109 protein-coding genes and 2 pseudogenes (1 of these 111 running past the window's edge) are annotated in these 111,458 nt (G+C 74.0%); 40 read left to right on the top strand and 71 right to left on the bottom strand.

Annotation, left to right across the window (positions count from 1 at the left end; genetic code table 11):
* Positions 1-504: 504 nt before the first annotated feature.
* A complete protein-coding gene (locus HWY08_RS11170; RefSeq protein WP_176065106.1) occupies positions 505-1,008 on the bottom strand; it encodes an inorganic diphosphatase in 504 nt (167 codons plus the stop codon).
* 227 nt (positions 1,009-1,235) lie between these two features.
* Between HWY08_RS11170 and HWY08_RS11175 the strand changes: the two genes are divergently transcribed.
* The 10 genes from HWY08_RS11175 (at position 1,236) to lepB (ending at position 10,186) form a co-directional block, all read left to right on the top strand.
* Positions 1,236-1,451 carry a hypothetical protein gene (locus HWY08_RS11175; protein ID WP_176065108.1) on the top strand — a complete coding sequence of 72 codons (216 nt, stop codon included), beginning with the start codon at positions 1,236-1,238 and terminating at the stop codon, positions 1,449-1,451.
* Positions 1,452-1,580: 129 nt separating this feature from the next.
* The gene (locus HWY08_RS11180) at positions 1,581-2,039 is read left to right on the top strand and encodes a DUF1360 domain-containing protein (RefSeq protein WP_235969584.1); all 459 of its coding nucleotides are present in this window, start codon (positions 1,581-1,583) and stop codon (positions 2,037-2,039) included.
* A gap of 31 nt (positions 2,040-2,070) precedes the next feature.
* The gene (locus tag HWY08_RS11185; RefSeq protein WP_176065110.1) at positions 2,071-2,571 is read left to right on the top strand and encodes a DoxX family protein; all 501 of its coding nucleotides are present in this window, start codon (positions 2,071-2,073) and stop codon (positions 2,569-2,571) included.
* Between the two features lie 133 nt (positions 2,572-2,704).
* Complete coding sequence (locus HWY08_RS11190; protein WP_176065112.1) at positions 2,705-3,415, top strand: YIP1 family protein; 711 nt, start codon at positions 2,705-2,707, stop codon at positions 3,413-3,415.
* Positions 3,416-3,424: 9 nt separating this feature from the next.
* Positions 3,425-4,783: a TolC family protein gene (locus tag HWY08_RS11195; RefSeq protein WP_176065114.1), complete on the top strand. Its 1,359-nt coding sequence runs from the start codon at positions 3,425-3,427 to the stop codon at positions 4,781-4,783.
* Between the two features lie 11 nt (positions 4,784-4,794).
* A complete protein-coding gene (locus tag HWY08_RS11200; protein ID WP_176065116.1) occupies positions 4,795-6,183 on the top strand; it encodes an efflux RND transporter periplasmic adaptor subunit in 1,389 nt (462 codons plus the stop codon).
* A gap of 26 nt (positions 6,184-6,209) precedes the next feature.
* Positions 6,210-6,962: an ABC transporter ATP-binding protein gene (locus tag HWY08_RS11205; protein WP_176065784.1), complete on the top strand. Its 753-nt coding sequence runs from the start codon at positions 6,210-6,212 to the stop codon at positions 6,960-6,962.
* On the top strand, positions 6,959-8,218 hold the full coding sequence (locus HWY08_RS11210; protein ID WP_176065118.1) for an ABC transporter permease: 1,260 nt from the start codon (positions 6,959-6,961) through the stop codon (positions 8,216-8,218). Before HWY08_RS11205 ends, HWY08_RS11210 begins: the two co-directional genes overlap by 4 nt.
* Entirely contained in the window at positions 8,215-9,444 is a 1,230-nt protein-coding gene (locus HWY08_RS11215) for an ABC transporter permease (RefSeq protein WP_176065120.1), read from the top strand. The genes HWY08_RS11210 and HWY08_RS11215 overlap by 4 nt, the downstream gene beginning before the upstream one ends.
* Before the next feature lie 52 nt (positions 9,445-9,496).
* On the top strand, positions 9,497-10,186 hold the full coding sequence (gene lepB / locus HWY08_RS11220; RefSeq protein WP_176065122.1) for a signal peptidase I: 690 nt from the start codon (positions 9,497-9,499) through the stop codon (positions 10,184-10,186).
* Between the two features lie 71 nt (positions 10,187-10,257).
* Here lepB and HWY08_RS11225 read toward each other — a convergent pair whose 3' ends face one another.
* The 13 genes from HWY08_RS11225 to HWY08_RS11285 all read right to left on the bottom strand — a co-directional run bounded on the left by HWY08_RS11225 (position 10,258) and on the right by HWY08_RS11285 (position 20,986).
* Positions 10,258-10,716, bottom strand: a complete 459-nt coding sequence (locus tag HWY08_RS11225; RefSeq protein ID WP_176065124.1) for a PTS sugar transporter subunit IIA — start codon at positions 10,714-10,716, stop codon at positions 10,258-10,260.
* Positions 10,717-10,820: 104 nt separating this feature from the next.
* On the bottom strand, positions 10,821-11,366 hold the full coding sequence (gene hpf / locus HWY08_RS11230) for a ribosome hibernation-promoting factor, HPF/YfiA family (protein ID WP_176065127.1): 546 nt from the start codon (positions 11,364-11,366) through the stop codon (positions 10,821-10,823).
* Between the two features lie 181 nt (positions 11,367-11,547).
* On the bottom strand, positions 11,548-13,053 hold the full coding sequence (gene rpoN, locus HWY08_RS11235; protein WP_176065129.1) for an RNA polymerase factor sigma-54: 1,506 nt from the start codon (positions 13,051-13,053) through the stop codon (positions 11,548-11,550).
* Positions 13,054-13,062: 9 nt separating this feature from the next.
* A complete protein-coding gene (gene lptB, locus HWY08_RS11240; RefSeq protein ID WP_176065131.1) occupies positions 13,063-13,824 on the bottom strand; it encodes an LPS export ABC transporter ATP-binding protein in 762 nt (253 codons plus the stop codon).
* A complete protein-coding gene (locus HWY08_RS11245) occupies positions 13,821-14,348 on the bottom strand; it encodes an LptA/OstA family protein (protein WP_176065132.1) in 528 nt (175 codons plus the stop codon). Before HWY08_RS11245 ends, lptB begins: the two co-directional genes overlap by 4 nt.
* Complete coding sequence (locus HWY08_RS11250; RefSeq protein ID WP_176065134.1) at positions 14,345-14,860, bottom strand: hypothetical protein; 516 nt, start codon at positions 14,858-14,860, stop codon at positions 14,345-14,347. The genes HWY08_RS11245 and HWY08_RS11250 overlap by 4 nt, the downstream gene beginning before the upstream one ends.
* A gap of 75 nt (positions 14,861-14,935) precedes the next feature.
* On the bottom strand, positions 14,936-15,907 hold the full coding sequence (locus tag HWY08_RS11255; RefSeq protein ID WP_176065136.1) for a lysophospholipid acyltransferase family protein: 972 nt from the start codon (positions 15,905-15,907) through the stop codon (positions 14,936-14,938).
* Positions 15,908-15,915: 8 nt separating this feature from the next.
* Positions 15,916-16,413 carry a KdsC family phosphatase gene (locus tag HWY08_RS11260; protein ID WP_176065138.1) on the bottom strand — a complete coding sequence of 166 codons (498 nt, stop codon included), beginning with the start codon at positions 16,411-16,413 and terminating at the stop codon, positions 15,916-15,918.
* Entirely contained in the window at positions 16,410-17,240 is an 831-nt protein-coding gene (gene kdsA / locus HWY08_RS11265) for a 3-deoxy-8-phosphooctulonate synthase (RefSeq protein ID WP_176065140.1), read from the bottom strand. The genes HWY08_RS11260 and kdsA overlap by 4 nt, the downstream gene beginning before the upstream one ends.
* A 4-nt stretch (positions 17,241-17,244) precedes the next feature.
* Positions 17,245-18,915, bottom strand: coding sequence for a CTP synthase (pyrG, locus tag HWY08_RS11270; RefSeq protein ID WP_176065142.1), 1,671 nt, complete (start codon positions 18,913-18,915; stop codon positions 17,245-17,247).
* A 13-nt stretch (positions 18,916-18,928) separates the two neighbouring features.
* Positions 18,929-19,657: a 3-deoxy-manno-octulosonate cytidylyltransferase gene (gene kdsB, locus HWY08_RS11275; RefSeq protein ID WP_176065144.1), complete on the bottom strand. Its 729-nt coding sequence runs from the start codon at positions 19,655-19,657 to the stop codon at positions 18,929-18,931.
* 97 nt (positions 19,658-19,754) lie between these two features.
* Positions 19,755-20,693 carry a DUF5996 family protein gene (locus HWY08_RS11280; protein WP_176065786.1) on the bottom strand — a complete coding sequence of 313 codons (939 nt, stop codon included), beginning with the start codon at positions 20,691-20,693 and terminating at the stop codon, positions 19,755-19,757.
* Positions 20,693-20,986, bottom strand: coding sequence for a ubiquitin carboxyl-terminal hydrolase 14 (locus tag HWY08_RS11285; protein ID WP_176065146.1), 294 nt, complete (start codon positions 20,984-20,986; stop codon positions 20,693-20,695). The genes HWY08_RS11280 and HWY08_RS11285 overlap by 1 nt, the downstream gene beginning before the upstream one ends.
* A gap of 114 nt (positions 20,987-21,100) precedes the next feature.
* Here HWY08_RS11285 and HWY08_RS11290 point away from each other — a divergent pair, with 114 nt between their 5' ends.
* On the top strand, positions 21,101-22,060 hold the full coding sequence (locus tag HWY08_RS11290; protein WP_176065148.1) for an RluA family pseudouridine synthase: 960 nt from the start codon (positions 21,101-21,103) through the stop codon (positions 22,058-22,060).
* Here the strand turns inward: HWY08_RS11290 and HWY08_RS11295 are convergent.
* From HWY08_RS11295 to HWY08_RS11375, 17 genes are all read right to left on the bottom strand, one after another.
* A complete protein-coding gene (locus HWY08_RS11295; RefSeq protein ID WP_176065150.1) occupies positions 22,031-23,587 on the bottom strand; it encodes a tetratricopeptide repeat protein in 1,557 nt (518 codons plus the stop codon). The genes HWY08_RS11290 and HWY08_RS11295 overlap by 30 nt on opposite strands.
* A gap of 103 nt (positions 23,588-23,690) precedes the next feature.
* Positions 23,691-24,899 carry an aminotransferase-like domain-containing protein gene (locus HWY08_RS11300; RefSeq protein ID WP_176065152.1) on the bottom strand — a complete coding sequence of 403 codons (1,209 nt, stop codon included), beginning with the start codon at positions 24,897-24,899 and terminating at the stop codon, positions 23,691-23,693.
* A gap of 91 nt (positions 24,900-24,990) precedes the next feature.
* Entirely contained in the window at positions 24,991-25,968 is a 978-nt protein-coding gene (locus tag HWY08_RS11305; protein WP_176065154.1) for a bifunctional helix-turn-helix transcriptional regulator/GNAT family N-acetyltransferase, read from the bottom strand.
* Positions 25,969-26,100: 132 nt separating this feature from the next.
* Positions 26,101-26,310 (bottom strand): hypothetical protein, encoded by a 210-nt coding sequence (locus tag HWY08_RS11310; protein ID WP_176065156.1) that lies wholly within the window; start codon positions 26,308-26,310, stop codon positions 26,101-26,103.
* Positions 26,311-26,452: 142 nt separating this feature from the next.
* Positions 26,453-27,145 carry a TrmH family RNA methyltransferase gene (locus HWY08_RS11315; RefSeq protein WP_235969585.1) on the bottom strand — a complete coding sequence of 231 codons (693 nt, stop codon included), beginning with the start codon at positions 27,143-27,145 and terminating at the stop codon, positions 26,453-26,455.
* A complete protein-coding gene (obgE, locus tag HWY08_RS11320; protein WP_176065158.1) occupies positions 27,142-28,212 on the bottom strand; it encodes a GTPase ObgE in 1,071 nt (356 codons plus the stop codon). The genes HWY08_RS11315 and obgE overlap by 4 nt, the downstream gene beginning before the upstream one ends.
* 88 nt (positions 28,213-28,300) lie before the next feature.
* Positions 28,301-28,564 carry a 50S ribosomal protein L27 gene (gene rpmA, locus HWY08_RS11325; protein WP_176065160.1) on the bottom strand — a complete coding sequence of 88 codons (264 nt, stop codon included), beginning with the start codon at positions 28,562-28,564 and terminating at the stop codon, positions 28,301-28,303.
* A 27-nt stretch (positions 28,565-28,591) separates the two neighbouring features.
* Entirely contained in the window at positions 28,592-28,897 is a 306-nt protein-coding gene (gene rplU / locus HWY08_RS11330; protein ID WP_176065162.1) for a 50S ribosomal protein L21, read from the bottom strand.
* Positions 28,898-29,016: 119 nt separating this feature from the next.
* Complete coding sequence (locus HWY08_RS11335; RefSeq protein WP_176065164.1) at positions 29,017-29,952, bottom strand: ion channel; 936 nt, start codon at positions 29,950-29,952, stop codon at positions 29,017-29,019.
* A 16-nt stretch (positions 29,953-29,968) separates the two neighbouring features.
* Positions 29,969-30,436 (bottom strand): YkvA family protein, encoded by a 468-nt coding sequence (locus HWY08_RS11340; protein ID WP_235969586.1) that lies wholly within the window; start codon positions 30,434-30,436, stop codon positions 29,969-29,971.
* A 13-nt stretch (positions 30,437-30,449) separates the two neighbouring features.
* Positions 30,450-31,469, bottom strand: a complete 1,020-nt coding sequence (gene mtnA / locus HWY08_RS11345) for an S-methyl-5-thioribose-1-phosphate isomerase (protein ID WP_176065166.1) — start codon at positions 31,467-31,469, stop codon at positions 30,450-30,452.
* The gene (locus tag HWY08_RS21870; RefSeq protein WP_235969587.1) at positions 31,453-31,605 is read right to left on the bottom strand and encodes a hypothetical protein; all 153 of its coding nucleotides are present in this window, start codon (positions 31,603-31,605) and stop codon (positions 31,453-31,455) included. The genes mtnA and HWY08_RS21870 overlap by 17 nt, the downstream gene beginning before the upstream one ends.
* 85 nt (positions 31,606-31,690) lie before the next feature.
* A complete protein-coding gene (gene gatB, locus HWY08_RS11355) occupies positions 31,691-33,145 on the bottom strand; it encodes an Asp-tRNA(Asn)/Glu-tRNA(Gln) amidotransferase subunit GatB (RefSeq protein WP_176065170.1) in 1,455 nt (484 codons plus the stop codon).
* A gap of 4 nt (positions 33,146-33,149) precedes the next feature.
* Entirely contained in the window at positions 33,150-34,631 is a 1,482-nt protein-coding gene (gene gatA, locus HWY08_RS11360) for an Asp-tRNA(Asn)/Glu-tRNA(Gln) amidotransferase subunit GatA (RefSeq protein ID WP_176065172.1), read from the bottom strand.
* Positions 34,628-34,921, bottom strand: coding sequence for an Asp-tRNA(Asn)/Glu-tRNA(Gln) amidotransferase subunit GatC (gatC, locus tag HWY08_RS11365; RefSeq protein ID WP_176065174.1), 294 nt, complete (start codon positions 34,919-34,921; stop codon positions 34,628-34,630). Before gatC ends, gatA begins: the two co-directional genes overlap by 4 nt.
* Positions 34,922-34,931: 10 nt before the next feature.
* Positions 34,932-35,273 carry a TFIIB-type zinc ribbon-containing protein gene (locus tag HWY08_RS11370; RefSeq protein ID WP_176065176.1) on the bottom strand — a complete coding sequence of 114 codons (342 nt, stop codon included), beginning with the start codon at positions 35,271-35,273 and terminating at the stop codon, positions 34,932-34,934.
* Between the two features lie 2 nt (positions 35,274-35,275).
* Positions 35,276-36,580 carry a zinc-ribbon domain-containing protein gene (locus HWY08_RS11375; protein ID WP_176065178.1) on the bottom strand — a complete coding sequence of 435 codons (1,305 nt, stop codon included), beginning with the start codon at positions 36,578-36,580 and terminating at the stop codon, positions 35,276-35,278.
* A 136-nt stretch (positions 36,581-36,716) separates the two neighbouring features.
* Between HWY08_RS11375 and HWY08_RS11385 the strand changes: the two genes are divergently transcribed.
* From HWY08_RS11385 to HWY08_RS22190, 5 genes and pseudogenes are all read left to right on the top strand, one after another.
* Positions 36,717-39,488 carry an FtsK/SpoIIIE family DNA translocase gene (locus HWY08_RS11385; RefSeq protein ID WP_176065180.1) on the top strand — a complete coding sequence of 924 codons (2,772 nt, stop codon included), beginning with the start codon at positions 36,717-36,719 and terminating at the stop codon, positions 39,486-39,488.
* 458 nt (positions 39,489-39,946) lie between these two features.
* Positions 39,947-40,471 (top strand): HEPN domain-containing protein, encoded by a 525-nt coding sequence (locus HWY08_RS22185; RefSeq protein ID WP_371869331.1) that lies wholly within the window; start codon positions 39,947-39,949, stop codon positions 40,469-40,471.
* A complete protein-coding gene (locus tag HWY08_RS11395; RefSeq protein ID WP_176065184.1) occupies positions 40,471-41,760 on the top strand; it encodes a KGGVGR-motif variant AAA ATPase in 1,290 nt (429 codons plus the stop codon). Before HWY08_RS22185 ends, HWY08_RS11395 begins: the two co-directional genes overlap by 1 nt.
* Positions 41,744-43,249 carry a P-loop ATPase, Sll1717 family gene (locus tag HWY08_RS11400; protein WP_176065186.1) on the top strand — a complete coding sequence of 502 codons (1,506 nt, stop codon included), beginning with the start codon at positions 41,744-41,746 and terminating at the stop codon, positions 43,247-43,249. Before HWY08_RS11395 ends, HWY08_RS11400 begins: the two co-directional genes overlap by 17 nt.
* 87 nt (positions 43,250-43,336) lie before the next feature.
* A pseudogene (locus tag HWY08_RS22190) lies at positions 43,337-43,510 on the top strand (DNA translocase FtsK); the annotation flags it as partial.
* Between the two features lie 56 nt (positions 43,511-43,566).
* Here HWY08_RS22190 and HWY08_RS11410 read toward each other — a convergent pair.
* The 5 genes from HWY08_RS11410 to HWY08_RS11430 form a co-directional block, all read right to left on the bottom strand.
* Positions 43,567-43,899 carry a DUF2185 domain-containing protein gene (locus HWY08_RS11410; protein ID WP_176065190.1) on the bottom strand — a complete coding sequence of 111 codons (333 nt, stop codon included), beginning with the start codon at positions 43,897-43,899 and terminating at the stop codon, positions 43,567-43,569.
* A gap of 50 nt (positions 43,900-43,949) precedes the next feature.
* Complete coding sequence (locus tag HWY08_RS11415; RefSeq protein ID WP_176065192.1) at positions 43,950-45,173, bottom strand: hypothetical protein; 1,224 nt, start codon at positions 45,171-45,173, stop codon at positions 43,950-43,952.
* 120 nt (positions 45,174-45,293) lie between these two features.
* Positions 45,294-45,620: a hypothetical protein gene (locus HWY08_RS11420; protein WP_176065194.1), complete on the bottom strand. Its 327-nt coding sequence runs from the start codon at positions 45,618-45,620 to the stop codon at positions 45,294-45,296.
* Between the two features lie 211 nt (positions 45,621-45,831).
* Complete coding sequence (locus HWY08_RS11425) at positions 45,832-46,242, bottom strand: NUDIX domain-containing protein (protein WP_176065196.1); 411 nt, start codon at positions 46,240-46,242, stop codon at positions 45,832-45,834.
* 59 nt (positions 46,243-46,301) lie between these two features.
* Positions 46,302-46,661 carry a pyridoxamine 5'-phosphate oxidase family protein gene (locus tag HWY08_RS11430; RefSeq protein ID WP_176065198.1) on the bottom strand — a complete coding sequence of 120 codons (360 nt, stop codon included), beginning with the start codon at positions 46,659-46,661 and terminating at the stop codon, positions 46,302-46,304.
* A gap of 179 nt (positions 46,662-46,840) precedes the next feature.
* Between HWY08_RS11430 and HWY08_RS11435 the strand changes: the two genes are divergently transcribed.
* Positions 46,841-47,128, top strand: a complete 288-nt coding sequence (locus tag HWY08_RS11435) for a DUF2277 domain-containing protein (RefSeq protein ID WP_176065200.1) — start codon at positions 46,841-46,843, stop codon at positions 47,126-47,128.
* Between the two features lie 33 nt (positions 47,129-47,161).
* On the opposite strand, the gene HWY08_RS11440 is transcribed toward HWY08_RS11435, so the two are convergent.
* The gene (locus HWY08_RS11440; protein ID WP_176065202.1) at positions 47,162-47,464 is read right to left on the bottom strand and encodes a hypothetical protein; all 303 of its coding nucleotides are present in this window, start codon (positions 47,462-47,464) and stop codon (positions 47,162-47,164) included.
* Between the two features lie 294 nt (positions 47,465-47,758).
* Between HWY08_RS11440 and HWY08_RS11445 the strand changes: the two genes are divergently transcribed.
* On the top strand, positions 47,759-48,622 hold the full coding sequence (locus tag HWY08_RS11445) for an ankyrin repeat domain-containing protein (protein WP_176065204.1): 864 nt from the start codon (positions 47,759-47,761) through the stop codon (positions 48,620-48,622).
* A 33-nt stretch (positions 48,623-48,655) separates the two neighbouring features.
* Here the strand turns inward: HWY08_RS11445 and HWY08_RS11450 are convergent, their stop codons facing one another.
* Complete coding sequence (locus tag HWY08_RS11450; protein WP_176065206.1) at positions 48,656-49,639, bottom strand: GlxA family transcriptional regulator; 984 nt, start codon at positions 49,637-49,639, stop codon at positions 48,656-48,658.
* On the bottom strand, positions 49,596-50,051 hold the full coding sequence (locus tag HWY08_RS11455; RefSeq protein ID WP_176065208.1) for an antibiotic biosynthesis monooxygenase family protein: 456 nt from the start codon (positions 50,049-50,051) through the stop codon (positions 49,596-49,598). Before HWY08_RS11455 ends, HWY08_RS11450 begins: the two co-directional genes overlap by 44 nt.
* 143 nt (positions 50,052-50,194) lie before the next feature.
* Here HWY08_RS11455 and HWY08_RS11460 point away from each other — a divergent pair, with 143 nt between their 5' ends.
* Positions 50,195-51,226, top strand: a complete 1,032-nt coding sequence (locus HWY08_RS11460; RefSeq protein ID WP_176065210.1) for an alpha/beta fold hydrolase — start codon at positions 50,195-50,197, stop codon at positions 51,224-51,226.
* A 34-nt stretch (positions 51,227-51,260) separates the two neighbouring features.
* Here the strand turns inward: HWY08_RS11460 and HWY08_RS11465 are convergent, their stop codons facing one another.
* From HWY08_RS11465 to purF, 14 genes are all read right to left on the bottom strand, one after another.
* Positions 51,261-52,739: a protein kinase domain-containing protein gene (locus HWY08_RS11465; protein WP_176065212.1), complete on the bottom strand. Its 1,479-nt coding sequence runs from the start codon at positions 52,737-52,739 to the stop codon at positions 51,261-51,263.
* 129 nt (positions 52,740-52,868) lie between these two features.
* A complete protein-coding gene (plsY, locus tag HWY08_RS11470; RefSeq protein WP_176065214.1) occupies positions 52,869-53,504 on the bottom strand; it encodes a glycerol-3-phosphate 1-O-acyltransferase PlsY in 636 nt (211 codons plus the stop codon).
* A complete protein-coding gene (locus HWY08_RS11475; RefSeq protein ID WP_176065216.1) occupies positions 53,501-53,890 on the bottom strand; it encodes a DUF2752 domain-containing protein in 390 nt (129 codons plus the stop codon). The genes plsY and HWY08_RS11475 overlap by 4 nt, the downstream gene beginning before the upstream one ends.
* 1 nt (position 53,891) lies before the next feature.
* Positions 53,892-54,860 (bottom strand): YIP1 family protein, encoded by a 969-nt coding sequence (locus HWY08_RS11480; RefSeq protein WP_176065218.1) that lies wholly within the window; start codon positions 54,858-54,860, stop codon positions 53,892-53,894.
* Positions 54,861-54,980: 120 nt separating this feature from the next.
* Entirely contained in the window at positions 54,981-56,654 is a 1,674-nt protein-coding gene (locus tag HWY08_RS11485; protein ID WP_176065220.1) for a hypothetical protein, read from the bottom strand.
* 13 nt (positions 56,655-56,667) lie between these two features.
* A complete protein-coding gene (locus HWY08_RS11490; protein WP_176065222.1) occupies positions 56,668-57,042 on the bottom strand; it encodes a hypothetical protein in 375 nt (124 codons plus the stop codon).
* Between the two features lie 155 nt (positions 57,043-57,197).
* Complete coding sequence (gene nuoK, locus HWY08_RS11495; protein ID WP_176065224.1) at positions 57,198-57,500, bottom strand: NADH-quinone oxidoreductase subunit NuoK; 303 nt, start codon at positions 57,498-57,500, stop codon at positions 57,198-57,200.
* 2 nt (positions 57,501-57,502) lie between these two features.
* Positions 57,503-58,009 (bottom strand): NADH-quinone oxidoreductase subunit J family protein, encoded by a 507-nt coding sequence (locus HWY08_RS11500; RefSeq protein WP_176065226.1) that lies wholly within the window; start codon positions 58,007-58,009, stop codon positions 57,503-57,505.
* Between the two features lies 1 nt (position 58,010).
* Positions 58,011-59,333: an NADH-quinone oxidoreductase subunit NuoF gene (gene nuoF / locus HWY08_RS11505; protein ID WP_176065228.1), complete on the bottom strand. Its 1,323-nt coding sequence runs from the start codon at positions 59,331-59,333 to the stop codon at positions 58,011-58,013.
* The gene (locus tag HWY08_RS11510) at positions 59,330-59,851 is read right to left on the bottom strand and encodes a complex I 24 kDa subunit family protein (protein WP_176065230.1); all 522 of its coding nucleotides are present in this window, start codon (positions 59,849-59,851) and stop codon (positions 59,330-59,332) included. The genes nuoF and HWY08_RS11510 overlap by 4 nt, the downstream gene beginning before the upstream one ends.
* A 130-nt stretch (positions 59,852-59,981) precedes the next feature.
* The gene (locus tag HWY08_RS11515; protein ID WP_176065232.1) at positions 59,982-60,419 is read right to left on the bottom strand and encodes a GNAT family N-acetyltransferase; all 438 of its coding nucleotides are present in this window, start codon (positions 60,417-60,419) and stop codon (positions 59,982-59,984) included.
* 110 nt (positions 60,420-60,529) lie between these two features.
* A complete protein-coding gene (locus tag HWY08_RS11520) occupies positions 60,530-60,817 on the bottom strand; it encodes an HU family DNA-binding protein (protein WP_176065234.1) in 288 nt (95 codons plus the stop codon).
* 254 nt (positions 60,818-61,071) lie between these two features.
* On the bottom strand, positions 61,072-62,199 hold the full coding sequence (locus HWY08_RS11525) for a hypothetical protein (RefSeq protein WP_176065235.1): 1,128 nt from the start codon (positions 62,197-62,199) through the stop codon (positions 61,072-61,074).
* 18 nt (positions 62,200-62,217) lie between these two features.
* Positions 62,218-63,675 (bottom strand): amidophosphoribosyltransferase, encoded by a 1,458-nt coding sequence (gene purF / locus HWY08_RS11530; RefSeq protein ID WP_176065237.1) that lies wholly within the window; start codon positions 63,673-63,675, stop codon positions 62,218-62,220.
* Positions 63,676-63,703: 28 nt separating this feature from the next.
* On the opposite strand from purF, the gene HWY08_RS11535 reads away from it, so the two are divergent.
* Positions 63,704-65,197: a neutral/alkaline non-lysosomal ceramidase N-terminal domain-containing protein gene (locus HWY08_RS11535; protein WP_176065240.1), complete on the top strand. Its 1,494-nt coding sequence runs from the start codon at positions 63,704-63,706 to the stop codon at positions 65,195-65,197.
* On the opposite strand, the gene HWY08_RS11540 is transcribed toward HWY08_RS11535, so the two are convergent.
* Positions 65,098-66,546, bottom strand: a complete 1,449-nt coding sequence (locus HWY08_RS11540) for a PEGA domain-containing protein (RefSeq protein WP_176065242.1) — start codon at positions 66,544-66,546, stop codon at positions 65,098-65,100. The genes HWY08_RS11535 and HWY08_RS11540 overlap by 100 nt on opposite strands.
* A complete protein-coding gene (locus HWY08_RS11545; protein WP_176065244.1) occupies positions 66,543-68,468 on the bottom strand; it encodes an outer membrane protein assembly factor BamB family protein in 1,926 nt (641 codons plus the stop codon). The genes HWY08_RS11540 and HWY08_RS11545 overlap by 4 nt, the downstream gene beginning before the upstream one ends.
* Positions 68,469-68,769: 301 nt before the next feature.
* Between HWY08_RS11545 and HWY08_RS11550 the strand changes: the two genes are divergently transcribed.
* Positions 68,770-70,929, top strand: coding sequence for a hypothetical protein (locus HWY08_RS11550; RefSeq protein ID WP_176065247.1), 2,160 nt, complete (start codon positions 68,770-68,772; stop codon positions 70,927-70,929).
* A 45-nt stretch (positions 70,930-70,974) separates the two neighbouring features.
* Here the strand turns inward: HWY08_RS11550 and HWY08_RS11555 are convergent, their stop codons facing one another.
* The gene (locus HWY08_RS11555) at positions 70,975-72,492 is read right to left on the bottom strand and encodes a response regulator (protein WP_176065249.1); all 1,518 of its coding nucleotides are present in this window, start codon (positions 72,490-72,492) and stop codon (positions 70,975-70,977) included.
* Positions 72,493-72,626: 134 nt separating this feature from the next.
* Entirely contained in the window at positions 72,627-74,900 is a 2,274-nt protein-coding gene (gene purL / locus HWY08_RS11560; protein WP_176065251.1) for a phosphoribosylformylglycinamidine synthase subunit PurL, read from the bottom strand.
* A gap of 131 nt (positions 74,901-75,031) precedes the next feature.
* Between purL and HWY08_RS11565 the strand changes: the two genes are divergently transcribed.
* Both HWY08_RS11565 and HWY08_RS11570 read left to right on the top strand, forming a co-directional pair.
* Positions 75,032-75,349, top strand: a complete 318-nt coding sequence (locus HWY08_RS11565) for a hypothetical protein (protein ID WP_176065253.1) — start codon at positions 75,032-75,034, stop codon at positions 75,347-75,349.
* 114 nt (positions 75,350-75,463) lie between these two features.
* Positions 75,464-76,399 (top strand): tetratricopeptide repeat protein, encoded by a 936-nt coding sequence (locus HWY08_RS11570; protein ID WP_176065255.1) that lies wholly within the window; start codon positions 75,464-75,466, stop codon positions 76,397-76,399.
* A 13-nt stretch (positions 76,400-76,412) separates the two neighbouring features.
* Here the strand turns inward: HWY08_RS11570 and HWY08_RS11575 are convergent, their stop codons facing one another.
* The 7 genes from HWY08_RS11575 to HWY08_RS11605 form a co-directional block, all read right to left on the bottom strand.
* Positions 76,413-76,913: a lipocalin-like domain-containing protein gene (locus HWY08_RS11575; protein ID WP_176065257.1), complete on the bottom strand. Its 501-nt coding sequence runs from the start codon at positions 76,911-76,913 to the stop codon at positions 76,413-76,415.
* A 41-nt stretch (positions 76,914-76,954) separates the two neighbouring features.
* A complete protein-coding gene (locus HWY08_RS11580; protein WP_176065259.1) occupies positions 76,955-78,196 on the bottom strand; it encodes an OmpA family protein in 1,242 nt (413 codons plus the stop codon).
* A 90-nt stretch (positions 78,197-78,286) separates the two neighbouring features.
* Positions 78,287-79,495: an OmpA family protein gene (locus HWY08_RS11585; RefSeq protein WP_176065261.1), complete on the bottom strand. Its 1,209-nt coding sequence runs from the start codon at positions 79,493-79,495 to the stop codon at positions 78,287-78,289.
* A 99-nt stretch (positions 79,496-79,594) separates the two neighbouring features.
* Positions 79,595-80,650 (bottom strand): MBL fold metallo-hydrolase, encoded by a 1,056-nt coding sequence (locus HWY08_RS11590; protein ID WP_176065263.1) that lies wholly within the window; start codon positions 80,648-80,650, stop codon positions 79,595-79,597.
* 23 nt (positions 80,651-80,673) lie between these two features.
* Positions 80,674-81,477: a ribonuclease H-like domain-containing protein gene (locus HWY08_RS11595; protein WP_176065265.1), complete on the bottom strand. Its 804-nt coding sequence runs from the start codon at positions 81,475-81,477 to the stop codon at positions 80,674-80,676.
* A gap of 79 nt (positions 81,478-81,556) precedes the next feature.
* Complete coding sequence (locus HWY08_RS11600) at positions 81,557-82,804, bottom strand: HNH endonuclease (RefSeq protein ID WP_176065267.1); 1,248 nt, start codon at positions 82,802-82,804, stop codon at positions 81,557-81,559.
* Positions 82,805-83,367: 563 nt separating this feature from the next.
* The gene (locus HWY08_RS11605; protein WP_176065269.1) at positions 83,368-85,242 is read right to left on the bottom strand and encodes an AAA domain-containing protein; all 1,875 of its coding nucleotides are present in this window, start codon (positions 85,240-85,242) and stop codon (positions 83,368-83,370) included.
* 120 nt (positions 85,243-85,362) lie between these two features.
* On the opposite strand from HWY08_RS11605, the gene HWY08_RS11610 reads away from it, so the two are divergent.
* The 4 genes from HWY08_RS11610 (at position 85,363) to HWY08_RS11625 (ending at position 91,461) form a co-directional block, all read left to right on the top strand.
* On the top strand, positions 85,363-88,152 hold the full coding sequence (locus HWY08_RS11610) for a PAS domain S-box protein (RefSeq protein ID WP_176065271.1): 2,790 nt from the start codon (positions 85,363-85,365) through the stop codon (positions 88,150-88,152).
* An 18-nt stretch (positions 88,153-88,170) separates the two neighbouring features.
* Positions 88,171-88,470, top strand: a complete 300-nt coding sequence (locus HWY08_RS11615) for a Smr/MutS family protein (RefSeq protein ID WP_176065273.1) — start codon at positions 88,171-88,173, stop codon at positions 88,468-88,470.
* Between the two features lie 82 nt (positions 88,471-88,552).
* On the top strand, positions 88,553-89,914 hold the full coding sequence (locus HWY08_RS11620) for a M16 family metallopeptidase (protein ID WP_176065274.1): 1,362 nt from the start codon (positions 88,553-88,555) through the stop codon (positions 89,912-89,914).
* The gene (locus tag HWY08_RS11625) at positions 89,911-91,461 is read left to right on the top strand and encodes a M16 family metallopeptidase (RefSeq protein WP_176065276.1); all 1,551 of its coding nucleotides are present in this window, start codon (positions 89,911-89,913) and stop codon (positions 91,459-91,461) included. Before HWY08_RS11620 ends, HWY08_RS11625 begins: the two co-directional genes overlap by 4 nt.
* On the opposite strand, the gene HWY08_RS11630 is transcribed toward HWY08_RS11625, so the two are convergent.
* The gene (locus HWY08_RS11630) at positions 91,447-92,625 is read right to left on the bottom strand and encodes an alanyl-tRNA editing protein (protein WP_176065278.1); all 1,179 of its coding nucleotides are present in this window, start codon (positions 92,623-92,625) and stop codon (positions 91,447-91,449) included. The genes HWY08_RS11625 and HWY08_RS11630 overlap by 15 nt on opposite strands.
* 61 nt (positions 92,626-92,686) lie before the next feature.
* Here HWY08_RS11630 and HWY08_RS11635 point away from each other — a divergent pair, with 61 nt between their 5' ends.
* The 3 genes from HWY08_RS11635 to HWY08_RS11645 all read left to right on the top strand — a co-directional run bounded on the left by HWY08_RS11635 (position 92,687) and on the right by HWY08_RS11645 (position 94,868).
* Entirely contained in the window at positions 92,687-93,091 is a 405-nt protein-coding gene (locus HWY08_RS11635) for an HPF/RaiA family ribosome-associated protein (protein WP_176065281.1), read from the top strand.
* 95 nt (positions 93,092-93,186) lie between these two features.
* A complete protein-coding gene (locus HWY08_RS11640) occupies positions 93,187-93,819 on the top strand; it encodes a DUF47 domain-containing protein (RefSeq protein ID WP_176065284.1) in 633 nt (210 codons plus the stop codon).
* A 17-nt stretch (positions 93,820-93,836) separates the two neighbouring features.
* Positions 93,837-94,868, top strand: coding sequence for an inorganic phosphate transporter (locus HWY08_RS11645; protein WP_176065286.1), 1,032 nt, complete (start codon positions 93,837-93,839; stop codon positions 94,866-94,868).
* 1 nt (position 94,869) lies between these two features.
* Here HWY08_RS11645 and HWY08_RS11650 read toward each other — a convergent pair whose 3' ends face one another.
* Complete coding sequence (locus tag HWY08_RS11650) at positions 94,870-95,880, bottom strand: radical SAM protein (protein WP_176065288.1); 1,011 nt, start codon at positions 95,878-95,880, stop codon at positions 94,870-94,872.
* Positions 95,825-96,448 (bottom strand): annotated as a pseudogene (locus HWY08_RS11655) (DNA-3-methyladenine glycosylase); the annotation flags it as partial. The pseudogene HWY08_RS11655 and the gene HWY08_RS11650, both read right to left, overlap by 56 nt.
* Before the next feature lie 83 nt (positions 96,449-96,531).
* Here HWY08_RS11655 and pyk point away from each other — a divergent pair.
* The 4 genes from pyk to HWY08_RS11675 all read left to right on the top strand — a co-directional run bounded on the left by pyk (position 96,532) and on the right by HWY08_RS11675 (position 101,261).
* Positions 96,532-97,983: a pyruvate kinase gene (gene pyk / locus HWY08_RS11660; RefSeq protein ID WP_176065307.1), complete on the top strand. Its 1,452-nt coding sequence runs from the start codon at positions 96,532-96,534 to the stop codon at positions 97,981-97,983.
* Between the two features lie 2 nt (positions 97,984-97,985).
* Positions 97,986-99,173, top strand: a complete 1,188-nt coding sequence (locus tag HWY08_RS11665) for a M24 family metallopeptidase (protein WP_176065309.1) — start codon at positions 97,986-97,988, stop codon at positions 99,171-99,173.
* A complete protein-coding gene (locus tag HWY08_RS11670; protein ID WP_255499662.1) occupies positions 99,170-100,642 on the top strand; it encodes an MBL fold metallo-hydrolase in 1,473 nt (490 codons plus the stop codon). Before HWY08_RS11665 ends, HWY08_RS11670 begins: the two co-directional genes overlap by 4 nt.
* Positions 100,643-100,754: 112 nt before the next feature.
* A complete protein-coding gene (locus HWY08_RS11675; RefSeq protein WP_176065311.1) occupies positions 100,755-101,261 on the top strand; it encodes a hypothetical protein in 507 nt (168 codons plus the stop codon).
* Here HWY08_RS11675 and HWY08_RS11680 read toward each other — a convergent pair.
* A complete protein-coding gene (locus HWY08_RS11680; protein WP_235969589.1) occupies positions 101,245-101,784 on the bottom strand; it encodes a toxin-antitoxin system YwqK family antitoxin in 540 nt (179 codons plus the stop codon). The genes HWY08_RS11675 and HWY08_RS11680 overlap by 17 nt on opposite strands.
* The gene (locus tag HWY08_RS11685; protein ID WP_235969590.1) at positions 101,781-102,842 is read right to left on the bottom strand and encodes an alpha/beta hydrolase; all 1,062 of its coding nucleotides are present in this window, start codon (positions 102,840-102,842) and stop codon (positions 101,781-101,783) included. Before HWY08_RS11685 ends, HWY08_RS11680 begins: the two co-directional genes overlap by 4 nt.
* 208 nt (positions 102,843-103,050) lie before the next feature.
* Between HWY08_RS11685 and HWY08_RS11690 the strand changes: the two genes are divergently transcribed.
* The 4 genes from HWY08_RS11690 (at position 103,051) to glnA (ending at position 107,536) form a co-directional block, all read left to right on the top strand.
* Positions 103,051-103,389, top strand: a complete 339-nt coding sequence (locus HWY08_RS11690; RefSeq protein ID WP_176065318.1) for a P-II family nitrogen regulator — start codon at positions 103,051-103,053, stop codon at positions 103,387-103,389.
* A 6-nt stretch (positions 103,390-103,395) separates the two neighbouring features.
* Positions 103,396-104,454 (top strand): two-component system sensor histidine kinase NtrB, encoded by a 1,059-nt coding sequence (locus tag HWY08_RS11695; protein WP_176065320.1) that lies wholly within the window; start codon positions 103,396-103,398, stop codon positions 104,452-104,454.
* A gap of 46 nt (positions 104,455-104,500) precedes the next feature.
* Positions 104,501-105,940, top strand: a complete 1,440-nt coding sequence (locus HWY08_RS11700; protein ID WP_176065322.1) for a sigma-54-dependent transcriptional regulator — start codon at positions 104,501-104,503, stop codon at positions 105,938-105,940.
* A gap of 171 nt (positions 105,941-106,111) precedes the next feature.
* Positions 106,112-107,536, top strand: a complete 1,425-nt coding sequence (gene glnA / locus HWY08_RS11705) for a type I glutamate--ammonia ligase (RefSeq protein WP_176065324.1) — start codon at positions 106,112-106,114, stop codon at positions 107,534-107,536.
* Positions 107,537-107,664: 128 nt separating this feature from the next.
* Here the strand turns inward: glnA and HWY08_RS11710 are convergent, their stop codons facing one another.
* Both HWY08_RS11710 and HWY08_RS11715 read right to left on the bottom strand, forming a co-directional pair.
* Entirely contained in the window at positions 107,665-108,084 is a 420-nt protein-coding gene (locus HWY08_RS11710; protein ID WP_176065101.1) for a hypothetical protein, read from the bottom strand.
* A gap of 87 nt (positions 108,085-108,171) precedes the next feature.
* Positions 108,172-109,431 carry a DcaP family trimeric outer membrane transporter gene (locus HWY08_RS11715; RefSeq protein WP_176065326.1) on the bottom strand — a complete coding sequence of 420 codons (1,260 nt, stop codon included), beginning with the start codon at positions 109,429-109,431 and terminating at the stop codon, positions 108,172-108,174.
* A gap of 218 nt (positions 109,432-109,649) precedes the next feature.
* Here HWY08_RS11715 and HWY08_RS11720 point away from each other — a divergent pair, with 218 nt between their 5' ends.
* Together HWY08_RS11720 and HWY08_RS11725 are read left to right on the top strand one after the other, a co-directional pair.
* Positions 109,650-110,852 carry an ABC transporter substrate-binding protein gene (locus tag HWY08_RS11720; protein WP_176065328.1) on the top strand — a complete coding sequence of 401 codons (1,203 nt, stop codon included), beginning with the start codon at positions 109,650-109,652 and terminating at the stop codon, positions 110,850-110,852.
* A gap of 105 nt (positions 110,853-110,957) precedes the next feature.
* On the top strand, positions 110,958-111,458 hold the 5' portion of the coding sequence (locus HWY08_RS11725; protein WP_176065330.1) for a branched-chain amino acid ABC transporter permease. Its footprint extends 429 nt past the window's final position; only the first 501 of its 930 coding nucleotides appear in the window; its start codon is at positions 110,958-110,960; the stop codon falls past the right edge of the window.

Raw genomic sequence — 111,458 nt, forward strand, 5'->3', positions numbered from 1 at the left:
GGCGCGGCATCGGGCATGGAGACCTCCAGTGCGTGTTCGCTGACGGTAACACGCACTTTTCGAGCCTCCGGGAAGGCCTCTGGCCGCCGCGCCTGCGCGTCTTCGTGAGGTGCCCGCCGACTTCGCCCTCGACGGCGCCGAGCACCCCGCAGGCGCAGGGCGCGGCGCGCTAGCGGGCCATCCTGTTGCATTGCCGGGCCGCGCGCGCGATTCAGCCGTGACTCGGTCAAGCGCGAAAGCGTTCACCGTTGGGGTGTGCGCCGCCGGCCGCACCATGGGTTCACCCTCAGGGCACCATCGTGAGCCGGGCACGCGCAGCCGTCTCGAACGCGCGGCTCCGCCGCGCGTGGAGCGCCCGCCGTCCGAGGCCGGGCCACCAACGCGGGCCCGGCCGCCCATCCTGCCGCGCCCCTCGACCGCTTCGCGGCGACGAGGCCGCCTGCCGGCGCGGAGCGGACCGGCGCCGAGGACTGCTGCGGCGCGACCACCTGACGAAATCGCGGCTCAGCCCCCGAGGAGCGCCTCCGCCGCCTCCGGGCCGGCCCAGCCGAGGAGCCTCGGGTCCTTGGGCTCGAAGAAGACGGCCGAGGTGAAGAAGAGCGCGAGCTCGTCGCGGACGCGCGCGGGGACGTCGGCGAAGGTGCGCAGCTCGCCGCCGCGCGGGTGCGCGAGCGGGACCGCGAGGAGCCGGTCGTTGCGCTGCCGCCCGCCCTCGCCGTCGCTCTGCTCGAGCTGGAGGACGCCGAGCGCGCGGCACGGCACCACCACCCCGGGGAAGGTCGCCACCTCCCAGTAGACGAGCGCGTCGACCGGATCGCCGTCCGGCCCTTTCGTGCCCGGCACGAAGCCCCAGTCGAACGGGTAGACGAGGCCGAGCGGCAGCGGCCGCGAGACCGCGATGCAGCCGAGCTCCGGGTCGAGCGCGAGCTTCACCGCGGAGCCGCGAGGCGACTCGACGACCACGTGGAAGCCGCCCTCGGTGCGGGGAGGGAGGCGATCGAGGCGCATGTGGGGAAATTGCCGACCTCCACGGCGACCGACAAGCAGCGGGGAGCCGGCGGGCGGGGCAGAAAGGGACGGCGCGCTCGCCCGGTGGGGACGCTCTCCCCGGAGGGGCGCGCGGGCCTCCAAAAAAGCGCCCTGATCTCGCGGGGCCGCGTCGGCATGTGCCTTGCGAAAGGGGCAGGGCAACGCGCGGGCGCTCACCGCCCGCCTGAAACCCAAGGAGCTACCCCATGAAGAAGATCCTGAGCGCCCTCGTCGCCGTCGCCTTCGTCGCCGCCGCCACCCCGGCCTTCGCCGAGGAGCCGGCCGCCGCCGCCGCCCCCGCCGCCGCCCCGGCCGCCACGGAGACCAAGACCGTGAAGACCGAGAAGAAGGTCAAGAAGGCGAAGAAGGGCGCGAAGAAGGCCGAGAAGAAGGTCGAGGAGAAGACCGAGGCCGCGAAGTAACCAAGCCTCACCGCTGCTTCGCAGTTTCGAGGGGCCGGCGCCGCGAGGCGACCGGCCTCTCGCTTTTCGCGGGCCCGCCCGGCCGCGCGCCGCGTTGCGGGGTGCCGCCGCCGTACGGATCGTCAGCCGGTGACCCGCCCCGGGCTACTGCACCTCCTGGCCGTCTCCGCGGTGGTCATGGGCCTCGCCCAGACCATCGCCAAGGAGCGCATCTTCCAGCCGCTGAGGGAGCGGCTGGGGGGCAAGGAGACGTGGCTCGGCTACCTCGTCTCCTGCCCGTACTGCCTCTCGCACTACCTCGCCTTCGCGCTCGTGCCGCTCACCGGCGCCTACTACCTCGACGCCACGCCGCGGCTCGGGGCGCTCGCGCCGGTCGCCACCTGGTTCCTCTCCTCCATCCTCGTCGTGACCGTGGCCGCGTTCCTGCGCGTCGCCTTCTGGTTCGTGGACGAGACGCAGGGGCTCGTGCGCCGGCGGCAGCGGACCGAGGACGAGGAGACGCAGGTCCGCCGCGTCGAGCGCCGCAAGCTCGAGCGCGAGGTGGTGAAGCTGCAGGGGGAGCAGGACGGGCGGCACCGGACCCACTGATCTTTTCACCCGCAGGAGAGGAGCACCACCGATGGCCTACGCGATCACCTGGAAGCACGCCGCGAAGGACGCCGCGCTCATCCCCGCCCGCGTCGCGCTGGGCTCGACCATGCTCTACCACGGGGCCTCGAAGCTCCGCGGGGAGGGGCCGGACCAGACCGGGCAGATGTTCGAGGGACTGGGGCTCAAGCCCGGGAAGGCGCTCGCCGTGGCCACCGGCGTGGCGGAGGTCTTCGCCGGGGCCGCCGCGGTGCTCGGCATCGCGACCCGGCCGGCGGCGCTCGCCGTCCTCGTCACCCAGGGCATCGCCATCGCCAAGGTGCACGCCCCGAAGGGCTTCAACGTGATGAAGGGCGGCATGGAGTACAACCTCGCCCTGATGGCGATCGCGGCCGCCCTGCTGCTCGGCGGCCCGGGCCGGATCTCGGCGCACGAGGCGCTCGAGCACGCCGTGGACGGCCGCGGCCCGCGGCGCCTGTGGCGCAGGGCGCGCCCCACCGGCCTCTCGCGCGCGGTGCGGCTCCTCAAGTAGGGGCGGCGCGACCGCTCGCCGCCGCGCGGGACCCGCGCTTCCGGGTATCCTGCGGGGCTCCTGGAGCCGCCCTCGGGCCGGCGCGTGAAATACGCGCGGCGGCCCCGCGTTTGCTCCAGGCAAGCGAGCCCTCATGCCGACCGCCCAGCTCTTCTCGGACACCCTGCTCGCGCCCGGCCGCGGCCTCGCCGCCGCCGCCGAGCGCCGGAGCATCCTCCCGGCGCTCCTCGCCGCCACCCTGGCCTCGCTGCTGGCCGCGGCGGTGCTGGCGCCGCGCGCCGACTACCGGCGCACGGTCGAGGAGCAGCTCGACGCGCACCCGGAGGCGGCGGCGCAGATGTCGCCGCACGACCGCGAGGTGGCCTTCGCCCAGGCGCAGAAGCTCGGGGCGGTGAGCACGTACGCGCAGGGCCTGCTCGGCCCGGCGCTGCGCACGCTGGCGGTGGCGTTCTGCCTCTTCGTCGCCTTCCGCCTGGCGAACAGCCCGGTCCCATTCGCCCCCACCTTCGCGGTGGCGGCCTGGGCCACCCTGCCGCTCGCGCTGAAGGACCTGCTCTCGGTGCCCGCGCTGTGGCGCCTGCCCGGGCCCTCGATCCAGGAGGCGGAGCGCGCCCTGCCCTCGTCGCTCGCCGCCCTCCTGCCCGCCGGCGCCTCCCCGCGCCTCGCTGCCGCCGCTGGCGCCTTCGACCTGTTCGCGCTCTGGTCGCTCGTCCTGGTCGCGGTCGGGATGGCGGGGGTGGCCGGGGTCGACCGCCGCCGGAGCTTCACGGTGGTGGTCCTGCTGTGGGTCTCGTTCGTCCTCCTCCAGCGCGTGGCGGCGCCGGGGCTCGCCGGCGGCCGCTAGCGATCGTCCATGCACCTCCTCCTCGCCACCCTGCTCGCCGCCGCCCCCGGCGCCCCGCTCACGCTCGACGAGGCGCTCGCCGAGGCGGCCCGGAAGAACCTCGACGTCGAGCTGTCCCGCGCCCAGGCGCTCTCGGCCGGGGTGGACGTCTACGGCTCCTACGCGGGCGTGCTGCCGCGGCTCGACCTCACCGCCAGCTTCGGCCACGACTTCTCCGGCGCGCGGAGCGCGGTGACCGCCTTCCCGACCGGGCTCGACGCGAGCGGCAAGTTCATCTTCGAGCAGCAGGTGGTCTCCATCCCCTCCAGCGACGCCGCCGACTACGCGCTCGGGCTCACGCTGCAGCTCCCGCTGTTCGACGGCGGCCGCAACTGGAAGACCATCGCCCGCGCGGAGGTGGCGCGCCGCGCCGCCGACCGGTCGCTCGACGAGACCACGCTCGGGGTGGCCTACGAGGTCACCCGCCGCTTCTACGAGGTGGTGAAGGCCCAGGAGAGCCTGCACGTGCTGGAGGAGACGGTGGCGCGGTCCGAGGAGTTCCTGCGGCGGTCCCAGGCGCTCTTCGAGGCCGGGCGCGCCGGCCGGCTCGAGGTGCTCACCGCCCGCGGCAACCTCGGCACCGACCGCATCGCGGTGGAGCAGGCCCGCGCCCGGCTGACGCAGGCGGGGGGCGACCTGGCCGTCATCCTCGGCCGCGACGCCGGCGAGGCGCCGCCGGTCGTCGCCCCGGCGGCCCTCGGCGCCCCGGCGCGGCCCGCCGGCGAGCCGCCCGGCGAGGCCGAGCTGCTCGCGCAGGCGCGGCGCGCCCGCCCGCTCCTCTCCGGCCAGGCCGAGAACGTCCGCGCCGCCGAGCTGTCGCAGGAGATCGCGGGCGGCGCCTGGTGGCCAACCGCCGGCCTCCAGGCCACCTACAACCGGCAGGGCCCCACCTTCTCCGGCCGCGAGGGCGTGTACGGCGACCCCGCGCGCCAGTACACCGCCACCGCCGCGGTGGTGCTGCAGTGGAACCTGTTCGCCGGCCGGCAGACCCTGGCCGACGAGCAGCGCGCCGCGCTCGCCACCCGCCGCGCCCGGGCGCAGGCGGCCCAGGCCGAGCAGAACGTGTCGAACGAGATCGCCCGCGCCCGCTCGAACCTGCTCGCGCTGCGCGGCGCCGCGGCGCTGGCGCAGGAGAACCTCGCCGCGGCCGAGCAGGGCGTCGCGGTCGCCCGGGATCGGCTCGAGGCGGGCGTGGCGAGCCAGCTCGAGGTGCGCGACGCGAGCCTCAAGCTCACCCAGGCGAAGCTCACCCTGGTGCAGGCGCGCGTGGACGAGGTGGTCGCGCTCGCCGACCTGAACCGCGCCGTGGGCGGCGCGCTGGCCCCGTGAAGGACCTCCCCATGACCCCTCCGCCCGACCGAGACCCGCTCGCCCTCGACCTCGAGCCGCGCCCCGAGCCGGAGGCGCGCGAGGCCGCGCCCACGCCCGCCCGGCCGCCCGCCCGCCGGGGGCCGGCGCTCTCCTGGCCGCGTCGGCTCGTCGTCGCCGGCCTGCTGGCGGCGGTGGCGGCGGTGACGGCGCTCTCGCTCCGGCCTCGCCGCGAGCCGCCGCTGCCGGTCCAGCTCGCGACCGCGCAGAAGAGCGCCATCACCCGCAAGGTGACCGCGGCCGGCAAGCTCCAGGCGGCCACCACCGTCAAGGTGTCCTCCAACATCTCGGGCGACCTGCTCGAGCTGCCGGTGCGGGAGGGCGACCGGGTGCGGAAGGGGCAGCTCCTGGCGCGGATCGAGGCGCGCCGCTACGCCGCCCAGGTGAAGCAGCAGGAGGCGCTCCGCGCCGGCGCCTCGGCCGACCTCGCCGCCGAGCGGGTCCTCATCGCCCGGCTGGAGCAGGACCTCGGGCGCGTGAAGCGCCTCACCGCCGGCGGGAACGCCAGCCAGGCCGAGGTGGACCGCGCCCTCGCCGACCTCCGCGCCGAGCAGGCCAAGGCGGACGCGGCGGCGGAGCGGATCGCGCAGGCCGACGCCGCGCTGGCCGACGCGCGCCACCTGCTCTCCTTCTCCACCGTCGCCTCGCCCATCGACGGGATCGTGGTGACGCGCGCGAAGCAGGTCGGCGAGCGCGTGCGCGGCTCCGACCTCAACGAGGACCCCATCGTCACCATCGCCACCCTCTCCGCCATGGAGGCGAAGGTGGAGGTGGGCGAGCACGAGGTGGTGTACCTGCACGAGGGCGACCCGGCCGAGGTGGAGATCGACGCCTTCCCCGACCGGAAGTTCCCGGCGCAGGTGATCGAGGTGGCGAAGAACGCGCTGGTGAAGAACCCCGGCACCGAGGCCGAGGTGACCACCTTCCCGGTCCGGCTGGCGCTCACCGCGGCGGCGGCGGGCTCGTTGCCCGGGATGAGCTGCCAGGCCACCATCTCCACCGAGACGCACCGCGACGCGGTGGTGGTCCCGATCCAGGCGGTGACCGTCCGCACCGAGAAGGAGCTGGCCGGCGCCGCCCAGGGCGCGCCCGGCGCCGCGCCGCCCGCGGGCGCGCCCGCCCCGGCCGCGTTCGCCCGGCCCCGCCGCGAGCCGCTCCGGAAGGTCGTGTTCGTGGTGGAGGGCGGCGTGGCGAAGGCGCGGCCGGTCGAGACCGGGCTCGCCGACGAGAGCGCCATCGAGATCGTCTCCGGGCTGAAGGAGGGGGAGCAGGTGGTGGAGGGGCCGTACAAGGCGCTCTCGCGCGAGCTCAAGAGCGGCAAGCCGGTGAAGCAGGAGCAGCCGGACGGAGGCGGCCGGTGATCCCCGGCCCGCGCGCCGCCGCCGCGGTGGCGCCCCCCGCGGCGGGCACCCGGGGCGAGGCCCCGCTCCTCGAGGTCGAGGCCCTCACCCGCCACTACGCGGTGGGCGGGGAGGAGGTGCGCGCGCTCGACGGCGTGTCGTTCCACGTGCGGCGCGGCGAGTGGGTGGCCATCGTCGGGCAGTCGGGCTCGGGCAAGTCGACGCTCATGAACATCCTCGGCTGCCTCGACACCCCCACCGGCGGCCGCTACCGCATCCGCGGGCAGGACGTGGCGGGGCTGTCGGACGACGCGCTCGCCGACCTGCGCAACCGCGAGATCGGCTTCGTCTTCCAGACCTTCCAGCTCCTCCCCCGCTCGACCGCGCTCGCCAACGTCGAGCTGCCGCTCGTCTACCGCGGCGTCCCGCGCGGCGAGCGGCGCGCGCGCGCCGAGGCGGCGCTGGCGGCGGTCGGGCTCCAGAACCGGGCGCGCCACCGCCCGAACGAGCTCTCCGGCGGCCAGCGGCAGCGCGTCGCCATCGCGCGGGCGCTGGTGGGCGAGCCCTCCTTGCTCCTCGCCGACGAGCCCACCGGCAACCTCGACAGCGCCACCGGCGACGAGATCGTCCGCCTCTTCGCCGAGCTGCACCGGCGCGGCCACACCCTCGTGCTCGTCACCCACGAGCCCCGCCTGGCGGCGCGCTGCCCGCGCGCCATCCGGCTCTCCGACGGGCGCGTGGTGGCGGACGGGGCCGGGCGCGAGGTGGCGGCGCTCGGCGCCCAGGCGGCCGGCGCGTGACGCGGCTGCGCCAGGCGCTCGCGCGCGGCTGGGCCGAGCTGGACGAGGCGGTCCGGATCGCGCTCGGCACGCTGGCGGCCCACCGGCTGCGCAGCTTCCTCACCACGCTCGGCATCGTCATCGGGGTCACCACCGTCATCGCCATCATCGCCATCATCCAGGGCATCGACGCCAGCTTCGAGGCCCAGGTCGCGAACCTGGGGACGAACACGGTCTACGTCTCGAAGTGGAAGTGGCTCGACCTGAACGACGAGTGGTACCTGCTCCGCAACCGCAAGTCGCTCACCCTCACCGAGTGGCGCGCGGTGGAGCGCGAGTCGCGGCTGGCGGTCGCCACCTCGCCGCGCATCTGGCAGAGCACCCAGGTCTCGCACGGCACGGCCCAGCTCTCGCGGGTGGACGTCTTCGGGGTCGGCCCGCGCTACCTGGAGGTGGCGGGCGGCACGGTGGCGGCGGGGCGCTTCCTCACCGAGACCGACGTCGACCTCGACCGGCCGGCGGCGGTGCTGGGGGCGGAGGTGGCCGACGTGCTCTTCCCGCGCGTGGCGCCGGCCGACGTCCTCGGGCAGCGGGTGGTGGTCGGCGGCCACCCGCTCACCGTGGTCGGCGTGCTGGCGCGCAAGGGCCGCTTCCTCGACCTCGACATGGACAAGCAGCTCTGCATGCCGATCGGCACCTTCCGCAACCTGCTGGGCGTGAAGCGCTCCCTCACCATCGCCGTGACCGCGCCGCCCGGCCGCCTCGACGCGCTCGAGGACGAGCTGACCGGCATCCTGCGCCGCGTCCGGGCCGTCCCGGCGGGGAAGCCCGACGACTTCACCGTCAACCGGCAGGACCAGTTCCTCAAGGTCTACGCGAGCCTCACCGCGGCGCTGTACGGGGTGGCGGTGGCGGTGGGGCTCATCACGCTGGTGGTGGGCGGGATCGGCATCATGAACATCATGATGGTCTCGGTGCACGAGCGGACCCGCGAGATCGGCCTCCGCCGGGCCCTGGGGGCGCGTCGGCGCACCATCCTGTTCCAGTTCATGCTGGAGGCCTCGCTGGTGGCGGCGCTGGGCGGCTCGGTGGGCACCGCCCTCGGGCTCGGGGCGGCGCAGCTCATCGCGCTCACCACCCCGCTCGCGGCCGCCGTCGCGCCCTCGGCCGTCGCGCTCGGCCTCGGCTTCTCGGCCACGGTGGGCATCCTGTTCGGGAGCTGGCCCGCCTGGCGCGCGGCGCACCTCGACCCGGTGGAGGCGCTGCGGTGGGAGTGACCGGCCTCCTCGACAACCTGGCCCTGGCGCTCGGGACGCTGCGCGCGAACCCGCTGCGCTCCGCGCTCACCCTGGTGGGCATCGTCATCGGCGCCGCCATGGTGGTGGCGCTCATGGGGTTCACCGAGGGGCTTCGCCTCAAGGTGAACAGCGACTTTTCGATGCTGGGGGCGAGCTCGTTCCAGGTGCAGCGCTTCCCGGCCGCCTTCGGCGACATCGACTGGCAGAAGTACGCCAAGCGGGCCAGCCTGACCCGCGAGCAGGGCGAGGCGCTGAAGGGGCTGCCGCACGTGCTGCACGTCTCGGTCGAGGCAGAGCACGAGGGCAAGGAGCGGCTCTGGACCACCTCGCGCTCCACCCGCCCGGTCATCAGCCTCGTCGGGGGCACGCCCGAGGCGCAGTACGCCTACGCGGTGACGGTGGCGCGGGGGCGCTTCCTCACCGAGGTGGACATGGCCCTCGGCCGGCGGGTGGTGTTCCTGGGCGCGGACGTCGCCGATCTCCTCTTCCCGGGGGAGGACCCGGTGGGCCAGGAGGTGCGCGTCCGGCAGTCGCCCTTCACGGTCATCGGGGTGGCCGAGCGGCAGGGCAGCGTGCTCGGGCTGCAGTCGCGCGACACCTTCGCCATCATCCCCATCCAGGCGCACTACCAGGTCACCGGCCGCGCCAAGGACCACCGCTACACCATCGAGGCGACCAGCGCGCCGGACCTCCCCAAGGCCATCGACGAGGTGGTCTTCGCGCTGCGGCGGCTGCGGGGCGTGCGCGGGCTCGACGAGAACGACTTCGAGTACTTCACGAACGACACCATGGCCGCCACCGTGAACCAGCTCGCCTCGGTGGTGGGCGCGGCCACCTTCGGGATCTGCGCGCTGGCGCTCCTGGTGGGCGGCATCGGGATCATGAACATCATGCTGGTGTCGGTCACCGAGCGGACGCGGGAGATCGGCATCCGCATGGCGCTCGGGGCGCGGCGGCGGCGCATCCTGCAGCAGTTCGTGCTGGAGGCGGTGCTGCTCTCGCTCCTGGGAGGGGTGCTGGGGGTGCTGCTCGGGGCGGCGCTGGCGGTCGGGGCGCGCGAGCTGTACCGGATTCCGGCGAGCGTGCCGGCGTGGGCGGTGGTACTGTCGCTCGCCTCCGCGTCCGGCTGCGGGCTCGTCTTCGGGATCTACCCGGCGGCGCGCGCCAGCCGGCTCGACCCGGTCGAGGCGATGCGGACCGAGTAGCCGCGGCCGTGCCGCCGCTGCACCTCGCGGGGCGGAACGAGGACGGGAGCGCGTGGACCGAGCGAAGGTCAACAAGGAGATCCGCGGGTGGGTGTTCACCATCGTCGCGGTGCTGGCGTTCCGGACGTTCCTCTACGAGGCCGTCTACATCCCGTCGGGATCGATGATCCCGACCCTGCAGATCGGCGACTACGTCATCGTCGAGAAGTGGGCCTACGGCGCGCGGCTGCCCTTCACCGACACCGCCCAGGCCACCTGGTCGACGCCCAAGCGCGGCGACATCGTGGTGCTGCTGGCGCCCCCCGGGAACCCGCGCTCCGACGACCTCATCAAGCGCGTGGTGGCGGTGGCGGGGGACACGGTCGAGATCCAGGACGGCGGGCTCGTGCTGAACGGGAAGGCGGTGCCGCGCGAGCGCATCCCGGGCCCCTGCACCTACTGGAACAAGCTCGAGGGCGGCCCGTGGCGCGAGGAGCCCTGCGTCGACTTCGTCGAGCAGCTCCCGCCGCACACCTACCACTCGTACTGCACCCCCTACCTGCCCTGCGGCGACGTCCCGCCCTTCACCGTGCCGCCGGGCACGGTGTGGCTCGCCGGCGACCACCGCGACCACAGCGCCGACTCGCGCGTCTTCGGCCCGGTGCCGGTCGGCCGCATCAAGGGCCGCGCCTGGGTGGCGCTCGTCTCCTGGGGGCCGGACGGGCCGCGCTGGAACCGGCTGTTCCACAGCGTGACGCACTAGCCGAGCGCCGCGCCGCGCGCCCGCTCAGGGGGCGGCGGAGAGCTCCGGCCGCTCGACGCGCCGGGGGGCTCCTAGTACTTCGCGTCCTCGGTCTCGATGAGCCGGAAGATCTCGGCCGCGTCCGCCGCCTTCATGATCGAGTCGCGGAAGGCCGGGTTCTTGAAGATGCGGCTGATGCGGGCGAGCGCCTTGAGGTGCGCGCCGGCCGAGTTCTCCGGGGCGAACAGCGTGAAGAAGAGGTAGGTCGGCTTGCCGTCGATGGCCTTGAAGTCCACGCCGCGGCGCGACCGGCCGAAGCTCGCCATGAGCGCCGGCAGGCCGGGCACCTTCCCGTGGGGGATGGCGACGCCGTCGCCGATGCCGGTCGAGCCCAGCTTCTCGCGCTCGAGCAGCGTCTCGAGCAGCCGCTGCGGCTCGATGCCGTGGGCCTCGGCGAGCGGCCGCGCCAGCTCGCCCAGCACCGCCGGGCCGCTGGTGCCCGCCAGGTCGTCCACCACCGCCGCGGGTTGAAGGAACTCGACGATCTTCATGGTTACGACCGCCTCGCTAGCACAGGTGGACACGGGCGCGCAACGAGGCAAGCGAGGCCTGCGCCGTCCCCGCGCCGGAGGGGCGGGGACGGCGTCGCCGACCCTCAGGCGCTCCGCGCCTCGAGCAGCCCGAGCTTCCCGTCCTCGCGGTGGTAGACGACGTTGAAGCTGCCGTCCTTCGCGCTCTGGAACACGTAGAAGTGGACGTCGAGGAGGTCGAGCTGCATGACCGCCTCGTCGAGCGTCATGACCCTCGCCTGGAACGCGTCCGACTTCACCACGCGGTCGGAGGGGGCGCGGCCGAGGTCGAGCACCTCGTGGCGGACGTCGACGATCTTCTGCCCGTTCTGGCGCTCGGGGAGCTTGTGGCTCTTGAGCTTCTCCTTGTGCTTCTTGAGCTGCCGCTCGATCTTCTCCGCCGCCGCGTCGATGGACGCGTACATGTCGCCGCTCTTGGCGCGGCCGCGCAGCTGGAAGGGACCCGCCTTCAGGTTGATGTCCGCCTTGTGCTCGAGGTTCTCCAGGTCGAGGACGACGTGCGCTTCGCTGGGTCTGTCGATGTAACGCTGGATCCGCTCCACCTTGTCGCGCGCGTGCGCCTTGAGGGCTTCGGTGGACTCGAGGTGCCTGAAGGTGATGTTCACCTGCATGAACCGCCTCCTGTGGAGTGACCTGCCACGGACGCATCGGCCGCGGCCCGCGGGCGCCACCTGGGTGGTGCCTGCAGCGCCGCGGCCGCTGTCGCTCTGGGCCTCATGCCCGACTTCATCTTAACGCCAGTTCCGGGGCGCGCTCCCAGAGCCCCGGGAAGGGCCGCGCGGCGACCCCGGGTCAGAAGAACTTCTTGCGCTTGGAGGACGGGAGGATCCCCAGCACCTCGCGGTACTTCGCCACCGTCCGGCGCGCGATCTCGATGTTCTGGCCCTTGAGCAGCTCGACGATCTTCTGGTCCGAGTGGGGGTGCTTCGGGTCCTCGGCCGCCACGATCTGCTTGATGTGGTTCTTGACCGCCTCGCTCGCGATCTCGTCGCCGCCGGTCTTGTTGATGGCGGAGTTGAAGAAGAACTTGAGCTCGTAGATGCCCTGCGGCGTGTGGACGTACTTGTTGGTCGTGACGCGCGAGACGGTGGACTCGTGCATCCCGATGTCCTCCGCCACGTCGCGCAGGATGAGCGGCTTCAGGTAGGCGATGCCCTTGTCGAGGAAGTCCTTCTGGAACTTCACGATCGACTCGGTGACCTTGTAGATGGTCCGCTGCCGCTGGTGGATGGACCGGATGAGCCACACCGCGCTGCGCAGCTTGTCCTGGATGTACTCCTTGGCCTCGCCCGCCTGGCCGTTCTTGAGGGCGGAGCGGTACATCCCGCTGATGCGGAGCTTGGAGAGGCCGTCGTCGTTGAGGACGGTGATGTACTTGTCGCCCATCTTGTGGACGTAGACGTCGGGCGTGATGTACTGCGGCTCCTCGCCCGAGAAGGCGCGGCCCGGCTTCGGCTCGAGGTGGCTGATCACCTTGACCGCCTTCACCACCTCGTCGATCGAGATCTTGAGGTCCTTCGCGACCGCCGCGTAGTTCTTCGACTCGAGGTGCTTCAGGTGGCGCTCGATGATGGCCACGATCTCGGGGGTGTCGGCGTTGAGCACCCGCACCTGGATGAGCAGGCACTCGCGCAGGTCGCGCGCCGCCACGCCCACCGGGTCGAGCGCCTGCACCTTCTTCAGCACGCCCTCGCAGAACTCGAGCCCCATCCCGGACTCGAAAGAGACGCGCACCAGCGGGTCGCGGCGGGCGGCGTCCTCCGCCTCGCCCTCGACGGTCGGCATCTTGAAGTAGCCGTCCTGGTCGAGGTTGCCGATGACGAGCATCGCCACCTTCTCCTCGTCGGGGGAGAAGTGCGACAGGCGGAGCTGCCAGGTGAGGTGGTCGACGAGGTCGGTCTTCTTGGTGAGGGTGGCCTCGTAGCCGGGGAGCTCCTCGTCCGACAGGCCGCGGTTGGAGGGCGCGGTGTGGCCCTGCAGCTGGTAGTGGTCGAGGTACTGGTCCCAGTCGATCTCGTTCGCGCCCTCCTCGCCCTTCACCTCCTGCGCCTTCTCGGCCTCCTTGTGCTGGGGGGCGGCCTCCTCCTGCGCCTGCTCGGCGGGGCTGGCGCCCTCGGCGCGGCTCTCCTCCTCGCCCTCGCCCGGCTCCTCGAGCAGCGGGTTCTCGGTCACCTCGGTGCGGATGAGGTCCACCAGCTCCATGCGCGAGAGCTGCAGGAGCTTGATGGCCTGCTGCAGCTGGGGCGTCATCACCAGCTGCTGCGTCATCTTGAGGTGCTGCTTCAGCTCGAGGCCCATGCGCTTTGGTCAAGCTCCGTGACTGCGGGGAGACGAGGCGTCGTCGAGGCGGAACCGCTCGCCGAGGTAGGCGGCGCGGGCGCGCTCGCTGCCGGCGATGGCGGCCGGCGTCCCCTCCTCGAGGAGGGTCCCGGCCGAGAGGATGTAGGCGCGGTCGCAGATGCCGAGCGCCTCGCGCACGTTGTGGTCGGTGAGCAGGACGCCGATCCCGCGCTCGCGCAGGGAGGCGATGAGCCGCTGCAGCTCCGCCACCGCGATGGGATCGACGCCGGCGAAGGGCTCGTCGAACAGGATGTGGCGCGGCCCCGAGAGGAGCGAGCGCGCCACCTCGGCCCGCCGCCGCTCCCCGCCGGAGAGCGTCTCGCCCAGACTCTCCGCCACCGGCTCCAGCCGGAACTCCGCGAGCAGCGCCGCGGCGCGCGCCTCGCGCTCCGCGCGCGCGACGCCGAGCGCCTCCAGCACCGCCGTGAAGTTCTGGCGGACGGTGAGCTTCCGGAAGATCGACGCCTCCTGGGGCAGGTAGCCCACCCCGCGGCGCGCCCGCTGGTGCATGGGGAGCCGGGTGAGGTCGTCCTCGCCGAGCCGGACCCTGCCGCCGTCGGGCGCGACGAGGCCCACCACCATGTTGAAGCTCGTGGTCTTGCCGGCGCCGTTCGGCCCGAGCAGCCCCACCACCTCGCCCGGGCGGACGTGGAACGAGACGCCGTCCACCACGCGGCGGCGCTGGTAGCTCTTCACGAGCCCTTCGGCGCGGAGGACGGGCTCGGTCACGGGCTCTTCGCCGCCTTGCCGTGGACCGGCAGCCCCTGCCCCGGCTTCTGCACGACCGTGCCCTTCACCTGCCGCGCGTAGACGCGGTCGCGATCGAGGTCGTAGGTGACCTCCTCGCAGTGCATGACGGTGGCCCCGTCGCGCAGGATGGGGTCGCCGCGGCAGACGATGGTGCCCTCGGCCGCCTCGAAGGTGGCGCGGTTGCAGGTGACGACGCGGTCGCCGCGGGTGAGCTTCACGTCGCCCTCGCACACCGCGTGCTGGATGTCGCCCTGCGCGTCGTTGTCGGCCACCGCCCGGCGGCAGACCAGCGTCGCGTCCTCGCGGGTGAAGGTGACGAGCGGCTTGCCGGTGAGGATGGTGCGCCGCTCCCGGTACAGGTAGTCGGCCGCGGCCGCCTGGACCTGGGTCGGGGGCGGCGCCGCCGCGCCCGGCGCCGCCTTCTCCGGGCGGCGCGCGGCCGGCGCGGCCTGGGCGGCCGGCGCCGCGAGCGCCAGCACGAGCGCGAGGGCGAGGCCCGTCACCGCGGCTCCCCGGCCGTGATGTGGGCGCCGCCGGCGATGGTGAGCCGCTCCAGGCGCGGGTCGAGCGTGAAGGCGGGGCCGCGGACGACCAGGTGGCTCGCGCCGCGCACCTCGATCGGCCGCTCGCCGCGCACCAGGCCGTCGGCGGCGTCGTAGCGCGCCTCCTCGGTCACGGCGACCTCGTCCCCCTGCTCGGCGCGGACGCCGCCCGACGCCTGGAACCACCGCAGCCGGAGGTTCCCGGTCCCCTGACGGGCGGCGATGCGCGCCTCCGGGCGATCCCCCGTGGAGGGGAACCGGGCCGTCAGCTCCTGGGCCGCGAGATCCGCGTTGTCGCGCCGGAAAGCGGCCCGGACGGCGTCGCCCTCGGCCACGAGCACGGTCCCGCGGTAGACGCGGTAGGTGAGGCCGTCGAAGGTCAGCTCCGGAGGCACGTCCGTGGTTCCCCGCGGCCGCTCATCGCGGTGGCACCCGCCGAGCGCGGCGAGGGCGATGGCAGCGATCCAGATCACCGAAATCCTCGAAAACGATAGCATTCTTGGCCGCCTGCGATCCAGTGGCACGCCTCTTGCTTTGCGGTGGGTTCGCTAGGTGCCGGAAAGCTCACGGCTTTTCGGCACCGCACTTGCTAGAGAACCCTTGAGAGGGGGTTCAGTCTTCCAGCGCCGGTGCATCCAGACCCATTCCGCCGGGTGGCGGCGGATCGCCGCCTCCTGGATCGCGAGCGCGGCGGCGGTGAACCGGAGCACCTCCGCCTCGCGGTCGGGCGGAGCCGGGTCGTAGGGCAGCTCCACCACCTCGAGCTCGTGCCCGGCGCCGCGCCCGGGGCCGCGCCGGTGGCTCGTCACGACGAGCGCGGTCGCCCCGAAGCGCAGGGCGAGGTCGGCGGCGGCGCGCGGCGTGAAGGCGGGCCGCCCGAAGAACGGGGCGAACACCCCCTGCACCTTCGTGTCCTGGTCGACGAGGATGCCGAGCCCGCCCCCGCGCTTGAAGAGCCGGAGCAGCCGCCGCCCGGTGGCGGGGTCCTCGCGCCAGAAGGTCTCGAGCCCGCCCTCGGCCCGGAGCCGCTCGACGGCGCCGTTCAGCCAGGCGTCGGCGTTGCGCTTCGCCACCACCGCGTTCGGCTGGGCCAGGCGGGAGAGGCGCTGCGCGAGCAGCTCCCAGTTGCCGATGTGCCCCGCCACGAAGACGAGCCCCCGGCCGCGCGCCATCGCGCGCTCGACGAGCTCCGCCCCGCCGGGCGCGATCGAGACGTACGCCTCCAGCCGGTCGCGGTAGCGGCGGAGCGCCGCCACCTCCAGCGCGACCTGCCCGAGGTGGACGAGGCTCGCCCTCGCGACGGCGCGCCGCTCGGCCTCGCTCTTCTCCGGGAAGGCGAGCGCGAGGTGCGCGAGCATGAGGCGCCGGGTGCCGGGGGCGAGGTGCCAGGCGAGCCGCCCGGCGAGGGCGCCCACGGCCAGGGCGGCGCGCAGCGGCAGGCGCCCGAGCAGCGCCGCCAGGACGCGCAGGGCGAGCGAGCGGGCGCCGCGCCGGAGCCGCTTGCGGAGGGGGACCGCCATCCCCCCAATCATGCCAGAGGCAGGCCCTTGGCGCGGAGGATGAGCTCGACGAGCTCGCGGACGGCGCCGCGGCCGCCGGGCGCCGCGGCGACGAAATGCACCGCCGCGCGCACTGCCGGGTGGGCGTCGGACGGGCAGGCGGAGAGCCCCACCTTGCGGAGCAGCCCGAGGTCGTTCACGTCGTCGCCCATGTAGGCGACCTGACCGTCGGCGAAGCCGAGGTGCGCGAGCTGGGCGTAGCCCTCGAGCTTGTCGCGCTGCGAGAAGACGAGGTGCTTGAAGCGCAGCTCCTCGAGCCGCTTCCGCGCCAGGCCCGGGCGCCCGCTGATGACGCCGAGCTCCACGTGATCGCGCAGGAGGACGAGGCCGTGCCCATCCTTCACGTCGAAGACCTTCAGCACCTCGCCCTCGGCCCCGTAGTAGAGCCGGCCGTCGGTGAGGACGCCGTCCACGTCGAGGAGGAGGAGGCGGATCCGCGCGGCGCGGGCGAGGAGCTCCGGCGTCACGGCTGGCCCAGCGCCCGGCGGATGGCGAGCACGTCCCGGAGCACGGCGTCGGCCATGGCGAAATCGAGCGAGTTCGGGCCGTCGCTCTTCGCCTGGGCCGGGTCCTCGTGGATCTCCATGAAGAGGGCGTCGATGCCGACCGCCGCCGCCGCGCGCGCGAGCGGCGCCACGTACTCGCGGTTGCCGCCGGTGGTGTCGCCGCCGCCGCCGGGGAGCTGCACGGCGTGGGTCGCGTCGAGGCAGACCGGCGCGCCCAGCTCGCGCATCATGACGAGGGCGCGCATGTCCACCACCAGGTTGCCGTAGCCGAACGAGGCGCCGCGCTCGGTGAGCACCACCTGCGCGTTCCCCGCCTCGCGGCACTTCGCGAGCACGTGGCGCATGTCGCGCGGGGCGAGGAACTGCCCCTTCTTCACGTTGACGCTCCGGCCGTGCCGGGCGCAGGCGACCACGAGGTCGGTCTGGCGGCAGAGGAAGGCCGGGACCTGGAGGACGTCCACCACCCGCCCGGCGGGCTCGGCCTGCCACGCCTCGTGCACGTCGGTCAGGGTGGCGAGCCCGGTCTCGCGCTTCACCCGCTCGAAGACGGCGAGCCCGGGCTCGAGCCCGACGCCGCGGAAGCTCCTCCCGCTGGTGCGGTTCGCCTTGTCGAAGCTGGCCTTGAACACGGCCGGCACGCCGTGGCGGGCCGCCAGCGCCTTCACCTGCCGCGCGTGGGCGAGCGCCTGCGCCTCGGACTCGAGGACGCACGGGCCGGCGATGAGGAGGAGCGGCCGCCCGTCGCCGACCTCGTGGCCGCCGACGACGGCGCGGACGGGGGCCGCCATCCGCCTAGGCGCCCTTCCCCACCGCGAGCTTCGTCACCTCGGCCACCGCCCCCTTGTGGCGGGCGTCGCGGAAGCCGACCGCCGCCGCGATGAACCCGGCGAAGAGCGGGTGCGGGCGGAACGGCTTCGACTTGAACTCCGGGTGGAACTGGCACCCCACGAAGTGCGGGTGGTTGTTGAGCTCGATCATCTCCACCAGCCCGAGGTCCGGGTTCACGCCGGAGAAGATCATCCCGGCCTGCTCGAACTGCGCCCGGTAGCCGTTGTTGAACTCGAAGCGGTGGCGGTGGCGCTCCTGGATGAGGTCGGCGCCGTACAGCTCGCGCGCCTTGGTGCCCTCCTTGAGGCGGCAGGCGTAGCTGCCGAGCCGCATCGTGCCGCCCTTGTCCTCGACCCCCACCTGCGAGGCCATGAGCGTGACCACCGGGTGCGGGGTCTTCTCGTCGAACTCGAGCGAGTTCGACCCCTCGAGGCCGAGCACGTCGCGGGCGAACTCGATGACCGCCATCTGCAGGCCGAGGCAGATGCCGAAGAACGGCACCTTGTGCTCGCGGGCGTACCTCACCGCCATGATCTTGCCCTCGGTGCCGCGCACGCCGAAGCCGCCCGGCACGAGGATCGCGTCCACCTGCGCCAGCGCGGAGAGGTCGCCCTCCTCCAGCTTCTGCGAGTCGATGAACTCGTGGCGGACCTTGACGTCGCTCGCGATGCCGCCGTGCACCAGCGCCTCGTTGAGGCTCTTGTAGCTCTCGGCCAGCTCGACGTACTTGCCCACCACGCCGATCTTCACCTCGCCCTTCCGCGGGTGCGAGACCTTCTCGACGATCCCCTCCCAGCGGTCGAGGCGCGGGGCGCGGCTCCAGATGTTCATGAGCTCGGCCAGCTTGTCGTCCACGCCCTCGGCGTGGAGCGCCAGCGGCAGCTCGTAGATGGACGACACGTCGCGGGCGGTGAAGACGGCCGAGGTCTCGAGGTTGCAGAAGAGCGCGATCTTGTCCTTCATCTCGCGCGAGATCTCGCGGTCCGAGCGGCAGAGCAGGATGTCGGGCTGGATGCCGATCTCGCGCAGCTCCTTCACGCTGTGCTGGGTGGGCTTCGTCTTGAGCTCGCCCGCCGCCGCGATGAAGGGCACGAGCGTGAGGTGGGCGTAGACCACGTTCTCCTCGCCCACGTCGTACTTCATCTGCCGGATGGCCTCGAGGAACGGCAGGGACTCGATGTCGCCCACCGTGCCGCCCACCTCCACGATGACGATGTCGGCCTCGCCGGCCGCCTCGCGGATGACGGTCTTGATCTCGTCGGTGATGTGCGGAATCACCTGAACCGTCTTGCCCAGGTACTCGCCGCGCCGCTCCTTCTGGATGACGGCGTTGTAGATGCGCCCCGTGGTGTAGTTGTTGCCGCGGGTCATCTTGGCGCTGGTGAAGCGCTCGTAGTGCCCGAGGTCGAGGTCGGTCTCGGCGCCGTCGTCGGTGACGTACACCTCGCCGTGCTGGAACGGGCTCATCGTGCCCGGGTCGACGTTGATGTACGGGTCGAGCTTGAGGTGGGTCACCACCAGCCCGCGGTTCTCCATGAGGGCGCCGATCGACGCCGCCGCGAGCCCCTTGCCGAGCGAGCTCACCACGCCGCCGGTGACGAACAGGTACTTCGTCTTCTTCGTGCGCTTCACCATGGCCCCACCTTTCTCACGCCCTCGCCAGCATGGCGCGCGCGCGCTCCAGATCCTCCGGCGTGTCCACGCCGAAGCCCCCGTACTGCGTCTCGACCACGCGGATGCGATGGCCGTGCTCGAGCGCCCGCAGCTGCTCGAGCGACTCCTCCTGCTCGAGCCGCCCCGGCGCGAGCGCCGCGAACTCCTGCAGGAACGGCTCCCGGAAGGCGTAGATGCCCACGTGCGCGCGCGCCATCGGGCTCGTCCCCCCTGCGCGCCGGTGCGGGATGGCCGCCCGCGAGAAGTAGAGGGCGTCCCCGTTCGCCGCGCAGACCACCTTCACCACTTGCGGCCGCTCGAGCTCGCCCTCGGCCAGCGGACGGGCGAGCGTCGCCATCTTGACCGCCGGGTCCGACATCGCCGTGAGCAGCGCCTCGATCGCGGCGGGCTCGATGAGCGGCTCGTCGCCCTGCAGGTTCACCACCACCTCCGGCCGGGGCGAGAGCTGCCGTGCCGCCTGCGCCACCCGGTCGGTGCCGGTCGCCGCCGGCCCCGTCATCACCGCGCGCGCGCCGCCGCCCCGGGCGGCGGCCGCGATGCGCTCGTCGTCCGTCGCCACGGCCACGAGCTCGACGCCGCGCGCCTTCAGGGCGCGCTCCGCGACGTGGCAGATGAGGGGTTTTCCAGCGAGGATCGCGAGCGGCTTCCCGGGAAAGCGCGACGCGCCGTACCGGGCCGGAATGATGACGTAAGCGAGTCCCAAACCGGGACCCCTGATTACTCGCAGCCGCCGGATCCGTCAACCACCCCCCCAAATCGCGCGCGATTCCGCGAGCGAGGGGGCGAGGGGAAGGGCGCCGTCAGTGCAGCGAAGCCGCGCCGCGCTCGAGCCGCTCGCGGTCCCAGCCGGCCGCGTCCGCCGCCGCCTCGTACGCGGACAGGTAGAACCGGCGCAGCGCGCGGGCGGGGTCGTCCGCCTGGCGGAGCTGCTCGTGCTCCAGCAGGAACTCGCCCAGCGGCGGGTGCCAGTAGGCCTCTGGCGGGTCGCAGCGCACGGTCGCGAGCGCCGGCGGCACCGGGGCGGCGTAGGCGTAGTAGGCGGGCTTGGGGAAGGTCTCGCCGCCGGGCCAGAAGCCGAAGCTGATCACCTCGTGCGAGTACGCCTCCCGCCCGATGGCGTCGAGCTCCGGCCGCTCGGGCGCGCGGCGCCCGCTGAAGTAGGTGAGGGCCAGGTCGAAGCTGCCCCAGAAGAAGTGGATGGGGCTCGCCTTCCCCAGGAACTGCCCGCGCAGGCCGGCGAGGACAGCGCTCGTCCGGAGCAGCGTGCGCCAGAAGCGGCGCACCCAGTCGCCGTCGTAGCTCCGGTGGACGTCGTCCTCCGCGAAGGGGATGGGGTGCAGGACCTCCGCCGGGCCGCGCGGGAGCTTCACCTCGACGCCCAGCGCGGCGAGCTCGCCCAGCACGCGCCGGTGGAACTCCGCCACCGGCATCGGCCGGAGCGGCACCGCGGCCTGGCGGCCGTCGCTGACCTCGAAGAGGAGCCGGTCGGCGACGAAGTCGAAGGTGAGGTCGAGGCTCGCGCCGCCGTACGGGATGGGCGAGGTGGTGAGCCCGCGCGAGGTGAGGTAGAGCGCCACGTGCCACCAGTGATTCACGGGTGGTGAGAGCTCCATGCGCACCATCCCCACCACCTGCGTGAAGAGGTGGACCGTCTCGCAGGTGTCCTGCCACGCCTCGTACGGCAGGGCCGGCCACGCCTCCTGCAGCCCGGGCGCGAGCCCCGGCGCCTCGAGGTGCATCACGGCTGCGCCCCCTCACCGGACGCGCCCTCCTGCGCCTGCGCCATCTCCTGGTCCACGTAGCACCAGCTCCACCGCTGGCCGGGCTCGAAGGAGCGGATGACCGGGTGCCGGGTCTGCTGGAAGTGCCGGGTGGCGTGCTGGTTCTTCGAGGAGTCGCAGCAGCCGACGTGGCCGCAGCTCCGGCACAGGCGCAGCTCGACCCAGGCGTCGCCGAGCTGCAGGCACTCCTCGCAGCCGTCGGGGGTCCGGGGCGCCGGGTCGCCGGCGTCTCGCAGGTGCGTGCAGCTCATGGCGTGCTCCTCCTCCGCCATCCGTGTGCGGCCGGCGCGCCCGGCGCACGGCACGGGCGGGGGCCCCGCGCGCCGGGCGTGAGCTCGGCGGGCCGGCCGCCGGCCGCGGGTGCTATGGTCCCGCCCGTGCAGGTGCGCGTCCGCTTCGAGGTCGAGCCGAACTACCGGGGCTGGCGCCTCGACGCCTACCTGGCGCAGAAGATCCGGCGGCTCACCCCGGAGAAGGTCGCCTTCCTCATCGCGCACCGGCTCGAGCACGAGGAGCCGGAGCCGCTCACCGCGGAGAGCCTGGTCCGGCCGGGGCTGCGCTTCGCGCTGGTGCGGGAGGTCGAGCCCGAGCCGGAGACGCCGCTCGACTTCGGGGTGGTGCACGACGACGGCGCGCTGCTGGTGGTGGACAAGCCGGCCGGGCTGCCGGTGCACCCCACCGCGCGCTACCACGCCCACACCTTCACCGCGGTGGCGAAGGCGCGCTACCCGGACCGGAAGGTGGACCCCGCGCACCGGCTCGACCGCGAGACCTCGGGGCTCCTCGCCTGCGGCACCGCGCCGGAGCACACGAGCCGGCTCAAGGCCGCCTTCGCCGCCGGCCGGGTGGAGAAGCGGTACCTGGCGCTGTGCGAGGGGTGGCCCGAGCGCGATCGCTTCGAGGTGGAGGCGCCGCTCGCGCTCACCCAGGCCTCGCTGGTGCGGGTCCGCATGCACGTCGCCGTCGCGGGCGCCGCGTCCGCGACCGGCTTCGAGGTGCTGGAGCGCCGGACCGCTCCGGACGGCGCTCGCATCGCGCTCGTCGCGTGCAGCCCCCGCACCGGCCGCCAGCACCAGATCCGCGCCCACCTGCACCACGCCGGCCTTCCGCTCGTGGGCGACAAGATCTACGGCCACGACGAGGCGATCTTCGACCGCTTCACCCGCCGCGAGCTGACCGACGCCGACCTCGCCCGCCTGCGCCTGCCGCGCCAGGCGCTCCACGCCTGGAGGCTCGCGCTCCCGCACCCCGTCACCGGCGCGCGCGTCGAGCTCGAGGCGCCGCTCCCGGCCGATCTACGGGTGTTCTGGGACGGGTGCCGCTGAGGAGGCTGGCGGCGACCCGCAGCGGCGCTGGAAGTCCTCGAGGTGCCGGCGCACGGCGCTCGTCCGTTCGCCCTCCGGCGGGAGCGCCTCCACCGCGCGCCGCGCCAGCTGCAAAGCCTGCGGACACTGCCCGAGCTCGCCCGCCACGACCGCCAGCGTGTCGATGATGACGGGATCCCAGGGCGCGAGGTCCACGGCGCGGTTCGCGAACGGGAGCGCCTCGCGGGCGCGGCCGCTCTCCACCAGGAGCCAGGCCAGGGAGTTCTGGGCAGAGGCCGCGTCCGGCTCGAGCGCCACCGCCTCGCGGTAGCACGCCTCGCGCTCCTTCGCCTCCTGCGGCGCTCGGAGCTGGCTCGCGAGCGTGAACCAGGCCCACCCGTCGCCGGGGCGGGCGGCGACCGAGGCGCGCAGCGCGGCGAGCGGCGGCGGCCCGCCCGCGCCGAGCCGGGCGCGCTGGACGATCGCGATCGGGTTCGTGGGGTCCTCGCGCAGCGCCTCGTCGAGCTCCGCGGCGAGGAGCGCCTCCGCCTCGGCGCGCGGTGCGGGCCAGCCGGCGCGGACGCCGGCGAGGAGCACGTGCACCTCGGCGGAGCCGAGCGCCCGCTCGGAGACGGGGACCTGCACCTCCGGCAGGGGCACCTGGTACGAGGTGAAGCGCCCGCCGCGCCGGTACCGCTCCAGCTCCGCGTCGAGCCCCGCGAGCGTCTCCGGCCGCGCCGGGTCGTACCCGGGGAAGGCGGCCAGCCAGGCCGCCGCGGGGCTCTCGCCGTCCGAGAGCCGCCGCTGGTATCCGGAGAGCTCGCCCGAGCGCTTGTTCCACAGATAGTGATAGAGGAGCCAGCTCGACAGGTGGAACCGCGTCGGCACCGCGTGGTCGATCCTGCCGCTCCACGCGAGCAGGCTGTGCGCCGGGACGAGCGGCGTGGCGCGGACGGCTTTCGCCATCGCCTCGGGAGCGAGTCCCACCCAGCGGCCCCCGGCGGCGCCGGCGCCGGCGCGCGCGATGTGCGAGCCGACCGCCGCCTCCTCGGCGCGGCGCGGCGTGGCCGCGGTCTCGACGAACTGCGCGAGACCCTCGGAGAACCAGGCCGGCTGCCGGGGGAACAGGAAGCGCGAGAGGTGGTGCGCCAGCTCGTGGGCCACCGCCTCCGGCGCGACCCGCAGCCCCTCCGACTGCAGGACCACGGCCGGCCCGCCGTGGGCGTGGCGGTAGTAGGCCCGGACCTCCTGTCCGGCCAGCTCCCGGAACTGCCGCGGGTCCCGCAGCGCCACCACCCGGAGCCGCCCCGGGATCTCGACCACCTCGCCGACGAGCGCCTGCAGCTCCAGGGCGTGGAGCTGCTCGAGCTGCGCCACGAGCTGCCGCGCGTCCGCGGGCGCGAGGTCGGTGTCGGCGACGAAGTGCGCCGAGCGGTACTCGCGCCAGGGGGGCCCGCCCCGCGCCTCGCAGCGGTAGGGCTCCGGCGCTCCTGCCGCGGTCGCAGCTGCCGCGAGGAGGAGGGCCGCTACGAGGGCGCGGGATGCCATGGTCACGGAGCCTACCTTGCCCCATCGTGAAGCCGCCTTGACCCGGACCAACGGGGGTGGCCCCTGCGCGGAGCGCCCCTCCCGCGCGAGGGGCGCCGCGCCCTCACCGCCCGCGAGCGCCGCGCCACTTCTCCATCGCCCGCCCGAGCCGCTCCACGCCCTCCTGGAGCTTCGCCTCGTTCGAGTGGCTGAAGTTGAGCCGGAGCGTGTCGCGCCCCTCGCCCTCGGCGTGGAACTCGCCGCCGGGGACGAAGGCGAGCCCCTCGCCGAGTGCCATCCGGAGCAGCTCGGCCGCGTCGCCGCCGCCCGCGAGGCGCGCCCACAGGAACATGCCGCCGCCGGGTCGCGCCCAGGAGAGCTGGCCGCCGAGCCGAGCCGTGAGCGCCGCGTCGAGCGCGTCGCGCCGGGGGCGGTAGGCGCGGCGCAGGCCGGCGACGTGGTCGTCGAAGGCCGGCTCGGCGAGCAGCCTCGCCAGGAGGTGCTGCCCCAGGCTGTTCGTGTGCAGGTCGGCGGCCTGCTTCGCCATCACGCACTTGCGGACGAGCGCCGGCGCGCCGAGCATGAACCCGACCCGCAGCCCTGGCACCGCCGTCTTGGAGAAGCTGCCCATGTAGAGGAAGCGCGCCGGGTCGAGCCCCTCCGCCACCGGCGGCGGGGGCGCCGTGTCGTACCAGAGCTCGCGGTACGGGTCGTCCTCGAGGAGCAGCGTGTCGGAGCCGGCCAGCGCCTCGCGGACCTCGGCCCGGCGCCGGGCGGAGTAGCAGACGCCGCTCGGGTTCTGGAAGGTGGGGGTGAGGTAGAGGAGCTTGGGCCGGCGGCGGAGCGCGGCCGCCAGCGCGTCGGGCAGGACGCCCTCGCCGTCGCACGGGAGGAAGGTCGGGCGCGCGCCGAGGAAGGTGAGCGCCTGCAGCGCGCCGACGTAGGCGGGCGTCTCGACCAGCACCTCGTCGCCGGGATCGACGAACAGCTTCGCCGCCAGGTCGAGCCCCTGCTGCGACCCCTGCGTCACGAGGACGCCGTCCTCGCCGAAGGTGCCCGGCGGGAACGGGGCGCGCTGGAGGATGCGGGACCGCAGCGCCGGGATGCCCTCGGTCTCGCCGTACTGGAGCGCCTGCGGGGCCTCGCGCGACTGGAGCAGGTCGCGGGCCAGGGCGCCCAGGAGCTCGGTGGGGAAGAGCTCGGGCGCCGGCAGCCCGCCCGCGAACGAGATGACGTCGGGGCGGTTCACCACCTGCAGGATCTCGCGGATGGCGGAGCTCTTGAGGCTGGCGACGCGCGCCGCGAAGCGGTAGCCGGGGTCGACGGTGGGCATGGTCCTGAGCGTACCTTTCTGTGTGACCGCTACAAGTGAAAGCGGCGCCGGGCGAGACCAGGCCGGCCGGCGCGGGCGGGAGCCTCGGCGCTCACGCGAGCGTCAGCTCCCAGATCTCGCCGACGAGGTCCTGGCCGAAGCTGCGGTGGGGCTCGCTCGCGACGAGGCGGTAGCCTTCTTTCTGATAGATCCCGCGCGCCGCGGTGAGGACGCTGTTCGTCCACAGCCGGATGCTCCGGTAGCCGGCCTGCCGCGCGAAGCGAGAGCACTCGCGGACGAGCCGCGCGCCGATCCCGAGGCCGCGCGCCGCGGGCTCCACCAGCAGCATCCGGAGCTGGGCCACGCCCTCGACCGGCTGCTGGGTCGCCTCGTCCCTCCACTGCACGAGGAACACGCACCCCACGTTCACGCCGTCGCGCTCGGCGATCCAGCAAGCCTCCCGGGAGGGCTCGAAGCGGTCGATGAAGTCGGCGGCGATCCGCGCCACGAGCGCCTCGAAGGTGAGGTCCCAACGGTACTCCTGCGCGTAGATCGCGCCGTGCCGCGAGACGACCCAGCCGATGTCGCCGGGCTGGTGCGCCCGCAGGAGGTACGGGGCGCGGGCCGCGCGGCCCTTCGCGTCGTCGAGCAGCCGCTCGATCGTCGAGAGGGAGTGGATGAGGTGATCCTGCTGGCCGTCGGGGAGGGCGGCCAGCATCGCCCCCACCTCCTCCTCCGACCGCGCGTTCAGGGACGCGAAGGCGCGCCGGCCGGCGGCGGTCAGGTCGAGCAGGACCTCCCGGCCGTCTCCCTTCGAGCGGGTGCGCTTGACGAGCCCGCGCCGGCCGAAGCCGCGGAGCAGCCGGCTCAGGTACCCGGCGTCGAGGTCGAGCCGGCGGGCGAGCTCGGAGGCGGTGACGGACTCGGCGTGGGCGAGCTCCCACAGCAGCCGCGACTCCGTCAACGTGAACTCGGAGTGCAGGAGCCCCTCGCTCAGGACCCCGATGCGGCGCGTGTAGAAGCGGTTGAAGTTCCGCACGGCCTCGATGCGGCGCGCGCTCGGAGCTGGGAGTCGGTCCGGCGTCGGCATGGCGGTACCCTCGCGGCGCCCGCGCCGGCTGGAGAGCGGGGAGCGCGAGGATCGTTCTACGGGAGATACGTGCTTTTGGCAACTAGATGGTTGCCTGCCGTCTGTTCGCCGGGCGATTCGGCGTGGCCCCCGTCACGCCTGGAGGGGCGCGGTCGACGCGCGGACCTTCAGCGCCAGCGGGATCGTGCTCAGGGCTCCGAGCGCGAAGAGCGCCCAGCCGACGCCCCGGCGCCGGCGCTCGGCGAGCCTCCTCGACAGGAGCAGCCCGAGGCCTGCGCCGAGCGCGACCCGCGTCCCGGCGATGAGCCCGACGTACGGCAAGGGCAGGTGCGTCTCTCGCATGGCGTCCTCCCGCGGAGGACCTCCGGGCCTGCCCCTCGCAGGTCTTCCGCGGAGGTCCGAGCGGACCTGCTCGCGTGTAGCCGCGCTTCGACCGGTGCGCCGCGCCGAGGTCGCGTACCGCGGGCGAGGGAGCCCGCCTCGGCTACCCGTGCCGGATCCGGCGCAGCGCGCGGCCGGAGGCGGGGCGCGTCTCGGCGCGCTCGGCCTTGGCGATGCGGGCGCGCTGGCGGACGGCGAGGCCGTAGAAGCGCTGGCGCAGCTCGTCCGCCTCGGCCTCGGCCAGGTCGCCGTGCCGGCCGCGCTCCGCCTCGCGCCGCTCGACGGCGCGGGCGAGGCTCACCGCGGCCGCCACCGACACGTTGAGCGACTGCACGAAGCCGCGCATGGGGATGACGTAGCGCGCGTCGGCGCGGGCGAGCGCCTCCGCCGACACGCCGCGGCTCTCGTTCCCGAAGACGAGCGCCACCTTCCCCGCGAAGGAGAGCGCCCCGAGCGGCCGCGCGCCGTCGTCGAGGTGGGTGGCGTAGACGGCGAACCCGCGCGCCTTGAGCGCGTCGAGGCACTCGGCGCTGCTCTTCCAGCGCACGACGTCGAGCCACTTGTCGGCGTTCTGGCTGATCTTCCGGTTGCGGTCGTAGGGCTTCATGGGCCCCTCGACCACGTGCACCTCCTGCACGCCGAAGGCGTCGCAGGTGCGGAGCACGGCGTTCACGTTCTGCGGATCGCAGAACGCCTCCATCACCACCGTCAGCGTGCGCGTGCGCTCCGCCACCGCGCGGTCGATCCGGTCCCGCCGCTCGGGCAGCAGGAACCCCGGGTCGCCGAGCAGGCTCACTTCGCCTGCCTCCGCTTGCCGAGCTTGCGCCCGGCGCCGCCGCGGTCCTTCGCCTGCGTCTGGAACAGCACCGCCGCCACCGCGTCGAGCAGGGCGTCGAGGCCCTCCCCGGTCACCGCCGAGAGGGCCAGCACCTCCTTCGGCCCCTTCTTGCGGCGCGCCAGCGCGCGCTTCAGCTTGGCGGCGTTCGCGCGCGCCTCCGGCACGTCGAGCTTGTTCACCGCCACGATCTGCGGCTTCTCGGCCAGCACCGGCGAGTAGAGCGCCAGCTCGCGGTCGATGGCGTCGAGGTCGGCCTTGGGCGAGCGCCCCTCGCCCTGCGGCGCGCCGTCGACCAGGTGGACGAGCACGCGGCAGCGCTCGACGTGGCGCAGGAACTGGTGCCCGAGCCCGGCGCCCTCGTGGGCGCCCTCGATGAGGCCCGGGATGTCGGCCACCACGAAGCTCTTCTCGCCGCGCCAGCCCACCACGCCCAGGTTCGGCGTGAGCGTCGTGAACGGGTAGTCGGCGATCTTGGGCCGCGCCCGCGAGATGCGGCTGATGAGGGTGGACTTGCCGGCGTTGGGGAAGCCGACGATGCCGACGTCGGCGAGCAGCTTCAGCTCGAGGACGAGGTCCTTCTCCTCCCCCTCGGTGCCCGGCTCGGAGAAGCGCGGGGCCTGGCGGGTGGAGGTGGCGAAGTTCATGTTGCCGAGGCCGCCCTTGCCGCCCTTGGCCACCACGGCGCGCTGCCCCGGCTCGGCCAGGTCGAACAGCACCTCGCCCGTGGCGGCGTCGCGCACCAGCGTGCCGGGGGGGACGCGCAGCTCGAGGTGGGGGCCGTTCCGCCCGTTCATGTCGGACCCGAGCCCCTGCCCGCCGCTCTTGGCGGTGTGCTCGCGCACGTACCGGTAGTCGAGCAGGGTCATGAGCTGGGGATCGACCACCAGCACCACGTCGCCGCCGTCGCCGCCGTCGCCGCCGGCCGGCCCGCCCTTCGGGATGAACTTCTCCCGCCGCCAGGCGACCGCGCCGTCGCCGCCGTCGCCGGCCTTCACGTGGATGCGGACCTCGTCGACGAACTTCATGGACACTCTCTCGGCGGGCTCCAGAAACACCAAGCGCCGCGAGGCCGGGAGGCCTGCGGCGCCGCGGTGGATCGACCGCTCTCGGGGCCTAGCTCTCGGCCTTGGGGACGATCGACACGATGCGGCGGTCGCCGCGCTTGCGGGTGTACTTCACGGTGCCGTCGGTCTTGGCGTAGAGCGTGTAGTCGCGGCCCATCCCGACGTTCTCGCCGGGGTGGAAGAGCGTCCCGACCTGGCGGACGATGATGTTGCCCGCCACGATCTGCTCGGAGCCGTACATCTTCACGCCGCGGTGCTGCCCCGGGGAGTCGCGGCCGTTCCGCGAAGAGCCCTGTCCTTTTTTGTGAGCCATGGTGCTTTCCTTGCTGTCGCCGGGCGATCAGGCGCGGACGGCGGTGATGAGGACCTCGGTGAAGGGCTGGCGGTGACCGCGCTTCTTGGTCCAGCCCTCCTTCTTCTTGCGGAAGTTGATGACCTTCTTGTGCTTGTCCTGGGCGAGGATCTCGCCCTCGACCGCGGCGCCCGCGACGATCGGGCTGCCCACCTTGGCCTCGCCCTCGCCGCCGACGAGCAGCACGTCGAACGTCAGCTTCCCGCCGACGTCGCCCTCGAGCTTCTCGATCTTGACGCGATCGCCCTGCGCGACGCGATACTGCTTTCCGCCGGTCCGAATCACCGCGTACATCGGCTGCTCCTTCTGTCGAATTCTTCAGGAGTTTCCAGGGGGAGGCGCTGCGCTGCCCAACGCGCGGCCAGCCCGGACCTCCGGGGAGGCGGTTCTATACGATCGCGCGTCGGCGCCTGTCAAGGATTCCGGACACTTCGCGGCTCGGGCGGGGCGAGCGGCGCCGCGTCGAGCGGCTCCACGTCGTGGAAGCGGTCGTAGTCGACGAACGAGCGCTCCGCGCCGGGGGTGAGGATGTCCGCGAAGCGCGAGCCCCAGCGGATGTCGTCCGATCGGTAGCCGTGCCGGGCGTGGACGCTCTGCGACAGGCCCTCGTCGATCCCGGTCAGCGAGACGACCAGATCGGCCATCGCCTCGCGCAGCGCCTCCGGCTCGGCCCCGGCGAGCGGGCTGCCGGGGGTGATGGGGTGGACCGCGGTCCAGGTGAGGGCGAAGGCGGCGTGCTCGCTGCGGACGAGCGCCAGGTCGTGCAGGCGCCGCACCGGGCGCCCCTCGCGCGTGATCTCGTTGCGGATGAGCGTCAGCTTGAGCCGCGCCTCCACGATCTGGCTGGAGCGCGCGTTCGCCATGCGGAACATGAGCGAGGGGACGCCCTCGTACGGCCCCACCACCGCCACCTTGCTGAAGAGGACGCGCGCCGTCGGCCGCGAGAAGCGTGCGAAGACGAGCCCGGTCGTGACGGCGAGCCCGACCATCCCGAGCAGCGCCTCGAGCGCCACCAGCAGGTTCGCGCCCAGGGTGCGGGGCGCCATCTTCCCGTAGCCGATGGTGGCGAGCGTCTGGACGCTGAAGAAGAAGGCGTCGCGGAACGAGCCGGGCTCGGCGTTCTCGATGCCGTCGCCGAGCGCCCAGTAGCCGAGCGCGAAGAGGCCGTTCGCCGCCACGTAGCCGAGGAAGACGAGCAGGAAGAACGCCCGCCAGCGCATGGTGAGCAGCGTGTGGTACGCGTCGTGGAGGGCGCTCGACTCGAGCCCCACCGAGACGACGTCGCGGCCGGTGCCGAAGGGCGCCAGGTGGCGGCGCTGGCGGCCGCGGCGAGGCGAGGAGCCCGTCACGACGCGCGCCCGCCGCTCACAGCCCGAAGTGCGCCGGGGAGACGCCCTTCCACGCGCAGTACTCGCGCAGCTCGCGCTTCACCATCCCCCAGGCGAGGCTCAGGACGAGGAGGTCGTCGGTCCAGCCGATGGGCACGATCCAGTCCGGGATGAGGTCGAAGGGCAGGATCACGTACGCCATCGCCGCCGCGCAGACGGCGATCGAGCGCCACGGGACGAGCCGGTAGGCGCCGCTCGCGTAGTCGCCCAGGATCATGCGCAGCAGGCGCAGCCGGGTGAGGACCTTCCCCGCCGCGAAGCGCGCGTACCAGGGCGGGCGGTCGAGGAAGCGGCCGGCGGCGTCGGCGCGCGCCGCCAGCCCGCCGTCGGTGACGTCGCGCGCCTCCCGGGCCAGCTCCTTCGCGGCCGCGTCGCGGCAGGAGAGGCAGACGGCGTTCGAGCCCTGCGGCTTCCCGCAGGCGGGGCAGGGGCGGATCTTCTTCAAGGGCACCCTGGAGTCATAACCGCGCCAGCGCCCGCAGCCCCTCCGCGTGCGGGGCGCGCACCACGCCGCGCTCGGTCACGATCGCGGTGACGAGCGCCGCGGGGGTCACGTCGAAGGCGGGGTAGCGCGCCTTCACGCCCGCCGGGGCGATGCGCTGGCCGGCCAGCATCACCACCTCGTCGCTCGCGCGCTCCTCGATGGGGATGTCCCCGCCGGTGGCCGTGGCGAGGTCCACCGTGCTCCACGGGGCCGCCACGTAGAACGGGATCCGGTGGTGGGCGGCCAGCACGGCCAGGGCGTAGGTGCCGATCTTGTTCGCGACGTCGCCCGTGGCGGCGATGCGGTCGGCGCCCACCACGACGCAGCCGATCTCGCCGCGCTGCATGAGCCAGCCCGCCATCCCGTCGGTGAGCACGGTGACCGGGATGCCGTCCCGGTGCAGCTCCCAGGCGGTGAGCCGCGCGCCCTGCAGGAACGGCCGCGTCTCGTCGGCGAAGACCATCCGCCCCTTCCCCTGCTCGAAGGCGGAGCGCACGACGCCGAGCGCGGTGCCGTAGCCGGCGGTGGCGAGCGCGCCGGCGTTGCAGTGGGTGAGGATCTGCGCCTCGCGCGGCAGCAGCTCCGCGCCGAGCGCCCCGATGCGCCGGCAGGCCGCCTCGTCCTCGTCGCGGATGGCGTGCGCCTCGCGGAGGAGGGCCGCCGGCTCGTCCGCGAACCGCGCCGACATGCGCCGCACCGCCCAGGCGAGGTTCACCGCCGTGGGGCGCGCGCCGGTGAGCCGCTCGGCCGCCGCCGCGAGCTCCCGCGGCCCGGCGCCGCGACGCGCCGCGCAGGCGAGCGCGTAGCCGGCGGCGACGCCGATGGCGGGCGCGCCGCGCACCGCCAGCGTCTTGATGGCGTCCACCACCTCGTCCACGGTCTCGAGCGCGAGCCAGCGCTCCTCGTCCGGCAGCCGGCGCTGGTCGAGCAGGCGGACCCGGTCGGCGGCGTCGTCGTAGAGCACCGGCCGCAGCGGCTCACGTCCCGTCGTCATCGCCACCCCTCCTCCGCCCGATCACGCCGGCCACCCGCAGCCCGAAGTAGGCGGCGGCGAGCAGCGCCACCCCGGCCGCCGCCCCGCGCCCCTCGCGCCAGAGCGCGGCCGCCACGGCGGCGCTGAAGACCGCCATGAGCCCGAGGAAGATCCGGCCGGGGCCGCCGGCCGCCCCCGCCCCGGACGGCCCTGCCCCCCACCCTGCCCAGCGCCGCGCCACGCTAAGGCCCCAGCTTCCGCTTGAGGACCGCGTTCACGACGGCCGGGTTGCCCTTCCCCTTCATCTCCTTCATGACCTGCCCGACGAAGAAGCCCATGAGCTTGGTGTTGCCGCCGCGGTAGCGCTCCACCTCGGCGGCGCTGCGGGCGAGGACGGCGTCGGCCGCCGCCTCCACCGCGCCCTCGTCGGACACCTGCGCCAGCCCGCGCGCCTTCACCACCTCGGCCGGGTCGCCGCCCTCGCGGAAGACGGCCTCCAGCGCCTGCTTCGCGCCGGGGCCGCCGACGGTGCCAGCGTCGACGAGCTTCACGAGCGCTGCCAGCTTCTCCGGGGTGAGCTTCCAGGCCGCCGGCGCGAGGCCGCTCTCGTTCGCGAGCCGCGCCACGTCGCCGTTCACCCAGTTGGCGAGCTTCTTCGCGCCCTCCGCGCCCGCGCCGTAGGCCGCCAGCGCCGCGTCGAAGAACTCCGCCACCGCGCGCTCGGCGGTGAGGAGCTGCGCGTCGTAGGCGGAGAGGCCGAGGTCCCGCTGGTAGCGCGCGGCGCGGGCGCGCGGCAGCTCGGGCAGCGTGCGCCGCACCTCCTCCACGAACGCGTCGTCGAGGACGAGCGGCGGGAGGTCCGGCTCCGGGAAGTAGCGGTAGTCGTGCGCGTCCTCCTTGGAGCGCATGGCGCGCGTCTCGCCGCGGGCGGGGTCGAAGAGGCGCGTCTCCTGCACCACCCGGCCGCCGCCCTCGAGCACCTCCACCTGGCGCCGCACCTCGTACTCGACCGCCTGCCGGAGGAAGCGGAAGGAGTTCAGGTTCTTGATCTCGCAGCGCTGGCCCAGCGCGGCGGCGCCGCGGCGCCGCACGCTCACGTTGGCGTCGCAGCGGAACGAGCCCTCCTCCAGGTTGCCGTCGTTCACCCCCAGGTACATGAGGATGGCGCGCAGCGACTTGAGGTACTCGGTGGCCTCGTCGATGGAGAAGAGGTCGGGGGCGGAGACGATCTCGCACAGCGGCACGCCGGCGCGGTTGAGGTCCACCCCGGAGCTGCCGTCGGCGGCGACGCCGTGGACGTTCTTCCCGGCGTCCTCCTCCATGTGGATGCGGACGAGCTGGACCACCCGCTCCTTCCCGTCCACCGTGATCGGCACGCCGCCGCCCTCGCAGATGGGCAGCTCGTACTGCGAGATCTGGTAGCCCTTCGGCAGGTCCGGGTAGAAGTAGTTCTTCCGCGCCCAGACGCTCTTACGCTTCACCTCGCAGCCGAGCGCGAGCCCGGCGCGGACCGCGAACTCCACCACCCGCTGGTTGAGCGCCGGGAGCACGCCCGGCAGCCCCAGGCAGACCGGGCAGGTGTGGGCGTTCGGCTCGCCGCCGAACGCGGTGGAGCAGCCGCAGAAGATCTTGGTCCGGGTGAGGAGCTGGGCGTGCACCTCCAGCCCCATCACCACCTCGAAGTCGGCGACCGGCATCGCGCTACGCCTCCAGCCCCGCGGGGCGCGGCAGCGGCCCCTGCTCGCGCTCCAGCGCGCGCGCGGCGCGGAGCAGCGTCGCCTCATCGAACGGGCGGCCGATGAGCTGCAGGCCGACCGGCAGCTGCTGCTCCGGGTGGAGCCCGCACGGCACCGAGAGCCCCGGGAGCGCGGCCAGGTTGCAGGTCACCGTGAAGACGTCCTCCAGGTACATGGCGAGCGGATCCGCGACCTTCTCGCCCAGCCGGAAGGCCACCGCCGGCGTCACCGGGCCGGCGATGACGTCGCACCGCTCGAAGGCGCGCTCGAAGTCGCGGCGGAGCAGCGTCCGGACCTTCTGCGCCCGCAGGTAGTAGGCGTCGTAGTAGCCGGCGCTGAGCGCGTAGGTGCCGAGCATGATGCGGCGCTTCGGCTCGGCGCCGAAGCCGGCGGCGCGGGTCGCGCCGTACATGCCCTTCAGGCCGCCCGCGCCCCCCTCCCGCAGCCCGAAGCGCACGCCGTCGTAGCGCGCCAGGTTGGACGAGGCCTCGGCCGGCGCGATGAGGTAGTAGGCGGCGATGCCGTACTTCGTGTGCGGCAGCTCCACGTCCACGAGCTTCGCCCCGAGCCGCTCGTAGAGCGCGAGCGCCTCCTTCACCCGCCGCGCCACGCCCGCCTCGACGCCCTCGGCCAGCCAGGCGCGCGGCACGCCGACGGTGAGGCCGCGCGCGCCCTCCTCCAGCGCCGCGCCGTAGTCGTCCACCGGGCGGGTGGAGCTCGTCAGGTCGCGCGCGTCGCGGCCGGCGATGACCTGCAGGAGCGCCGCCGCGTCGCCCACCGTCCGGCCGAGCGGCCCGGGCTGGTCGAGCGAGGAGGCGAAGGCGACCACGCCGTATCGCGAGACGCGGCCGTAGGTGGGCTTGAGGCCCACCACCCCGCAGAACGCGGCCGGCTCGCGGATGGAGCCGCCGGTGTCGGTGCCGAGCGTGCCGAACGCCTGCCGCGCCGCCAGGGCGGCCGCGCTCCCGCCGGAGGAGCCGCCCGGCGTGCGGGCGAGGTCCCAGGGGTTGTGGCACGGCTTCACGGCGCTGTTCTCGTTCGACGAGCCCATGGCGAACTCGTCGAGGTTGAGCTTGCCGAGGAGCACCGCGCCGGCCGCCTCGAGCCGCTCCACGACGGCGGCGTCGTAGGGCGGGACGAACCCGGCGAGGATGCGGGAGGCGGCGGTGGTGGCGACGCCGCGGGTGAGGAACAGGTCCTTCACCGCCAGCGGCACGCCGTCGAGCGGGCCCAGGCGGGCGCCGCGGGCGGCGCGCGCGTCGGCCGCGGCGGCGCGCTCGCGCGCCCGCTCGGCGGTGACGGCCAGGAACGCGCCCACCCGGCCGTCGGTGGCCTCGATGCGCGCCAGCGCCGCCTCGGTCGCCTCGCGCGCCGACACCCGCCCGGCGGCGAGCGCGGCGGAGAGCCCGGTCAGGGAGAGGTCGAGCAGCTCGCCCGCGCCGCTCACTCGATGATCCTCGGCACCTTGAAGAAGGTGCCCTCGCGCGCCGGCGCCGCGCGCACCGCCTCCTCGGGCGGGAGGCTCGGCTGGAGCTCGTCCGGGCGCAGCGGCGCCGCGCCGGCCTCCGCCAGCGCGTGCGTCATCGGCTCGACGCCCGAGACGTCGAGCTCCTCGAGCTGCGCCACGTAGTCGAGCACGGCCGAGAGCTGGCCCTGGAAGAGCTGCTCCTCCTCGGGCGACAGCTCCAGGCGTGCGAGGACGGCGATGCGCCGCACCTCGTCGAGCGACAGCGCCACGGGGCTCTCCTCACTTCACGGGGTGCTGGGTCTCGTCCTTGAACCAGTTGAGGATGGCCGCCATGATCCCCTTCTGGCGCGGGTGGGCGATGACGTCCATCTCGCCCTTGTCGAGGAAGACGCCGCCGCAGGCGAAGCAGGTGTCGACGTCGAGGTTCCCGTAGCGGACCTCCTGCATCTTCATGCCGCACTTCGGGCAGTGCATGTAGTGCAGCTCGCGCATGGCCGCGGCCTGCTCGCCGGCGACCTGCTTCTTCATCTCGAGGGCGATGCGCCGCTTCTTCTCGGCGTCCTCGCGGACGAAGTACTCGTCCTCCGTGCTGGAGGGCTTCGGGACTCCCTTGTCGGTCATGGTCACTCCTTCAAAGCGTCGATCGCGCTCCGCGCAGCCGCGGCGTCGCGGCCCTTGGGGTGGGCGGCGAGGTAGCGCTGGTAGTACGTCACCGCGTCCGCCCTGCGGCCTTCATAACGGTACGTCTCGGCGAGGCCCATGAGCGCGTCCGGATGCGTCGGCTCGGCGCGGAGCGCCTCCTCGAAGCTCGACTCGGCGGGCCGGTACTGCGAGAGGTCCAGGTAGCACAGTCCACGCCCCGCCAGGGCCTCGGCGTTGGCGGGCGACGCCGCGAGGACGCGCCCATAGACGTCGAGCGCCTCTTGCGAGCGGCCGCGGTCGCGGAGCCGCCGCCCCTCGGCGACCAGCGCCGCGGGGCCGGAGGGCTTCTCGGAGGCGGCCGCGCGCCGGGGGGGCTTGGCGGGCGTGGGAGGCGTTGGGGAGGCGGCGGGGGCAGCGCTCGCGGGGGAGCTGCTCGTGGGGCTGCTGCCCCCTCGCCCTGCCCTCTCCACCGGGGGGGGAGCGGGTTGATCCTCGCCCGGCGCCTTCGGAGGCGCGGGCGGAGCGGGAGTCGGAGTCGCCGCCGGTGCCGGTGCCGGTGCCGGGGTCGGGGTCGGGGTCGGGGCCGTGGTCGGGCTGGCCGCCGAGCCGGCCCCCGCCCCCTCTCCCTCTACCCGGGGAGCGGGGAGCGGGGTCGGAGTCGTGTTCGTGGTGGGGACCGGGGCCGGGGCCGGGCTGGGCGCCGGAGTCGTAGCCGCGGTGGAGGTCGGGGCCGAGGTCGAGGTCGCCTGCCCCGAAGCCGACGGCGCCCGCTCGCCCGGCGGCACCACCACCGGCGCCAGCCCCACCCACTGGGGCCTCAGCAGCACGACCGCCGCCCCGGCCGCCAGCACCACCGCGAGGAATGCCAGCTTGGGCCAGACCGACGAGCGCTCGCGCTCGCGCGGCCGCTCGGGCCGCTCCGGCGCGCTGGGCAGGCCCCCCGGCGCGGCCCAGGCGGGCTCGTCGCCGGCGGCGCGGCCCTGCCCCGGCGCTTCCCAGCGGTCCTCGGCCACCGGCGCGAGCTCGCCCGCGACCACCGGACCCTCGCCGCTGCCGGCCTGCGCCAGCGCCTCGGCCTCGCGGCGGCGCCGCTCGAGCTCGGCGGTGGAGACCGGCGCGGCCTCGGCCACCTCGCCCGGCTTGAGCGGCACCGTCACCACGAAGGCCTTCCGCTTCACGCGGAAGACGTGGCCGCAGCCGGCGCAGCGCAGGGCGAGGCCGTCGTCGCCGACCTCCTCGTCGGCGATCACGTACTCGGCCCGGCAGCGCTCGCAGCGGACGTCCATCGGAAGGCGGACGAACGTAGCCGGGGCGCGAAGTGGACGCAAGAACTTGGCTTCGCTCGAAAAATTGACCACCCCCTCCCCCCCGATATCCTCGGGTTCCGGGCAGCGCGGTCCGGGCGACGGGAGCGGCACGGGAATGGGCAAGGACAAGGCGAAGGACCGGAAGTCCCCGGCAAACCGCAAGAAGGGCGGCGAGCGGAGCGGCATGGGCCGCGACATCGCGGCGGTGGTGCTGCTGGCGGGGTCGCTGGCGCTGGGCCTCGCTTTGCTCACCTTCTCCGCTTCGGACGCACCCCTGGTGTCCCGCGGGCTCCCGGCCGCCTCGAACCTGGTCGGCCCGGTCGGCCACCGGGTCGCCACCTTCGTGTACCGCGTGCTCGGCTTCTCGGGCCTGGTGGTCCCGGCCGCGCTGGGCGTGTTCGGCTGGCGGCTCCTGCGCGACGCCCCGCGCCGGCTGACGCTGGTCGGCGCCGCCGCGCACCTGGCGCTGACGCTCGCCATCGCCACCCTGGCCCACCTGCTGCTCGCGGCGCAGCACCTCGCGAGCTTCCCGGCGGGCGGCGCGGTCGGGCGCGCGCTCTGCACCCGGGCGGTGGCGCTCTTCTCGCCGGTGGGCACCGGGCTCGTGGTGGGCGCGTGCGCCACGGTCGCGCTCATCGTGGGGGTGGACTTCAAGGTCCGCGACGCGGCGGCGGCGCTCCTCGCGGCCGGGCAGGCCTTCTTCGCCTTCCTCCGCTCGCACCTGGGCGAGGCGGTCGAGCGGCACCGCGAGGCGGTGGCCGAGCTCCGCGCGCAGGAGGCGCTGGCGCGCGCCCAGCGCGAAGAGGCGGCGCTGGCGGTGGTCGAGGCCGAGAGCGGCGAGGCGGAGGCCGAGGGGCGCGCCATGGCGGGCGCGCTGGCGCTGGAGCGGGCGGGGCAGGCCTTCGGCGACGATCCGGCGTGGGTCCACGACCTCGCCGCCGCCGGGGCGGCCGCCGAGCCGGAGGAGAAGCCGCGACGCCGGCGCAAGGCCGCCGCCGAGACGCCGGCGCAGGCGTGCGACGCGACCGACGCCGGCGCGGGGCTGGCGGAGCCCGGCGCGGCCGAGGAGCCGGCGCTCGCGGAGGAGCCGGCCATCCTGCTGGGCGAGCCGCTCCCGCCCGCCGAGAAGCCGGAGATCGTGCTCTCGCAGGCGATGCTCGAGCGCGGCAAGAAGAAGAAGGACAAGAAGGGCGAGCCCGCCTTCGCCTTCACGCAGTCCGGCGACGTCTTCCGGCTCCCCTCGAGCGAGCTGCTCGACCAGCGCGAGGCGGTGAAGCAGGACGTGGACGAGGGGGGGCTGCAGCGCATCGCCGGCATCATCGTCGCCACGCTCCGGCAGCACGGCATCGACGGCGTCATCAAGCACATCCGGCCCGGGCCGGTGGTGACGCTCTACGAGTTCGTGCCGGTGGCGGGGGTGAAGCTCGCCCGGATCGAGAACCTCGACAAGGAGCTGACCATGGCCTTGTCGGCGACCCGCATCCGCATCATCGCGCCCATCCCGGGCAAGGGCGTGGTGGGCATCGAGGTGCCGAACCACGACCGCGCCACCGTCTACCTGCGCGAGGTGCTGGAGTCGGAGAGCTTCGCCCAGGCTGGCGGGCTCCTCCCGCTCGCGCTCGGCAAGGACATCGAGGGCATCCCGTACTGCGTGGATCTCCAGAAGATGCCCCACCTGCTCATCGCCGGCACCACCGGCTCGGGCAAGTCGGTCGGCCTCAACACGATGATCCTGTCGATGCTCTACCGGCAGACGCCGGATCAGGTCCGCTTCATCATGGTGGACCCGAAGATGACGGAGCTCTCGATCTACGAGGACGTCCCGCACCTGCTCCTGCCGGTGGTGACCGACCCGGCCAAGGCCGCCCGCGCGCTGCAGTGGGCGGTGGACGAGATGGAGCGGCGCACGCAGATCCTGGCCGACACCGGCTCGAAGGACCTGAAGTCGTACAACGGCAAGGCGGAGAAGCTGCGGGCCGAGGGGCGCACCTTCGGCGAGACGGACGAGGCCGCCGCGCCGCCGAAGAAGCTGGTGGTGGTGGACGTCACCGCCGGCGAGACCGAGGAGGAGGCCGCCGCCCGCGCCGCCTCCGAGGAGGCCGGCGGACCGACGCTGCCGCCCGGCTTCACCCCCGAGTACGAGGATCCGAGCGCGCCGCCGCCCCAGGACGCCGTCGCCGCGCGCGAGGCGGAGCAGGAGGGGAAGAAGCTCCCGCAGAAGCTCCCCTACATCGTGGTCATCATCGACGAGCTGGCCGACCTCATGATGACCGCGCCGCGCGAGGTGGAGATCTCGCTGGCGCGCCTGGCGCAGAAGGCGCGCGCCACCGGCATCCACCTCATGGTGGCGACGCAGCGCCCGTCCACCGACGTGGTCACGGGCATGATCAAGAACAACTTCCCCGCGCGCATCAGCTTCCGGCTCGCCTCGCGGCACGACTCCGCCACCATCATCAACGGCACCGGCGCCGAGTCGCTGCTCGGCGACGGCGACATGCTGGTGCTCACCGCCACCCAGCCGCTCACCCGCGTCCAGGGCGCGTTCGTCTCCGAGGGCGAGATCGAGCGGGTGGTGAAGTTCCTGAAGGAGCAGGGCAAGCCGGTCTACGACGACTCGATCCTCAAGGCGCGCGACCAGGGCGGCCCCGGCGGCGGCGACGCGGACGAGGACGACCCGATCTACGACCAGGCGCTCGACCTCGTCTCCCGCATGGAGGAGGTCTCGGTCTCGAAGCTGCAGCGCGAGATGCGCCTCGGCTACAACAAGGCGGCCAAGATCGTCGAGCGGATGGAGCGCGAGGGCGTGGTCGGCCCGCCCAACGGCGTGAAGCCGCGGCAGGTGCTCATCCGCCCGGTGGGCGAGGCGCACCCGATGCCGAACGTGTGAGGGGGAGGCGCCCCGAGGCGCCTTCGTCCCGGGCACGCTGCTTCCCCGTCGATCGGCCTCGCGAGGACGTGAGGGCCATCCTCGACTGATGTGCTTGCCAAGTGGCCATGGTCATCAACCGTAGCCGCGGAACCCTATCGGACCTGACGGAGTTCTGACCGTGCGGCTAGGTCGTCCTGCGCCGCGGTGTCGACTACTCCCCACGCCATCCCCGCCTCTCGGATCGCGCGTCTGCAGGATCGAATCGCGTCGCGACTGTTGTCAGCCGGGTGGACCTCACTTATGCCTCCTCGCAGGACACCCCAGACGAAACCCTCGCACTCGCGCGAGGATGCAACCGCTACATCCGGACCGGCCGAAACCTGTCGAGGGTTTCGGAGTGTTCGGTCCCGCGAACAAGGAAAGCACTTTCCTGCGAGCACTCCTGGTCCACGTCGACTTGGAGCCCCCCGATTCTGGTGGATTGGCCTGCACCGACCAAGAGGCCCCTTCGCCGAATCCTTCTCAGCACTTGGCTGCATCGGGTAGGGTATGAACCGCCCTCCATCCTTTGGTGGTCCTCCTTGCCGAACCCGGACTTCGTCTCAGCGTCCACGCGCCACCTGAGAGACGCTCGATACCTTCATGAAGGTTCGCGGCACGACAACAGCGCGTATCACTCGGGCTACGTCGTTGAGTGCGCTCTCAAGGCAGTGGTTCAAAGAACTGGCATCAACGCGAAGTCCTATGGACACCGCCTCCAGAGGCTGCAGCGCGATGGACTCGCATTCGCAGCACTCGCGGTACCTGGGTGTACTCGGTACGGGCCGGCTGAGGCCGACGTGAACACGATGAACCACAAGTGGAGCGAGGCCTCGCGGTACGACCGAACCGGTGACCGAGCCCCGCAGGAGTCCGCACTCTTACTGCAAGTGGCGGACCGCGTTTGGACGCGATGCGTTGGTCAGATGTTCTTGGACGGACTCATCGAGGAGCCGGCCTAATGGCAGACGTACTGTTCGACAACGCTCCAGAAGTCGTCGCGGTTGCGCTGGAGTCCTCTGGCGTCGACCTGTCTGGATGTGAAGTCACCCTGGTGCGCGACCTTCTTGGCCGAGTACGTGTCTACGTTGAGTACCCGCCGAACTGGCCCACCGACGAGGCACAGAAGCTCTCCGACAGCTTGATCTCGGCCGCGCCCTACACCGTCTCTCCCGTCATCGTGGACGCACTGACCGTCACTGCAGACAAGGCTCGGATGCCGCTGGTCGGTGACTTGAGAGCCCAGCGCCGCCCACTTGCAACAGCGCCAGCCTCGGCGCGGGCAAAGTGGTTTATCTATGAGCGCCGATTCTCGAAGGATTCTTGGCTGACTGAGACGCAGAAGCCTGTCGAACCATGGGCATTCTCGTCTGCTTCACCTAGAGTCATCTCCTTTTATGGGTTCAAGGGTGGCGTTGGTCGCACCACAGCCATGTCGGCTTTCGCCCTCTATCTTTCCTCTAGAGGCAAGAACGTAGTCATCGTCGATCTCGACCTAGAAGCGCCCGGGGCAGCGCCGATGTTGGCTACCGAGGAGATGGACCTCGGCGTGGTCGACTTCCTGTTGGAAGCGCGGGTCACCCGTGCGACGCCCCTCGCGCTGTCGCGGTACTACGTGCCGTCTCCCTTTGCTCCAGGACCCGGATCGATCAGCGTCATTCCGGCCGGTAACTTGGACGACAACTACCTTGAGAAGCTCGGCCGCATCGACGTTCAGGGGTTGACGGACCCGACGCACGCGGTCCGAACGCTTCTCTTCAGTCTGGTCTCTCGAGTTCGCACCGAGATGAACCCCGACGCGATCTTGCTTGATGTCCGCGCCGGGCTGCACGATCTGGGGGGCGCCAGCCTCTCCGGACTGTCCCATCTCGAGCTCGTCTTTGCTGAGAACACCCCTCAAACCTGGGCTGGCCTCCCGGTAGTCCTCCGCCACTTAGGCAGACTCCGCGCCGACTGGGTAAAGCTTGTGCACACGATGGTCCCTCCGCGTCGACGGGCGGACGCGTTCGATATTTCCGCCGACTTCAGAAGGCGCGCCTATGACCTCTGCAGCAACGAGTACTATGTAGAGGGGGACGTGCCTGGCCCGCAGGACACTTCGGCCACACACTATGCTTACGAGTTGCCATTTCGAGAGGCGCTGCTCGGCGTGCTTGACCTAACGGTCGGCACGCAACTGCTGCTTTCCGACGAGCACAAGTCCTTCTGTGTGCAGCTTGCAAAGGATTTGGACCTTGAAGACGCAATTTGACACCTCGGCCTTGCTTGAGGCTGTATCCACTATCGCCCAGGGTGCGGGCTCGGCCGAGAAGCTCTCCGACGCCGAGTTCTTCGGTGGCCTTTACCCGGTCCCGAGCCAGACGAGGTCGTTCGAGCCTGATCGGATCCTCGTCATCGGTGGTCGTGGCACAGGCAAGACTCAGATCTTCCGCGCGCTGCTTGATCCGCCTGGTCGGGCTGCGGTGGTGAAGGCCACTGGAGTCAAACTAGTCCACGATCCTGCCCGCATTCTATTCATCGAGAGCTTCACCAGTGGTCGTTCGTTCGTCAAGAACGCCCCTAGCCATCCTTCGGCTGACGCCATCGAGTCGGCACTGGATGCCGCTACGGCCAAGGACGCCCGCAAACTGTGGATCGGCCTCAGCCTCGCTCGGCTCGCGGTGGACGCGGACGCAGTCAAGACACTTCCTAGTGCCTTGCGGTCCCGAGTTGACGCCCTCAGGAAGAATGCAAGCAGCCCGAGAGATTCTCTTGCCTGGGTAAGCGCCGACGTGGAGCGGGCGTTTGCTCTTATTGATGATGTTGACTCAGCGATGACTGCGAAGGGGCAACTCTGCGTTTTCACTTTTGATGCACTGGACCGGGCCGCAAACGACTGGGCAACACTCGAAATCGCAGTTGGTGGGCTTCTCTCGCTGGCCTTGGACATCTCGCGAAGGTGCCGCTCGGTTCGGCTCAAGGTTTTTCTGCGACCCGATCTCGAGGCCAGCGGCATGCGCAGTTTCCCAGATGCCAGCAAGCTCCGTGGCTATCGCGAGGAACTCGCCTGGTCGACAACCGACCTTTACCGAATGGCTTTCAAGAGGATGGGCGCCGCCCATGAGGGAGGCGCCGAAACCCGCGAGTATCTCGAGTACCTATGTGGCAGATCCTCGTTTATCGACATTGCTCCGCTTGGCTGGACTCCAACTTCCGCCGTGGACGAGGACGCACAGAATAGGGTGATGACTGCACTCATCGGCAAGTACATGGGCCTTAATCCTCGCAAGGGCTTGACGTATACGTGGATCCCAAATCACCTCGCGGATGCCCTTAGCCGAGTGTCACCTCGTTCATTCCTTGTCGCTTTTGCTCGAGCGGCAGGATGGATGCGAGACAAGGGCGGCTCGAAGGGGAGCACCCCTCTGACGCCCACTTCGCTGGCTGAAGGGGTGAAGGAAGCTTCCAAACAGCGCGTCGATGAACTAGCCGAGGACTTTCCGTGGATTGAAGAGGTTGCATCCCAGCTCGAGGCGCTAGAGGTGCCGTGTTCGCAGGCCCGGCTTCTCGAGCGTCTTAAGAAGTGCCGCTTCGTCAAAGGCCACGCCAGCCTGCCTGGCACCGATCCGTATACCGTCTTGGAGAAGCTGAAGGACTTGGGCGTGTTCCTAGAGAGCAAGGACGGCCGTTACAATGTCCCGGACCTTTACCGCGTCGCCATGGGCATGAAGCGCCGCGGTGGAATCAAGCTGGCGGAGTAGACGCGCTCCCCGAGGGTCACAACGTCGAGTGCCTGGGGCCCCTGCTTGAACTGGTCGCGGCCGTGCCGGCCGCCTTCCTTGATTGGAGCGTTCGATTTCGTCTCGCGCATGGAGGAGGTGTCCGTCTCGAAGCTCCAGCGCGAGATGCGCCTCGGCTACAACAAGGCGGCGAAGATCGTGGAGCGCATGGAGCGCGAGGGCGTGGTCGGCCCGCCGAACGGCGTGAAGCCGCGGCAGGTGCTCATCCGCCCGGTGGGCGAGGCGCACCCCGATGCCGAACGTGTGAGGGGAGGCGCCCCCTCGGGCGCGTCGAAGCCTCAGTCCCGCACCGGGACGAAGCGCTCGGAGCCGGGCGGCTTCTCGAACTCCGATCCCGGTGGCGCCTCGAGCTGCGGCGTGATGCTCGGGTCGTAGTTCGCGATCGTGTTCACGTCGTAGATCTCGAAGTTCGCCGCGTCGTTCAGGTAAGCGTCGGTCTCGTCCCCGGACAGGAACCGCCACCCGCTGTCGGCCTCGTTGTCCGGCTCCTCCCGGTACATGAACCCGACCGGCGAGCCCTCGACCGTGATCCGGTCGGAGGCGAGGCACGCGCCGAAGCCGACCGCCACGGGCCGGAGCTCCTCCGGGTTGAGCTTGAACTTCTTCTCCATGGTTCGCTCCCAGACGCCTTCCGCGCGAGGCGGAGCGTTCGGCGATTCCGTCAGCGGCACCGCGCCACGACGAACCACCTCACCCCCAGCGCGCCCGGCTTGAGCGCCACGCAGACCTCATCGCCCACCTCGGTCCCCTCGTAGAGCGCGCGGTCCACCTCGACCGTGTCCTCCTCCCGAACGGGTCCCCACGGCGTGAGCCGCAGGTCGTAGCTGGTGTGCTTGCCCGAGACGACGTGCTTGTCGACCACGGTCGCCTCGAACCGCTGCGCCTCGCCCCCGTCGAGCAGCACGTTCGCCTCCGCCAGCGCACCCCAGGGGTGCGCGCCGACGAGGAGCGCCAGGAGCAGGGCCGCCGGCCAGCGCCGCCGCAGCGAAGGCTCGCCGACGAGGACGAGCGCGGCCATGAGGAGGGTCGCGCACCCGGCCCAGACGAGCAGCGGCCGGTGGTCGAGGACGTGGAAGTCGAGCAGCGCCCGGAGCGCGAGCACGGCGCCCGGCAAGATGAGGGGCAGCGCGAGCCCGGGGCGCACGTCGTTGCGCCGCCCCTCGGCGGAGTACCGCCCCCGCCCGGCGACGAGCAGCGCGACCGCGACCGGGGGGATGGCGGCGAGCACGGCGATGGCCAGCGGGTACGGGCGGGGCCGCAGCCAGCCCCACGCCGCCGCGCCGATCGCGAGGCCGGTCACGGCGCGCGCGATCGTCCTGGCCCTGGCGAGCGACCCGGCGCGCTCCTCCTCGGTGCGCCCGAGCGCGGGCGCGCCGAGCAGCTCGGCCTCGGCCCGCAGGCGGTCCGCGAGGTCGAGGTCGGGGAGTGCCGCCAGCCACGCGTCGAGCACCTCGTCCCGCTCGCAGATGAACCCGACCTTGACGGGCTTCCGCGCGGCGCCGCGCCGCTCGAACACGAGCTGTTGCTGGCCGTATTGCAGCGCGACGGTGCGGAGGCCGGCGATGTCGTCGCGGCGCAGGCGGCGACGCCCGCGCCCGAGCTCCACGAACTCGATCGCGTCCTCGAACAGGACGACCCGCTCGGCCCTGACCGCCGCGACCAGGAAGCCCCCGAGGAGCGCGAACCCGGCGGCGACGGCCGACATCACCACGGCGTCGTCCGCGCCCCGCGCGAGCGCCACGCCCACGCACACCACGCCGGCGCCCAGCATCAGCGCTCCCAGCCCGCCGAGGAGGAGGCGGTGCCCGCGGCTGGGACGGTACACGCGCGGCCAGACGCCGTCGCGGCGCTCCGTGGAGAGCGCGTGGGCGCGGACAGGGAACATGCCGCGCAGTGAAGCACGCGACCGGTGTGGGCCGCTAGGCGCCGCGGGCGGCTCCGCGCCCTCAGCCGTGGCCGCGAGGGCGAGGGCGCGCCCCACGCGCCCTCGCCCTCGCGCCGCCGGTCACTCGCTCAGCAGCCGCTTGAGCTCCGGATCCTGGTCCGGCAGCGGGTAGCTCACGCCCTCGCGCTCCGCGCGCTCCCGGCGCTCCCGGCGATCCCGCTCCTGGACGGCCTCGCCGCCGCCGGAGCCGGTCCCCTGGTCGGCGATCGCGCTCGTGGCCCCCTGGGGAGCGCTCCCTCGCTGCTGCGCGTCGGGCGACTCCGCCGGCTTCGCCTGCTCGACCGGGTCCTCCGGCGAAGCGCCGGGGGGATCGGAGGCGCGCGCCTGGCCGAACGCGAGCGCCGCGAGGGTTGCTGCCGCACCGACGGTGACACGACCGATCTTCATGACGCCCTCTCCTCTTCCTGGACCTCGCTCGCCTGCCGGTCGCCGGGCTCGCCCCGGCCACCTCGACGACGCGCTCGATGGGGGGACTCCGGGCTGCGCCGATCGTGACGATCGGGTGGAGGCCTCTCGCGGACGTAGGACGTCCCGAGGTCGGGAAACGTTCCGTCGACCCCCGCGGGCGGACCGCGGGAGCGCCCTGCCGGGGGACGAGCTAGGAGGCGAGCGCGAGCGAGAGCAGCTGCGCGACGTTGCGGGGGCACGGCAGCTCGCGCCCGTCGGTCACCCACCGCGCCTCGCTCCACTCGTCGCAGGCGGTGAGGTCCCGGCGGGCGACGTCGGCGACGAAGGCGAAGTTCATGTGGAGCCCCTTCGCGCCGGCCAGGTGCTCCTCGTAGCCGATGAGCCCGGGCGGCGTCCCCTCCACCCCGGCGCCGGCGACGAAGGTGCCTTCGAGCCCGGTCTCCTCCCGCAGCTCGCGGCGCGCCGCCTCGAGCGGCGTCTCGCCGGGCTCGATCTCCCCGCCCACCGGCAACCACGCGCCCAGCCGGCGGTGGTGGATGAGCAGGACGGCGCCGCCGTGGCGGCAGAAGACGGAGACGGAGAAGGCGCGGCGTTCGGGCAAGGGCAGCTCCAGGCGAAGCGCTCGTGTGCCACCGCCGCGGCGCGAGCGCAAGCCGCCGCTCAGCCGAGGACCTTCTCGACCTGGGTCACGTGGAGCACGACCGCCGCCCGGCACCAGGGGAACCGCTGCTTCAGCTCCGCGTGGATCGGGGTGTCGGCCTGGAGCTCGGCGCGCCCGCTCAGCCGGTAGCCGCTCGCCCGCGGCTCCTTCGCCCCCAGGATCATCTGCACCGGGCTGCCGGCCCGGAGGTTCTCCTCGGTCTTCCGGTAGCCGCCGGCAGGGAAGGCCAGGGTGGCGTCGTCCAGGACGCGCAGGTAGCTCTGCCAGGTCGCGACCAGGTGCGGGCCGCCCGGCCCCTGCGTCACGAACGCCGCCGAGCCCTCCTGCGCCAGCACCGCACGCACCGCCTCGTCGATCACGGTCGATCCTCTCCCGCCCCGGAGCCCGGCCAGCGCCTGGCCGGCGCGCGCGCCCAGCCCGATGCCGGCGCGCCGCCGAGGTGCGTGACGTCTAACGGCGCGCTCCGGGGCGCGCGACCCCGCGGCCCTCGCTCCCGGTTCGGCGTGGCCGCGCCGGCGCCCGGCGCTATGCACAGGGCATGTGCCGCAACATCCGCGTGCTGTACCACTTCGAGCCGCCCACCTCGCAGGACGAGATCCGCGCCGCGGCGCTGCAGTACGTGCGGAAGGTGAGCGGGCTGCGCGAGCCCTCCGCCGCCGACGTCGAGGCCTTCGGGCGGGCCGTCGACGAGGTCGCCGGGGCGACCGCGCGACTCCTCCGCTCCCTCCGCGCGCGGACGGCCGTGAGGACGCGCGAAGGGGAGCGCGCCAAGGCGCGGGCGCGCGGAGAGCGCCGCGCGGCGCGGGCGCCGCAACCGCCGGGATGAGCGGCGGCCTCGTGGAGGCCGCGGCGCGCGACGTCAGCCGCGCGACAGGGCGCGGTCGTGGCGCCAGCAGCCCCACGCCAGCAGCCCGAGCGCGCCGGGCGCCAGCAGCACGAAGGCGAGGAGGAAGCAGAGCATCGCCACCGAGAGGACCGCGACGACGCCCGGGATCGCCACGGCGAAGGCGAAGAAGGTCGCCGCCTCCAGCGGGCCGGCGCCGAGCCGGCCGTGGACCCGTGCCGCGACCTGCGTGACCAGCGCCTGGGGGGTGGGCCACGCCGGGAAGCAGACCTCGGCGTTTCCGGCTGCCATCGAGAGTGCCGCGGAGTCGTTCGGCATGAGACACCTCGCTGCGACACGGTGTCAGGCCCAGGACGGGAAGTGAATCCTGCCAGGAGGGCGCCCTCGTTCGCGCGGCGCTCGCCAGGTGGGCCCGACCGAGCGACCCCGGATGGGCGGCCCGGCGAACCGGCGCTCGGCCTCCCGCGCGGCGACGCGGGCGGAGCCCACAGGAGAGGGGCGTCCTCGGCGCGCGCGCGGAAGCTCCCGTCCGCCTCGCCTCCCCTACATGTCGGTCTCGAGGCGCCGCGCGCGCGCTCCGCGCCCGCCCCGCGCGAGGCTATCCTGGCGGTCATGCGAGCCGACCCCGCAGGCGGCGTGCCCCCCTCGCCGCTCCGCCTCCTGGCGGGCGCGCTCGTGCTGGTCGCGACGGGCTCCGGCGCGTTCGCGCTCGGCACCGCCTGGATGCGCGAGGCGGCGCTGGCGAACGGGCTCCCGGCCCGGGCGCCGCGCGCGGCGGTCCGGCCGCCGCCGCCTCCGCACAAGGACCTGCTCGGGCCCGCGGCGCCCGCGGCGGGCGGAGCCGCCCCGAGCCCGGACCCGGCGGCCGAGGTGCTCCCGCCGCTCCTCGCCGCTGCGCGCCGCGGGGAGCTGGCCGAGCTGACGCGCCTGCTCGACGCGGGCGCCGAGGTCCGCGCGGCGACCGAGCAGGGCCGGAGCGCGGTGGTGGAGGCGGCGAGCTCCGGCTGCGGCGCCTGCGTGCGGCTGCTGCTCGCCCGCGGCGGCGACCCCGACGCGACCGATCCGCGGGCGGGGAGCGCGCTCACGGTGGCGGCGTCGAAGGGGCACGAGGACGCGGCGGCGGCGCTGCTCGAGCAGGACGCCGACGCGGACCAGCCCGACCTCGGCGGCCGCGCGCCGCTGCACTGGGCGGTCGAGGCGAGCTCCCTGCCGATCGTGAAGCTGCTGGTCGAGGCGGGCGCCGAGCTGGACGCCCGGGATCGGGAGGGCGCGACACCGCTCCACCGCGCCGCCGAGGCCGGCCAGGTCCCGCTGGTGGAGGCGCTCGCCGAGGCCGGCGCGGCGCTCGACGCGCCGGACGGGGCGGGGCGCACCGCCGCCGAGCGCGCGCGGGACCGCGGCCACCCGGAGGTGGTCGAGGCGCTGCGGCGGCGCGGGGCCAGGGCGCCGGGGGAGACCGTCGCGGGCGCGCGGTGAAGGCGGCCGCCGCCGCGGCGCGCTGCCGGCGTCCTACTGCCCGAGGCGCACGTCGATGGGGCGGGCGTGCTCGAACTGGCGGAAGGCGCGGCGGAGCTGCTCCGCCGACGAGAACCCCACCGTCTCCGCGACGCGCTCGACGCTCGCGCCCGGCGCGCGCAGGAGCTCCCGTGCGCTGGCCGATCGGATCTTGCGGACGTAGGCGAGCGGCGAGATGCCGGCGTAGGCGTGGAACAGGCGGTCGAGGTGGCGCGGGCTGGCGTGAACGCGCCGCGCCAGCTCCGGGACGCTCCAGCCGTGCGCGGGCTCGCGGACGACCAGGTCCTGGGCGGCGTGGACGCGCGGGTCGATGTGGTTGCGGTGCAGGAGCCAGGGCGAGAGCTGCGGGTCGCTGCCGGCGCGGCGGAAGTAGAGCACGAGCAGGCGCGCGGCCTCGACCGCCAGGAGCGGCCCGGCCAGCTCCGAGACGAGGTGCAGCGCGAGGTCGACGCCGGCCGTCACGCCCGCGCTCGTGAGCACGTTCCGGTCGCGGACGAAGATGCGGTTCTCGACCACGGTGAGCCGCGGGTGCTCGCGCGCCAGCCGGGCGACCAGGCTGTGGTGGGTGGTGCAGGCGTGGTCGTCGAGGAGCCCGCTCTCGGCCGCCAGGAAGACGCCCGAGCACACGGTGCAGAGGAGCTGCGAGGGCCCCACGCTGCGCGCGAGCCAGGCGGCGGCCTCCCGCGCCTCGGCCCGGCGGTAGTCCCGGGCCGACTTCTCCACGCCGGGGATGACGAGGATCGCGCCCCTCGGCAGGCGCTCGGGCAGGGGCTCCACGCCGGCGAGCGCGAGCCCGAGCGAGGTGCGCGGGCCGTCGCGCGGCCCCACGTAGCGGATGCGGAGCGGCGCCCCGAGCTCCGCCGCGACGCGCAGCGTCTCGGCCGTGCCGGCGAAGTCGAGCAGCATCGTCCCCGGCAGGACGAGGAAGAAGACGTCAGGGCCGTAGCGCGTTGACCTCGAGCCGGTAGTTCCGGACATAGGGCTCCATCCCGACGAGGAACTCCTTGTCGCGCGGCAGGTCGTGGGTGCGCCGGATGTCGTCGCCCGCGTAGGCGCGGATGGCGTCGAGCGACTCCCAGTAAGAGACGACCTGGAACTCCGTGTACGCGTCGCCATCGGGGCCACCGTCGATCCGCAGGACCTGATAGCCGAGGTTTCCGCGGATGCTCGGGAACTTCGTGACGGCGCCGGTGAGGTACTGCTCGTACGCGTCCGCCTTCGCGCGCGGGGTCTTGCCGTGCCAGACGCGCGCGATGACCGGCTGGCCCTTCCGCGCCGACATGGCCATGAGCCCCGGCTCCTCGGCGCCGCTCCGGACCCCCGGGGCGAGCCCCAGCCCGAGCCCCACCACCGCGACCGCGCCCAGCATCCCCAGCCGCTTCGTCGTCATGATCCTCCTCCTTCCAGGAGGAGTCTTGGCTACCGCGGCGCCGGCCCCGCGCCACCGTGCGGACGGACGGAGTTCGCGCAGAATCGGACCTGGGGCGCGCACTGGGGCTGGCCCGCCGCCCGCCCGCTCGCTAAGCCCCGGCGATGCTCTCGCGCTCCCTCGCCGCTGCCCTGTCGCTCGCCCTGGCCGTTCCGGCGCTGGCCGCCGCGGCCGCACCCGCCCCGGCCGCCGAACCCGCCTACGACGCCGAGGGCAGCGCCTTCGAATACCCCTGGCCCGTCCACTTCTTCGAGCTGGAGAGCCAGCGCCAGAAGCTGCGCATGGCCTACCTCGACGTCCCACCCAGCGGCGGCCAGGGCAACGCGCAGGTGGTGCTCCTCCTCCACGGCAAGAACTTCAACGCCAGCGACTGGCAGACCACCATCGAGTCGCTGACCCGCGCCGGCTTCCGCTGCATCGCCCCCGACCAGCTCGGCTTCGGGCGCTCGAGCAAGCCGGCGGCCTACCAGTTCTCGTTCACCCAGCTCGCCGCCAACACCCGCGCGCTGCTCGCCTCGCTCGGCCTCGCGCGGACCGTCGTCGTCGGCCACTCGATGGGCGGCCTGCTGGCCGGCACCTACGCCGTCGAGTACCCGGCGGCCACCGAGAAGCTCGTGCTGGTGAACCCCATCGGCCTCGAGGACTACGCGGCGCTGGTGCCGCCCCGCACCGTGGACGACTGGTACCGCGGGGAGCTCAAGGCGACGCCGGAGTCGGTGCGCGAGTACCAGCGCAACGCCTACTACGCCGGGGCGTGGAAGCCTGAGTACGAGGCGCACACCCGCCTCCTGGCCGGCTGGACGCGCTCGCCCGACTGGCCGAAGGTGGCCTGGGACAGCGCCCTCACCTACGACATGATCTTCACCCAGCCGCTCGTCCCGAAGCTCGCGCGCATTCGCGTCCCCACCCTGCTCATCATCGGGACGCGCGATCGGACCGCCCTCGGCAAGCCCTTCGCCGCGCCGGAGGTGCAGAAGACGATGGGCGACTACGAGAAGCTGGGGAAGCTCACGCAGGAGCGGATCCCCGGCGCCCAGCTGGTCGAGATCCCCGGGGTAGGCCACGTGCCCCAGGTCGAGGCCTTCCCGGCCTTCGAGAAGGCGCTGCTCGGCTTCCTGCGCCCCGCCCCGCGGTGACGGCGCACCGCCCGGCACCCGGCCGCGCCGGCGCCTAGCGCCCCACCGCCCTCGCCTCCGCGCCCCAGGCGAGGTCGTGTGAGGCGCGGGCCCTGAGGGCCTCGAGGTGCGCGTCCCGGCTGGCGCTGGGCGGCGCCTCCAGCGGCGCCCGCCCCGGGACGAGGCGCGCCTCCACCGCCCGCGCCACCGAACGCGCGAGCTCCGCCTGCACCGCGAGGACGTCGGACAGCTCGCGGTCGAACTCCTGCGACCAGAGCTGGAACCCGTCCGCCACGCTCACCACCCGCGCCGCGACGCGGACGCGCGAGCCCACCTTGCGAACGCTGCCCTCCAGCACCGCGCCGACCCCCAGCTCGCGCCCGAGCTCGGCCAGCTTGACGTCGCGCCCCTCGACCGCGAAGGACGAGGTGCGGCCGGCCACCCGCAGCCCCTGCACGCGCGCCAGCGTGTCGAGGATCTCCTCGCTGAGCCCCTCGGAGAAGACCTCCTGCTCGCGCTCGGCGGAGACGCTGGCGAAGGGGAGCACCGCGATCGACGGCGGCACCTCGCGCCCGGGCAGGGCCCCGTCGCGGAGCGCCAGGGCGGCGGTGAGCGCCGCCGCGAGCGCGGCCAGGGCGAGGAGCGCGCGCGGCCGCGGCCCGGGCCGGCGCACCACCGCCGCGCCCGGCCCGGCGCGCTCCGCCTCGTGCCCCAGCGCCGCGAGCGCGGGCGCCACCTCGACCGCGTCGCGGGGACGCCGCACGGGATCGAGCTCCAGGAGGCGCGCCAGCAGCGGCCCGAGCGACGGCAGCCCCGCCACCTCCAGGCGCGGGAGCGCGCCGCGCGCCACGCGCGCCGGGGCGCCCCCGATCATCCGGTGGAGGAGCACGCCGAGCGCGAACACGTCGGTCCGCTCGTCCTCCGGCGCACCGCGCTCCTGCTCGGGCGCCATGAAGGCAGGCGTCCCCCCGGCGAGCTTGCGGCGGCCGAAGGCGCGCGCGAGGCCGAGGTCGAGCAGCTTCACCTGGCCGTCCTCGCACAGGAACACGTTCCCCGGCGTGAGGTCGCGGTGGACCACGCCGTGCGCGTGGGCGTGGGCGAGTCCCCACCCGACCGCCGCCGCGACGCGCAGCGCCTCGGGTACGGCCAGCGGCCCCTGCTCCAGGCGGCGCGCCAGCGTCTCGCCGCGCAGGAGCTCCAGGACCAGGTAGGCCCCGTGCTCGCTGCGCCCGGCGTCGTGGAGCGTGACGATGTTGGGATGCGAGAGGCGCGCCGCCGCCTCCGCCTCGGCGAGCAGCCGCTCCTCCGCCTCGGCCGCGCCGCACGCGCGCATCGCCTTGAAGGCGACCGCCCGGTGCAGCTCGCGGTCGCGCGCCTCGTACACGACCCCGCACCCGCCGCGCCCCAGCTCCCGCACCAGCTCGAACCGCCCCACCACCAGCCCCGGCCTCAGCGCACGCTCCCAGCCCGCGCCCTGCGCCTGCTCGCCCGCGCCCACCAGCTCCCGCACCAGCGCCAAGAGCTCGTCCGGCAACCGGGTCCCTACGGACACTGCGTCGTGACCTGCGCTCGTCACGTGGTGGAACCCCCGGCGTGAGTAACGACCGGTGGCCGGCGGGGTTCCGCGTCGGCCCCCGAGGGGGCAGACCCAAGGTTCAGCGGCTCAGACCTTGTTCTCCGCCCCCTGGAGCAGCCGCGCGATGTTGGCGCGGTGGCGCAGGTAGATGAAGAGGGTCACGAACAGCGCCGCCCACGGCACCGGGCTCGCGAAGGCGGCGCTCGCGCCGCCGCGCGCGAGCATCGTCTGGACGATGGCGCCCAGGCAGCAGACGGCGGTGCCGGAGAGCGAGCCGACCGCCGGCACCCGCGTCGCGGCGTAGGCGGCGCCGAAGGTGACGAGCGCGAGCAGGGCCGGGATGGGCGCCAGCACCGCGAAGACGCCGAGCGCGGTGGCGACGCCCTTGCCGCCCTTGAAGCCGAGCCACACCGGGTAGAGGTGCCCGAGGAAGGCCGCCAGACCGACCGCGATCATCCAGCGCTCGGCGACGGCGGGGCCCTCGTCCGCGAGGAGCGCGCGCATGAGGAGCATGGGGATCGACGCCTTGGCGGCGTCGAGGACGAGCGTGAGCACGCCGAGCTTCTTCCCGGCGGCGCGGGCGACGTTCGAGGCGCCGATGTTGCCGGAGCCCACCGCGCGCACGTCCCGGCCGGTGAAGAGCCGGGTGAGGACGAGGCCGAACGGCACCGCGCCGAGGGCGTAGGCGGCGAGGACGATCAGCGCCTTCCAGGCTGGGCTCATGGCCGATCCGCTACCACGAGGAAGGCCCAGTTTGCGAGCAGCGCGAGCACGCCCAGCAGCGCGAGCCGCCGCGCCGCCCCGGCGCTCACCCGAGGCCAGGGCAGGCCGAGCGCGAGCCGGACGGCGGCCGCGGCCGCGAAGAGCCACGCGCCGGCCGCGAGGAGCGCACCGAACGGGCTCGCGAGGGCCGCGGCGGCCACCTCGCCGTGGGCGAGCCGCACGAAGGCGCGGGTCATGCCGCAGGTGGCGCACGGCACGCCGGTGAGGGCGCGGAACGGGCAGCCCAGCCCGGCCACCAGCCACGGCGCGAAGCGCGCCACCGCGAAGGAGAGCGCGAACACGGCGGCGTAGACCTCGGGGTGGCCGAAGCCGCGCCGCGCGACCACGTCAGATCCCGGTGCCCGGCGGCGGCGTCCCCCCGTCGAGGCCGGGGAGGCCGCCGAGGCCGCTCACCCCCGCCACGCCGGCCACCACCCCGGCCAGGCACGCGCACAGGCACGCCAGCGCCACCGGGCCCAGCACCGCGAAGGCGGCCTTGCCGCTCCCGCAGCGCTGCGCCTCGGAGAGGCCGTGCACCGCCGCCACCACGAACCACACCATCGCCACCAGCCCGCCGCACACCGGCAAGGCCCGCAGCAGCATGAGGCCGCTCACGTAGCCCACCACGGTCAGGGTGGCCGGGAAACCGCGGCCGGCCCCGCGCACGACGAGCAGGAGCAGGTGGAAGAGCCCGGCGAGGAGGTAGAGCGCGACCACCGCCATCACCGGGGTCAGCACGAGCTGCGCCACGAGCGACTTGAGCGTGAGCCCGCCCACGGCCTCGAGCAGGGGCAGCGTGTCTACCCGCCCGTGCATCCGGCGCGTGAGCTGGGCGACGAAGCTCAGGGTGGCGCTGGCGCTGAGGTAGCTGAAGACGAGCGCCACCCAGTTGCCGATGGTGAGCGCGATGGCGCCGAAGAGCACCGCCGAGCGCGGGTCGTCCACGCGCACCTGGCGGAAGAAGCGGACCGGGTCGAGCGCGGCGAGCTTCCAGGTCTCGACGTACGAGGCGACGAACCCGCGGCGGGCGCGCTCGGCGAAGGGCGCGGGCTGCTCGGCGGGCGGCGGGACCGCGCCGGGCGGCACGGGGCCCCACCCCGGCGGCGGGGACGCGGGCGCGCTCCAGCCGGGCGGCGGCGCTCCCCAGCCCGGGCCACCGGCCCCGGCCGGCGGCAGCGAAGGCGGCGGCTGCGGAGGAGGCGCGGCGGCCGCGGCCGGGTCGGGCAGGTACACCTCCGCCCCGCAGCTCGGGCACCGCTGCGTGCCGAAGTGGTCGGTCTCGAAGGTCTCCTGGCAGCGGAAGCAGCGGGCGCGCATGGCGGGGGAGCTTACCGCGCCCGCCTGCGCCACCGCCGCGAAAACGGCTGCGGCGACCGCGGGCGGGGCCGGCCTCCCCGAGGTGTTGCCGGAACGCTCGGCTGGAGCCGCTAGAACAGGCTAGAACAGGCCGACCATCAGGCCGCCCGGCCCGTCCTGGACCACCGGGTCGGCGTCGTCGACGTCGTAGCCCCGGATCGACCAGCCGGCGGGGATCTCGTCCGCCAGGCACTGCACCTCGCGCGGGCCCGCGCCCACCCCGTCGCCGTCGAGATCGCGGTAGAGCACGACCCAGCGGTGGAGCCGCGGGTCGGCGTCGTCGCAGTCCTTCCCGTTCGCGACGGCGCGATAGGGATCGGGCAGAGTGCCTCCGGCGCAGACCTGCCCGCTCTCGGCGGCCGTGAACCCGTCGGCGTCGCGGTCGACGTAGGCGTAAGAGAGGAGCTGCCAGCGCTGCTTGTCGTCGGGCGCGCAGTCGCCCCCGCGGAGCGCGTAGCCGGCCGGGACGCTCCCGTCCGTGCAGAAGCTCTCCGCCGGGCCGGCGCCCACCTCGTCGCCATCGGCGTCGAGGTAGGCCACGACGGTCGCGTGGATCGCCGGATCCCCGTCGTCGCAGTCGGGCCCTCGCCCGGCCGAGGTCAGGTAGCCCGCGGGCGGCGCGTCGCCGAAGCAGAGCGTGCCGCTCTCCGGGACGGTGTAGCCGTCGCCGTCCAGGTCGCGGAAGGCGAAGGCGTAAGAGCGCCAGCGTGAGGGGTCGTCGGGCGCGCAGTCGCCCGCTTGCGCGGCGTAGTCGGCCGGGAGCGCGGCGGCGGAGCACACCTGGACGGCGGGGCCCGCGCCCACGCCGTCGTGGTCCGCGTCGAGGTAGCCGGCGCGCCAGGCCCAGAGGTGCGAGTCGGCGTCGTCGCAATCCTGGCCGTTCGGGACGACGGAGTAACCCGCTGGCAGCCACGGGCCCGCGCAGACGACACCAGCCGAGGGGACGGTGAAGCCGTCGCCGTCGCGGTCCACGTGGAGATAGGGCAGCTCTTGCCAGCGGGTAGGATCGTCCGGCGCGCAGTCGCTCCCGGTCGCGGCATAGCCGGCGGGGAGGGTGCCGTCGGTGCAGAGCGCGAGCGGCGGACCGGACCCTACCCCGTCGTGGTCGGCGTCGAGGTAGCCGGTCTGACTCCAGAACACGAGCGGGTTGGCGTCGTCGCAATCCACGCCAGCCGGGCCCTGGAAGGTCGCGTAGCCCTGCGGCAGGTCGAGGCCCGCGCAGACCGTCCCCGCCTCCGGCACCGGGAGGCCGTCGCCATCCGCGTCGCGGAAAGCGTAGGGCAGGAGGCGCCAGCGCAGCCGGTCCCGCGGCGCGCAGTCGCCGCCGACCGCGGCGTAGCCGGGCGGGGTCGCCATTTCGCTGGCGCACACCTCGACCGGATCACCCGCCCCGAAGCCGTCCCCGTCGAGATCGGCGAAGAGCGGCCGCGTCTTGTAAGCGGCGGGATTGGCGTCGTCGCAGTCGTCGCCGAGGAGCGAGTAGCCGGCGGGGAGGTAATAGCCGGTGCACACCGGGACCGACGTGCCCGCCCCGTGTCCGTCGCCGTCGAGGTCGCGGTAGAGCATCCGGACCTGCCACACGCTCGGATCGCGATCGTCGCAGTCGTCGGCCGAGCCGACGAGGTCGCCGTCGAGATCGCCGGCGCCGACGGGGACCCCCGCGTCGGACCCCGTCGCGGGCGACGGCGGCTCGGCGGCGCAGGCCAGCGCGACGAGGAGGAGGAGGCCCAGGAGCGACGGGCGGGCGGACGGCATCCGGCGCGCCGGGTTACGGGTTCACGCGGGTGAGCTTGCAGGCGGGGAAGTAGTAGTTGACGTACGGGGTGACCTGGAACACGTGCTGGCCGGGCTTCGCCATGGCGAGGAGCGCGAGGCGCTCGCAGGACTCGAGCCGCCGGCGCAGCTCGTAGTTGGGGTTGGTGGTGCTCTCGCAGGTGTAGGCGAAGGTCCTGTCGGAGGCGGCGGGGTCCCCGTCCACGACGCCCCTGACCGTGAACCTGCACGCGTACGGGTCGTAGGAGAACGCGTCCACGGCCGTGAAGACGACGGGCGGGGGCGGCGTGGCCTGTGCGCTGGCCGTGGAGGCCCGGCCCGACACGGCGACGACCGCGGCTGCGGCAACCGCGAACAGGACGCGCTTCATGGCTCCCCCCCCCTCACGTGACTCAGCGTGAGGGAACGGAGCGTCGCAAGAACCGCACGGTCCGTCAACGCGAAACGGCGACCGCGTCGGATCGCCGCGCCGCTCGAGACCCGGGAGGGGGCGGAGCGTCGCGATCGAGCGCCGCCTCGGCGGCCTCAGTTCTTGAGCGCCGTGACCTCGTCCACGTTGAGCGTGCCGCGGGTGCGGAACACCGCGATGACGATGGCGAGGCCGACCGCCGCCTCGGCGGCGGCGACCGCCATCACGAAGAAGGCGATGGCGTGGCCGTTCAGGTTCCCGCTCTGCCGCGAGAAGGCGAGGAAGGTGAGGTTCGCCGCGTTGAGCATGAGCTCGATGCACATGAACACGACGAGCATGTTGCGCTTCACCACCACGCCGGCGAGGCCGATGGAGAAGAGGACCGCCGCCAGGGCGAGGTAGTAGTTGGCCGGGACCATGGTCAGATCCTCTGCTTCGCGACCACCACCGCCCCCACGATGGCGACCAGGAGCAGCAGCGAGGTCGCCTCGAAGGGCAGGAGGTACTGGGTGTAGAGCAGCCGCCCCACCGCCTTGACGGTGCCGAACTCGGGGCCGACGAGCCGCATGGGCATCGGGCCGAGGTCGCTCACCGCCTTCACCACCACCGCCAGCACCCCCAGCGCGCCGAAGGCGCCCCCCACCTGCATCAGCTTCACCCGGCCGCGGGCGTACTCCTCGTCCTTGGTGGTGAGCAGCATGATGACGAAGAGGAAGAGCACCATGATGGCGCCGGCGTAGACCAGCACCTGCAGGAAGGCGAGCAGGTGCGCGGTGAGCAGGATGTAGATGCCGGCCAGGAAGAAGAACGAGACCACCAGGCTGATGGCGGCGTTGACCGGGTTGCGCGCCACGATCACGCCGGCGGCGCCGGCGATGAGCGGCACGGCGAAGATCCAGAAGACCACCATCTCGGCGGTGTCGGACATGTCAGGCCCTCATGCCGCCGACGACGGCGTCGCGGCTCTCCTGCGTCTTGCCCCAGGCGTGATCGCCGAACGGACAGCGCCGCTCGGTGATGTGCCGCTCGAACTCGGCGCGGAACTTCTTCACGAAGCTCTGCACCGGCATGGCGGCGGCGTCGCCCAGCGCGCAGATGGTCTGGCCGCCGATGTTGTTCGCCATCTGGGCCAGCTTGTCCACGTCGCCCGGCTGGCCGTGGCCGTGCTCGATCTTGTGGACGAGCGCCTCCATCCACGGCGTGCCCTCGCGGCAGGGCGTGCACTGGCCGCAGCTCTCCTCGGCGTAGAACTTGGAGATGCGGGAGAGCGCGCGGACCATGCAGGTCGAGTCGTCCATCACGATGACGCCGCCCGAGCCGGCCATGGTGCCGGCCGCCTTGAGCGCGTCGAACTCGCAGGAGACGTCGATCTCGTCGGCCGTCAGCACCGGCGAGGAGCTGCCGCCCGGGATGACGGCCTTCACCTTCCGGCCGCCCACGATCCCGCCGCAGTCCTCCATGATGAGCTTCTTCAGGTTGTAGTGGACCGGCTTCTCGTAGACGCCCGGCTGGTTCACGTGGCCCGAGACGCAGAAGAGGCGCGTGCCGCCCGACTTGCCCACCCCGAGCGCCGCGAACGCCGCGCCGCCGTGCTCCACGATCCAGGGGATGTTGGCGATGGTCTCGACGTTGTTGATGATGGTCGGCTTGCCGTAGAGCCCCACCACCGCCGGGAAGGGCGGCTTGAGGCGGGGGTAGCCCTTCTTCCCCTCGAGCGACTCGAGCAGCGCGCTCTCCTCGCCGCAGATGTAGGCGCCGGCGCCGCGGTGCACGTGGATGTCGAGCGCGAAGTCCTTGCCGAGCACCTTCGGCCCGAGGATGCCGGCCTGGTAGGCCTCGGCCAGCGCCGCCTCGAGGATGCGCGCCTGCCGCGCGAACTCGCCGCGGATGTACACGTACGCCGTGTGGATGTCGTTGGCCCAGCAGGTGAGGGCGATGCCCTCGATGAGCATGTGCGGCTCGTGCTCGATGATGTAGCGGTCCTTGAACGTCCCCGGCTCGGACTCGTCGGCGTTCACCGTCAGGTAACGGGGCCGCACGTCCTTGGGGAGGAAGGTCCACTTGAGGCCGGTGGCGAAGCCGGCGCCGCCGCGGCCGCGCAGGTTCGACGCCTTCACCTCGTCGACGATGGCGGAGGGCGGCAGGGCGAGGCCCTTCTCCAGCGCCCCGTAGCCGCCCGCGCTCTTGTAGGAGGCGAGCGTGGCGCTGTCCTTCGTGCCCCAGCGCCGGGTCAGGATGAGGGTCTCGCTCACTTGAGCTCCTCCACGATGCGCTCCGCCTTCTCGAGCGTGATCCGCTCGACCATCTCCTCGTCGACGAGCATCGCCGGCGCGGTGCCGCACGCGCCGAGGCACTCCACCTCGCGGAAGGTGATGCGGTCGTCGGCGGTGGTCCCGCCGTTCTCGACCCCGAGCTTGCGCTTGAGCGCCTCGAAGATGCGGTCGGCGCCGGAGAGCGAGCACCCGATGTTGGTGCACAGCTCGACGACGTGCCGCCCCTTCGGCTTCGTGAAGAACATCACGTAGAAGGTGGCGACCTCCTCGGCCCGGCCGGGCGTGGTGCCCAGCCGGTCGGCGGCGAGCGCCATCACCTCGGGCGAGAGGTGCCCGAAGAGGTGCTCGCCGATGCGGAGCGCCGGGATCATGGCCGAGGCCTTGCGGTCGGCCGGATACCGCTTCAGCAGCGGGGCGAGCTCGGCGTCGAAGCGCTGGACGCGCTCGGCGGGGAGGTCGCGCCACGCGCCCGGGGAGCGGAGGTCGGAATTGGGCATAAGTGTCCGAGATGCCGCGAGAAACGGTGTTGCAGGCTAGAAGTCGCCTCCCCGGATGTCAAGCAGAAGTCGCCGACGTAGGGCGATGTCAACGCGGCGACGGGCCGCAGCGCTCAGCGTGCGACCGGGCTCACCCGAGCCGCTTGCGCATCTCGACATGGGCGATGCCGGCCTCCTCGAAGACTGGCCCCTCCGCCCGGTACCCGAGCCGGTCGTAGAAGCCCCTGGCCGAGAGCTGGGCGTGGAGCACCACCTCCGCCAGTCCGCGCCGGCGCGCGGCGCCCTCCAGCTCCGCCAGCACCGCCGCGCCGAGCCCCTCGCCGCGGCGCCCGGCGTCGACCGCCATGCGGCCCACCTTGCCGGCGCGCGCGTCGAGCGCGACGAGGCGCCCGGTCGCGACCACGCGCCCGCCGTCGAGGGCCACCGCGTGGTCGGCGGCGGCGTCGTGCTCGTCCCGCTCCAGCTCGACCGGCACGCCCTGCTCGACCACGAAGACGCGGTGCCGGAGCGCGTAGGCCCCGTCGAGCTCGGCGGGGGCGGTGGCGAGCTTCACGCGGAGGTCGGCCATGGCGGGATGATAGCGCGGCGGCGCGGGCGGCTCGCGCCCCCGAAACGACGGAGCCCACCGGCGCCGGGCGGCGCGGTGGGCTCGCGGTGCTTCGGAGTTCGGGCGGAGAGCTACTTCTTGCCCTTCTTGTTGAACGTGTCCTTGAGCGCCTTGGCGGGCGTGATCTTGATCGCGGTGCGGGCCGGGATCTTGATCTGCTCGCCGGTGGCCGGGTTGCGGCCGATGCGGGCCTTGCGGTCGACGAGCTTCACGGCGCCGAGGCCGCCGAGCGGGATCTTCCCCTCGGCCTTGAGGCGCTTCGAGACGATCTCCTCCACCGCCTGGAACACGGCCCGGACCTGCACCTTGTTGACCTGCGAGGTCTCGGCCACCGCCTGGAAGAACTGGGCCTGCGTCATTCTTTGGAACCTCCGGAGCTCGCGACCGGACCCTCCGGCCGTGAAATTCCTGCCGTGATATCGCGACGGGATCGCCCCGTCAACATCGCTGACGCGCGATCCGCCTGAAAAATGGGCCTTCCGCGCGATCGGTACCCTTGAAAGCCCTGGAACTACGGGCTCTCACGATCCGCCGCCCGCCCCGCCCGCGCCCCCGGATCGCGCGTTTTCCTCGGGATCCGAGGGGTCGCCCGGCGCGCGCTCCGGGCGCGCCCTCACCCATGGCGGAAGAGCGCGTAAAGGATCTCCCAGGTGATGAGCAGGATGACGGTGAGCTCGAGCAGCTCGCCCCGGCGCCGGTCGGCGGTGCCCTTCATGAGCTCGTTCACGCCGGAGAGGAGCCGCTCCTTGCGCAGCACCGACTCCTGCCAGGCCGGGAGCCGGAAGCGCCGGACGCTGCTCTGGTAGAGGCGCGCCAGGTAGAAGTCGCCCACGATCTTGATGGCGTTCTCGAGCCGCTCGTTCATCTCCGAGATCTCGAGCAGGAGCGCGGCGGTGCGGCGCTGCAGGCTCACGTGACGACGCGTGAAGACGTCCGAGAGGCCGCGGGCCGCGTCCAGCGCGTCGTAGATGGCGTGCAGCTCCCGATCGAGCAGCGCGTCGTAGTAGCGGAGCTCGAGCAGGTGGGCGGTGGCGAACTCGAGCAGGTCGGGGATGTCGCCCACCCCGGAGGGCTCGAGCAGGAAGGCGCTGTTCCAGTCCACCACCGCCAGGTCCTCGGCCAGGTAGCTGTAGGCGTGCCCGAGGACGTCGCTCCGCTCGTCGCGCGAGAGCGGCACCTCGCTGGTCTCGCCGAGGAGGAGCTCGGCGATGGGCGCGCCCGCCAGCACCTCGGGCGCGCTCGCCGGCTGCTCCAGCCGGCGCACGTAGAAGACCTGGTAGGTCTCGAGCCCCTCCCACCGGTGCGGCCGCTCCAGCGCCGGCGCGAGCGCCCGCGCCAGCTCCTCGGCCTCCGCACGCGCCGCCTGATCGAGGGCGGGCGTGGCCTGGGCGGAGAGCTCCTCCGAGAGCGGGATGAGCTCGGAGAGCTCGGTGCCGGGGGCGATCGGGAGGCGGTAGACGACGCTCACCACCCCGTAGTCGAAGAGGCGGGCGCTCGCCTCGGCCGGGCGCAGGCCGCCGGCGAGCGGCACCTGGCGCGGCCCGAGCGCGACGTGCAGCGGCGGGCGCGGGATGTCGAGGGCGGTGGTGGTCTGCGCGCCCTCGAGCTTGAGGCGCGAGCGCGGCGCCCCGACCAGCGCCTCGGCGCGGGTGAGGTCGAGCGCGTCGGCGACGTCGAACAGCCGGTAGACGAGGAGGGTCCCGTCGGCGACGCGCCAGGACCTGCGGGCGGGCTCCTGCACGCCCCGGAGCTTACTGCATCAGGCGCCGACCAGGCGGAGCGGCGCGGCGGGGCGGCTGTGCGGGAACTCGAGCACGTACTCGCCAGTGAAGCAGGCGTCGCAGAAGCCCTGGCGCGCCTCGCCCAGCGCCGCGTACAGCCCGTCGATGGAGAGGTAGCCGAGGGAGTCGGCCGTCACGTAGTCCCGGATCTCGGGCTCGGAGTGCGTGGCCGCGATGAGCTCCTGGCGGGTGGGGGTGTCGATGCCGTAGTAGCAGGGCCAGGCGGTGGGCGGGGAGCTGATGCGGAGGTGGACCTCCTTCGCCCCGGCGTCGCGGATCATCTTCACGATCTTGCGGCTGGTGGTGCCGCGCACGATCGAGTCGTCCACCACCACCACCCGCTTGTCCCGGAGCACGCCCCGGACCGCGTTGAGCTTCAGCTTGACCCCGAAGTGGCGGATCGACTGCTGCGGCTCGATGAAGGTGCGGCCGATGTAGTGCGAGCGGACGAGCCCCACGTCGTAGGGGATGCCGCTCTGGCGGGCGTAGCCGACCGCCGCCGGCACCCCCGAGTCGGGGACCGCGATGACGACGTCCGCCTCCACCGGGTGATCCTTGGCGAGCTGGGCGCCGAAGCTCGAGCGCACCTCGTGCACCGAGCGGCCGAAGAGGATGGAGTCGGGGCGCGCGAAGTAGATGTGCTCGAAGACGCAGCGGGCGAGGCGGCGCGGGCCGGCGGTGGGCTCGAGCTTCTCCGAGCGGAGGCCCTTCTCGTCGATGACCACGATCTCGCCGGGCGCGATCTCCCGCACGTACTCGGCCTCGATGAGGTCGAGCGCGGTGGTCTCGCTGGCGAGCACCCAGTTGCCCTTGAGCTTGCCCAGCACGAGCGGCCGGAAGCCCTGCGGATCGCGGGCGCCGATCATCGAGCGCTCGGTGAGGAAGAGCAGCGAGTAGGCGCCCGACACCCGGGCCAGGGCGGCGCGGATGGCCGCCAGGTGGTGCTCGGTCGAGCCCGGCACGGCGGGGCCGGGCCGCACCCGCGCCATGAGGTGCAGGATCACCTCGGTGTCGCTGGTGGTCTGGAAGATGGAGCCGGCCGCCTCGAGCTCGGTCCGCAGCGTCTCGGCGTTGACGAGGTTGCCGTTGTGGGCGACCGCCACCGCGCCGCCGGCGTACTGGATGGCGATGGGCTGCGCGTTCTTGAGGTGGCTCGCGCCGGCGGTGGAGTAGCGCACGTGCCCGATGGCGGCGCCGCCGGGCAGCTTCGCGAGCTCGCCGGCGTTGAAGATGTCGGCGACCAGGCCCATGCCGCGATGGACGTGGAGGGCGCTGCCGTCCGTGGAGACGATGCCGGCCGACTCCTGCCCCCGGTGCTGGAGCGCGTGCAGCCCCAGGTAGGTGAAGTTCGCCGCCTCGGTGCTCTGCCCGAGCGCCCAGACGCCGAAGACGCCGCACTCGTCCTTCATCTTGTCGTACACGGCGTCGTATCCCATGGCGGGCGCGCAGTATAACGATCGGGTCTTGAAAAAGCTTCTCACCGCCCTCGCCGTCCTGGTCGCGCTGCTCGGCGCCGCGTACGGCCTGGGCTCGCTGCGCTGGCGCCCCACCTTCCGGGCGGGGCCGCTGCGTCTCGAGACCGTGGCGCGCGGCGCGGGGCCGCTCTTGGCCGGCGCGGCGGTGGCCCCGCTCACGCCGCCGCACCCGGTTCCGGTGGCGGGGTTCGCGCGCCTCAAGTGGATGCAGGAGGGGCAGCGGGACCCGGTGGCCGTGCGGGCGCTCGCCCTGCGCGAGCCCGGCTGCACGGTGGTGCTCGTCTCGGCGGAGATCCTGCTCGTCCCCGGGCAGCTCGAGCGCGCGGTCGAGCGGCGCGTCCGCGACCTCAAGCTCGACCACCTCGTGGTGGCCGCGACGCACACCCACGCCGGCCCGGGCGGCTTCTGGAAGGACCCCCTGGGCGAGCGGCTCGCCACCGGCCCGTACGACGCGGCCGTCTTCGACCACCTGGTGGAGCGGACCGAGGCGGCCATCCGCGGCGCGGTGAAGGCGCTCGAGCCCGCCTACTTCTCGGTGGCGCGCGCCCAGCTCCCGGAGCTGGCGCGCAACCGCGCCGGCGGGAGCGAGGTGGACGGGCACCTGGTGTCCGTCCGCCTGACCGCGCTCGCCGGCCACGAGGTGGCGCAGGTGGTGCTCTACCCCGCCCACGCCACCCTGCTCGGCCTCGACAACCGCCTCGTCTCGGGCGACTGGCCGGGGGCGCTCATGCGCGCCGACGCGGCGCCGCTGCTCTTCTTCCAGGGGGCGCTCGGCGATCAGACCACCCGGCTCCCGCCGCGCACGCCCGGCCGGCCCGAGGCGTACGCCGAGGCGCTCCGCGCGCACGTGGACGACCTCGACCCCTCGCTCGCCGACCCCTGGCCCGCGCTCGCCGTCGCGACCGCGACCGCGGTGCTCCCGCCCGCGGATCTCGGCGCCTCACCCCCGGCGCTGCGGCGCATCCTGCAGAACCTGTTCTACGACTGGCTCCCGGACCGGGCGAGCCTCACCGCGGTGCGGCTCGGGCCCCTCACGCTGGTGGCCGTCCCCGGCGAGCCGGTGGCCGAGGTGGGGCGCCGCTGGCGCGAGGCGGCGGGCGAGGGGGCCGAGGTGCTGGCGCTCGCCGGCGACTACCTCGGCTACGTCGAGACGAGCGAGCGGATGGCCGAGGCGTCGGGCGAGACGGTGCGCACCTACTACGGGCCGGAGCTGGCGGATCGGCTCACCGGCGCGGTGAAGCTCGCGGCCGAGGCGGTGCGCGACCCCAAGCCGCCGCCGCCCGAGGCGCCGGCGCTGGTGCCGGTCCCCGCAGCGAAGCCGCCCGCCTCGCCGGCCCCGAACCCGCCGGCCGCGGCGCCCGCCTCCGCGGCGAAGGCGGCCGCTCAGAAGCGGACCACCGGCGCACCGGCGTCGTCCCAGGACAGGAAGCCGAGGACGCCCGCCGTCGCCGCGAAGACCAGCGAGCCGCCCGCGGCCAGGTAGGCGCCGCGCTTGGCGGCGTCGGCCGAGGCGCGCTTCGCGTCGTAGGCCTGCTGGCTGGCGCCGGGCGCGAGGACGCCGTCCGAGCGCAGCATGGCGTCGGCGTCCTGGTACTGCGCGTGCGCGGCGACGCCCTGCCAGGTGGCGACCCCGGCGAGGCCCACCGCGACCACCCCGGCGGCGTAGGCGGCCGGCCTGAGCCAGCGGCCGCGCGGCGGCGCGGCCGGCGCCGCGGGGGAGGCCGCCAGCGCCGCGCCCGGCTGGGCGGCGGCGGCGCCGACCCGGAGCTCCGCGGCGGCCGTCGCCGCGGCGGCGGGATCGACCGCGGCCACGCCGCGCGCCGGCTGGCCGGTGAGGAGGAAGGCCGCCAGCGCGCCGAGCTGCGGCGCCGGCACCGCGCCCGCCGCCATCCGGACGCGACCCTCGCGCAGCAGCGCGCCGCGGGTGAGGTCGTAGAGGGCGCCGTCGAGGAAGCGCGCCTCCCCGTCGGCGACCTCGCTCACCGCCACCAGCCGCGTCGCCCCGAGCCCCGCGCCCGCGCGCACCAGGGCGCTCGCGCGCTGCGGTGCGGCCAGCGCCAGGCCGGGCCCGGCGTCGAGCCGGAGCGCGTCGGCCAGCGCCAGGTCGAGCTCCACCGCCCGCTCACCCTCCTCGAGCTGCACGAAGAGCTCCGGCACGCGCACCTCGCCCGCCACGGCGCTCAGGCGGTAGCGCCCCGGCGGCAGCGCCACGGTCGCCGGGGTGGCGCCGATGGGCCGCCCGTCCACGTAGACCGCGACGGCGCGGGACGCGGTGACGGTGAGGCGCGCCCGCGCCCGCGCCGCCACCCGGCGCCGCGCGTCGGCCGCCTCCTTGCGGAAGGAGGGCGGGTACTCGCGCTCGTCCACCTGGAACCCCGGCTCGAGCGACGCCAGCCGCTCCAGCGCCGCGGTGGCCGCGGCCGCCCGGCCCAGGTGCCGCTCGACGAAGGCGAGCCGGACGAGCGCCCGCGACCAGGCTTCGTGCACCGCCGGCGACTCCGGCAGCTGCTCCAGCCCCTCGACCACCGCGCGCAGCGTGCGCTCCGCGCCCTGGAAGTCCTCGCCGTCGAAGGCGGCCAGCGCGCCGGCGTGGGCGCGCTCCAGCTCGGAGAGCGTGGCGGGGGCGCCCTGACCGAGCAGGCGCGCCCGCATCTCGGAGACCTCCAGCACGCCGCTGGTGCGATCGCGGCAGGCGGCGCGCAGCTGGTGCGTCAGCTCGGCCAGCTCGCCGGCCGGGCCGGCCGGAGGGTCGGCGACGGCGACCACGGCGAGCCGCTCCGCGCCGAGCGCCGGGGCGGCCGAGAGCAGGAGGGTGAGCGCAGTGGCCTTCACGGGTAGACCGGGGCGCCGGCGTCGCCGGAGTTGCGCGCGTCGTGGTGCGACTTGGGCCACGGCGAGCGGGGATCGAGGGCGGAGTCCACCACCACCGCGTACAGGTGTCCGTCGTCCGAGCCTGCGTAGAGCGTCGGGAGCTGGCTGGCCGAGGCGGCGGGGGCGATGGTGGGAAAGGTGAGGGGCGAGATGCCGAGCGGCGCGGAGACCTCGCCGACCGTGGACCACCGCGCCTGGCCGTCGGCCGCGAGCGCGTAGAGCTGGCCGTCCGCGGTGACCGCGTAGGCCACCACCCCGTCGCGGTCCTGCTCCGCGACGAGCACGCCGCGCACCGACGAGGTGAGCGCGGGCAGCGCGGACCAGGCGTCGGTCCAGGCGCCGGTGCCCGTGGCGGGAGGGGTGAGGCGGTGGAGCTTGTGGTCGTTGGTCCCTACGAGCAGGTCGCCGCCGGGGAACAAGACGATGGACTCGGGCGCGTAATCCGACAACGTCGCCAGCAGGGTCGGGGCCAGTGTGGTCGCGTCGCACTTCACGATCTCGCCGCCCGCGCAAGCCAGCAGGATGTGGCCGTCTTGATCGATGGCCGGCGGTGTGGCGACCGTCCCGCAGCTCGTCGCTCCGCTCGCCTCTTCCGCGAGGCCCGTCGAGTACCGGCGCAGCGTGGACCGCGCGGCCCGTGAAGTCAGGAGGAACAGCTTGCCGCCCTTCGAGATGGAAGCGGTCGTGACGGGGTCTGTCGTGCTGACTCCCGTGCCGCCGAGACACTTCTTGTCTGCGCTCATGCCGTAGATCGCGGAAGCGCCGCCGGCGGAGAACACGAGCTCGGGTGTGCCGGAGACCACCGCCGGCGTGAACATCGCCCCCACCGCCGCGGTGGAGGGGCAGCCGAAGGCGACGCCGTCGCTCTCCGAGTACCCGTAGAGCTTCCCATCGTCGCTGCCGACCCAGATCGTGCTCGCGCCGAGGCTGGGGGCGCTGGAGATGGCGAACGAGGACACGGTCGTCGGGAGTAGCCCCGCCCCATCCGCGCTCACGACGCGCAGCTTTCCATCGGAAGCTCCAACCACAACCTCACCGCTCGAGCGCACCGCAGCCCCAGTCACCTTGAGCGCCGACTGCGAGGCGTCCCGCAGGTCCTTCGTCCACCTCAACCTCGTCACCGGGAACGCCGGCAGGTCGTCCAGCACCGCCTCGTTCCCGAACGCGTCGCGGGCGTGGACGCGCACCTTCACGGTCCCGGAGAAGCGCGGGAACGGGTACTTCGCGAGCGGCACGGCCACCGTCAGGTCGGTCCCCACCGCCGCCGGCTGGAAGGGGATCGCGAGCTGGTGTCCGTCGAGGTCCACCGTCGCCTCCACCACCCCGGGGTGGTCCTCCGCCACCGCCACGAAGAGGTCGATCGCCCCGTCGCGGGGGCAGGCGGCGCGCGTGCCGCAGGCGGGGCCGACGGTCCGCTTCAGGACGGGCGGCTTCGTGTCCACGTCCACGAACACGCCGTCGCTCGGGATGACGCCCGCGCTGGTCCGCGCCACCACGAACAGGGTGGGCGTGGCGACCAGGCCCGCCGGCGGCAGGTAGGTGCCGGCGTAGCTCACCACCGCGCCGTCGCGGGCGCTCTGGGCGAGCGGCCCCACCTCGGCGCCGTCCACCACCAGCGCCACCGGTGGCGGGACGCCGTCGGCCGCCGCCAGCGTCACCCGCGCGGTGACCGCCAGGCCGGCCGCCCCGGCCCGCGCCCCCGCCGGCGGCGCCGTGAGCGCGATGGCGATGGGGGGCTTCTGGCACGTGCCGGGCTGGCCGCTCGCCGGGACGACGCAGACGAGGCCCGCCCCGCACTCGGCGTTGGCGCGGCAGCCGCCCGGCGCCGACCCCCCGCCGCAGGCGAGGCCGATCGCGACGAGGGAGGTGAACAGCAAGCGCATGGTCCGGCTCCTCCGGAGGTGCGGCGCGGAGGTGCGAGCGCCGGGCCAGCGCGCCGCCTCGCTCGCGCAGGCCCGCCGGCGCGCCCGGGCGTCCGCCCGGCGTCCGGCGGTCCGCCGGGCGGACCTCCCACACCTGCACCCTCCGTGATTCTTCGCGGTTTCGCCGCGGCACGAAACACGCACATCCACCTGCCCGTCACCGTCCGGATTCCGGCCGTTGATCACCATCCGCTAACCATACTATGCGTGACCATTGCCTGTCAGTGAGAACCATCGCGACGGCATCCAGGGGGAGCTTCCAATGAACCGGCTCGAGAGAGGGATCGGCCTCGCGGCGTGGCTCGCGCTCGCGGCCGCCTGCGGGACGAGCGCGCGGCAACCGCGCAGCTGCCAGCAGGACAGCGAGTGCCCGTCGTCCAGCTACTGCCTGGGCGGCGCCTGCGTGGCGGGCCTTTTGCCCCAGGCGCACATCGCCATCGTCGGCACCGGCCGCGAGCTCGTCTCGCACCGCCTGGTGCAGTTCGACGGCTCGGGCTCGGTCGACCCGAACCCCCAGCACCGCCTCACCGCCTACCGCTGGGCGGTGAAGCGCGCCTCGGCCACCGCCTGCGACCCCTCCCCCGCCAGCGGCGCGGCGGACAAGCTCGCCACCACCTTCCGCTGCGCCGGCGAGTACCAGGTCGAGCTCACCGTGAAGAACAGCCTGGAGCTCGAGAGCGCGCCGATCGCCCAGGCGGTCACGGTGGCGCCGTCGGCGAACCCGCCCGTCATCGACGGGCAGAGCCCCGACCTCCTGCTGCAGCACCGCTGCGCCGGGACCCCGCTCGCGTGCCAGGCGGTGGACGCGGGCGGCGCGGCGGCCTTCCAGCTCTCGGTTACCGCCCACGACGTGGAGGACGGCCAGGCGCTCGGGTACCAGTGGGAGGTGGATCCACCGGAGGGGGCGGATCGGGCCGCCGCCTCCTTCGAGCCCGACGCACGCGCCGCGAACCCCATCGTCCGGATCGCCTCCGCGGGCGCGCGCATCGCCGGGGTGTGGACGTTCCGCGCGCACGTCACCGACGGCGACGCGCTCACGACGCCGGTCGAGATCCGGGTCACGGTCGAGGATGCGGCCCCGGCGCTCGCCGCCGAGCTGGACCTGGCCGCCTTCGACCACACCTTCGCCGACAACGTCTACCGGGTGCACGGCCTCGTGAAGTACACGGCGTCCGACCCGGAGGGCGACCCGCTGCAGGTCACGGCGCGCGTCCTGGAGAGCGCCGCCACCGGCTGCCAGGCAACGCTCACGCCGCTGGTGAGAAGCGACGCCGTCGAGGTCACGGTGGACCTCACCTGCCTCTCCGCCCAGGAGCTCTCGCCCACCGTGGCCGGCCAGGCGCTGGGCGCCGGGGTACAGCGCCAGCTCGAGGTGACGGTCGGCGATCAGCAGGGCGGCCAGGCCACCGTGACCTTGCCCTTCGAGGTCCGCGACACGCCGCCCACCCTGGCCTCGCTCGTGATCGCGACCGATCACGGGACCGGCAACTGCCTCACCCCGAGCGGCCGCTGCTTCACCGCCGCCGGCGCGATCCCGGCGCCGTTCGACCCCGACGGCGACCCGGCGGAGCTCGTCGGCTACCAGGCGCAGAACGTCGACGCGCACGGCGTCTGGTCGTCCGACGGCCTGGGGCGCTTCACGCTCCAGACCGACCTCGCCTACCCGGGGTCGTTCCGCGCCGCCGACGGCCGGAGCCCGGTCGGCGTCCTCGCCCGGGTCAAGGATCCCTGGCGCGCGGCCGACGTGCCGCTCGCGCTCTCCATCCCGAACCGCGCGCCGGTCGCGACGCCGTTCGCGATCGGCGCCGTGGCCTCCCACGACGGCGCGCGCTACCTGGTCCAGGGCGCGCCGGCCACCTTCGTCGACCCCGACGGCGATCCGCTCGCCAGCCCCGACGCGGGGAACGCCGCCTGCTCCGCCGCGCTCGCGCCGAGCGCCTCCGGGGCGACGCTCACCGCCACCTGCGGCACGGCCTCCCCGTGGAGCGCGGGCCCCGCCCTGTCGAGCTTCGTGGCCTCGCCCTTCGTGCTCACCGTGAGCGCCGCCGATCCCTGGGAGCGCGGCGGGAGCCCGGGCGCGCGGCTCGCGGCGCAGGCGCCGCCGTCCCCCAGCCTCGACTCGGTCACGGTGGCGCTGCCCGCCAAGTGCACCAGGGTCTGCCCGATCGGCGAGCCCTGCGAGTACGTGGCGACGGTGAACTGCACCAGCCTCACCTACGCACCGTCGGTGCGCTCGCCAGTGCCGGTCGGCGTCACCGTCCAGGCCTCGTCCGGCGGGAGCGCCAGCTTCAGCTGCCTGGGCGCGGCCTGCTCCGGAGGGCTCACCTTCAGCTGCACCGCGGCCACCCTGAGCGTGACCCTCTGGGACGGGCTCAATCCGGCCGTCACCCAGCGCGTCGATCTCGTCGCCCAGTGTCCGTGAGCGGCGGCCCGCGCGGCGCGGGCGGGACGGCGCTGGCCTCGTCGCTCAGGCCTGCGCCGTCCGCTTGCGCTCGAGCACGGCGTCGGCGGCCTGGGCGATGAGCTCCGGGCCGAGCGCCTTGTCGAGCACCGCGTCGGCGCCCTCCTTCTGGAGGCGCTGCTCGAGGTCGCCCTCCAGGCCGCCGGTCATGGCCACAATGGCGAGGTCCGCCTCGCCCCCGGCGCGCCGGATGGTCCGGATGAACGCCTCGCCGTCCATCTTCCGCATGCGCACGTCCGTGACGAGCAGATCGAGCGCCAGGAGCTCGTCCGCCAGCAGCGACAGCCCGGAGCTGCCGTCGTCGGCGGTCAGCACCTCGAACCCGCGCTGCTGCAGCGACTCCTGCAGCATCCGGCGCACCACCGCGTCGTCGTCCACCACCAGGGCGCGGCGGGCCCGGGCGCTGAGGTGCGTGATGGCGGCCGCCAGCCGCTGCTGGCCGGCCTCGTCGAGGTCGAAGCTCACGCCCATGCCCTTGTCGGTGACGGTGGCGACCAGCGCCGGGGCGGAGAACGACTCGCCGCCGGGCAGCCGCAGGCCGAGGCGCACGCGCTCGCCCACCGCGCGCGGGTGGGCGGTGCGCACGAAGGCGCCGCCCTGCGACAGGTTCTCGAGGTAGTCCCCGGTGAGCTCCTCGTCGCCGCCGTACTCGGCCAGCGACGGCCCGGCCGCGCCCTGCTCCTCGCCCTCGAGCGCGGCGGCGGGGGGCTCCGCGCGCGGCGCACCCTCGCCCCCCTCGGCCCAGGGGGTCACGACCACGGGTGCCTTCACGACGTAGCGGGGGAAGGCGCGCAGCGCCGCCGCCGAGAGCGACACCGCCGGCGGCTGGCGGGCGGCGAGCGCGCCGAGCAGCTCCGGCGCGGCGTCGCGGAGGGTGAGCGCGAAGCCGGGCTGGGCCCCGCCGCCATCGTCGGCGGTGCGCACCCACGCCACCATGGCGCGGGTCTCGAACGGCCGCTCGAGCCCGGGGACGCGCAGGGCGAGGACGAGCTCGTCCCCGGCCGCCGGGGCGAGCAGCCCGGGGATGAAGAGCGAAGCCTCCTCCGCCACGTAGCGCACGCCCTCCCAGCCCGGGCCGCCGACGTCCATCGCGAGGACCGGCCCGGCGCCGGCGCGCGCGGCGCGGGCGGGCGGGGCACCGGCCGCGGTGAAGAGGTCGGCGGCGTCCAGGGCGAGGCGATCGGGCGCGACGCCCATCACGCGCGCCTGGCACGCCTCGAGGTTCGAGAAGAAGGAGGCGCGCTGCGCCGCCGAGACCTCCGCCAGCGCCGTGGAGCGCACCCCGGCGCGGGCGAGCCAGAAGTCGAGCCGCCGCCGCCCCTCCGCGCCGAAGCGCCGCTCGGAGAAGCGCATCACCACCACGAAGACGGCGGCGCGCGGCTGCCAGGCGAGGTCGCACCCGACCAGCGCGTCGGGGAAGAGCCGCGGCAGGGACGAGACGAACCGCTCCGCGGCGTCGAGCCGCGCGCCGCGGGCACGGTCGAACACGGCGGCCAGGGCCACGATGCCGGGAAGGGGCTCCATCGAGCGCTGGCCGTGCAACGGCGAGGCCGAGCCATCGGGCCAAGCCGCCTGCGGGATCTTCCCTGGCTGGTTGACCCGGGGTGCCGGATCACCCTGAAGCGGGTCGCGCGGGGTCATTGCGGTGGGTGTCCAGCCTACCCGGAGGCCGGGGGAAAGTGGGCCTCGGCGCGGCCGAGCACGCGGGGCAGGCCCGCCCGCCACGCCGCCGCCAGCTCCGCCACCGGCAGCGAGACCGCGCCCTGGATCTCGAGCCGGTCGCCGCCGACCACCCCGAGCCGCACCAGCGGCGCGCCCGCCGCCTGGGCGAGCGCCTCGAGCTCCGCCCACCGCTCCGGCGGCAAGGACACCACGATCCGGCTCCCCTCCTCGCCGAAGAGGATGAAGTCCTTCCGGCGTGGGAAGGGGACGCGCAGCGCGGCGCCGAGCCAGGGCGGCGCCCCGCCCCCGGGCGGCGGCGCGTCCATCATGCAGCACTCGGCCAGCGCCACGGCGAGGCCGCCGTCGGAGCAGTCGTGCGCCGAGGAGAGGAGGCCGTCCTTCACCGCCTGCCGCACCACCGCCTGGACCGCCTTCTCGCGGGCGAGGTCGAGCGGGGGCGGGCGCCCCGCCTCCTTCCCGTGCACCGCGGCGAGGTACTCGCTCCCGCCCACCTCGCCCAGGAGCTCGCCCACCACCGCCACCACGTCACCCGCGCGGCGGAAGGCGGCGCCGCAGGTGCGCTCCACCGGCTCCACCAGCCCCACCATGCCGATGGTCGGGGTGGGGAGGATCCCCTGCCCCTCGGTCTCGTTGTAGAGCGACACGTTGCCCGAGACGACCGGCGTCCCGAGCGCGAGGCAGGCCTCGGCGATGCCGCGCACCGCCTCCGCCAGCTGCCACATGATCTCCGGCTTCTCGGGGTTGCCGAAGTTGAGGCAGTCGGTGACCGCCAGCGGCTCGCCGCCGACGCAGGAGATGTTGCGGGCGCACTCCGCCACCGCGTGCATGGCGCCGAGGTGCGGATCGAGGAAGCAGAAGCGGCCGTTCGCGCCGACCGAGAGCGCGAGGCCCTTCCGCGCGCGCACCGGATCGCCGCCGGCGAGCCGCACCACCGCCGCGTCGCCGCCCGGGCGCACCGCCCCCACGAGCCGGACCATGTGGTCGTACTGGTGGTAGACCCACTCCTTGCTGGCGACGGTCGGGCGCCCGAGCAGCGCGACGAGCGCGCCGCCCAGGTCCTTCGGCTCGGGCAGGGTGGCCGGGTCGAAGGCGTGCAGCGCCGGCAGCGCCGGGTGCGGGGTCATGGGGCGCTGGTAGCGCGGCGCGCCCTCGGTGAGCGGCTCGACCGGGAGGTCGGCCACCACCGCGTCGCCGGAGAGCACCCGCCAGCGGCCGCTGCCGGTGACGATGCCCACCACCGCCACGTCGAGGTCCCACTTCTCGCAGATGCGGCGCACCTCGTCCTCGCGGCCGTGCGCGGCGACGAGCAGCATGCGCTCCTGCGACTCGGAGAGGAGGACCTCGTACGGCGTCATCCCCTCCTCGCGGCGCGGCACGAGGTCGATGTAGAGGTCGAGCCCGTTGCCGGCCCGGCCGGCCATCTCGACCGAGGAGCTGGTGAGCCCGGCCGCGCCCATGTCCTGGATGCCGACCACCGCGTCGGTCTGGAAGAGCTCTAGGCACGCCTCGAGCAGCAGCTTCTCCATGAACGGGTCGCCCACCTGCACCGTCGGGCGCTTCTCCTCGGTGGAGGCGTCGAACTCGGCCGAGGCCATGGTGGCGCCGTGGATGCCGTCGCGCCCGGTCTTGGCGCCGATGTACATGACCGGGTTCCCGACCCCGGCCGCCTTGCCGCGGAAGATCTTGTCGGCCGGCAGCACGCCCACCGTGAAGGCGTTCACCAGGCAGTTGCCGTTGTAGCTCGGGTGGAACATCACCTCGCCGCCCACCGTCGGCACGCCCATGCAGTTGCCGTAGCCGGCGATCCCGCCCACCACCCCCTCGAGCAGGAAGGCGGTCTTGGGGTGCGCGGGGTCGCCGAAGCGGAGCGAGTTGAGGTTCGCCACCGGGCGGGCGCCCATCGTGAACACGTCGCGCAGGATGCCGCCCACGCCGGTCGCCGCGCCCTGGTAGGGCTCGATGTACGACGGGTGGTTGTGGCTCTCCATCTTGAAGGCGGCGGCGAGCCCGTCGCCGAGGTCGATGACGCCGGCGTTCTCGCCCGGCCCCTGCAGCACCCGCGGCCCCTGGGTGGGCAGGTTCTTGAGGTGAACCCGCGACGACTTGTAGGAGCAGTGCTCGCTCCACATGACCGAGAAGACGCCCAGCTCGGTCAGGTTGGGCTCGCGCCCGAGGTGGCGCTTCACCTCCTCGTACTCCTGGGGCGTGAAGCCGTGCCGCGCGACGACCTCGGGCGTGATCTCGCTCATGGGGAGGCGGATTCTAGCGGCGAGACCGTGGCAGGGCGAGCGCGGCGAGCGGCCAGCGCAACCCCGCCGGTGCGCGCGGGTTGAATGGACCGGGCCGGGCGATCGTCCGCCTGCCCGAAAGGAACTCCGCCATGACCTCGACCTCCTCCAGGATCGCCGCCGCCCTCCTCGCCGTCGCCCTCGCCGCCCCCGCCCTCGGGGCCGAGGTGGACCGCCGGGAGGCGAACCAGCAGGACCGCATCGCCCAGGGCGTGAGGAGCGGCGAGCTGACGCCGGGCGAGACCGCCCGCCTCGAGCGCAAGGAGGCGCGCATCGACCGCCAGATCAAGGCGGACCGCGCCGCGAACGGCGGCAAGCTCACCCCGGCCGAGCGCCGCCAGATCAACCGGGAGCAGAACCGCACCTCGCGGCAGATCTACCGGGCGAAGCACAACGACCGGAAGATGTGAGCGCGCGTCCCGCTCCCCGCTCCCCGCGCCGCGCTCCGGCGGGGAGCGGCCGCCGGCCGCCGCTCGGGCTAGAGTCGCGATCGGGCGCTTCCAGACGTCGCAGCGGGGCGGGAGATGAGCGCACTCGACGAGGCCCTCGACGCGATCCGCCGGCGCGACGCGGGGCGCGCCGAGGACCGCGCGCGCCGCGCCGTCGAGGAGGCGCCCGGCGCCGCCCGCGCCCGGGCCGCGCTGGCGCTGGCCCTCGTCCTGGCGCGGCGCGGCCGCGAGGCGCTCGCGGAGGCCGACCGGGCGGTCGCCGCCGCCCCCGGCGAGGCCTGGCCCCGCCTCGTCCGGGCGTCGGCGCTCCGCCTGCTGGGGCGCGGGCGCGAGGCGATCGCCTCCGCCGAGGAGGCGGTGCGGCTCGCGCCCGGCTCGCCTCGCGCGCAGCTCGGCCTGGCCCTCTCCCTCTTCGCCGCCGGGTACGGGGACGAGGCGCGCGGGCCGCTCGCGCGCGCCCGCGACGCCGTCCCCGAGGATCCGCTGGCGGTGCGGCTGCTGGGCGAGCTCGAGCTGCGTCGCGACCCGGCGGCGGCGGAGGCGATCTTCCGCGCCGCCTTGCGCGCCGACGCCCGCAGCGCCGACGCGCGCGCCGGCCTCTCCCGCGCCCTGGCGCGGCAGGGGCGAGCGGAGGAGGCCGAGGAGGCGTTCGAGGCGGCCGCGGCGCGGGACCCGTCGTTCACCGCCGACCGCGACGCCCGGCGCCGGGAGGTGGGCTCCTTCCTGCAGGCGACCGTGGCCGCGTTCGTCGTGGTCCTGTGCCTCCAGCTCGCCCAGGGGGTGATCGCCGGGCGCTGGCCGGCGGCGCGGGTCGCGGCGACCGCGCTCTCGTTCGTCGCGACCGCCGCGGTGCCGATCGCCCTCATCGCCTGGGCCTCGCTGCGGCTGCGGCGCGCCCGGGCCGGCGCCGCCCCCGACCCGCAGCTGCCGTCCCTCGCCGACGCCGTCCAGGAAGCCGCCACCTCTTCCGCTGGGCGCCCGCCGGGCGATCCCCAGCCCGCACCCCGGTGAACGTGCGCGCGAGCTATCGCGCCCGCCTCCAGACGACCTCGACGACCTCGGCGCCGATCGCCGGCGCCCGGTTCACCCACTTCATCTCGTCACCGCTGAGGGTGAGCTGGCGCTTCTGGTCCGCTCCCACCCAGTTCGGGAACGTGCTGGCCTCCGGGCGCAGGATGAGCACCCCGCCCGCGCCGTCGAGCCGGTAGGTGCCGAAGAACGACAGCGAGCCGGCGAGGACCGCCTTGTTCTCCTCGGGGGTCCCGGCCTCCCGCTTGCCGGCGGCGAACCTCGGAAGATCGGACCGGGCGATCATCAGGATGAAGCGGCCGCCGCGATCGAGCATCATGCAGCCCAGCGGGTGCGGGCCGAGCGGCTCCGTGGTCTTCCCTCCGTGGAGAGCCGTCTCGGAGACGAGCGTCCAGGTGCCGATCACGGCGTCGGCCGCCGCCTGCTGCGCGCGGGCGCTCCCCGCGAAGCCGAGCTGGAGGGCCGCGAGCAGGGCGAGCCTCACGATGGTGTTCATGGCGTTCCTCCTCGGCCGTTCGAGTCGAAGGCCTCGCCCCCTCAGCTGGCCGTGCCCGTCAGCTTGACGAACTCCACGCGCCGGTTGTTGGCGCGCCCCTCGGCGGTGTCGTTCGGGCCCATGGGCTTCGTCGCGCCGAGGCCCTTCGACACGAGCCGCTGCTCGGCGACGCCCTGCTTCACGAGCCAGGTCCTCACCGAGGCGGCTCGCCGCTCCGAGAGCGGACCGTTCACCTTTGGTCCGCCCTGGTCGTCGGTGTGCCCCTCGATCCGGAAGCGGAGCGCCGCGTCCTCGGTGAGGAGGGCCAGCACCGACCGCAGCGCCGGGCCGGACTCGGGCTTGATGACGTCGGAGCCGCTGTCGAACAGGATGCCGTGGGTGACGACGCGCCCCTCGCCGGCGAGCATGGCCTTGGGGTCCTTCCCCCCGCCCTCCGCGAGCTGGAAGCTCGTCACGCGCTCGTGATCGCCGGCGGGCCCTCCGCCGTAGACCGGACCGAAGCCGAGCCCGAGGCGGGTGATCGGGCGCTCCACCGCCTCCGGGTCGGAGAGGGCGCGCTCGCCGTCGATGTACACCTTCACCTGCGTCCCCGAGACCGCCACCGCGACGTGGTGGATCCCCTTCTCGAAGGGGTCCTTCCCGCGCGCGTTGGCGGAGGCCACCTCGCGCCCGTTCTCGTGGAAGACGATCGCGTGGCCGCCCTCGTTGCGCGGCTTCGAGAAGACGAGCTCGAAGGGCCCCTCGACGTCGGCGTCGAGCTCGATGGTGAACTTCTTCGGCAGGTCGCCCTTCACCGCGTAGCGCAGCCACTGGAGCGCCCCTTGCTGCCCGTCCTTCTGGTAACGCGCCTTGAGGAACCGCTTCCCGCCGACCTCGACCACCTCGACGGCGTTCCCGCCGCCGCCCTTGATGGTCCACTTGGCCGGGTACTCGCCGACGTCGGTGTCGCTGAAGTCGTCGCAGGCGAGCACCTTGTCGCCGCGGACGAAGTCGTACCGGTTGCCGTACACCTCGCCCGCCGCCGGCGCGGCGGCCGCCGGCGCCTCGCCCGCCGCCGGCTCCACCTTCGCGACGCCCCCGTCCTGAGGCTGCGGTTGCTGCGCTGGCTTGCCCTTGTCGACGCGCACCGCGCCCCGCGCGGCGTCCTCCGCCTGCTTCCCCACCTCGTCCGCGGCGCCGCGCTTCGCCCGCTCCTTCACCTGATCGAGCAGCCCGCCGAACTGCGCCTGCGCCGCGAAGGCGAACGCCAGCCCCGCCGCGACCCCCATCTTCCGCAGTGACATGCGTGGATCCCCCGCGCGGGGTTGTAGGTCGACCGGAGCGGTCGTGACCCAGCCCAGCGGGGGACGGCCTTCGGGCCTAAGCGCCCCGCGTCAGCTGCCGGGCACGCCGAGCCTGACGAACTCCACCCGCCGGTTGTTGGCGCGCCCCTCGGCGGTGTCGTTCGTGTCGATGGGCTTGGTCGCGCCGAGCCCCTTCGCCTGGAGCCGCCGCTCCTCGATCCCCTGCCTCACGAGCCAGGTCCTCACCGAGGCCGCGCGGCGCTCCGAGAGCGGGCCATTGACCTTCGCCCCGCCGACCGCGTCGGTGTGGCCCTCGACGGAGAAGCGCAGCGCGGGGTCGTCGGCGAGGAGCGCCTGGATCGCCCGCAGCGTCGGGCCCGACTCCGGCTGGAGGACGTCCGAGCCTGTCTCGAAGAGGATGCCGTGGGTGACGATGCGCCCGTCCCCGGCCAGCATCGTCTTCGCGTCCTTGCCTCCCTCGGCCAGCCGGAAGTTCGTGACGAGCTGGTGGTCGCCGCGCTCGTCGTGCGTGCCCTCGAAGGCGAGGCCGAGCCGGGTGATGGGCCGCACGACGCCGTCGGGGTCGGAGGCGACGCGCTCGCCGCCGACGTACACCTTCACCTGCGTCCCGGAGACCGCGATGGCGACGTGCCGTACGCCGCGGTCGTACGGGGTCTGTCCCTCGGTGTGCGCCGTGGTGACGCCGCGGCGCTCCCAGTTGAAGCGGACGCCCTGGCCACCCCAGTTGAGCGTCTTCGAGAACAGCACCGTGAACGGCGCCTGCATGTCGGCGTCGAGCTCGATCGTGAACTTCCTCGGCAGGTCGCCCTTGATCGGGTAGCGCAGCCAGTGCACCGAGTGCGGCTGCCCGTGCGGCTGGTAGCGCGTCTTCAGGAAGCGCTTCCCGCCCACCTCGACCACCTCGACCGCGTTCCCGCCGCCGTCCTTGAGGGTCCACTTCGCCGGATACTCGCCGACGTCGGTGTCGCCGAAGTCGTCGTAGACGAGCACCCGGTCGCCGGGGACGAAGTCGAAGCGGTTGCCGTACACCTCGCCCGGCGGCGGCGCGTCGGCCGGCTTCGCCTCGCCCGGCGCCGGCTCCCCGGCCGGCGCCGCCTTCGGCTTCTCCGGCGCGGGCTTCTTCCCGTCCACCCGCACCGCCTCGCGCGCCTTCTGCTCCGCCTGCTTGCCGACCTCGTCCTGCGCGCCGCGCGCCGCGCGGTCCTTGACCTTGTCGAGGAAGCCGCCGAACTGCGCCTCCGCCGGCGTCGCCATCCCGAGCGCGGCGAGGCACGCCACCACCACTCTCCGTGACATACGGAACCCCCCGTTCGCCAGGAGTGTAGGCCGGAGCGGCCGGGCGTGACGCGGCGCCTGGCGGGGAGCGACCTTCGGGCGCTAGCCGCCGCCCGGCCCGGGACGCCCCGCCCCGGCGGCAGCGACGGCGCGCCGCACCTCGATGGACTCGCCCACCGCCAGCACCCGCACCCGCTCCGCCGCGAGCCCGAGCCGCGCCCGCTCCGCCTCGAGGCGCCGCGGCGGCTCGTCGAGCGGCTCGTCCGAGAGCTTGAACGTCCCCCAGTGCATCGCCACGAAGGTGGCGGCGCCGAGGTCGCCGAAGGCGCGGAGCGCCTCCTCCGGGTTCAGGTGCTGCGGAGACATGAACCAGGCGGGGTCGTAGGCGCCGATGGGGAGGAGCGCCGCGTCGATCCGGAACCGGCGGCCGATCTCGGCGAAGCCGTCGAACCAGCCGGTGTCGCCCGAATGGTAGACGGTCGCGGACGATCCCTTCACGACGAAGCCGCCCCACAGGGCGCGGTTCGTGTCCCCGAGGCTCCGGCGGCTCCAGTGCTGGGCCGGCACGAACGTCACCTCCACCGGACCGATCCGCGCCGTCTGCCACCAGCCGAGCTCGGCGCAGGCGAGGCCCGCCTTCTCGAGCAGCCTGCGCTGGCCGAGGCCGGCGTACACCACCGCCCCGACCCGCGTGAGCGTCGGCAGGTCGAGGTGGTCGTAGTGGCCGTGCGACACGAGGGCGGCGTCCACGTGCGGGAGCTGCTCCGGAGTGAGGCCCGGCGGCACGTTGCGCGGGACCGTCACGACCTTCTCGCCCAGCACCGGGTCGACGAGCAGCGACACCCCGTCGAGCTGGACCAGGAAGCTGGCGTGGCCGAGCCAGGTGATCCGCGCGCCCTCGCCCGGCGCGGGCGGGACCGCCAGGCGCGCCAGGTCCGGCGCGAGCGAGGGCACCGGGGCGCGATCGGGCGCGCTGCGCCGCTTCCCGGTGAGGCGATCCAGCACCGACCACTTCAGCACCGCCCCGAGCCCCTTCGGCCCGGAGCCGTCGAGGTTCACGAAGCGGCCCTCGGCGTCGCGCGGCTGCCGGAACGGCGCGGCGGCGACGGCGACCGCGAAGGCGAGGAGCGGCGTGAGCGCGACGAGGATGCGGTGCATCGGGGCCCCTTCGCTCGGACGCGCTAGATGGCGAGGAGCCGCTTCGTCACGTCGTAGAGCACCTCGCCGCGCTCCCAGGGCGCCACCGGCTCGCCCGGCAGCTCGAACCGCTCGAGCATCCGGTTGTAGCCGAGGGCCATGAGCGCCTTGAGGTTCACCGTGTCGTAGAGGTTGTACTCGGCGAGGCGGCGCAGCGCCTCGCGGTCGCCGGCGCGGTGCCGCCGCCACAGGCGCACCGCCTCCATCCCGTCCACGCCGGCGAGGTGGCCGGGGCGGCCGACGCCGGTCTCCTGCTCGAGGAGCTTGAGGCCCCCCTGGTGGCCGAGGCGGCCCCAGAGGTGGCGCAGGTCGACGTGGGCGCGGGGGGCGCGCCAGCCGGGGAAGGCGCGCTCCAGGATGGGGACGTCGAACGAGGCGCCGTTGAAGGTGACGAGCACCTTCCAGGCGCGGGTCGCGTCCGGGAAGTCGTCGAGGTCCTTGTCCCGCAGGAAGACGCGCGGGCCGTCGCGGTCGAGGACGCCCACCGCGGTGACGAGGTCGCCGCCGTCGGTCTCGATGTCGAGGAAGGCGGCGTCGGCCTCGAAGGTGCGGTAGAGGCGCCAGCGCTCGCGGGCCGGCATGAGCGCGGCGAGCGCGCCGACGTCGCCGCCTTCGAGCGCCGCCCGCGCCGCGGCGATCGCCTCGCGCACCCGGCCGTCGAGCCGCGCCGAGAGCGCCACCTCGGGGGCGGCCGGGAAGCCGTCCCAGCTGCGGACGCCGGCCGCCCAGAGCTGGCGCTCGCGGTAGGGGCCGATGCCGGGGGTGAGCTGGAAGGTCGAGAGGAGCACGGGGCGCACCATAGCTCGGCCCGGTGACGCGGCAGATCGGGGGGGGACGCGGGACGGCTTCGCGAAGGGCGAGATCGGCTCATGATCCGGTACCTCGCCGGTCCGGCGTCGGCGTCGCCCCCGCGGTCTGCGCGCCCTTGCCGCACGCCCCTGAAGTGCTTCCGCCAGCGGCGGTGGGTGGAGTGCTCCGGTCCGCATCATTCCGAAACTGGTCCATGTGCTCCCTGCCGAAGACCTGCTGAGCGTGCAGCGAATTGTGAGTGCGGCACACCAGTCTCAGGTTCTCGGCGGTGCTGCGCCCGCCGAGCGCCACAGGCCGGATGTGATCGAGCTCCAGCATCCAGGTGCTCTCACAGCGGCGGCCGCCCGCCGAACACCAGGCGCAGCGCCCACCGTCCCGCTTCCAGACCTCGCGGCGCACCGCGGCCGGGATGGGCTCGCGCTGGCCAGGGGTCGGAGGGGGTGCCTTCTCCGCCGGCGCGGGGCTCTTCCGCGCCCGCGAGGGCTCCACCGCCCCGCGGCGCTTGCCATGCTTCTCCAGCGCGCACTTCACCGCTTCCCGGAGAAGCGCGCCGAGGTCGCCGTTCCTGACCTTGTGGGCGAGGAGCGACTTCAGCTGGTCCAGGTCCTTCTTCAGCGCGGCGTCCACGGTGACCCGTAGCGAGTAGGTGTCGGCGTCGAGAGGTTCGAGCGTGGCGCGGCGCCCAGGAGCGGGCTGCGCAACGTGAAGCTGGGGCGGGCACGCCTGCGCCGCGGACGCCTCGGGCCTGGGGGCCTCCACGAACGTCGCCGCGGGCTGTAGGGCGGGGGCTCGTCCCCCGCCGCGGGCGAGCTCGACGCAGCCCGCCCCGAGCGGCCCCGAGAGCGCGGCCGGCGCCTGTTCCGACCTCGGCAGCCGCCGCAACCCCTCCCTCGGCGCCTGCCGCGGCTGCAGCGACGCGACGAGGTGCTCCGTCTCCGTCTTCGTCTTGTACGCGGCCCTCTGGACGAGCTCCTCCCAGTTCGTCTCCGTGAGCACGGGCCCGAGCGCCGCGGCCGTGGACAGGGAGAGGCGCCCGTCGCGCAGAGGTTCCGCGAGCCCGGGGAGCCGGCGCAGCACGCGCATGGCGGCGATGCGCCGGCCCGCCGCCCCCTCGCTGAGGTGAAGGGCGCGAACGCACCACTCCCAAAGTGACGGGTATCCGGCCTCGGCCCAGGCTCGCCGCTGGTCGAAGACGTCGAGGTGGAGGAGGAACTCGACCTGCGTGTGGCGCTCGTCCCTGGCTAGCGCGGCCAGGCGATGGGAGAGGGCGGCGGTATCGAGGGAAGCGGGCGCGGCGTCGGGCATGGAGACCTCTGGTGCGTGTTCGCTGACGGTAACACGCAGTCTTCGAGCCGCCGGGAAGGCCCCTGGCGGCCGCGTCCATGCGTCTTCGGGAGGTGGCCGCCGACTTCGCCTTCGGCTGCGCCGAGCGCCCCGCAGCCGCCAGGCACGGCGCGCTGGCGCGTGATTCTGAAGCGCCGTGAGCGCGCGAGCGCCCTTGGCTTCGAAGGCGGTCAAGCGCGAACCACACTCACCGTTGGGGCGTGCGCCACGGACGCACCGTGCTGCACCCTCAGCGAACCCCTGTAAGCCGCGCACGCGCCGCCGCCTCGAACGCGCGGCTCCGCCTCGCGTGCGCCGCCCGCCGGCCAGCGCCGCTCGGCGTCGCGCCACCGGCCGCCCACCTGCCGCGCCCCGTCGCTGCCGAGGCCGCCGGCCCGCCAAGACCGCCCGCGGCTGCGGGGCCGCATGCGCCCTCGAAGATTTGAGTCATGATGAGCCCTGGCCCTCTCCCGCTGCGCGGGGCGAGGGAGATCGGCACGGACCACGGGCGGGGCAAGCGAGACCGGAGCGATGGGCACGCGCGGTCAGCCCTCCCGCTCCCACGCGCTCCGCCAGGCGCCGGTCCGCTGGGCGTGCTCCAGGAAGGCGGCGTAGAAGGGGTGGCGGGAGACGGTGGCACCGTCGCCCACCACCACCAGCTTGCGGCGGGCGCGGGTGAGCGCGACGTTCATGCGCCGCACGTCGGCGAGGAAGCCCACCTCGCCCGCCTCGTTGGAGCGCACGAGCGACACCACCACCGCCTCCTTCTCGCGGCCCTGGAAGCCGTCGACGGTGTCCACCTCCAGGCCCTCGTCCACCCGCGCCGCGAGGAGCTGCCGCAGGCGCTGCACCTGGGCGTCGTAGGGCGAGATCACCGCCACGTCGGCCGGCGCGACGCCGAGCGCCAGCACCCGCTCCACCTCCGCCGCGGCCAGCTCCGCCTCGCCCTCGTTCTGCTTCGAGTCGGACCCCTCCGGCGTGGACTCCTCGAAGCCGCGCCCGGCCGTGTCCACCACCTCGAGCGGCGCCGCGTCGAGCCCGCGCGCGGCGGCGGCCGGGTGGGCGCGCAGCGCGCCGCCGTAGAGCGCGTCCGAGGGGAAGCGCATGATCGCCTCGTGCATCCGGTGCTGCTCGAGCAGGGTGACCTTCACCGCGTCGCCGTGCAGCGCCACCAGCCGCTCGAAGAGCGAGACGCCCAGCCCGCCCGCCTGCGCGGCGGCGGAGAGGACCGTCGGCGGCAGCTGCAGGTGGTCGCCGGCCAGCACCGCCCGGTCGGCCCGGAGCAAGGCCAGGTAGGCGGCCGGCTCCACCGCCTGCGTCGCCTCGTCCACGGCCGCCAGCGCGAAGCGGCGGCCCGCCAGCGCGGGGCCGTCGAGCGAGGTGAGCGTGGCGAGCACCACCGGCGCGCGCTCGAGCACCTCCGCCTCGGCGCGCGCCTCGAGCGCCCGCGCCTCGGCGAGCAGCGCCCGCGCGTCGCGCTCGGCCACCCGCGCCTCGCTGAAACGCCCCGGGCCCCGGCGCTGCTTGCGCTTGCGGGCGTCGCGGCGGAGCTGGAGCGCCTCCCGCACCAGCTCCGCGGCGATGCGCGCCGCCTCGTGCGAGGCCACCCGCGCCTCGAGGGTGTGGTCGAGCAGCGCCGGCAGCACGCGCGCCGGGTGCCCCACCCGCACCCCGTCCACGCCCGCCGCGGCGAGCCGCTCGAGCAGGTTGTCCACGGCCAGGTTCGAGGGCGCGGCCGCCAGCACCCGCTCGCCGCGCGCCACCGCCCGGCGCACCACCTCCACCAGCACCGTGGTCTTGCCGGTGCCGGGCGGCCCGTGCACGAGCGCGAGGTCGTCGGCGCGGTCGGCGAGGTCGAGCGCGCGCTCTTGCTCCGGGTTGAGCGGGGCCGCGAGCTCCGGGCCGCGGGCGCGCGCGGCGAAGGCCGGCGCCGCCCCCGCCAGCACGGCGTGCCAGCGCCGCCCCTCCTTCGCCTGCGCCATCCGCCCGAGCCCGGCGGCGAGCCGCTCCCAGGTGACGGGCGACGGCTCCAGCTCCAGCGTGACCCGGCCCTCGGTGGCCCAGTCCGGCGGCGGCTCGTCGAACGCGACCGCCACCCGCTGGCGGGTGCGCCGCGCCACCACCCCCGCCGGCGCGTCCTCCGCCGCCCTCGGGGCGTGCCGCGGCTGCACCCGCACCAGCGCGCCCACCCCGAGGCGCGCCCCGCCCAGCGGGCGCCCGTCGGCGCGGCCGTAGCTGACGAGCGCCCGGCCGGCCAGGCCGGACTCGTCGAGCGCCTCGACCTCCGGCAGCGCGAGGCCGCGCGCCGCGCGCTCGGCGACGGACCACCGCCCGCGCGCCTCCTCGAAGCGGGCGCGCTCCTCCTCGCGCTCGGCGGCGAGGAGCGCCCGTAGCCGCTCGAGGTGATCGGGGAGCTCCAAGTCCGCCCTTCATACCCGGCCAGCCGCGCGCCGTCGCGCGTCGGAGGCAGGGTGGGCGGGACACCCACCCCCGAGACCCCGGGGGTGGCGCGCGAGGAACTCCTGTCGGAGAATCCGCCGGTGAGACTCGTCGAGGGGGATCCCGGCTCCGAGCAGAGCACGCGCCCGGAGGCGCTCGAGCGCGGAGCTCTCGCCGATCCCGGGCAGGACGCGATCGTCCTGCTCGATCCCGACGGGCGGGTGCAGGCCTCCTCCGGCGCGCTGGCGCTCGCCTTCGGCCACGCCCCCGAGGCGCTCCGCGGCCAGCACGTGCTCGACCTGGTGCACTCCGCCGACGCGGCGCTGGTGGCGCACGCCCTGGGCGGCGTGGCGCAGGGCCGGTCACAGGTGGTCGAGCTGCGGGTCCGCGCCGCCGACGGCTCCTTCGGCTGGGCCGAGGTCACGGCGCGCCCGCTCCCCGCCGCCGGGTCGCTCGAGCGCATCGCGCTCGCCGTGCGCGCCGTGCCCGGCCGGCGGAGCGCCACCGCGGCGCCCGGCGCCTCGGCCGGCGACGGCTACATGGAGCTCGACGCCGACGCGCTCGTCGCCTTCGTGTCCCGCCGCTACCTCGAGCTGTTCGGGCTCGACGCTGCCGAGATCGCGCGCGTCACCGCCGTGCCCGCCCGGGAGCAGCGCGACGCGATCACGACGCTCATCTCGGCCAGGGTGGCGGATCGGCCGTCGTACCTGGCCGGCGTCTCGGCTCACTTCCAGCTCTCGGACGAGATCACGTTCGAGGACATCGCGCTCGTGGACGGGCGCACCGTCGAGCGGTACGGCGCCCCCCACCGCGACGCCGCCGGCCGGGTGGTGGGGCGGGCGCTCTTCCTGCGCGACGTGACCGCCCGCCGGCACGGCGAGATCGAGCTCCGCGAGCGCGCGCGGCAGCAGGCGACGGTGGCCGAGCTGGCGGAGCTGGCGCTCAACGCCGAGGCGCTGGAGCCGCTGCTCACGCTGACCACCCGGCTCGTCGCGGCCACCCTCGGGTGCGAGCTGGTGCAGCTCCTCGAGGCGACGCCGGACGGCGACCGCCTCCTGGTGCGCACCAGCAACGTGCCGCACGAGCCGCCGCCCGAGGGCGGCGTCCCGTCCGGCGGCGGCTCGCTCTCCGGGTTCACCTTCCGCGAGCAGGCGACGGTGGTGGTGGCGGACCTCGCGACCGAGCAGCGCTTCCAGGCGCCCGCGCTCCGCGCGCTGGGGGTGGTGAGCAGCGTCGCCGTCCTGGTGCGGGGGCGCGACGGCGTGTTCGGGGTGCTGCAGGCGCACGCGCGCCGGCAGCGCCGCTTCACCGCCGACGAGGTGCACTTCCTCGAGACCGTGGCGAGCCTCCTCTCCGCCATGCTCGCCCGCCACGACGCCGAGGAGCTGCTGGTGGCGCGCGAGCGCCAGCTCCGCGCCATCGTCGAGCACGCCACCGACGCCATCACCACCTTCGACGACCAGGGCCGGCTGGCCGAGGTGAACCCCGCCGCTTGCCGCCTCTTCGGCCGCACGCGCGCGGAGCTGGTGGGCCAGGTCGCCACCCCGCTCTTCGGGGAGCGCAACGCCCCGCAGGTCGCCGCCATCGGCGCGCGCCTGCAGACCGAGGGCCGCTGCGCCGGCGAGCTCGAGGTCGCCCCGCCGGGCGTGTCGCCCCGCCAGGTGGAGTACACCGCGGTGGCGCGCATCCTCCCCGGGCTGCACCTCGGGCTCATGCGCGACGTCACCGAGCGCCGGGCGCTGCAGGCGCGGCTGGCGCTGGCCGACCGCATGGCGTCGGTGGGGACGCTCGCGGCCGGGGTGGCGCACGAGCTCAACAACCCGCTCTCCTACGTCATGGCCAACCTGGCCTGGGTGGCCGAGATGGTGTCGGGGCGGCCGGCCGCGGCGGACGGTCCCGCGCGCGACGACCTGGCGCAGGCGATGGCGGACGCGCAGGCGGGCGCCCAGCGCATGCGCGACATCATCCGCGACTTGCGCACCTTCTCGCGCGGCGACGAGACGCGGGCCGGCGAGGTGCGCCTCGAGCCGGTGCTCGAGTCCTGCGTCCACATGGCGTGGAACGAGATCCGCCACCGGGCGCGGCTCATCCGCGACTTCCGGGCGGCCCCCTCGGTCCACGGCAACGAGGCGCGGCTGGCGCAGGTGTTCCTGAACCTGCTCGTGAACGCGGCCCAGGCCATCCCGGAGGGCGCCGCGGACCACAACGAGATCCGGGTGACGGTGCGCCCGCTCGACGACGACCGGGTGGCGGTGGAGGTGCAGGACACCGGCGCCGGCATCGCCCCCGAGCACCGCCCGCGCATCTTCGACCCCTTCTTCACCACGAAGCCGCCCGGCGTCGGCACCGGCCTCGGCCTCTCCATCTGCCACAACCTCGTCGCCGCCATGGGCGGCACCATCGAGGTGGAGAGCGCGCCGCTCGCGGGGGCGCTCTTCCGCGTGGTGCTGCGGCGCTGGACCGGGCCGGCCGAGGCGCTGCCGCTGCCGCTCCCGGAGCCCGCGCCCCAGCCGGCCCGGGGCCGGGTGCTGGTGGTGGACGACGAGCCGGCGGTGGGCGCCGCGGTCCGCCGCACGCTCGCGGCGGAGCACGACGTGGACGTGGTGACGAGCGCGCGCGAGGCGCTCGAGCGGCTCGACGCCGGGACCCGGTACGACGTGGTGGTGACCGATCTCCTCATGCCGGACCTCACCGGCATCGACCTGTGGCGCGAGCTGCGGGTGCGGGCGCCCGCGCTGGCGGAGCGGATGATCTTCGTCACCGGCGGGGCCTTCACGCCCGCCTCGCACGACTTCGTCGAGCGCCACCGCGAGTCGTGCCTGGAGAAGCCGTTCGAGCTGGAGCAGCTGCGGAGCCTGGTACGGGCGCGGCTGGCGGCGCGCGCGGCGTAGCGGCGCTATCCTCCCGCGGTGGACGGCCCCCCCGAGGACGAGCCGGTCGAGCTGCCCATCGATGGGACCCTCGACCTGCACACCTTCCGCCCCGCCGAGGTGAAGGACCTCGTGCCGGAGTGGCTCGCCGCCTGCCAGGAGCGGGGCCTCACCCAGGTCCGGATCGTGCACGGCAAGGGGACCGGGGCGCTGCGCCGGACCGTCGAGGCGATCCTCGCCCGCTCGCCGCGGGTGCGCGCCTTCCGCCCCGCCGACGAGGCGGGTGGCGGATGGGGCGCGACGCTCGTCGACCTGGCCCGGGCCCGGGAGCGGCAGTAACGTCCTCGCCGCGGCGGGGGACGAGCCCCCGCCCTACATCCGATGGTCCGGGCGCCCCAGCCCGGGCGACGGAGGTCCACCCTTGATCCTGGCTCTCGCCCTCGCCGCCTCGCTGGCCGCCGCGCCGGCGCAGGCCGCGCCGGGGCCGTTCCCCTACCCCCTGCACCGGCGCCAGCTCGCGAACGGGCTGCGCGTCTTCTTCGTCCCGTACGACTCGCCCGGGCTGGCCGCCTTCTTCACGGTCTTCACGGTGGGGAGCCGCGACGAGGTCGAGCCGGGGCGGAGCGGCTTCGCCCACTTCTTCGAGCACCTCAGCTACCGGGGCACGAAGGCGCACTCGGGCGACGACTGGGAGCGCGCCACGAAGTCGCTCGGCATGGACTCGAACGCCTTCACCGACGACGACGTCACCGCCTACTGGCTTTACGGCCCGTCGGCGGCGCTGCCGACCGTGATCGCGCTCGAGGCCGACCGTTTCCGCAACCTCGACCTCGGCGAGGACGACTTCAAGGTCGAGTCGCGGGCGGTGCTGGGCGAGCTCATGAAGAGCCAGGCCTCGCCGGACTTCGAGGTGGAGGAGGCCTCGCGCGAGGTCGCCTTCACGCGCCACCCCTACCGCCACACCACGCTCGGCTTCGAGCGCGATGTGCGCGACATGCCGAGCGGCTACCAGCACGCGCTCGACTTCTACCGCCGGCTCTACCGGCCGGACGCGGCCATGGTGCTGGTGGTGGGCGACTTCGACGAGGAGGCGGTCTTCGACGCGCTCGCGCAGCACTACGGGCCGTGGCAGGGCAAGGCGCAGCGCGCGAAGGTCGAGCCCGAGCCGCCGCAGCGCGAGCCGAAGGAGGTGCGCCGCGCCTGGGCGGCGCCGGTGCTGCCCCGGCTGTGGCAAGGCTGGCACACGCCGGGCGCGGAGGATCTCGACGCCACCGCCGCCCAGCTCGTGCTCTGGCCGCTGCTCTTCGGCCCCTCCTCGCCGCTGCACCGCGAGCTGGTGCTGGAGCGCCGCCTGGCCGAGGAGATCGCCGGCGAGTTCCAGCCGCGGCGCGACCCGTTCCTGTTCGGCTACGAGCTCGTGCTGGAGAACGCCGCCGCCGAGGCCCCGGCGCGGGCCGCGGTGGAGCGGGCGGTGGCGGAGGTCGCGGCCGGGCGCGTCGACCCGCGCGCGCTCGCCGACGTGAAGGCGAACGTGCGCGCGAGCCTCGTCATGCAGACCGACACGCCCTACCGGACCGGCGTCTGGCTCGTCTACTACGGCGGCCTCACCGGCGACCCGGGCTACGTCGACGTCGTCCTGCGGCGGGTGGAGCGGCTCGGCCCGGACGACCTGGCCGCGTTCGCGCGGCGCTGGCTCGTCCCGGAGAACCGCACGACGGTGGTGGTCGCGACCGGGGGCGGCGGCCGGGCGGAGAAGCCGGCGGCGCGCGGAGGCGCGCGATGAGGCGCGCGGCCGCGGCCCTCGTGGCGCTGGGAGCGCTCCTCGCCGCCTGCGCCGGCCCGGGCGGCGCGGCGGGGACGCGCACCGCCGGCGCGCCGCCGCTCCGGGCCGGCGTGGGGGCGGGCAGCCGCGTCGGCCTCCCCGCCCCGGCGCACCCCACCGTCGCGGTCCGCATCCTCTTCCTGGCCGGCTCGGTGGACGATCCCCCCGGCAAGGAGGGGCTCACCGCGCTCACCGCGGCGGTGATGGCCGAGGGCGGCACCGCGAAGCTGGCGGCCGCCGAGCTGGCGCGCGCGCTCTACCCGATGGCCGCCGAGCTCACGGCAGTCACCGCCAAGGAGACGACCGTCTTCGCCGGGCGCTGCCCGAAGGAGGACCTGGAGCGCTTCCTGCCCATCCTGGAGGACGTGGTGCGTGCGCCGCGCTTCGACCCCGCCGAGCTGGAGCGGCTCCGGCGGCGCGCCATCGACGCGGTGGCGAAGCGGCTGCGCTCCGAGAGCGACGAGGAGCTGGGGAAGGAGGCGCTCGGGCTCATGCTCTACCGCGGCCATCCCTACGGCCACTTCACGGGCGGGACCGTGCAGGGGCTCCAGGCCATCACCGCCGACGACGTGGCGGCGCACTGGCGGCGCGTCTTCACCCAGGCGCGGATGAGCGTCGGCGCGGCCGGCGGCTACCAGGGCGATCTGCCCGCGCGGCTCGCCCGCGACCTGGCCGGCCTGCCCGCCGGCGCGCCGCGCCCGGCGCTCGCGCCCCCGGTGACCCGCGCGCCGCGGTTCCTGCTGGTGGAGAAGCCGTCCGCCCCCACCGCCATCTCCATGGGGATGACCTGGGACGTGCGGCGCGGCGACCCGGACTTCCCGGCGCTGGTGGTGGCGGTGTCGGCGCTGGGCGAGCACCGCCAGGGCGCCGCCTTCCGGCTCTTCAAGGAGCTGCGCGAGGTGCGCGGGCTCAACTACGGCGACTACGCCTACCCCGAGCACTTCGTGCAGGCGCCCGGGAGCGCGCTGCCGGCGGTGAACCACCCGCGCACCTACCAGGAGTTCACGGTGTGGCTCCGGCCGGTCGAGCCGCAGCACCGGCTCTTCGCCGTCCGCGCCGCCCTGTACGAGGTGGACCGCTGGGTGAAGGAGGGGCTCGGCCAGGAGGAGCTCGACCGGGTGAAGCGGTTCCTGGCCGGCTACACGCTCACCTTCGACCAGGCCGACACGCGGCGCCTCGGGTACGCGCTCGACGACAGGTTCTACGGGCTCGACCAGCCCTGGCTGGCGACGTTCCGCAACCGCCTCGCCACCCTCACCCTCGACGAGGTGAACGCCGCGCTGCGCCACCACGTCGACCCGGCGCGGCTCCGGATCGCGGTGGCCACCCACGGCGCCGCGGAGCTCCAGGCCGAGCTCAGGAGCGGCGCGCCGTCCCCCATCAGCTACCCGGTCCCGAAGCCGCCCGCGGTGCTGGCGGCGGACCGGGTGATCGAGCGGTTCCCGCTGGGGATCGCCGGGCCGGACGACGTGAAGGTGGTGAAGGCGGACGAGCTATTCGAGAAGTGATCGCGCGAGCGCGAGCGCCTCGCCGAGCTTCTCCAGCTCGGGGCCGCCGCCCTGCGCCAGCTCGGGGGCGCCGCCACCCTTGCCGCCGAGGAGCGCCACCGCCTGGCGCAGGAGCGCGCCGAGGTCCGGCCCGGGCCCCTTGGGGCGGGCGAAGCAGAGCAGCGCGCGGCCCTCGCCGCGGGCGGCGAGGAGCGCCGTCCGGCCGCGGCCCGCGAGCGCCTGCGCCACCGCCCGCAGGTACCCGGCCGCGTCGGCGCCGGCGGGCGGCGCGAGCTCCTCGGCCAGCGCGCCCTCGCGCAGGGCGAGCCGCTCCGCCTCGGTGGCGGCGGCGGCGACCGCGAGGCGGTCGAGATCCTTCCGCCGCTGGAGCGCCTCGGCGGCGAGCCGCGCCGCGGCCGCGGGCGCCTCGGCCGGCGCGCACCGCAGCGCCGCCGCCGCCTCCGCCAGGCGCGCCGCGTCCCGGTGGAGCAGCGCCACCACCCGGCCCCCGCACGCGAACTCGACCCGCGCCCCCGCCCCCCACTTCTGGGCGCCGAGCACCGCGATGGCCCCCACCTCGCCGGTGCGGCGCGGGTGCGTGCCGCCGCAGGGGCTGTGGTCGACGCCCTCCACCGTCACGACCCGCGTGCCCTTCGTCGGCTCCTTCCGCAGCGGCAGCCGCGCCAGCTCCTCGGGCGACAGCTCCGCCACCGTCACCGGCAGGTCGCGCCAGACGTGGCTGTTCGCCTCGCGCTCGACGTCGGCCAGGGCCGCCGGCCGGAGCCGGTCGAGCGGGACGTCGAGGTCGATGGTGCAGGTCTCGACGCCGAGGTGGAACGAGACCGTGCGCGCGCCGAGGGCGCGCTCGAAGGCCGCCGACAGGAGGTGCTGCCCGTGGTGCTGCTGCATGTGGTCGAAGCGCCGCGGCCAGTCCACCTCGCCCACGACGCGGCCGCGCGGCGCCGGCCCCTCGAGCGCGTGGAGGATCTCCTCGCCGACCCGCTGCACGTCGACCACCCGGACCCCGCCGATCGCGCCGTGGTCCGCCGGCTGACCGCCGCCCTCGGGGTAGAAGGCGGTCCGCGAGAGGACCACCGCCGGACGGCCGCCCAGCGTCCGCTCCGCGACGACGTCGGCGTCGAAGCGGGCGAGGTAGGGGTCGGCGAGGTCGAGGCGCTCGGTCATGCCGGTCAGTCTAGCCGCGTCCGGCTTGGCAGGGGCGCCGGTCCGTCCCTATCTCGAGGGCATGAAGCTCTCCATCCATGCCCACCAGATCGAGAAGCCGCGCGACCTCACCGCGTTCCTGCGCAAGCACCTCGTCCGGCCGCTCGGGCGCCTGCACGACAGCCCCGCGACCGAGCTCACCGTCCACGTGGAGGACACGACCCCGTCGAAGGGCGGCGTCGACCAGGCCTGCAAGGTGACGTTCCGGATGCCGAACGCGAAGACGCTGCGGGTCGAGAGCGTCAAGGACGACCTCCACGCGGCGCTCCTCGAATGCGCTCAGCGCCTCAAGCGGCTCGTGCAGCGCGAGGTCGCGAAGCAGCGCGCGCCGAGCCGCTCGCCCGAGTCGCGGCCCCTGGGCCGGAGCTTCCGGCGGCGCGCGACCGCCGCCGAGATCGCCCCCGACGGCTCCCCCGCGACCCTCTAGGGCCGCGTAAGGAGGGCGGTTCCTCCCCCGGCGCGCCCCGCGTCGGGAAGGGACGGGGTGGACTCGCGCCCCGGATTCGCTATGGTTCGCGCGCCATGACGTTCCTCGAGAAGCTGATGCCGAAGTCGGATGACTTCTTCGACGACTTCGAGAAGCTCGCCGCCGCGACCGTGGAGGGGACGCGCCTGTTCAAGGCGCTCCTGGAGGATTTCACGGACGTTCCCCGCAAGGTGCAGGGGATCAAGGAGGTGGAGCACAAGGGCGACGACATCACCCACCGCGCCTTCTCTCGCCTCCACAGCCAGTTCATCACCCCCTTCGACCGGCCCGAGATCCACCGGCTGCTGTCGCGCATCGACGACGTGCTCGACCTCACCGACGCCGCCAGCGAGCGCCTCGGCCTGTACGAGATCGACGTCATCCTGCCCGACGCCCGCGAGCTGGCGGGGGTGCTGGTGGCGGCCGCCGAGACGATGCAGCAGGCGGTGCGCGGGCTCCGGGACGTGAAGAACCCGGCGCAGGTGCTCGAGGCGTGCAAGCAGGTGAACGTCTGCGAGAACCAGGGCGACACCCTCATCCGGCGCGCCATCGCCGACCTCTTCAAGGGGGGCTACGACCCGCTCTTCGTCATGAAGTGGAAGGAGATCCTCGACCTCATCGAGGACGGCATCGACCGTGCCGAGGACGTGGCGAACGTGATCGAGGGCGTGGTCCTCGAGCACGCCTGAGCCGCCGCGCCCCGTCCATGATCCTCGCCACCGTCATCGGCCTCATCGCCGTCGCGCTCGTCTTCGACTTCATCAACGGCTTCCACGACGCGGCCAACTCCATCGCCACCGTGGTCTCGACCCGCGTGCTGTCGCCGGTCCAGGCCGTCGCCTGGGCCGCCTTCTTCAACTTCGCCGCGGCCGCGCCCGTCTTCTGGGGCAAGCCCCTCCACGTCGCGAACACGATGGGGAAAGGCATCATCCACTTCGAGCTGCTGAAGGAGCACGGCTCGGCGCTGGTCCTGTCGGTGATCTTCGCCGCCCTCTTCGGCGCCATCGTCTGGAACCTGCTCACCTGGTGGTGGGGGCTGCCCTCCTCCTCCTCGCACGCGCTGGCGGGCGGGATGGTGGGAGCGACCCTGCCCATCCTCGGCTCGGCCGGGCTGGTGTGGAGTGGCATCGGCAAGATCGTCCTCTTCATCGTGCTCTCGCCGGTGATCGGGATGGTGCTCGGGGCGACCAACATGGTGATCGCCGCCTGGCTGGTGCGCCGGCAGACGGCGGCCAAGGTGGACCGCTGGTTCCGCCACCTGCAGCTCGTCTCGGCCGCCATCTTCTCGTACAGCCACGGCACGAACGACGCGCAGAAGGTGATGGGCATCATCGCGGTGGTGCTCTTCGGCACCGTCTGGGCCGGCCAGCCCTTCCACGTGCCGATCTGGGTGGTCTTCCTCTGCCACATGGCGATCGCGGCCGGCACCTTCTTCGGCGGCTGGCGCATCGTGAAGACCATGGGCAACAAGCTCACGAAGCTCCAGCCCATCCACGGCTTCTGCGCCGAGACCGGCGGGGGCGTCACCATCCTCGCGCTGGCCGAGCTCGGCATCCCGGTCTCGACCACCCACACCATCACCGGCGCCATCGTCGGCGTCGGCTCGACGCGCGGCACGCGCGCGGTGCGCTGGGGCGTGGCCGGCCGGATCGTGTGGGCCTGGGTGCTCACCATCCCGGCGGCGGCGCTCGTCGCCGCGCTGGCGGCGGTGCTGCTGCGGGCGATCGTGCTGCGCTGAGTCAGCTCACGGTCGACGCCAGCATGCCGCAGGCGGCGTGCTCGTCCTTGCCGCCCGAGTAGCGCCGCACCACCGGCTGACCGGGCAGGTGGCGCGCCAGCGCGTCGCGGAAGCGGCGCCACTCGTCCGGGGACGGCGGCCGGAAGCGGCCGGTGGCGTCGTTCACGTCGATGGGGTTGAGCCGCACCGGGATCCCGGAGAGCAGCCGCCCCAGCGCCGCGGCGTCCTCCTCGCCCACGTTCTCGCCCCCCATCATGACGTACTCGAGCGTCACGCGGCCGCGGCGGGCGGCGTGCTCGCGCACCGCGTCCACGAGCTCGGCGAGCGGGTAGCCCCGCTCCACCGGCATGAGCGCGGCGCGCTTCTCCGGGGTGGCGGCGTTGAGCGAGACGCAGAGCCGGAACTTGTGCCCCTCGGCGGTGTAGCGGCGGATCATGGGGACGACGCCGGCGGTGGAGATCGAGATGCGCCGCTGGTCCACGCGGCCGCCGGCCGGGTCGCACAGCGCGTAGGCCGCCTGCAGCACCGCCTCGTAGTTGTGGAACGGCTCGCCCTGGCCCATGAAGACCGCGCCGGTGATGGGGCGGGCGCTGTCGGCCCGCACCTCCAGGAACTGCGCCACGATCTCCCAGGGCTCGAGGTTGCGGGTGAGGCCGAGCCGCCCGGTGGCGCAGAAGGCGCAGCCGAGCGCGCAGCCGACCTGCGACGAGAGGCAGAGCGTGTGGTGGGTGTCGAAGAGCGGGATGCGCACCGCCTCCACCCGCGCGCCGTCCGGCAGCTGGAAGAGGTACTTGCGGAAGCCGTCCTGCGCGTCGGCCACCGCCACCCGCGAGAGGCGCGCCTGGGAGCAGCGCGCCTCCACCAGGTCGAGCACCGCCCGCCGGACGTTGCGCGCCTCGCGCAGGGGCCGCCCGCGGCCCACCACCGCGCCCAGCACCCGGCGCGCGTCGGCGAGGTCCACGCCGAGGGCGCGGGCGAGGGCGCGGCTGTCCTGGCCGACGAGGTGGAGCACGGCGCCGAATCTAACCCGGCCACGGCCTCGAGACGAACCGGTTGCCCTGGAGCGAGTAGCGCCACGGCTTCTCGGCCCAGCGGCCGGCGAAGCCGACGTTCACGCGGGGTGAGGCGACGATCCGCTCGGCGGGCGCCGGACCGTCCTCCAGGAACAGCTCCTCGCCCATGAGGTCGAGCCCGTTGTGCGCCTCGCGCCGGATCCCGAGCGCGCGGCAGAGGTTGCCCGGGCCGGTGGTGGAGTGCAGGCAGCCCTCGATGGGCTCGGCCGCCCGCAGGAGCACCGCCGAGGGGCACCCCTCCCTGGACGTCACCACGTTCATGCAGTGCGAGCGCCCGTAGATGAGGTAGACGTAGGCGAACCCCGGCGGGCCGAACATGATGGCGGCGCGGCGCGTGGGGCCGAAGCGCGCGTGCGAGGCTTCGTCCTCCTCGCCGTGGTAGGCCTCCGCCTCCACGATCCGCGCCGCGCGCCGCACCCCCGCGTCGAGGTGCACGAGCGCCTTCCCGAGCACCGCCTTCGCCACCTGGCGCGCCTCGCGGGCGTAGAACGAGCGGGGGAGCCTCACCGCGTCTTGGTAGGACCTTCGGCGCCTTCGAGCAACGTGGTTGCCCTGCGGCCCGGATGGCCCTAAGACTCGGGCACTCGCCCATGCGCCGCGCCAAGATCGTCGCCACGCTGGGTCCCGCCAGCCAGGATCCCGAGACCATCCAGAAGCTCCTCGAGGTGGGCGTGGACGTGGCCCGCCTCAACTTCTCGCACGGCCGGCTCGAGGACCACGCCGACGTGCTCGACCGCATCCGGGCCGCCTCGCGCCGGCTGGTGAAGGCGGTGGCGGTGCTGCAGGACCTGCAGGGGCCCAAGATCCGCACCGGCACCCTCAAGGCCGGCAAGATCGGCGTGCTGCTCGAGAACGGGCACGAGATCACCATCACCACCGAGGCCGACTTTCCCGGCGACGAGAAGCTCATCTCCACCACCTACCGCCACCTGGCCGAGGACGTCCGCCCGGGCGATCGGCTGCTCGTGGACGACGGCCTCCTCGAGCTGCGCGTGCTCGCCAGCGACGGCGTGCGCGCCCGCTGCGAGGTGGTCGAGGGCGGCGTGCTGAAGGAGCACAAGGGCATCAACCTCCCCGGCGTGGCGCTCCGGGCGCAGGCGATGAGCGAGAAGGACAAGCGCGACCTCGCCTTCGGCCTCGCCCACGGCGTCGACTACGTGGCGCTGTCGTTCGTGCGCTCCCCCGAGGACATCGAGCTCTGCCGCGCCGAGATGGAGCGCTTCGGGCGGGTGGTGCCCATCATCGCCAAGATCGAGAAGCCGGAGGCGATCGAGGCCATCGACGGCATCATCGCCGCCGCGGACGGGCTCATGGTGGCGCGCGGCGACCTCGGGGTGGAGATCCAGCCGGAGCGGGTGCCCACCATCCAGAAGGTGCTGCTGCGCAAGGCGAACACCGCCGGGAAGCCGGTCATCGTGGCGACCCAGATGCTCGAGTCCATGATCGAGCACCCGCGGCCGACGCGCGCCGAGGCGAGCGACGTCGCGAACGCGATCTGGGACGGCGCCGACGCGGTGATGCTCTCCGGCGAGTCGGCCTCGGGCCGTTACCCCATCCTCGCCGTGCAGATGATGGACCGCATCGTGCGCGAGGCGGAGCACCACCTCCAGCTCGGGAAGATCCCCGCGCCCGACGTGTGGACCGGCCCCGGGCCGTTCAACGCGGTGGTGGCCGGCGCCGCGGTGCGCGCCGCCCAGGACGCCCAGGCGGTGGCGGTGGTGTGCTTCACGCTGGCCGGCACCACCGCCCGGCTCCTCTCGCACCAGCGCCCGCACGTGCCGATCATCGCCTTCTCTCCCGACCAGGCCATCCGCCGCCGCATCGCGCTCTACTGGGGGGTGCTGCCCAAGGTCATGGAGCCCATCCGCAACGCCGACCTCATGTGCGAGATGGTCTCGGACCGGCTCCTCGCCGACGGCGTGGCGAAGGCGGGCGACCGGGTGGTGCTCGTCTACGGCTCGCCCATGGGCGTCCCGGGCGCCACGAACTCCATCCGGCTGCACCAGATCCCGCACCAGGTGCGCCAGGAGGTGGACGCCTGACCATGGACCTCCCGGCCCTGCAGAAGACGCTGCGCGAGCTCGACCTCGACGGCTGGCTGCTCTACGACTTCCACGGCCAGAACCCGACCGCGCTCAACGCGCTCGGCCTGGCCGGGCACATGCTCACCCGGCGCTGGTGCTACCTCGTGCCGCGCGAGGGCGAGCCCACCGTGCTCGTCCACGCCATCGAGCTCGGCTCCTTCCCGAAGGAGGTCGTGGGCGAGCGCCGCAGCTACACCTCGTGGACCTCGTTCCAGGGCGAGCTGGCGCGCCTCTTCTCGCGCCTGCGCGGCCACCGGCTGGCCATGGAGTACTACCCGAACGGCGCCATCCCCTACCTGTCGCGGGTGGACGCCGGGACGCTGGAGCTCGTGCGCTCGCTCGGCGCCGAGGTGGTGAGCTCGGCGGAGCTGGTGCAGCGCTTCCTCTGCCGGTGGACGCCGCACCAGGTGGCGAGCCACGTGCGGGCGCTGCGCGCCATCGACGCCGCCAAGGACGCCGCCTTCGAGCAGATCGGCCTCGCGCTGAAGCGCGGGATCGAGGTGACCGAGACGACCATCCAGCGCTTCCTCCTCTCCGAGTTCGCCCGCGCCAACCTCGAGTGCGACCACCCGCCCATCGTGGCGGTCAACGCGCACGCCGGCGACCCGCACTACGAGCCGTCGGAGGCGTCGCCCACCCGCATCCGCAAGGGCGACCTCGTCCTCATCGACCTGTGGGCGCGCGGCAAGGGCCCGCAGGACGTCTACGCCGACATCACCTGGGTCGGCTTCTGCGGGGAGACGCCGCCGGCGCGGGCCGAGGAGCTCTTCCGCGTGGCCGCCGACGCCCGCGACGCCGGGCTGGCGGCGCTCACGGCCGCCCACCGCGAGCGGCGCACGCTGCAGGGCTGGCAGGTGGACCGCGTGGTGCGCGACCACATCGCCGAGCACGGCCACGGCGAGCGCTTCATCCACCGCACCGGCCACTCCATCGGCGTGCGGGTCCACGGCGACGGCGCCAACCTCGACGACCTCGAGACGCACGACACGCGCGAGCTCATCCCGGGCCTCGCCTTCTCCATCGAGCCGGGCATCTACCTGCCGGAGGAGGGGCTGGGGGTGCGGACCGAGATCGACGTCGTGCTCGGCGACGACGGGCCGCAGGTGTTCTCGAAGACGCAGCAGGAGCTGGTGAGGATCCCCTGCTGAGCGACGCCCCGCGCACCGCCGCCGCCGTCATCCTGTGGCGCGACGGACCGCGCGGGCGCGAGCTCTACTGGGTGAAGCGCGGCGCGCTGCGCTTCGCCGGCGGGTTCCAGGCCTTCCCGGGCGGGCGGCTCGATCCGGAGGACGCGCGGGTGGCGGTGCCCGGCTTCGCGGGCGAGGCGGCGGCGCTGCGCGCCTGCGCGGCGCGGGAGATCTTCGAGGAGACGGGGGTCCTCCTCGCGCGCGGCCCCGCGCTCCACGCCGAGGCGCGGGCCGAGGGGCGGCGCTCGATCCTCGCCGGCGCGCTCGGGTTCGGCGACTTCCTCGCCCGCCACGGCCTCGAGGTCGACGGCGCGCGGCTCCTCGACGCCGGGCGCTGGATCACCCCGCCCCAGTTCCCGCTCCGCTACGACGCGCACGTCTTCCTCGCCGAGCTGCCCCGGGGTGAGGCGGCCGAGGTGTGGCCGGGCGAGCTCGCGAGCGGGGAGTGGATCGCCGCCGCCGAGGCCGAGGCGCGCTGGGCGAGGGGCGAGGTGCTCCTCCACCCGCCCAACCTGTGGGGCGTCCAGTGCCTCGCCGCGGCCGCGCCGCCCGCGTGCTTGGCGAGGCTGCGCGCGCCGCCGGCCACCGAGGGCTTCATCACGCGGCGGGTCGAGTTCCAGCGCGGCCTCTTCCTCGCGGCGCTCCGCACGCCCACGCTCCCGCCGGCCACGCACACCAACTGCTGGATGCCGGCGCTCGAGGGCGGCGGGCTCGCGCTCGTCGATCCCGGCTCGCCCTGGCCGGAGGAGCAGGCGTTCCTCGAGCGCGTCCTCGACGACCTGGCGGCGGACGGCCTCGCGCCGCGCGAGATCTGGCTCACCCACGCCCACCCGGACCACGTGGGGGCGGTGGCGGCGCTGCGCGCCCGGCACCCGCTCGTCCTGCGCGCGCACCCCGACGCCGCGGCGCGGCTCCCCCCGGGGCTCGGCGAGGTGACCCCGCTCGCCGACGGCGAGCGGCTCGACGGCCGCTGGCGCGCGCTCCACACCCCCGGGCACGCGCTCGGGCACGTCGCCTTCCTCGACGAGCGCACCGGCGCCCTCCTCGCCGGCGACATGGTCTCGACGCTCTCGACCATCGTCATCGACCCGCCCGAGGGCGACATGGCCGTCTACCTCCGCTCGCTCGAGCGGCTCGTCGCGGCGGGTCCGCACACGCTCTTCCCGGCGCACGGGCCCCCCACCCAGGGCGCGGCCGAGAAGCTCGCCGAGTACCTGGCCCACCGCCGCGAGCGCGAGGCGAAGGTGCTGGCGGCGGCCGAGGAGCCCGGCTCACTCGACGAGGTCACGGCCCGCGCCTACGCCGACGCGCCGGCGCCCATGCTGCCCTTCGCCGCCCGGAGCTGCCTCGCCAGCCTGCTCAAGCTGGAGCGGGAGGGGCGTGTGGCACGCGACCGCGAGGTGTGGCGCGCGCGGCACACGGGCGCCTGAGCGCTCGGCCGCTTCAGCGGAAAATCAACGAGTTAGCGACTCTTACGGGGGAATAAAAGCGGGCACGGCACGTGCTACCCTGCTAGGCTCCGTTTCTCGACCTGGAGCCTCCATGAAGCGCACGCGCGCCGTCGCCATCGTGCTGTTCGCGTTCCTCTTCGGGGGCAGCTCCGCCGAGGTCGCGGTCCAGGCGAAGCGCGCCATCGACCGGCACCTCGCGGCCGAGGAGGAGGGCTCGGCGGGCGAGCTGGTCGCCTTCGAGCTGCGCGGCGCGGGCGGCGAGCTCCTCGCCCGGCCGCGCCTGCTGGCGACGCCCGGCCGCCCGGCCCAGCTCGAGCTGCGCGACCCCGAGCGCCCGCACCTCGTCCGGGTGGCGCTGCGGGTCGAGACCACCCGCGAGGCCTCGGGCGACGTCTCCGTCGAGTACGAGCTGGAGCTCCCCGGCCAGCCGCTCGCGCTGGGCCGCGTCAGCGTCACGCCCGGCGTCGAGCAGGCGCTCGATCTGGGCGAGGGACTCGCCGCGACGCTCCTCACCCTGCCGGTGCCCTCGGCCGCGTTCGACGCCTACCTCGCGGCGGAGCGCCAGGCGCGGCTCGTCGCCTTCAGGGACCGGACCTGATCTCCTCGTAGACGGCGCTCCCCAGCTCCCGCCCCGCCTCGTCCCAGGTCGTCCACCGGCCGCACTGCAGCCCGCGGCAGTGGCGGCCCTCCACCTTGCGCCCGCCGCCGGGCCAGAAGGTGGCGAACGGGCCGTGCTTCTCGCCGCGCTCGTAGGTGCAGCGCTCCTCGACGCGGCCGCTCTCGTACCAGATCGTGTAGGGCCCCTCGCGCTCGCCGGCGGCGTAGGTGCCGTGCTCCGCGGGCTTGCCGTCGCGGTGCCAGACGGTGAAGGGGCCCTCGCGCTTCCCGGCGTGGAACGCGCCCGCCCGGGCGAGGCTGCCGTCGTCGTAGTAGCTGCGCCAGGGCCCCTCGCGGCGGCGCTCGGGCGGCTCGTCCGGCTTCTCGCACCAGGCCTCGAAGCCATCCGGCGGCAGCGCCCCCTGGCGCTCGGTGCCGGCGGGGCAGGTGAACGGCGCGCGGTCCGCCTCGCGCGCGGGTGGCGGGTCGGCGGCGAGCGCGAGCGCGAGGAGGAGCGCGATCACGGCGCCTGCTCCGCGAGCCACGCCGCGATCCTCGGGAACACCTCCTCCGGCGCGTGGACGCCGAGGAGGAGGTCGGTGTGCCCGTACTGCACGCTCGAGCCGCCGGCGCAGCCGAACCGCACCACCGCGCTCGGCCCGCCCCACGCCGCGGCGGCGCGCACCACCACCGCCGGCGGGGCGATGCGGTCCGCCTCGGCCGCCACGAAGAGCGCCGGCTGGCGGCACCGGCCGAGCGCCGCGCGGTAGTCGAGCGCGCCGTCGGCCGCGGCGAAGGTGTCGGTCGAGATCCAGCGCGCGAACTGGGCGACCACGCCCGGGGAGATGTTCTCCACCACGTTCGCGAGCACCCGCCGGTAGACGGGCCGGCTCACGTTGCGCCCGTTGATCGCGATCTCGCTCACCGGCAGGTGGAGGTAGCCCGAGAGCGGCGCGAGCATCCGGGCGAGGAAGCGGTTCCAGCGGCCGGCGAGGAGGAAGCCGAAGCGCGCGAAGAGCTTCAGCCGGTCCTGCACGTCCCAGTAGACCGGCGCGCCGAGCGCGACCAGGCCGGCCACGCGCTCCGGGTAGGCGGCGCAGGCGGCGAGGCCGAGGAGCCCGCCCTGGCTGTGGCCCACCCAGAGCACCCGGTCCTGCCCGGTGGCCGCCCGGATGGCGTCGAGCGCCGCCGGGATGTCCTGGCGCAGGTAGTCGTCGAAGCTCCAGCCGCGCGGCGCGCCGCGGCGGGCCGGGCGCGAGCGGCCGTGGCCGCGCAGGTCGAGCGCGAAGCAGTCGAAGCCGGCCCGCGCCAGGTGGGCGGCGAGCGACCAGCGCTCCACGCCGAAGTCGAGGCAGAGCCGGTTGGCGGCGATGCCGTGGACGAGCAGCACCGGGACGGGCCGCGCCGCGGGGCCCTTCGGCCGCCGCCGGCCGAGCGCCACCCGCCACCCGTCGCGGGTCTCGCCGAAGAGGAGCTCGTCCTCGCGGGGCTGCGCCCGGAGGCGCCAGGTCCAGAACGCGTAGTGGGCCCAGATGGCGGCCGCGAGGAGGAGCGCGAGGGCGGCGAGGCGGGACGGTTCCACGTCGCGGAAATGTACCGCGGGCGCCGGCCGGAAGGTGGAGGGCCGTGGCGCGGCCGTTGCAAACAGCGCCCCGCCTGTGTTCGCATTGGGCGTTGCACTTCCGGGGAGCAGGCGAAAGGTGTACGGATCGCCGTCAGCGCACTGCCCGGCGATCGTGCAGCGTGCCCGGCGCCCGCGCCGTCCCACATTTTTCCGGTCGAGGTGAGACGTGAAGAAGGTCGAGGCGATCATCAAGCCCTTCAAGCTGGACGAGGTGAAGCAGGCGCTCTCCGAGGTGGGCGTGGCCGGCCTCACCGCTACCGAGGTGAAGGGCTTCGGCCGGCAGAAGGGGCACACCGAGCTCTACCGCGGCGCCGAGTACGTGGTGGACTTCCTCCCCAAGGTGAAGGTCGAGGTGGTGGTCTCGGACCAGCTCGTCGGGCGCGTGGTGGAGGTCATCGAGCGCGCCGCCAAGACCGGGCGCATCGGCGACGGCAAGATCTTCGTGGTCCCGGTGGAAGAGGTCATCCGCATCCGCACCGGCGAGCGCGGGGAAGAGGCGCTCTAGCTCCGGATGTCTCGGCCGACGAAGGCTCCCCCGCTCGCGGCGGCGCTGGCGCGGGCGGCGGTGGACTCGCTCGCCGACGCCATCGTGGTCGTGGGCGCCGACGGCGGCGTCCTGCACCTCAACCCGGCCGCCGAGGAGCTCTTCGGGCGCAGCCGCGAGCGGGCGGTGGGCCTGCCCGCGCGCGCGCTGCCGGGCGGCCTCCAGCTCGCGATGCTCGCCGAGCGGACGCGGGTCGAGCAGGAGTCGGCCTCCACCGACTTCCCCAGCCCGCAGGAGCCCGGCGTCACCGTCTCCGCCGAGGCCACCCCGCTCCTCGACGGGACGGCCTGCCTCGGCGCGGTGGTGGCGCTCCGGCCGCCGCGCGGCCGCGAGCGCGCGCTCGACTTCGAGGCGCTGGCCGCCGGCCTCGCCCACGAGATCAAGAACCCGCTGGCCGGGCTGCAGGGGTCGGCCGAGCTGCTCGCCCGCGAGGCCGAGGGCACTGCCCGGCAGTACGCCGACGTCATCGCGCGCGAGGCGAAGCGGGTGGACGGGCTCGTCCGCGAGCTGCTCGACCTGGCCCGCCCGGCGGCGCTGGCGCAGGAGGCGGTCAACATCCACGCGGTGCTGGAGGACGTGCAGGTCCTCGCCCGCGGCATGAGCGGGGCTGACGGCCTCCGCTTCGTCGAGCGGTACGACCCCTCCCTGCCCTCGGTGCACGGCGACCGCGAGAAGCTGACGCAGGTCTTCCTGAACCTCGTCCGGAACGCCATCGACGCGGTCCAGGGGCAGGAGCGGCGGGAGATCGCCCTCGAGACGAGCGTCGCCTCGCTCCGGCTGCGCGGCGCCGGCGGCCGCAGCCAGGCGCTCGCCCGCGTGTCGGTGGTCGACAGCGGCGCGGGCATCCCCGAGGCCATGCTGCCCCGGCTCTTCACCCCCTTCGCCACCTCCAAGCCGCACGGGACCGGCCTCGGCCTCGCCATCTCCCGCCGGATCCTCGACGCCCACGGGGGGCGCATCGAGGTGAAGAACCGCGCCGCCGGAGGGGCCGAGGTCCGGGTCTTCCTGCCGCTCGAGCCGACCTGATCGGGCCGGGGGGCGCGCTGGCAGGGCCCTTGCTAGAGAGACTCCCGTGCGCAAGGTCCTCATCGTCGACGACGAGCCCTCCGTCCGCTTCGTGCTGGCCCGCACCTGCGAGCGCGCGGGCGTCCCCTTCGAGGAGGCGGGCAGCGCCGAGGAGGCGCGCGAGAAGCTCGGCCACGACGGCCTCGCGCAGGACGGGGTGGGCCTCGTGCTGCTCGACGTGCGGCTCCCCGGCGACGACGGCTTCAAGCTCCTGGGCGAGCTCTCCCAGCGCCCGGACTCGCCGTTCGTGGTGGTGATGACGGCCGAGGACACGATGCGCTCGGCGGTCGAGGCGATGAAGCGCGGCGCCGCCGACTACCTCGGCAAGCCCTTCGACCTCGGGCGCGTCGAGCGGATCGTGCGCGATCTCTCGGTCGGCCCCGAGGGCGAGGCGCCGCGCCCCGCCGAGGCCGCGCCGAGATCCGCCGGGCAGGCCGACGAGGAGGGGCCGCAGCCCCTGGCGCTGGGCGACATGCTCATCGGCCGGTCGCCCGCCATGGTCGAGGTCTACAAGGAGATCGGGCGCGTCGCCCGCACCGAGATGACGGTGCTGCTCATGGGGGAGAGCGGAACCGGCAAGGAGCTGGTGGCGCGCGCCATCCACGTGAACTCCGCCCGCGCGCGCGGGCCGTTCGTGACCGTCAACATGGCGGCCATCCCGCGCGATCTCATGGAGAGCGAGCTGTACGGCCACGAGAAGGGCTCGTTCACCGGCGCCGTGGAGCGGCGTCCGGGCAAGTTCGAGCTGGCGAGCGGCGGGACGCTCTTCCTGGACGAGATCGGCGAGATGCCGATCGAGCTGCAGGCGAAGCTCCTGCGCGTGCTGCAGGAGCGCGAGGTGGACCGCGTCGGCGGCTCGCGCCCGCTGCCGGTGGACGTCCGGATCGTGGCCGCCACCAACGCCGACCTGGCGCGCTCGGTGGAGGAGGGCCGCTTCCGGCGCGACCTCTACTACCGGCTGGCGGTGGTGCCGGTGCGGCTCCCGCCGCTGCGCGAGCGCGAGGGCGACGTGGTGCTCCTCGCGCGGCACTACCTCGGGAAGTACGGGGAGCAGTTCCGCGGCCGGCCGCTCACGCTCGGCAAGGACGCGGAGCCGCTCCTCCTCGCCCACCCGTGGCCCGGCAACGTGCGCGAGCTGCAGAACGTCATCCAGCGCGCGCTGCTGAAACTCCCCGGCGCCCGCCTCGGCGCGCGGGAGCTCTCCGCCCTGCTGCCCGCCGGCACGGTCGCCGATCGGGGGCTCACCGGGCTCGTCGAGCAGCTCCTCGACGCCGGGGCGCCGGAGGGCGGGCGCCACGCGGCCGCCATCGCCGCGGTCGAGGCGCCGCTCATCGCCGCGGCGCTGGCGCGCACGAAGGGCAACCAGCTCCGGGCGGCCGAGCTCCTCGGCATGAACCGGAACACCCTCCGCGAGCGGATGAGGGCGCTCGGGATGAAGGCACGGTAGGGCCCAGTTGCACGTTTTCCGGGCAGCTGGCTGCCCGCCGGCCAGGCACCCCTGGAGCACCCAACCGGCCGAAAACGCGGCGCTGCGAGGCTTCCCACCCCGGCACGGCCCGTGCTATCCGATCCGGCCGCCCACCGCTTTTCCCCCAGCCCAGGAGATAGGACGAACCGCATGGCGAACCTCACCCCGAAGCAGGCGCTCAGCCTGGCCCAGGACAAGAAGGCCACCTACGTCGACCTGAAGTTCATGGACTTCATCGGGATCTGGCAGCACTTCTCGATCCCGCTCGACGAGCTCACCGAGGAGGTCTTCGAGGAGGGCCTCGGGTTCGACGGCTCCTCGATCCGCGGCTGGCAGGCCATCAACGCCTCCGACATGCTGGTGATGCCGGACGCCTCGACGGCGGTGATCGACCCGTTCATGGCGGAGCCGACGCTCTCCATCATCTGCAACATCGTCGACCCGATCACGAAGGAGCCGTACTCGCGCGACCCGCGCAACATCGCCATCAAGGCGGAGAAGTACCTCAAGTCGACCGGCATCGGCGACGTGGCCTACTTCGGCCCGGAGCCGGAGTTCTTCATCTTCGACGAGGTCCGCTACGACTCCGGCGTGAACCACTCGTTCTACAAGGTCGACTCGGGCGAGGGGCAGTGGAACACCGGCCGTGAAGAGGCCGGCGGCAACCTCGGCTACAAGCCGCGCTACAAGGAGGGCTACTTCCCGGTCGCCCCCACCGACAGCCAGCAGGACATCCGCACCGAGATGTGCCGGGTGATGGAGTCGGTCGGCATCAAGGTCGAGCGCCAGCACCACGAGGTCGCCACCGCCGGCCAGGCCGAGATCGACATCCGCTTCGACTCGCTCGTGCGCTGCGCCGACCAGCTGCAGTGGTTCAAGTACGTCATCAAGAACGTCGCCCGCCGCCACGGCAAGACCGTGACCTTCATGCCGAAGCCGCTCTACGGCGACAACGGCTCGGGCATGCACACCCACCAGTCGATCTGGAAGAACGGCAAGCCGCTCTTCGCCGGCGACGGGTACGCGGGCCTCTCCGAGCTCGCCATGTGGTACATCGGCGGCGTCCTGAAGCACGGGCCGGCGCTGGCCGCCCTCTGCAACCCGTCGACGAACAGCTACAAGCGGCTCGTCCCGGGCTTCGAGGCGCCCATCAACCTCGCCTACTCGGCGCGGAACCGCTCGGCCTCGATCCGCATCCCGATGTACTCGCCGAGCCCCAAGGCGAAGCGCATCGAGTTCCGTACCCCGGACCCGAGCTGCAACGGCTACATCGCGTTCGCCGCCCAGCTCATGGCCGGCCTCGACGGCATCGAGAACAAGATCAACCCGGGCCAGCCCCTCGACAAGGACATCTACGGCCTGTCGCCCGAGGAGCTGAAGGACATCCCGAAGATGCCGGGCTCGCTGGACGAGGCGCTCGAGGCGCTCCGCAAGGACCACAAGTTCCTGCTCAAGGGCGACGTCTTCACCGAGGACGTCATCGAGACCTGGATCCAGTACAAGTACGACAAGGAAGTCACCCCGGTCCGCAGCCGCCCGCACCCGATGGAGTTCGCGCTGTACTTCGACATGTGATGCGCCGGCGGGGGACGAGCCCCCGCCCCACGGCTTCACGACGGCCGCTCCCGCGAGGGGGCGGCCGTTCTTGTTTCGGAGGGGCAACCCCGCGTCGACCGCGGGAGAGGTGCCAGCCCCGCGCGCCGCTAAAGGTTGACCGGCGCGCCGGGCCGCGGCGCCTCCGGTGCGGGAGCCTCGGGGGCCGGGGCCTCCGGCGCCGGCGGCGCCTCGGCGCGGTACTTGATGGCCGTGCCGGCCACGATGGCGTGGCCGTACGCGTTGGTCACGAAGTCGCGGGTGACGATGACGGCGTCGGCGCCGAGCTCGCACGCCTTCGGGCGCAAGGCCTCGCGGGTACCGCCGGCCGGCGCGGCCGTGACGTGCGTCTCGAGCTCGGCGAGCTCGTCGTACGGCCGCTCGGGCGCCTTCTGCAGGAACTCGAGCGGGCAGTCGGAGGGGCGCGGCGCGAGCTGCGCGTCGCTGGTGCGCACCGTCTTGACGCCGCCGGCGCAGGCGGCCAGGGCGAGGAGCGCGCCGGCGACCGCGGGAGAGAGCGTGTATCGCATGCGCTCGTGCATGCGCTGGCGCGAGCGGAAATGCAAGGGGCCGGAGGCTTTCGCCCCCGGCCCCGGATTCCACCGCCGACGGGTCGGCTAGAAGAAGTTGTAGTGGAAGGTGCCGGTGATGCGGCTCTGCGTGCCGGTCTGCTCGCCGCCGGCGCCCACGTTGAACGTCTTCCGCTGGCCCCAGCCGTACTCGAGGCCGAACTCGGCGTTCTTCGCGAACGTCCAGAAGCTGTTCACGAAGAGCTGGTCCATGCGGTGGTTGACGGTGTTGTCGAACGCGTCCACGCCGCCGATCGTCGGGTTCATGATGAACGTCTGGCTCCACACCAGGTTGGACCGGACGGCCGGCGTCCAGACGTGGGTGTAGCCGACGTGGTAGGCGGCGGCCTCCACCGCGGTGAGGTCGTTGGCGCCGACCAGCATGCCGTTCGGACCCACGCTGAGGCCGACGTTGAAGATGTAGCGGCCGAGGCCCGAGCCGTAGACGCCGTGGACGACGAGGGTGTCGCCGCCGAGCTTGAGCGCGGCCGAGGCGGCCCCGCCGTAGCCCTGCTTGCTGAGGGTCTTCGTGGGCGCGGCGGCGTTGTCCACCACCTTGACGTTACGCGTCACGCCGCGGATCGAAGCGCTGCCCCACGCCCCCGAGAAGCCGAGGTTGGCCGTGAAGTCGGGGATGGTCGAGACGCGGCTGCCGTTTCCGCCGCCCAGGTTGCCGAAGTCGTCGCCGTCGGTGCCGGGCGCGTTCTCGACCGCCACGGCCAGGCTGGCCGGGCCGATGGGCAGCGTGTAGCGGATCTGCGGCTGACGGATGAGGGCGATCGACCCCGGGCCGTTGAAGTCCACCGTGTCGGGGTACGAAGCCAGGTCGAGGAAGTTCGACCAGGTCTGGCCGACGAGGAACGTGCCCGAGGCGCCGGCCACCGTGCCGTAGGCGTGGCGCAGGCGGAACAGCACCGAGTTGGTGAAGCTCTGGCCGGACTCGAGGTTCGAGGCGTTGAAGTCGCCCTCGAGCTTCACGCCGACCGCGCCGATCTTGGTCGGGGTGCTGGTCTCGATGCCGAAGCGGCTCGTCCGGGCCGTCATGTACATCTGGTTCTTCTTCTGCCGGTACTCGGCCGAGTTCTCGAGCGGGACGTTGGCGATGTGGACCGCCCAGTCGTTCCCCTCGACGTTCGGGTCGCGGCCGGCGAAGTCGTAGGTGGTGTCGAGCTGCACGTAACCGTAGAACTTGATGGTGCTGTCCGTCCCCGGGATCTTGAACACGCCCGGGGCGTCGTCGGCGCGGGCGGCGAACGGCAGGGCCATCCCCACGACGAGGCACAGGGTCGCGATTCGCTTCAGGGTCATCCGTTTCTCTCCTTACCTGCGGTTGTCCTGCCGTGAAGAGATGGAGGGGGAGTAGAGCAATCCCGAACGGGGTTGGCAAGAAAATAGCCGCGGCTTCCTGCTGGGAAACAAGGCATTTACCTGCTCGTTCGGGCGGCAGGCTCAACGCTTGGATAAGTTGACGCGCGCACGATTGACCGTGCTATGGAAATGCTTTCCACCTGTTCGGGAGGTTTACGATGCGTCTCACGCGCACCCTGGCGCTGATGGCCGCCGTCGTGGCCGTCGCCGCTTGTCAGGACAAGAAGCAGGAAGCTCCGGCGCCCGCCGCTCCGCAGGCGGCGGCACCGGCCGCCGGCGGCGCCCCCGCCGGCGACAAGCTCGTCTTCGGCCATGTCGCCTCGATGACGGGCAACGAGGCCACCTTCGGTGACTCCACCGACAAGGGCATCAAGCTCGCCGTGGACGAGGCCAACAAGGCCGGCGGCGTGAAGGGCAAGCAGCTCACGGTCAAGACGCTCGACGACCAGGGCAAGCCCGAGGAGGCGGCCGTCGCCGCCACGCGCCTCGTCACCCAGGACGGGGCCACCGTGCTCCTCGGCGAGGTGGCCTCGAGCCGCTCGCTGGCGATGGCGCCCATCGCGGACTCGAACAAGGTCCCGATGATCACCCCCACCTCCACCAACCCCCGCGTCACCAAGGACGGCGACAAGACGCGCCCCTACGTCTTCCGCGTCTGCTTCATCGATCCCTTCCAGGGCACGGTGATGGCGAAGTTCGCCCGCGAGAACCTCAAGATCAACAACGTCGCGGTGCTCCGCGACGTGGGCAACGACTACTCGGTCGGCCTGGCGAACTTCTTCGCGGCCAAGTTCAAGGACCTCGGCGGCACCATCGTCGCCGACGAGAGCTACAAGGCCGGTGACCAGGACTTCAAGGCGCAGCTCACGGCCATCAAGAACAAGAAGATCCAGGCCATCTACGTCCCCGGCTACTACACGGACGTCGCGCTCATCGCCCGCCAGGCGCGCGAGCTCGGCATCAAGGTCCCGCTCATGGGCGGCGACGGCTGGGACTCGGTCAAGCTCTACGAGATCGCGAAGGGGGCGCTCGACGGCTCCTACTTCTCGAACCACTACTCGAGCGAAGATCCGTCGCCGGTCATCCAGGGCTTCGTGAAGAAGTACAAGGAGACCTACGGCAGCGTGCCGGACGCGCTGGCCGTGCTCGGCTACGACGCCGCCAACGTGGCCATCGACGCGATGAAGCGGGCGAAGGACCTCACCGGCCCCTCCATCCGCGACGCCATCGAGCAGACGAAGGGGTACCAGGCCGTCTCGGGCGTCATCAACCTGGACCAGGACCACAACGCCGTGAAGTCGGCGGTGGTCCTCGCCATCAAGAACAACGAGGCGCACTTCGCCGCCACCGTGAATCCGTAGCGGATTGTCCCGGCGGCGTGGGAGGGGGTGACCCCCTTCCACGCCGCTGGCCTTTCGCGCGACACTCCCCCCTCACCGCGTTACCGCATCTTCGGCGAGGTCCGCGTGACCGAGTTCCTGCAGCACCTCGTGAACGGCCTGTCGGTGGGGACGATCTACGCCCTCATCGCGCTCGGCTACACGATGGTCTACGGCGTCCTGAAGCTCATCAACTTCGCGCACGGCGACGTGTACATGGTGGGGGCCTTCTCCGGCTTCTACCTGGCGAACGCGATGGGCGTCGGCGGCAGCCCCTCGCTGGCGAAGGCGCTCGTGGTCTTCGTCGGCTCCATGATCATCTGCGGCATCCTGGGGGTGCTGATCGAGCGCTTCGCCTACCGGCCGCTCCGGCACCGGGCGCGGCTCACCTCGCTCATCACCGCCATCGGGGTCTCGTTCCTGCTCGAGTACGGGTTCCAGCTCCCCTCCATCCCCGGGCTCGGCATCCCCTTCCCGCCCGGCCCGACCCCGCGCTTCTTCCCCGAGCCGTTCACGCGCGTCGCCTGGGAGCCGTTCGGCGTCTACGTCAGCAACTACGACGTCATCTCCTTCTTCACCGCCGTCGGC

This window comes from Anaeromyxobacter diazotrophicus (assembly GCF_013340205.1).
GTDB lineage: Bacteria > Myxococcota > Myxococcia > Myxococcales > Anaeromyxobacteraceae > Anaeromyxobacter_A > Anaeromyxobacter_A diazotrophicus.

Bases quoted from the DNA above. Each gene is read 5' to 3' on its own strand.
- HWY08_RS11170 (WP_176065106.1), bottom strand. From the start codon at position 1,008: ATGCGCCTCGATCGCCTCCCTCCCCGCACCGAGGGCGGCTTCCACGTG.
- HWY08_RS11175 (WP_176065108.1), top strand. From the start codon at position 1,236: ATGAAGAAGATCCTGAGCGCCCTCGTCGCCGTCGCCTTCGTCGCCGCC.
- HWY08_RS11185 (WP_176065110.1), top strand. From the start codon at position 2,071: ATGGCCTACGCGATCACCTGGAAGCACGCCGCGAAGGACGCCGCGCTC.
- HWY08_RS11190 (WP_176065112.1), top strand. From the start codon at position 2,705: ATGCCGACCGCCCAGCTCTTCTCGGACACCCTGCTCGCGCCCGGCCGC.
- HWY08_RS11195 (WP_176065114.1), top strand. From the start codon at position 3,425: ATGCACCTCCTCCTCGCCACCCTGCTCGCCGCCGCCCCCGGCGCCCCG.
- HWY08_RS11200 (WP_176065116.1), top strand. From the start codon at position 4,795: ATGACCCCTCCGCCCGACCGAGACCCGCTCGCCCTCGACCTCGAGCCG.
- HWY08_RS11225 (WP_176065124.1), bottom strand. From the start codon at position 10,716: ATGAAGATCGTCGAGTTCCTTCAACCCGCGGCGGTGGTGGACGACCTG.
- hpf (WP_176065127.1), bottom strand. From the start codon at position 11,366: ATGCAGGTGAACATCACCTTCAGGCACCTCGAGTCCACCGAAGCCCTC.
- rpoN (WP_176065129.1), bottom strand. From the start codon at position 13,053: ATGGGCCTCGAGCTGAAGCAGCACCTCAAGATGACGCAGCAGCTGGTG.
- HWY08_RS11255 (WP_176065136.1), bottom strand. From the start codon at position 15,907: ATGGCGGTCCCCCTCCGCAAGCGGCTCCGGCGCGGCGCCCGCTCGCTC.
- kdsA (WP_176065140.1), bottom strand. From the start codon at position 17,240: ATGGCGGCCCCCGTCCGCGCCGTCGTCGGCGGCCACGAGGTCGGCGAC.
- pyrG (WP_176065142.1), bottom strand. From the start codon at position 18,915: ATGGTGAAGCGCACGAAGAAGACGAAGTACCTGTTCGTCACCGGCGGC.
- HWY08_RS11280 (WP_176065786.1), bottom strand. From the start codon at position 20,693: ATGCACCTCGAGGCGCCGGGGCTCGCGCCCGGGCTGCAGGAGGCGTGG.
- HWY08_RS11285 (WP_176065146.1), bottom strand. From the start codon at position 20,986: ATGAGCTGCACGCACCTGCGAGACGCCGGCGACCCGGCGCCCCGGACC.
- HWY08_RS11290 (WP_176065148.1), top strand. From the start codon at position 21,101: ATGGTCCCGCCCGTGCAGGTGCGCGTCCGCTTCGAGGTCGAGCCGAAC.
- HWY08_RS11295 (WP_176065150.1), bottom strand. From the start codon at position 23,587: ATGGCATCCCGCGCCCTCGTAGCGGCCCTCCTCCTCGCGGCAGCTGCG.
- HWY08_RS11300 (WP_176065152.1), bottom strand. From the start codon at position 24,899: ATGCCCACCGTCGACCCCGGCTACCGCTTCGCGGCGCGCGTCGCCAGC.
- HWY08_RS11305 (WP_176065154.1), bottom strand. From the start codon at position 25,968: ATGCCGACGCCGGACCGACTCCCAGCTCCGAGCGCGCGCCGCATCGAG.
- HWY08_RS11310 (WP_176065156.1), bottom strand. From the start codon at position 26,310: ATGCGAGAGACGCACCTGCCCTTGCCGTACGTCGGGCTCATCGCCGGG.
- obgE (WP_176065158.1), bottom strand. From the start codon at position 28,212: ATGAAGTTCGTCGACGAGGTCCGCATCCACGTGAAGGCCGGCGACGGC.
- rpmA (WP_176065160.1), bottom strand. From the start codon at position 28,564: ATGGCTCACAAAAAAGGACAGGGCTCTTCGCGGAACGGCCGCGACTCC.
- rplU (WP_176065162.1), bottom strand. From the start codon at position 28,897: ATGTACGCGGTGATTCGGACCGGCGGAAAGCAGTATCGCGTCGCGCAG.
- mtnA (WP_176065166.1), bottom strand. From the start codon at position 31,469: ATGACGACGGGACGTGAGCCGCTGCGGCCGGTGCTCTACGACGACGCC.
- HWY08_RS21870 (WP_235969587.1), bottom strand. From the start codon at position 31,605: ATGGCGGTCTTCAGCGCCGCCGTGGCGGCCGCGCTCTGGCGCGAGGGG.
- gatB (WP_176065170.1), bottom strand. From the start codon at position 33,145: ATGCCGGTCGCCGACTTCGAGGTGGTGATGGGGCTGGAGGTGCACGCC.
- HWY08_RS11370 (WP_176065176.1), bottom strand. From the start codon at position 35,273: ATGACCGACAAGGGAGTCCCGAAGCCCTCCAGCACGGAGGACGAGTAC.
- HWY08_RS11375 (WP_176065178.1), bottom strand. From the start codon at position 36,580: ATGGACGTCCGCTGCGAGCGCTGCCGGGCCGAGTACGTGATCGCCGAC.
- HWY08_RS11385 (WP_176065180.1), top strand. From the start codon at position 36,717: ATGGGCAAGGACAAGGCGAAGGACCGGAAGTCCCCGGCAAACCGCAAG.
- HWY08_RS11395 (WP_176065184.1), top strand. From the start codon at position 40,471: ATGGCAGACGTACTGTTCGACAACGCTCCAGAAGTCGTCGCGGTTGCG.
- HWY08_RS11410 (WP_176065190.1), bottom strand. From the start codon at position 43,899: ATGGAGAAGAAGTTCAAGCTCAACCCGGAGGAGCTCCGGCCCGTGGCG.
- HWY08_RS11415 (WP_176065192.1), bottom strand. From the start codon at position 45,173: ATGTTCCCTGTCCGCGCCCACGCGCTCTCCACGGAGCGCCGCGACGGC.
- HWY08_RS11420 (WP_176065194.1), bottom strand. From the start codon at position 45,620: ATGAAGATCGGTCGTGTCACCGTCGGTGCGGCAGCAACCCTCGCGGCG.
- HWY08_RS11435 (WP_176065200.1), top strand. From the start codon at position 46,841: ATGTGCCGCAACATCCGCGTGCTGTACCACTTCGAGCCGCCCACCTCG.
- HWY08_RS11440 (WP_176065202.1), bottom strand. From the start codon at position 47,464: ATGCCGAACGACTCCGCGGCACTCTCGATGGCAGCCGGAAACGCCGAG.
- HWY08_RS11445 (WP_176065204.1), top strand. From the start codon at position 47,759: ATGCGAGCCGACCCCGCAGGCGGCGTGCCCCCCTCGCCGCTCCGCCTC.
- HWY08_RS11450 (WP_176065206.1), bottom strand. From the start codon at position 49,639: ATGTCCGGAACTACCGGCTCGAGGTCAACGCGCTACGGCCCTGACGTC.
- HWY08_RS11455 (WP_176065208.1), bottom strand. From the start codon at position 50,051: ATGACGACGAAGCGGCTGGGGATGCTGGGCGCGGTCGCGGTGGTGGGG.
- HWY08_RS11460 (WP_176065210.1), top strand. From the start codon at position 50,195: ATGCTCTCGCGCTCCCTCGCCGCTGCCCTGTCGCTCGCCCTGGCCGTT.
- plsY (WP_176065214.1), bottom strand. From the start codon at position 53,504: ATGAGCCCAGCCTGGAAGGCGCTGATCGTCCTCGCCGCCTACGCCCTC.
- HWY08_RS11480 (WP_176065218.1), bottom strand. From the start codon at position 54,860: ATGCGCGCCCGCTGCTTCCGCTGCCAGGAGACCTTCGAGACCGACCAC.
- HWY08_RS11485 (WP_176065220.1), bottom strand. From the start codon at position 56,654: ATGCCGTCCGCCCGCCCGTCGCTCCTGGGCCTCCTCCTCCTCGTCGCG.
- HWY08_RS11490 (WP_176065222.1), bottom strand. From the start codon at position 57,042: ATGAAGCGCGTCCTGTTCGCGGTTGCCGCAGCCGCGGTCGTCGCCGTG.
- nuoK (WP_176065224.1), bottom strand. From the start codon at position 57,500: ATGGTCCCGGCCAACTACTACCTCGCCCTGGCGGCGGTCCTCTTCTCC.
- HWY08_RS11500 (WP_176065226.1), bottom strand. From the start codon at position 58,009: ATGTCCGACACCGCCGAGATGGTGGTCTTCTGGATCTTCGCCGTGCCG.
- HWY08_RS11510 (WP_176065230.1), bottom strand. From the start codon at position 59,851: ATGCCCAATTCCGACCTCCGCTCCCCGGGCGCGTGGCGCGACCTCCCC.
- HWY08_RS11515 (WP_176065232.1), bottom strand. From the start codon at position 60,419: ATGGCCGACCTCCGCGTGAAGCTCGCCACCGCCCCCGCCGAGCTCGAC.
- HWY08_RS11520 (WP_176065234.1), bottom strand. From the start codon at position 60,817: ATGACGCAGGCCCAGTTCTTCCAGGCGGTGGCCGAGACCTCGCAGGTC.
- purF (WP_176065237.1), bottom strand. From the start codon at position 63,675: ATGGGATACGACGCCGTGTACGACAAGATGAAGGACGAGTGCGGCGTC.
- HWY08_RS11545 (WP_176065244.1), bottom strand. From the start codon at position 68,468: ATGCGCTTGCTGTTCACCTCCCTCGTCGCGATCGGCCTCGCCTGCGGC.
- HWY08_RS11550 (WP_176065247.1), top strand. From the start codon at position 68,770: ATGAACCGGCTCGAGAGAGGGATCGGCCTCGCGGCGTGGCTCGCGCTC.
- HWY08_RS11555 (WP_176065249.1), bottom strand. From the start codon at position 72,492: ATGGAGCCCCTTCCCGGCATCGTGGCCCTGGCCGCCGTGTTCGACCGT.
- purL (WP_176065251.1), bottom strand. From the start codon at position 74,900: ATGAGCGAGATCACGCCCGAGGTCGTCGCGCGGCACGGCTTCACGCCC.
- HWY08_RS11565 (WP_176065253.1), top strand. From the start codon at position 75,032: ATGACCTCGACCTCCTCCAGGATCGCCGCCGCCCTCCTCGCCGTCGCC.
- HWY08_RS11570 (WP_176065255.1), top strand. From the start codon at position 75,464: ATGAGCGCACTCGACGAGGCCCTCGACGCGATCCGCCGGCGCGACGCG.
- HWY08_RS11575 (WP_176065257.1), bottom strand. From the start codon at position 76,913: ATGAACACCATCGTGAGGCTCGCCCTGCTCGCGGCCCTCCAGCTCGGC.
- HWY08_RS11580 (WP_176065259.1), bottom strand. From the start codon at position 78,196: ATGTCACTGCGGAAGATGGGGGTCGCGGCGGGGCTGGCGTTCGCCTTC.
- HWY08_RS11590 (WP_176065263.1), bottom strand. From the start codon at position 80,650: ATGCACCGCATCCTCGTCGCGCTCACGCCGCTCCTCGCCTTCGCGGTC.
- HWY08_RS11600 (WP_176065267.1), bottom strand. From the start codon at position 82,804: ATGCCCGACGCCGCGCCCGCTTCCCTCGATACCGCCGCCCTCTCCCAT.
- HWY08_RS11625 (WP_176065276.1), top strand. From the start codon at position 89,911: ATGAGGCGCGCGGCCGCGGCCCTCGTGGCGCTGGGAGCGCTCCTCGCC.
- HWY08_RS11630 (WP_176065278.1), bottom strand. From the start codon at position 92,625: ATGACCGAGCGCCTCGACCTCGCCGACCCCTACCTCGCCCGCTTCGAC.
- HWY08_RS11635 (WP_176065281.1), top strand. From the start codon at position 92,687: ATGAAGCTCTCCATCCATGCCCACCAGATCGAGAAGCCGCGCGACCTC.
- HWY08_RS11640 (WP_176065284.1), top strand. From the start codon at position 93,187: ATGACGTTCCTCGAGAAGCTGATGCCGAAGTCGGATGACTTCTTCGAC.
- HWY08_RS11645 (WP_176065286.1), top strand. From the start codon at position 93,837: ATGATCCTCGCCACCGTCATCGGCCTCATCGCCGTCGCGCTCGTCTTC.
- pyk (WP_176065307.1), top strand. From the start codon at position 96,532: ATGCGCCGCGCCAAGATCGTCGCCACGCTGGGTCCCGCCAGCCAGGAT.
- HWY08_RS11665 (WP_176065309.1), top strand. From the start codon at position 97,986: ATGGACCTCCCGGCCCTGCAGAAGACGCTGCGCGAGCTCGACCTCGAC.
- HWY08_RS11675 (WP_176065311.1), top strand. From the start codon at position 100,755: ATGAAGCGCACGCGCGCCGTCGCCATCGTGCTGTTCGCGTTCCTCTTC.
- HWY08_RS11695 (WP_176065320.1), top strand. From the start codon at position 103,396: ATGTCTCGGCCGACGAAGGCTCCCCCGCTCGCGGCGGCGCTGGCGCGG.
- glnA (WP_176065324.1), top strand. From the start codon at position 106,112: ATGGCGAACCTCACCCCGAAGCAGGCGCTCAGCCTGGCCCAGGACAAG.
- HWY08_RS11710 (WP_176065101.1), bottom strand. From the start codon at position 108,084: ATGCGATACACGCTCTCTCCCGCGGTCGCCGGCGCGCTCCTCGCCCTG.
- HWY08_RS11715 (WP_176065326.1), bottom strand. From the start codon at position 109,431: ATGACCCTGAAGCGAATCGCGACCCTGTGCCTCGTCGTGGGGATGGCC.
- HWY08_RS11720 (WP_176065328.1), top strand. From the start codon at position 109,650: ATGCGTCTCACGCGCACCCTGGCGCTGATGGCCGCCGTCGTGGCCGTC.